Annotated in this window: 99 protein-coding genes (1 of these 99 cut by a window edge); 49 read left to right on the forward strand and 50 right to left on the reverse strand. The window is 64.3% G+C overall.

The genetic code is table 11. The features are described from left to right. The first annotated feature begins 8 nt into the window (after positions 1-8). Positions 9-164, forward strand: coding sequence for a DUF3606 domain-containing protein (locus ACVWWJ_RS22440; protein ID WP_456969761.1), 156 nt, complete (start codon positions 9-11; stop codon positions 162-164). Positions 165-207: 43 nt separating this feature from the next. Here the strand turns inward: ACVWWJ_RS22440 and ACVWWJ_RS22445 are convergent, their stop codons facing one another. Together ACVWWJ_RS22445 and ACVWWJ_RS22450 are read right to left on the reverse strand one after the other, a co-directional pair. Continuing rightward, entirely contained in the window at positions 208-663 is a 456-nt protein-coding gene (locus ACVWWJ_RS22445) for a hypothetical protein (RefSeq protein WP_456969545.1), read from the reverse strand. Between the two features lie 289 nt (positions 664-952). Further along, the gene (locus ACVWWJ_RS22450; RefSeq protein WP_456969546.1) at positions 953-1,318 is read right to left on the reverse strand and encodes a hypothetical protein; all 366 of its coding nucleotides are present in this window, start codon (positions 1,316-1,318) and stop codon (positions 953-955) included. Positions 1,319-2,795: 1,477 nt separating this feature from the next. Here ACVWWJ_RS22450 and ACVWWJ_RS22455 point away from each other — a divergent pair. From ACVWWJ_RS22455 to ACVWWJ_RS22470, 4 genes are all read left to right on the forward strand, one after another. After that, a complete protein-coding gene (locus ACVWWJ_RS22455) occupies positions 2,796-3,701 on the forward strand; it encodes a LysR substrate-binding domain-containing protein (RefSeq protein ID WP_456969547.1) in 906 nt (301 codons plus the stop codon). Between the two features lie 114 nt (positions 3,702-3,815). Continuing rightward, positions 3,816-4,367: a carboxymuconolactone decarboxylase family protein gene (locus tag ACVWWJ_RS22460; RefSeq protein WP_456969548.1), complete on the forward strand. Its 552-nt coding sequence runs from the start codon at positions 3,816-3,818 to the stop codon at positions 4,365-4,367. 78 nt (positions 4,368-4,445) lie between these two features. Further along, positions 4,446-4,994, forward strand: a complete 549-nt coding sequence (locus ACVWWJ_RS22465; RefSeq protein ID WP_456969549.1) for a carboxymuconolactone decarboxylase family protein — start codon at positions 4,446-4,448, stop codon at positions 4,992-4,994. A gap of 21 nt (positions 4,995-5,015) precedes the next feature. Further along, entirely contained in the window at positions 5,016-5,435 is a 420-nt protein-coding gene (locus ACVWWJ_RS22470) for a MarR family winged helix-turn-helix transcriptional regulator (RefSeq protein ID WP_456969550.1), read from the forward strand. On the opposite strand, the gene ACVWWJ_RS22475 is transcribed toward ACVWWJ_RS22470, so the two are convergent. Then, a complete protein-coding gene (locus tag ACVWWJ_RS22475) occupies positions 5,419-6,000 on the reverse strand; it encodes a TetR/AcrR family transcriptional regulator (protein ID WP_456969551.1) in 582 nt (193 codons plus the stop codon). The genes ACVWWJ_RS22470 and ACVWWJ_RS22475 overlap by 17 nt on opposite strands. Before the next feature lie 161 nt (positions 6,001-6,161). Between ACVWWJ_RS22475 and ACVWWJ_RS22480 the strand changes: the two genes are divergently transcribed. The 4 genes from ACVWWJ_RS22480 (at position 6,162) to ACVWWJ_RS22495 (ending at position 10,238) form a co-directional block, all read left to right on the forward strand. Continuing rightward, entirely contained in the window at positions 6,162-7,589 is a 1,428-nt protein-coding gene (locus ACVWWJ_RS22480) for an alpha/beta fold hydrolase (protein ID WP_456969552.1), read from the forward strand. Between the two features lie 15 nt (positions 7,590-7,604). After that, a complete protein-coding gene (locus ACVWWJ_RS22485; protein ID WP_456969553.1) occupies positions 7,605-8,375 on the forward strand; it encodes an SDR family oxidoreductase in 771 nt (256 codons plus the stop codon). A 45-nt stretch (positions 8,376-8,420) separates the two neighbouring features. Next, positions 8,421-8,759 carry a hypothetical protein gene (locus ACVWWJ_RS22490; RefSeq protein WP_456969554.1) on the forward strand — a complete coding sequence of 113 codons (339 nt, stop codon included), beginning with the start codon at positions 8,421-8,423 and terminating at the stop codon, positions 8,757-8,759. Positions 8,760-9,065: 306 nt separating this feature from the next. Then, positions 9,066-10,238 (forward strand): lactonase family protein, encoded by a 1,173-nt coding sequence (locus ACVWWJ_RS22495; protein ID WP_456969555.1) that lies wholly within the window; start codon positions 9,066-9,068, stop codon positions 10,236-10,238. Positions 10,239-10,315: 77 nt separating this feature from the next. On the opposite strand, the gene ACVWWJ_RS22500 is transcribed toward ACVWWJ_RS22495, so the two are convergent. The 3 genes from ACVWWJ_RS22500 to ACVWWJ_RS22510 form a co-directional block, all read right to left on the reverse strand. Further along, complete coding sequence (locus ACVWWJ_RS22500; RefSeq protein WP_456969556.1) at positions 10,316-10,813, reverse strand: YkgB family protein; 498 nt, start codon at positions 10,811-10,813, stop codon at positions 10,316-10,318. A gap of 102 nt (positions 10,814-10,915) precedes the next feature. Continuing rightward, the gene (locus tag ACVWWJ_RS22505; RefSeq protein ID WP_159893327.1) at positions 10,916-11,770 is read right to left on the reverse strand and encodes a PA4780 family RIO1-like protein kinase; all 855 of its coding nucleotides are present in this window, start codon (positions 11,768-11,770) and stop codon (positions 10,916-10,918) included. A 622-nt stretch (positions 11,771-12,392) separates the two neighbouring features. Next, complete coding sequence (locus ACVWWJ_RS22510; protein WP_456969557.1) at positions 12,393-14,003, reverse strand: arylsulfatase; 1,611 nt, start codon at positions 14,001-14,003, stop codon at positions 12,393-12,395. Between the two features lie 224 nt (positions 14,004-14,227). Between ACVWWJ_RS22510 and ACVWWJ_RS22515 the strand changes: the two genes are divergently transcribed. Together ACVWWJ_RS22515 and ACVWWJ_RS22520 are read left to right on the forward strand one after the other, a co-directional pair. Further along, on the forward strand, positions 14,228-14,779 hold the full coding sequence (locus tag ACVWWJ_RS22515) for a peroxiredoxin (RefSeq protein WP_456969558.1): 552 nt from the start codon (positions 14,228-14,230) through the stop codon (positions 14,777-14,779). Positions 14,780-14,816: 37 nt separating this feature from the next. Beyond that, positions 14,817-15,545: a lysophospholipid acyltransferase family protein gene (locus ACVWWJ_RS22520; RefSeq protein ID WP_456969559.1), complete on the forward strand. Its 729-nt coding sequence runs from the start codon at positions 14,817-14,819 to the stop codon at positions 15,543-15,545. A gap of 4 nt (positions 15,546-15,549) precedes the next feature. On the opposite strand, the gene bla (ACVWWJ_RS22525) is transcribed toward ACVWWJ_RS22520, so the two are convergent. From bla (ACVWWJ_RS22525) to ACVWWJ_RS22535, 3 genes are all read right to left on the reverse strand, one after another. Continuing rightward, positions 15,550-16,545 carry a class A beta-lactamase gene (gene bla / locus ACVWWJ_RS22525; protein WP_456969560.1) on the reverse strand — a complete coding sequence of 332 codons (996 nt, stop codon included), beginning with the start codon at positions 16,543-16,545 and terminating at the stop codon, positions 15,550-15,552. A gap of 68 nt (positions 16,546-16,613) precedes the next feature. Beyond that, positions 16,614-17,117, reverse strand: coding sequence for a DUF3455 domain-containing protein (locus ACVWWJ_RS22530; RefSeq protein WP_456969561.1), 504 nt, complete (start codon positions 17,115-17,117; stop codon positions 16,614-16,616). A gap of 70 nt (positions 17,118-17,187) precedes the next feature. Then, positions 17,188-18,018, reverse strand: a complete 831-nt coding sequence (locus ACVWWJ_RS22535; RefSeq protein ID WP_456969562.1) for an oxidoreductase — start codon at positions 18,016-18,018, stop codon at positions 17,188-17,190. Positions 18,019-18,154: 136 nt separating this feature from the next. Here ACVWWJ_RS22535 and ACVWWJ_RS22540 point away from each other — a divergent pair, with 136 nt between their 5' ends. Beyond that, complete coding sequence (locus tag ACVWWJ_RS22540; protein WP_456969563.1) at positions 18,155-19,087, forward strand: AraC family transcriptional regulator N-terminal domain-containing protein; 933 nt, start codon at positions 18,155-18,157, stop codon at positions 19,085-19,087. 388 nt (positions 19,088-19,475) lie between these two features. On the opposite strand, the gene ACVWWJ_RS22545 is transcribed toward ACVWWJ_RS22540, so the two are convergent. Then, positions 19,476-21,023, reverse strand: coding sequence for an arylsulfatase (locus tag ACVWWJ_RS22545; RefSeq protein ID WP_456969564.1), 1,548 nt, complete (start codon positions 21,021-21,023; stop codon positions 19,476-19,478). Between the two features lie 235 nt (positions 21,024-21,258). Here ACVWWJ_RS22545 and ACVWWJ_RS22550 point away from each other — a divergent pair, with 235 nt between their 5' ends. Together ACVWWJ_RS22550 and ACVWWJ_RS22555 are read left to right on the forward strand one after the other, a co-directional pair. Then, on the forward strand, positions 21,259-25,692 hold the full coding sequence (locus ACVWWJ_RS22550) for an autotransporter outer membrane beta-barrel domain-containing protein (RefSeq protein WP_456969565.1): 4,434 nt from the start codon (positions 21,259-21,261) through the stop codon (positions 25,690-25,692). Positions 25,693-25,791: 99 nt separating this feature from the next. After that, complete coding sequence (locus tag ACVWWJ_RS22555; protein ID WP_456969566.1) at positions 25,792-26,088, forward strand: hypothetical protein; 297 nt, start codon at positions 25,792-25,794, stop codon at positions 26,086-26,088. Between the two features lie 108 nt (positions 26,089-26,196). On the opposite strand, the gene ACVWWJ_RS22560 is transcribed toward ACVWWJ_RS22555, so the two are convergent. Then, positions 26,197-26,799, reverse strand: coding sequence for a hypothetical protein (locus tag ACVWWJ_RS22560; RefSeq protein WP_456969567.1), 603 nt, complete (start codon positions 26,797-26,799; stop codon positions 26,197-26,199). Between the two features lie 358 nt (positions 26,800-27,157). Beyond that, positions 27,158-28,210: a class I SAM-dependent methyltransferase gene (locus ACVWWJ_RS22565; protein ID WP_456969568.1), complete on the reverse strand. Its 1,053-nt coding sequence runs from the start codon at positions 28,208-28,210 to the stop codon at positions 27,158-27,160. A 150-nt stretch (positions 28,211-28,360) separates the two neighbouring features. Between ACVWWJ_RS22565 and ACVWWJ_RS22570 the strand changes: the two genes are divergently transcribed. After that, positions 28,361-28,852, forward strand: coding sequence for a DoxX family protein (locus ACVWWJ_RS22570; RefSeq protein ID WP_456969569.1), 492 nt, complete (start codon positions 28,361-28,363; stop codon positions 28,850-28,852). Here the strand turns inward: ACVWWJ_RS22570 and ACVWWJ_RS22575 are convergent. The 3 genes from ACVWWJ_RS22575 to ACVWWJ_RS22585 all read right to left on the reverse strand — a co-directional run bounded on the left by ACVWWJ_RS22575 (position 28,817) and on the right by ACVWWJ_RS22585 (position 30,909). Beyond that, positions 28,817-29,491, reverse strand: coding sequence for a hypothetical protein (locus tag ACVWWJ_RS22575; protein ID WP_456969570.1), 675 nt, complete (start codon positions 29,489-29,491; stop codon positions 28,817-28,819). The two genes, ACVWWJ_RS22570 and ACVWWJ_RS22575, sit on opposite strands and share 36 nt — an antisense overlap. Before the next feature lie 23 nt (positions 29,492-29,514). Continuing rightward, positions 29,515-30,168, reverse strand: a complete 654-nt coding sequence (locus tag ACVWWJ_RS22580; protein ID WP_456969571.1) for a glutathione S-transferase family protein — start codon at positions 30,166-30,168, stop codon at positions 29,515-29,517. A 114-nt stretch (positions 30,169-30,282) separates the two neighbouring features. Continuing rightward, positions 30,283-30,909, reverse strand: a complete 627-nt coding sequence (locus ACVWWJ_RS22585; protein WP_456969572.1) for a TetR/AcrR family transcriptional regulator — start codon at positions 30,907-30,909, stop codon at positions 30,283-30,285. A gap of 84 nt (positions 30,910-30,993) precedes the next feature. Between ACVWWJ_RS22585 and ACVWWJ_RS22590 the strand changes: the two genes are divergently transcribed. Continuing rightward, positions 30,994-32,517, forward strand: a complete 1,524-nt coding sequence (locus ACVWWJ_RS22590) for an FAD-dependent monooxygenase (protein WP_456969573.1) — start codon at positions 30,994-30,996, stop codon at positions 32,515-32,517. A gap of 91 nt (positions 32,518-32,608) precedes the next feature. Further along, the gene (gene arr / locus ACVWWJ_RS22595) at positions 32,609-33,007 is read left to right on the forward strand and encodes an NAD(+)--rifampin ADP-ribosyltransferase (protein ID WP_456969574.1); all 399 of its coding nucleotides are present in this window, start codon (positions 32,609-32,611) and stop codon (positions 33,005-33,007) included. Between the two features lie 23 nt (positions 33,008-33,030). Here arr and ACVWWJ_RS22600 read toward each other — a convergent pair whose 3' ends face one another. Next, complete coding sequence (locus ACVWWJ_RS22600) at positions 33,031-33,693, reverse strand: DUF3313 domain-containing protein (protein ID WP_456969575.1); 663 nt, start codon at positions 33,691-33,693, stop codon at positions 33,031-33,033. Between the two features lie 152 nt (positions 33,694-33,845). Between ACVWWJ_RS22600 and ACVWWJ_RS22605 the strand changes: the two genes are divergently transcribed. After that, entirely contained in the window at positions 33,846-34,985 is a 1,140-nt protein-coding gene (locus tag ACVWWJ_RS22605; RefSeq protein WP_456969576.1) for an FAD-dependent monooxygenase, read from the forward strand. Positions 34,986-35,052: 67 nt separating this feature from the next. On the opposite strand, the gene ACVWWJ_RS22610 is transcribed toward ACVWWJ_RS22605, so the two are convergent. Beyond that, positions 35,053-35,838, reverse strand: a complete 786-nt coding sequence (locus ACVWWJ_RS22610; RefSeq protein WP_456969577.1) for a DUF899 domain-containing protein — start codon at positions 35,836-35,838, stop codon at positions 35,053-35,055. A gap of 80 nt (positions 35,839-35,918) precedes the next feature. Between ACVWWJ_RS22610 and ACVWWJ_RS22615 the strand changes: the two genes are divergently transcribed. Both ACVWWJ_RS22615 and ACVWWJ_RS22620 read left to right on the forward strand, forming a co-directional pair. Further along, a complete protein-coding gene (locus ACVWWJ_RS22615; protein WP_456969578.1) occupies positions 35,919-37,139 on the forward strand; it encodes a helix-turn-helix domain-containing protein in 1,221 nt (406 codons plus the stop codon). 9 nt (positions 37,140-37,148) lie between these two features. After that, positions 37,149-37,784, forward strand: a complete 636-nt coding sequence (locus ACVWWJ_RS22620) for a Vgb family protein (protein WP_456969579.1) — start codon at positions 37,149-37,151, stop codon at positions 37,782-37,784. A 10-nt stretch (positions 37,785-37,794) separates the two neighbouring features. On the opposite strand, the gene ACVWWJ_RS22625 is transcribed toward ACVWWJ_RS22620, so the two are convergent. Next, positions 37,795-38,682: a LysR family transcriptional regulator gene (locus tag ACVWWJ_RS22625; RefSeq protein WP_456969580.1), complete on the reverse strand. Its 888-nt coding sequence runs from the start codon at positions 38,680-38,682 to the stop codon at positions 37,795-37,797. A gap of 124 nt (positions 38,683-38,806) precedes the next feature. Between ACVWWJ_RS22625 and ACVWWJ_RS22630 the strand changes: the two genes are divergently transcribed. The 4 genes from ACVWWJ_RS22630 to ACVWWJ_RS22645 all read left to right on the forward strand — a co-directional run bounded on the left by ACVWWJ_RS22630 (position 38,807) and on the right by ACVWWJ_RS22645 (position 42,045). Next, on the forward strand, positions 38,807-39,640 hold the full coding sequence (locus ACVWWJ_RS22630; RefSeq protein ID WP_456969581.1) for an SAM-dependent methyltransferase: 834 nt from the start codon (positions 38,807-38,809) through the stop codon (positions 39,638-39,640). Between the two features lie 45 nt (positions 39,641-39,685). After that, positions 39,686-39,895, forward strand: a complete 210-nt coding sequence (locus ACVWWJ_RS22635) for a hypothetical protein (protein ID WP_456969582.1) — start codon at positions 39,686-39,688, stop codon at positions 39,893-39,895. Positions 39,896-39,970: 75 nt separating this feature from the next. Then, the gene (locus tag ACVWWJ_RS22640; protein ID WP_456969583.1) at positions 39,971-40,270 is read left to right on the forward strand and encodes a hypothetical protein; all 300 of its coding nucleotides are present in this window, start codon (positions 39,971-39,973) and stop codon (positions 40,268-40,270) included. Positions 40,271-40,332: 62 nt separating this feature from the next. Then, complete coding sequence (locus tag ACVWWJ_RS22645) at positions 40,333-42,045, forward strand: GGDEF domain-containing protein (RefSeq protein ID WP_456969584.1); 1,713 nt, start codon at positions 40,333-40,335, stop codon at positions 42,043-42,045. 5 nt (positions 42,046-42,050) lie between these two features. Here the strand turns inward: ACVWWJ_RS22645 and ACVWWJ_RS22650 are convergent, their stop codons facing one another. Genes ACVWWJ_RS22650 through ACVWWJ_RS22660 form a run of 3 tightly spaced genes read right to left on the reverse strand, consistent with a single transcriptional unit; the run spans position 42,051 to position 46,230 of the window. Further along, the gene (locus ACVWWJ_RS22650; protein ID WP_200851829.1) at positions 42,051-43,838 is read right to left on the reverse strand and encodes a hypothetical protein; all 1,788 of its coding nucleotides are present in this window, start codon (positions 43,836-43,838) and stop codon (positions 42,051-42,053) included. Positions 43,839-43,842: 4 nt separating this feature from the next. Continuing rightward, positions 43,843-43,992 (reverse strand): hypothetical protein, encoded by a 150-nt coding sequence (locus tag ACVWWJ_RS22655; protein WP_159894443.1) that lies wholly within the window; start codon positions 43,990-43,992, stop codon positions 43,843-43,845. A gap of 48 nt (positions 43,993-44,040) precedes the next feature. After that, positions 44,041-46,230: a TIR domain-containing protein gene (locus tag ACVWWJ_RS22660; protein ID WP_456969585.1), complete on the reverse strand. Its 2,190-nt coding sequence runs from the start codon at positions 46,228-46,230 to the stop codon at positions 44,041-44,043. Positions 46,231-46,476: 246 nt separating this feature from the next. On the opposite strand from ACVWWJ_RS22660, the gene ACVWWJ_RS22665 reads away from it, so the two are divergent. From ACVWWJ_RS22665 to ACVWWJ_RS22690, 6 genes are all read left to right on the forward strand, one after another. Continuing rightward, complete coding sequence (locus ACVWWJ_RS22665; protein WP_456969586.1) at positions 46,477-47,607, forward strand: efflux RND transporter periplasmic adaptor subunit; 1,131 nt, start codon at positions 46,477-46,479, stop codon at positions 47,605-47,607. After that, the gene (locus ACVWWJ_RS22670) at positions 47,607-50,807 is read left to right on the forward strand and encodes an efflux RND transporter permease subunit (protein ID WP_456969587.1); all 3,201 of its coding nucleotides are present in this window, start codon (positions 47,607-47,609) and stop codon (positions 50,805-50,807) included. Before ACVWWJ_RS22665 ends, ACVWWJ_RS22670 begins: the two co-directional genes overlap by 1 nt. Continuing rightward, complete coding sequence (locus ACVWWJ_RS22675; RefSeq protein WP_456969588.1) at positions 50,804-52,279, forward strand: efflux transporter outer membrane subunit; 1,476 nt, start codon at positions 50,804-50,806, stop codon at positions 52,277-52,279. The genes ACVWWJ_RS22670 and ACVWWJ_RS22675 overlap by 4 nt, the downstream gene beginning before the upstream one ends. Before the next feature lie 75 nt (positions 52,280-52,354). Next, positions 52,355-52,804 (forward strand): hypothetical protein, encoded by a 450-nt coding sequence (locus ACVWWJ_RS22680; protein WP_159894451.1) that lies wholly within the window; start codon positions 52,355-52,357, stop codon positions 52,802-52,804. Positions 52,805-52,919: 115 nt separating this feature from the next. Beyond that, positions 52,920-53,687 carry a bestrophin-like domain gene (locus tag ACVWWJ_RS22685; protein ID WP_456969589.1) on the forward strand — a complete coding sequence of 256 codons (768 nt, stop codon included), beginning with the start codon at positions 52,920-52,922 and terminating at the stop codon, positions 53,685-53,687. A 104-nt stretch (positions 53,688-53,791) separates the two neighbouring features. Then, entirely contained in the window at positions 53,792-54,694 is a 903-nt protein-coding gene (locus tag ACVWWJ_RS22690; RefSeq protein ID WP_456969590.1) for a LysR substrate-binding domain-containing protein, read from the forward strand. A gap of 13 nt (positions 54,695-54,707) precedes the next feature. Here the strand turns inward: ACVWWJ_RS22690 and ACVWWJ_RS22695 are convergent, their stop codons facing one another. Together ACVWWJ_RS22695 and ACVWWJ_RS22700 are read right to left on the reverse strand one after the other, a co-directional pair. Further along, positions 54,708-55,745, reverse strand: coding sequence for a L,D-transpeptidase (locus ACVWWJ_RS22695; protein ID WP_456969591.1), 1,038 nt, complete (start codon positions 55,743-55,745; stop codon positions 54,708-54,710). A gap of 79 nt (positions 55,746-55,824) precedes the next feature. Beyond that, the gene (locus tag ACVWWJ_RS22700; RefSeq protein ID WP_456969592.1) at positions 55,825-57,039 is read right to left on the reverse strand and encodes an FAD-dependent oxidoreductase; all 1,215 of its coding nucleotides are present in this window, start codon (positions 57,037-57,039) and stop codon (positions 55,825-55,827) included. 131 nt (positions 57,040-57,170) lie between these two features. Between ACVWWJ_RS22700 and ACVWWJ_RS22705 the strand changes: the two genes are divergently transcribed. The 3 genes from ACVWWJ_RS22705 to ACVWWJ_RS22715 are packed head-to-tail and all read left to right on the forward strand — an operon-like array spanning position 57,171 to position 59,224. Next, positions 57,171-57,830: a glutathione S-transferase family protein gene (locus ACVWWJ_RS22705; protein ID WP_456969593.1), complete on the forward strand. Its 660-nt coding sequence runs from the start codon at positions 57,171-57,173 to the stop codon at positions 57,828-57,830. A 15-nt stretch (positions 57,831-57,845) separates the two neighbouring features. After that, positions 57,846-58,553 (forward strand): DUF899 family protein, encoded by a 708-nt coding sequence (locus tag ACVWWJ_RS22710; RefSeq protein WP_456969594.1) that lies wholly within the window; start codon positions 57,846-57,848, stop codon positions 58,551-58,553. Positions 58,554-58,606: 53 nt separating this feature from the next. Next, a complete protein-coding gene (locus tag ACVWWJ_RS22715) occupies positions 58,607-59,224 on the forward strand; it encodes a helix-turn-helix transcriptional regulator (RefSeq protein ID WP_456969595.1) in 618 nt (205 codons plus the stop codon). Between the two features lie 33 nt (positions 59,225-59,257). Here ACVWWJ_RS22715 and ACVWWJ_RS22720 read toward each other — a convergent pair whose 3' ends face one another. From ACVWWJ_RS22720 to ACVWWJ_RS22755, 8 genes are all read right to left on the reverse strand, one after another. Continuing rightward, positions 59,258-60,829 carry a methyl-accepting chemotaxis protein gene (locus ACVWWJ_RS22720; RefSeq protein WP_456969596.1) on the reverse strand — a complete coding sequence of 524 codons (1,572 nt, stop codon included), beginning with the start codon at positions 60,827-60,829 and terminating at the stop codon, positions 59,258-59,260. A gap of 105 nt (positions 60,830-60,934) precedes the next feature. Next, complete coding sequence (locus ACVWWJ_RS22725; RefSeq protein WP_456969597.1) at positions 60,935-61,204, reverse strand: hypothetical protein; 270 nt, start codon at positions 61,202-61,204, stop codon at positions 60,935-60,937. Between the two features lie 84 nt (positions 61,205-61,288). Continuing rightward, positions 61,289-62,119, reverse strand: coding sequence for an SDR family oxidoreductase (locus tag ACVWWJ_RS22730; protein ID WP_456969598.1), 831 nt, complete (start codon positions 62,117-62,119; stop codon positions 61,289-61,291). Positions 62,120-62,254: 135 nt separating this feature from the next. After that, complete coding sequence (locus ACVWWJ_RS22735; protein WP_456969599.1) at positions 62,255-62,863, reverse strand: histidine phosphatase family protein; 609 nt, start codon at positions 62,861-62,863, stop codon at positions 62,255-62,257. Positions 62,864-62,909: 46 nt separating this feature from the next. Next, entirely contained in the window at positions 62,910-63,176 is a 267-nt protein-coding gene (locus tag ACVWWJ_RS22740) for a DksA/TraR family C4-type zinc finger protein (protein WP_159896389.1), read from the reverse strand. Positions 63,177-63,287: 111 nt separating this feature from the next. Then, positions 63,288-64,658 carry an alpha-L-fucosidase gene (locus tag ACVWWJ_RS22745; RefSeq protein ID WP_456969600.1) on the reverse strand — a complete coding sequence of 457 codons (1,371 nt, stop codon included), beginning with the start codon at positions 64,656-64,658 and terminating at the stop codon, positions 63,288-63,290. A 201-nt stretch (positions 64,659-64,859) separates the two neighbouring features. Then, entirely contained in the window at positions 64,860-65,621 is a 762-nt protein-coding gene (locus tag ACVWWJ_RS22750) for a DUF4339 domain-containing protein (RefSeq protein WP_456969601.1), read from the reverse strand. Positions 65,622-65,687: 66 nt separating this feature from the next. Next, entirely contained in the window at positions 65,688-66,569 is an 882-nt protein-coding gene (locus tag ACVWWJ_RS22755) for a LysR substrate-binding domain-containing protein (RefSeq protein WP_159896393.1), read from the reverse strand. 102 nt (positions 66,570-66,671) lie between these two features. Between ACVWWJ_RS22755 and ACVWWJ_RS22760 the strand changes: the two genes are divergently transcribed. Continuing rightward, entirely contained in the window at positions 66,672-67,550 is an 879-nt protein-coding gene (locus tag ACVWWJ_RS22760; protein ID WP_456969602.1) for an SDR family NAD(P)-dependent oxidoreductase, read from the forward strand. 10 nt (positions 67,551-67,560) lie between these two features. On the opposite strand, the gene ACVWWJ_RS22765 is transcribed toward ACVWWJ_RS22760, so the two are convergent. Next, a complete protein-coding gene (locus ACVWWJ_RS22765) occupies positions 67,561-68,037 on the reverse strand; it encodes a VOC family protein (RefSeq protein WP_159896397.1) in 477 nt (158 codons plus the stop codon). Between the two features lie 135 nt (positions 68,038-68,172). Here ACVWWJ_RS22765 and ACVWWJ_RS22770 point away from each other — a divergent pair, with 135 nt between their 5' ends. Beyond that, positions 68,173-68,757, forward strand: coding sequence for a methyltransferase family protein (locus ACVWWJ_RS22770; RefSeq protein ID WP_456969603.1), 585 nt, complete (start codon positions 68,173-68,175; stop codon positions 68,755-68,757). 18 nt (positions 68,758-68,775) lie between these two features. On the opposite strand, the gene ACVWWJ_RS22775 is transcribed toward ACVWWJ_RS22770, so the two are convergent. Continuing rightward, complete coding sequence (locus tag ACVWWJ_RS22775; protein WP_456969604.1) at positions 68,776-68,907, reverse strand: hypothetical protein; 132 nt, start codon at positions 68,905-68,907, stop codon at positions 68,776-68,778. 93 nt (positions 68,908-69,000) lie between these two features. Between ACVWWJ_RS22775 and ACVWWJ_RS22780 the strand changes: the two genes are divergently transcribed. After that, positions 69,001-70,581, forward strand: a complete 1,581-nt coding sequence (locus tag ACVWWJ_RS22780; protein WP_456969605.1) for a DHA2 family efflux MFS transporter permease subunit — start codon at positions 69,001-69,003, stop codon at positions 70,579-70,581. 76 nt (positions 70,582-70,657) lie between these two features. Here the strand turns inward: ACVWWJ_RS22780 and ACVWWJ_RS22785 are convergent, their stop codons facing one another. The 4 genes from ACVWWJ_RS22785 to ACVWWJ_RS22800 all read right to left on the reverse strand — a co-directional run bounded on the left by ACVWWJ_RS22785 (position 70,658) and on the right by ACVWWJ_RS22800 (position 81,754). After that, on the reverse strand, positions 70,658-72,337 hold the full coding sequence (locus ACVWWJ_RS22785; protein WP_456969606.1) for a ShlB/FhaC/HecB family hemolysin secretion/activation protein: 1,680 nt from the start codon (positions 72,335-72,337) through the stop codon (positions 70,658-70,660). A gap of 52 nt (positions 72,338-72,389) precedes the next feature. Then, positions 72,390-76,421: a beta strand repeat-containing protein gene (locus ACVWWJ_RS22790; protein ID WP_456969762.1), complete on the reverse strand. Its 4,032-nt coding sequence runs from the start codon at positions 76,419-76,421 to the stop codon at positions 72,390-72,392. Then, positions 76,327-80,616 (reverse strand): YDG domain-containing protein, encoded by a 4,290-nt coding sequence (locus tag ACVWWJ_RS22795; RefSeq protein WP_456969607.1) that lies wholly within the window; start codon positions 80,614-80,616, stop codon positions 76,327-76,329. Before ACVWWJ_RS22795 ends, ACVWWJ_RS22790 begins: the two co-directional genes overlap by 95 nt. A gap of 232 nt (positions 80,617-80,848) precedes the next feature. Beyond that, a complete protein-coding gene (locus ACVWWJ_RS22800) occupies positions 80,849-81,754 on the reverse strand; it encodes a LysR family transcriptional regulator (protein WP_159895647.1) in 906 nt (301 codons plus the stop codon). Positions 81,755-81,862: 108 nt separating this feature from the next. On the opposite strand from ACVWWJ_RS22800, the gene ACVWWJ_RS22805 reads away from it, so the two are divergent. Next, entirely contained in the window at positions 81,863-82,567 is a 705-nt protein-coding gene (locus ACVWWJ_RS22805) for an SDR family NAD(P)-dependent oxidoreductase (protein ID WP_456969608.1), read from the forward strand. 4 nt (positions 82,568-82,571) lie between these two features. Here the strand turns inward: ACVWWJ_RS22805 and ACVWWJ_RS22810 are convergent, their stop codons facing one another. The 3 genes from ACVWWJ_RS22810 to ACVWWJ_RS22820 all read right to left on the reverse strand — a co-directional run bounded on the left by ACVWWJ_RS22810 (position 82,572) and on the right by ACVWWJ_RS22820 (position 86,282). Then, the gene (locus ACVWWJ_RS22810) at positions 82,572-83,393 is read right to left on the reverse strand and encodes a copper resistance protein B (protein ID WP_456969609.1); all 822 of its coding nucleotides are present in this window, start codon (positions 83,391-83,393) and stop codon (positions 82,572-82,574) included. A gap of 170 nt (positions 83,394-83,563) precedes the next feature. Then, on the reverse strand, positions 83,564-85,252 hold the full coding sequence (locus ACVWWJ_RS22815; protein WP_456969610.1) for a copper resistance system multicopper oxidase: 1,689 nt from the start codon (positions 85,250-85,252) through the stop codon (positions 83,564-83,566). An 88-nt stretch (positions 85,253-85,340) separates the two neighbouring features. Further along, entirely contained in the window at positions 85,341-86,282 is a 942-nt protein-coding gene (locus tag ACVWWJ_RS22820; protein ID WP_456969611.1) for a fimbrial protein, read from the reverse strand. Positions 86,283-86,398: 116 nt separating this feature from the next. Here ACVWWJ_RS22820 and ligD point away from each other — a divergent pair, with 116 nt between their 5' ends. Together ligD and ACVWWJ_RS22830 are read left to right on the forward strand one after the other, a co-directional pair. Then, the gene (gene ligD, locus ACVWWJ_RS22825; protein ID WP_456969612.1) at positions 86,399-88,999 is read left to right on the forward strand and encodes a DNA ligase D; all 2,601 of its coding nucleotides are present in this window, start codon (positions 86,399-86,401) and stop codon (positions 88,997-88,999) included. Between the two features lie 47 nt (positions 89,000-89,046). Continuing rightward, entirely contained in the window at positions 89,047-89,937 is an 891-nt protein-coding gene (locus tag ACVWWJ_RS22830; protein ID WP_456969613.1) for an acyltransferase, read from the forward strand. A 137-nt stretch (positions 89,938-90,074) separates the two neighbouring features. Here ACVWWJ_RS22830 and bla (ACVWWJ_RS22835) read toward each other — a convergent pair whose 3' ends face one another. The 3 genes from bla (ACVWWJ_RS22835) to ACVWWJ_RS22845 all read right to left on the reverse strand — a co-directional run bounded on the left by bla (ACVWWJ_RS22835) (position 90,075) and on the right by ACVWWJ_RS22845 (position 92,801). Beyond that, positions 90,075-90,872 (reverse strand): subclass B3 metallo-beta-lactamase, encoded by a 798-nt coding sequence (bla, locus tag ACVWWJ_RS22835; protein ID WP_456969614.1) that lies wholly within the window; start codon positions 90,870-90,872, stop codon positions 90,075-90,077. 105 nt (positions 90,873-90,977) lie between these two features. Then, the gene (locus tag ACVWWJ_RS22840; protein WP_456969615.1) at positions 90,978-92,072 is read right to left on the reverse strand and encodes a PepSY-associated TM helix domain-containing protein; all 1,095 of its coding nucleotides are present in this window, start codon (positions 92,070-92,072) and stop codon (positions 90,978-90,980) included. An 87-nt stretch (positions 92,073-92,159) separates the two neighbouring features. Further along, positions 92,160-92,801, reverse strand: a complete 642-nt coding sequence (locus ACVWWJ_RS22845; RefSeq protein WP_456969616.1) for an HD domain-containing protein — start codon at positions 92,799-92,801, stop codon at positions 92,160-92,162. 84 nt (positions 92,802-92,885) lie between these two features. On the opposite strand from ACVWWJ_RS22845, the gene ACVWWJ_RS22850 reads away from it, so the two are divergent. Then, positions 92,886-93,878 carry a GlxA family transcriptional regulator gene (locus tag ACVWWJ_RS22850; RefSeq protein WP_456969617.1) on the forward strand — a complete coding sequence of 331 codons (993 nt, stop codon included), beginning with the start codon at positions 92,886-92,888 and terminating at the stop codon, positions 93,876-93,878. Between the two features lie 2 nt (positions 93,879-93,880). Here ACVWWJ_RS22850 and ACVWWJ_RS22855 read toward each other — a convergent pair whose 3' ends face one another. Further along, entirely contained in the window at positions 93,881-94,501 is a 621-nt protein-coding gene (locus ACVWWJ_RS22855; RefSeq protein WP_159894745.1) for a response regulator transcription factor, read from the reverse strand. A gap of 51 nt (positions 94,502-94,552) precedes the next feature. On the opposite strand from ACVWWJ_RS22855, the gene ACVWWJ_RS22860 reads away from it, so the two are divergent. Next, positions 94,553-95,386, forward strand: a complete 834-nt coding sequence (locus ACVWWJ_RS22860) for a DUF72 domain-containing protein (protein WP_456969618.1) — start codon at positions 94,553-94,555, stop codon at positions 95,384-95,386. A 27-nt stretch (positions 95,387-95,413) separates the two neighbouring features. Continuing rightward, a complete protein-coding gene (locus tag ACVWWJ_RS22865) occupies positions 95,414-96,061 on the forward strand; it encodes a DUF6348 family protein (RefSeq protein ID WP_159894741.1) in 648 nt (215 codons plus the stop codon). A gap of 12 nt (positions 96,062-96,073) precedes the next feature. On the opposite strand, the gene ACVWWJ_RS22870 is transcribed toward ACVWWJ_RS22865, so the two are convergent. Further along, positions 96,074-96,784, reverse strand: a complete 711-nt coding sequence (locus tag ACVWWJ_RS22870) for an SDR family oxidoreductase (RefSeq protein WP_456969619.1) — start codon at positions 96,782-96,784, stop codon at positions 96,074-96,076. Between the two features lie 102 nt (positions 96,785-96,886). Between ACVWWJ_RS22870 and ACVWWJ_RS22875 the strand changes: the two genes are divergently transcribed. Further along, a complete protein-coding gene (locus ACVWWJ_RS22875; RefSeq protein ID WP_456969620.1) occupies positions 96,887-97,786 on the forward strand; it encodes a LysR family transcriptional regulator in 900 nt (299 codons plus the stop codon). Between the two features lie 67 nt (positions 97,787-97,853). Here ACVWWJ_RS22875 and ACVWWJ_RS22880 read toward each other — a convergent pair whose 3' ends face one another. Further along, positions 97,854-98,279, reverse strand: coding sequence for a putative toxin-antitoxin system toxin component, PIN family (locus ACVWWJ_RS22880; RefSeq protein ID WP_456969621.1), 426 nt, complete (start codon positions 98,277-98,279; stop codon positions 97,854-97,856). A gap of 4 nt (positions 98,280-98,283) precedes the next feature. After that, positions 98,284-99,291, reverse strand: a complete 1,008-nt coding sequence (locus ACVWWJ_RS22885; protein WP_456969622.1) for an LLM class flavin-dependent oxidoreductase — start codon at positions 99,289-99,291, stop codon at positions 98,284-98,286. A 198-nt stretch (positions 99,292-99,489) separates the two neighbouring features. On the opposite strand from ACVWWJ_RS22885, the gene ACVWWJ_RS22890 reads away from it, so the two are divergent. Together ACVWWJ_RS22890 and ACVWWJ_RS22895 are read left to right on the forward strand one after the other, a co-directional pair. Then, positions 99,490-100,191, forward strand: coding sequence for a pirin family protein (locus ACVWWJ_RS22890; protein WP_159894733.1), 702 nt, complete (start codon positions 99,490-99,492; stop codon positions 100,189-100,191). A 41-nt stretch (positions 100,192-100,232) separates the two neighbouring features. Continuing rightward, on the forward strand, positions 100,233-101,654 hold the full coding sequence (locus ACVWWJ_RS22895; RefSeq protein WP_456969623.1) for a nicotinate phosphoribosyltransferase: 1,422 nt from the start codon (positions 100,233-100,235) through the stop codon (positions 101,652-101,654). Positions 101,655-101,756: 102 nt separating this feature from the next. Here the strand turns inward: ACVWWJ_RS22895 and ACVWWJ_RS22900 are convergent, their stop codons facing one another. Continuing rightward, positions 101,757-103,730, reverse strand: a complete 1,974-nt coding sequence (locus tag ACVWWJ_RS22900; protein ID WP_456969624.1) for an LTA synthase family protein — start codon at positions 103,728-103,730, stop codon at positions 101,757-101,759. Between the two features lie 242 nt (positions 103,731-103,972). Between ACVWWJ_RS22900 and mprF the strand changes: the two genes are divergently transcribed. From mprF to ACVWWJ_RS22915, 3 genes are all read left to right on the forward strand, one after another. Then, positions 103,973-106,552 (forward strand): bifunctional lysylphosphatidylglycerol flippase/synthetase MprF, encoded by a 2,580-nt coding sequence (gene mprF / locus ACVWWJ_RS22905; RefSeq protein ID WP_456969625.1) that lies wholly within the window; start codon positions 103,973-103,975, stop codon positions 106,550-106,552. Continuing rightward, positions 106,549-107,340: a virulence factor family protein gene (locus ACVWWJ_RS22910; protein ID WP_456969626.1), complete on the forward strand. Its 792-nt coding sequence runs from the start codon at positions 106,549-106,551 to the stop codon at positions 107,338-107,340. The genes mprF and ACVWWJ_RS22910 overlap by 4 nt, the downstream gene beginning before the upstream one ends. Positions 107,341-107,985: 645 nt before the next feature. After that, positions 107,986-108,147, forward strand: a complete 162-nt coding sequence (locus ACVWWJ_RS22915; protein ID WP_200851847.1) for a hypothetical protein — start codon at positions 107,986-107,988, stop codon at positions 108,145-108,147. A 25-nt stretch (positions 108,148-108,172) separates the two neighbouring features. Here the strand turns inward: ACVWWJ_RS22915 and ACVWWJ_RS22920 are convergent, their stop codons facing one another. After that, positions 108,173-108,949, reverse strand: coding sequence for a transporter (locus ACVWWJ_RS22920; protein ID WP_456969627.1), 777 nt, complete (start codon positions 108,947-108,949; stop codon positions 108,173-108,175). 59 nt (positions 108,950-109,008) lie between these two features. Then, complete coding sequence (locus ACVWWJ_RS22925) at positions 109,009-111,225, reverse strand: glycoside hydrolase family 3 C-terminal domain-containing protein (protein ID WP_456969628.1); 2,217 nt, start codon at positions 111,223-111,225, stop codon at positions 109,009-109,011. A gap of 128 nt (positions 111,226-111,353) precedes the next feature. Here ACVWWJ_RS22925 and ACVWWJ_RS22930 point away from each other — a divergent pair, with 128 nt between their 5' ends. After that, on the forward strand, positions 111,354-113,663 hold the 5' portion of the coding sequence (locus tag ACVWWJ_RS22930; protein WP_456969629.1) for a DEAD/DEAH box helicase. Its footprint extends 1,998 nt past the window's final position; 2,310 of the gene's 4,308 nt are visible here — the first part of the coding sequence; its start codon is at positions 111,354-111,356; its stop codon lies off the right edge, out of view.

Here is a 113,663-nt window from a genome sequence, read left to right on the forward strand (position 1 = left end):
GTGACGCGATGCGGCTCATATCCGTCGGCGACAGCAGCGACGTGGAGCTGTGGGCTTTGGTGCTTGGTTCCACGCCAGACGACATCGTTGCCGCGGTAAGCCGGGTGGGAAATCGAGCCGCGGATGTACAAGCGGAGCTTATCCGAAGAAAGCCTCCGCAGTGACCGACACATCAGGCACTGGCACTTTCTGGATCGAGTACGAGGTCTACGACCTGATCCCGGCGGATCGGCGGTGGGCCGACCTGAGCGCAGTATCGACAGAGAGCATCAGCTCGGCACACGTAAAGGGCTTCAACAAGGTGACGGCGTGGTCAGGCGCCCCATCGTGAAGTTCGCCGTGGTCAGACAGAAGCAGCACGGTCGCGATCTCGCCCCACTCCTGACGGCTCCTTGAAAGATACGCGCCCTCAAGCATGTCGCCGGGTGCGGGAACGCAGACGACCATCAGAGCAGGACGGCGGCCGACAGCGAGGACGGCCGCACCCGCATGGGTCGTGGCCACTAACGACTCAAATCCTAGCTGTGCGATCGCGTCTTGGATGGTATGGGCCAGATCCGGTTGAGGCTCGATAATGATCGCCACCGGGTGGGCCGCGCTCCAGGCTTCGCCTTGATCAACCCGTTCGTAGGAGAGCTCGCTTACCGGCGGCAGAAACGTCACTGGATACTCCCTTTCCGCTACTCCCCATTAGAGCCGCCGGGTCGTGCGGAGGGAGCGCACGACGCGGCGGCACGGCCCCAGCGGGAACCGTGGGAGGAGTTTCTACCTGCCGCGTTAGCAACGTCGGAGCAGGACCGTGAAATTCCTTTCACCTTACTTAACGCCGTTGCATTTAAGTCTGTCGCGAAGCTTTCACGGCCCGACGCGCCTTAGATGACGCCTTTCGGTGCAATATCCGATCGTCAGCCGGACTCCGCTTCGTCCGGCTGGATTCTCCCCAGTAAGGACCTCATCTGCCGACGTCGGGCAGCCCGGGGGCACCGTCACCACTGGCCCACGGTGCCCCTCTTTTTAACACCTGCCGGTGCCGCGCTTCCCTGGTCAATGGCGACGCCGAATCCAGCTCGTCGGCCAGCTTGATCAGGCAAGCCCCATAGCCTGTGCCCGGTACATTTCCCGGCGCCCCGAGTCTGGCCAGAAGCAGCGCCGCCGCGCGCGATACCTGTTCAAATCCGGCGATGTCCGCCTTCGCCACCAGTAGGTGTATCCGAAACCGCGCTTCGTCGACATCACCGGTGAGAAGTGCGTCGCTAGCCGCAGCGGCCTCTTGGACGACCGCAGCATGGGTGAGGATGGCGTCGGCGTTGGAATTCATCGGCGTAGTTTAACGGCGCTTTACGCCGGAGGCATTCTTCTGCGGTTCCGCAGCTCGGCCATGACGTTCGGTTGCGCCAATGGGGTGGCGCGCCGACCTGCTCCGACCCACCGCAAAGGCCTCTTCATCGTCCGAGCGCCCGTATATTCCGACACCCACCAACGCCGGCACCGCCATGAACGTCGATTTCCTTATGTTCTACGAAGTGGATCCTGTGGGGACGGGCTTCGTTCCCACCGGCCGTCTCGTCTTGGATGGCTAGGAAGTATTCGCCTGGGGCTGCAGCTTCGCATTCTCAGACGCGTCGAGCGCTCTCGTGTACGGCAGAGACTACGGCGACGTGGCGCTCGAAGCGTTAAAGGCCTGGCGGTGACAGCTCTCTTCACGCTCGGGGGTATCAGCCGTATGCGGCGCGCTCATCCATCCCTTCGGTTTGAACATGACGTGCTCGATGCGGCTAGCAAACAACGCCGGAATGTCGGCCCCTGCCAGCATCGACTCCAGGCGGCCCCGCGGTGACGGCTCCGCCAAGGTAGAGTGCTTGGGATTCCCGACTGAAGAAGCCTTCACTCTCCAGTTGCTCGAGGATTTGGGCCAGCTTTGCGTGTCGGGTCCTTTGGGTGTGCATTCGGGCACTCCGGCGGCATGTGGTGCCGGGGGTTACGGTGCATGGGCCTGCTTGGATGCCTTCGCCATTCTATTCTTGCCGAATACGCATGGTAATTGGCGCCTACCGAGGCGGCTTCACGCCAAGGTTCACCGCTTCGACACCGGATAGCTGTCACACCTGAGCCAGGTAAAAGAGGAAAGCTTATGTGGACCGGGATTACCTGGGACGAGAAAGACGCTCTGCTGAAGCTGAGTGACACAGCCCGTCTCGCTATGTCGCCCCTCTCAGACGAGGCATGCCGTGGCCTGCGTGCCCACGGCTTAGTAACGCTGGCCGCCGACGGCTTTTGGCAACTGAGTCGCGCAGGTTGGGAACAACTCCAACGAGGCTAAGAACGGGATCGGAAAGGAAGGGGAAGGCGGCTGAGTCCGGTGGAATCTCCGCGCTCCCCCTCTCCTCCGGTGCTGCACACGTAGGCGACGTCGCCCCGGGCACGACTGCCTTCCCGGGTTCATGCCTAGCGGCTCCCCTGCCCCGCGCTGCAGCTTGGCTGGGTCAAGGGCGTTGCGGCCTTGGTCTACGTGGTTTAGCTCCATACCGGGCCAACGGCCTTCGCTGCGGCTGCGGCTCCCTCCTCGACCCCGCGACAACACTCGACCTTTCGGTATATCGGTATATCGGTCGAAGTATTCGCGATTTGCCGGCACTCCCGCTTCCGACTGAGAGTGAATCGACTATGGGAATTTGCCTGTACCGACTATGAGAATCCGTCCAGGATTGAGTGGAAGCGGTGCCGCCTTGCGCTGTTTCCGTCGCCGCAATAACCTCCCGGGACCCCACTGCAATCTTTCATCAGGTGAAGCAATCATGGACCGACTGGAAGCCATGTCCATCGTTTTGCTCGTGGCAGACAAAGGAAGTCTGACGGCGGCCGCCAAGGCGCTGAATATGTCCCTGCCCTCGATCAGTCGAAAAGTCAGCGAGCTGGAAGCGCACCTGGGCACCAAGCTCATGCAACGCTCAACCCGGAAGTTGACGCTGACGGATTCTGGCGAAAAGTACGTCGAAGGCGCTCGACGTGTCCTCGAGCAGCTCGATGATGTCGAGCGAGCGGCGTCCGGGGAATACTCAACGCCGCGCGGCCAACTCGTCCTGACCGCACCGGTCAACTTTGGGCAGCTCTACCTCCTGCCGCTTGTGACCGACTTTCTGGCCATGTATCCCGAGATCAACGTCCAGCTGATGCTTTCGGACAGAAATCTGCACTTCCTGGATGACCGGGTGGACATGGCCATTCGCCTGGGGGCCCTACCCGACAGCAACATGGTCGCCACCCGGGTGGGTTTCATGGAAACCCTGGTCTGCGCTTCGCCCGACCTCGTCGCGGCCCATGGCGTGCCGAAGCACCCCAACGACCTCCAGGCCCTTCCCTGCGTGATCTTCGCCGGCCCGGCCACGACGACGTGGTCGTTCCGCGAGCCCAACGAAGGGCCAGGCTTCGGTGTGGACATCGTCCCACGCCTCTCGGTCTCCACCGCCGAAGGCGCGGTGCAGGCGGCCGTCCGGCGAACGGGTTTCACCCGGATCTACCGCTACCACTGTGAAGCGCACTTGCGCCTGGGCACGCTCACGCGCGTGCTCCGCGAGTTCGAGGTAGCGCCCATTCCGGTGCACCTGGTCAGAGCGTCGCGGGATGCCATGCCCTTGAAGATGCGGGTGTTCCTGGAATTCGCCGCAGACCGCCTACGAACCCAGCTGGCTATGTTCGACTGACTGTTTCATATTCTAAAAGGTACGTTTACTTTTAGAATGTATTATTCTTTCTTATGCAACCGCGCATGATTTCTCCACCGAGCCGCTCCGGCACGGATCATCAGGAGAACTTCCATGGCACGTCTTTCCATCCCCACGATCGAAGAAGCCCCGGCCAAATCGCAGCCGATCCTGCAGAACTACGTCAAGGCGCTGGGCCTGGTGCCCAACTTCTTCGCCCTGATCTCGCAGTCCCCCGATGCTCTTGGCGCCATCGCGTCCATGCATGCGGCCCTCGGTAAGACGCTTGGTCACAAGACCCGCGAACGCATCCACGTCATGACGGCCGAGGTCAACGGCTGCAACTACTGCCTTTCGGCCCACACCTACCTGGGCGGCAAGCTCCAGGGCCTGACGGCAGAAGACATGGAGCTCAACCGGACCGGCCACTCGACCGACCCGCAAGCTGACGTGGCCCTGCAGTTCGCCTACAAGGTCGCCAAGTCCCGCGGTCATATTGATGACGCCGACGTCCAGGCGGTTCGCGACGCTGGCTTCAGCGACGCGCAGGTGATCGACATCGTTGCCGAGACTGCCTTCAGCTTCATCACCAACATCTTCAACAACACTTTCAAGACGGACATCGACGCCGAGTTCCCGGCGCTGCAGACGAAGAAGGTTGCTTGATCGCCCTCGACAGAGGGAGGGGCATTCAGGCCCCTCCCTCTGCCAACCCTTCGTCGGCCAACTGCAGGAGGATTCCTCATGTCTCGCTTGCGTATTCCCACGCGTGACGGTGCGCCTGATGAAAGCAAACCGCTACTCGACCGCATCTACGGGCGGCTTGGCGTGGTGCCGAAGTACGCTCGCCTGGTCAGCAACAGTCCGCCGGCCATGAGTGCGTATGTTGCCTTTCAAGACGGCCTGGCCAAAGTGCTGGACCCGAAAATGCGGGCGCGGATCGCGTTAGCCGTCGCACAAGCCAACGGCAGCCAGTACTGCGTTTCTGCACATAGTTATCTAGCCACCAACTTCGCGAATCTCCCGCCCGACGAAGTTGCGCTCAACCGTGCGGGCAGTTCCAAAGATCCAGGCGCGCAAGCCGTGGTCAGGTTCGCCGGCAAGGTTGTTCGCAAGCGAGGCCGTGTTACCGACGCGGACATCAACGCGGTCCGAATGGCTGGATTCGACGACGCTCAGATCGTCGAGATCATCGCGCTGATCGCGCAGAACACCTTCCTTAACTACCTAAACGAGGTAGCTAAGACAGCTATCGATTTTCCCGTTGCGTCCGAGACGCTCCACACCGCGTGACCGCGCCCAGGACATCACCTCATGATTGACGAACTACTGTCCTTTGCGGTCTATGCGGCCGGCCTGGGATTCAACAAGCGCTACCAGTCGCTGCTTGAACCGCTGAATTTGACCTACCCCCAATACCTCGTGATGTGTGTGCTTTGGGAGGCTGACGGCGTGACCGTTGGTGCCGTAGGCGAGCGCATGTGCCTGGACTCGGGAACGACAACCCCACTGCTCAAACGATTGCAGGCCGCGGGGCTACTCCAGCGTCGGCGCGCTGAGGCCGACCAGCGGGTCGTCATCGTCACCCTTACCGAGGCAGGCCGCGCGCTTCATGAGCGCGCCCTCGCCGTACAGATCCAGATCGATCACGCCTCTGGATTGGACGCAGATGCTGCCAGGCGCTTTCGCGCCCAGCTCACCGCGCTGCGCCGTTCTCTCACAGCGGAATTCTGACCGCGGACGGCTCGCGTGCCAGGTCCTGGAGCGCGTCCATAGCCCGGTTATAAGGACCGAGGTCACCGCTCGCCGCCTGAAGCAAAAGTGCTCCCTGGATGCGAGCGACCCAGTCTTCGGCGAAGGCCCGGACTCGATCGGAAGGCATTCCGCTGTCGTCGGCCAGCTTCGCAACAGCCACGATCCAGTGGTCGAAGGCCAGCTGCAGATGCGCTTTGGCCGGTGCGCCAATGGAGGAAGTCGCGAGGCGCCCCAGTAGACACGCGGACCTGCCTCCGGTGTAGATCTGATCAAGCGTGGCGACGATCTTTCGGACACGCGTCTTCAGGGGGTCTGCCGAAAAGGCGATGTCCCTCACCTGGCTGTCGATCACGCTTTGAGCCCGCTCAAGGACAGCCTGCGCCATCTGCTCCTTCCCCTCGGGGAAGTAGTGATAAAGGCTCGATCGTCCCAGCCCGGTCGCTCGCGATAGATCGCTGAGCGAGGCGCCTTCGAACCCATGTTCGCGGAACACCCCGAACAGGCTGTCGAGCAACTGATCGCTGGGTGGCTGAGCAGGGCGCATGAGTGCAGTTCCTTAAGTGAACGGATCGTTCGGTTCAGATCAAAGTAGCGTCGACGAAAGCTAAAAACAATGCTTGACATACCGTTCTGCGATTATTAGTGTATCGATCGTTCGGTACAGGAACTACCTGCCGACCCAAACCACCATTCGAGGATCCGACCATGCGCACTCCCACCACCCACGCCACCGTTTCCGTCAACGACCTGAAGACGGGCGCCCCGCTGAACGTGTTCTACCGCGAAGCCGGTCCCAAGGACGCTCCGGCGGTGTTGCTGCTCCATGGCTTTCCGAGCTCCAGCCACCACTACCGCGGCCTGATCGAGCGGCTGTCGACGAAGTACCGGGTGATTGCGCCGGATCTGCCGGGGTTTGGGTTCTCCGACGCGCCGGAAGCTAAAGCGTTCGGCTACACCTTCGATCACCTGGCCGACGTCGTCGCCAGCTTCACCGACGCGGTAGGCCTCGAGCATTACGCGCTCTATCTCTTCGACTACGGCGCTCCGGTGGGTTTCCGTCTGGCCGCCGCTCGCCCCGACCGTGTCACCGCGCTGATCTCCCAGAACGGCAATGCTTACGAAGAAGGTCTGAGCGAGGGCTGGGCACCGATCAAGGCCTATTGGGCCGACCCGAGCCGCGAGAACCGCGACGCGCTTCGCGGCTTCCTCCAGGCTGGTACCACTCAGTTCCAGTATCAGCACGGCGAAGCAGACACCCGCTTGATCGCTCCGGAAAGCTACACGCTCGACCAGCACTTCCTGGATCGCCCGGGTAACGACGAGATCCAGCTCGATCTGCTGGGTGACTATCAGTCGAATGTGGCGGCCTATCCGGCCTTCCAGGCCTATTTGCGCGAACACCAGCCGCCGACGCTGGCCGTGTGGGGAAAGAACGACCCGTTCTTCCTGCCTGCCGGTGCTGAAGCGTTCCTTCGCGACCTGCCCAGCGCTGAGGTCCGCTTTGTCGACGGCGGTCATTTCCCGCTGGAGAGCCATCTGGACGAGGTGGCGCTCATCGTTCGCGGGTTCCTTGCACGGACGATCGATGCGCAGCAGGGCCCGGCCCTGTTTGGTCCCCTCAATGCGGCCAACACGCCCGCCGCTGCCAAACCACACCTTGCGACGGCGGAGCAGGCGTTCGGTTTTGTGCCCGTCCTGACTTACGCACTGGCTGCCGAACCGGCCGTGTTGGGTGCTTATCTGGGTTGGCTGGGAGCCTTGGGTGACACCTCGCTGGATCCGATCGCGCAGCAAGTGGCCATGACAGCGGCCAGCCATGCAAACGCTTCCGTTTACGGCGCCTCGGTCCACGCCACCCTCGCCGGCAAGCTGGGCGCCTCGCCCGAGCTGGTGTCCGAGATGCGCGCTGGGGGCACGCTAAGCGATCCGAAACTCGAGGCGGTTCGCCAGTTCGCCGACGCCATTGCCGCCAAACGCACACAGGTATCCGACAGCGATGTCGCTGCGCTGAAGGCGGCGGGTTTCGGTCGCGAGGCGGTGGTCGCCATCGCCATGGCAGTGGCTGGCAAGGTCCTCGTCAACACCGTTGCGCACCTTTCCCAGGTCGAGGTCGACGGTCCCTTCCAGGGCTGATCAGGAACTCATGTGATGAACAACCAAATTGCCATTGTGACGGGTGCCAGCCGTGGTATCGGCCAGGCCACTGCCGTGCGCCTGGCCCGCGACTTCGCTGGCGTAGTGATCGTTGCCCGCAACGCTGAGGCCCTGGAGAAAACCGCTGCACAGGTATCAGACGCCGGTGCGCAACCGCTCCTTGTCGCCGCGGATCTCCGGCACCCAGACGCGGCACGAGAGGTAGTCGCGCAGACTCTCGGACGCTTCGGGCGGATCGACGCCTTAGTGAACATTGCCGGTGCCGTGCCGCAGTCTGATTTGTTTCAGATGACTGACGCCGAATGGGACGACGGGATGGCGCTGAAGTTTCATGGCGCGCGTCGGTTGACGCTGGAGGCGTGGGCCGCATTGCGGCAAAGCAATGGCGCCGTCGTCCTCACCTCGGGTGCTAGTGCGCTGACACCCAAGCCGTCATTTGCAGCCGTGGGAACGATCAACGCCGCTATCTCGGCATTGGCCAAAGCCTTTTCAGAACGGGGCATCGACGACGGTGTGCAGGTCAACAGCGTCTTGCCGGGACCGGTCATGACCGATCGTCGGCAAGGGATGTTGGCCCGCTATGCCGAAGCACACAGCATCGAAGTAGACGAAGCCATGTCGGTCTTCGCAGCCGAAGCCCGCATCGCTCGTTACGGCCGACCTTCCGAAATTGCTGATCTGATCGCCTTCCTGGTTTCGCCAACAGCCCGGTGGATGACGGGCTCTGCCATCCGTATGGATGGTGGCGAGTCCAAGGCCATCTAACCCCTATCCGCCACCGTCGTCCTGGCCCGCCTACGAGGAACCCTCATGAACTGCTGCATCGTCGCGACCCTGCTTTCCTCTCTGACCCGCACCGGGGAAGTACTGCGCACTGCCGCGTCGATTGCGACGGTGCGGGCATTCGGACTTGGCTTGGATCAGCCGGTCATCCTTTATGGGATTGTGGCGCTTGCAGCGTTCCTGTCGGCCCTGCTCGGCTTTACGTTGCAGCGGCGGAGTGACCAGCTTGGCTCATTCGCGCTTGAGCTATCGAGCGCAACGGTAGCCAACGGACTCGGCCCCCTGAAGGGTGACTCGCATGAGGGCTCCGACGACGGCCAGGGCGATCGCGGCCCACCCGGAGCATCGTGGCGTCGCCGCGCCTAAAGCACGTCAGGCGGCGTGACACGCGGCGCTATGTGGTCGCCATGCTGTGTTGCCCTCTCGCTTTGCTCATGACGCTCTCCTTGATACCGCCTACCCGTCATCCAGGTGCGACACGCCACGCGAACGCAGCGTGCCGCGGATCTAACGGATTCGCGGGTTCATCGACTATCCGTGACCGGACGCCCTGCGGCTTGCCTTACGGCACGAACACGTGACGGCACGCACGGTTTGACGATCGGCGTGTAACCAACAGGGCACATTTCCCGAAGACCCCAGTGAGCCGTTCGGCTCTTCTGGAGATTCGCCATGAATACCTCGCAAAAACTTGCTGTTTGCATCGCGGGGGTACTGGCCACCGCCGGCGCCGCCCATGCCCAGGATCGTTCGCTCAACCTGCACGGATTCGACTCGCCTTACGTCTATGTCATGTCCAATGACATCCAGGGCAACAGCGTCGCCGTACTTCGACGTAACTTCTTCGGTGGCCTGGAGAAGGTCGGCGTGACGTCGACCGACGGTAAAGGGGTCGGCGTCGGCACCACGGCGCCGCCGCCGGATCCGCTGGGCTCGCAGAACGCCCTGATCAAGAGCGCGGATGGTCGACTGCTGTTTGCAACCAACGCCGGTTCGAACGAGGTGTCAGTGTTCGCTATCGAAGGAAGTCGCCTGCGCCTGATCGACGTCCAGCCAACGGGTGGGACCTACCCGGTGAGCGTCGCACAGCGTGGTAACCGGCTTTACGTTCTCAACGGTGCCGCGACATCGACCGTGACGGCATTCCAGATCACGCCTGGCGGCCAGCTCGTCGCACTGCCGTCGGAAACGCGGCTACTGGGCACCGATGCCCCGTTGGTAGGCAACCAGCCGAATGTCGGCATGACGCCGGCACAGTTGCAGTTCTCTCCCGATGGCAAGTGGCTCGCGGTATCGATCAAGGATGCGTCTGCCAAGGGCTGGTTCGAGCTCTTTGTCGTCAATCGTGATGGCAGCCTTGGAAAGGACCCGACGATTACGCCCTCGAACGACCCGCAACCGTTCGGCTTTGACTTCGATGACAGGGGACACCTGATCACTTCACAGGCCGCGGGCTCCGCCGCCAGTTCGTATGCGATTGGACGCGACGGCGCGCTGCAAGCGATATCCAGCGATGTCGCCAACGGTCAGGCCGCCACGTGCTGGCTGACGGTGGCCGGGCGCTTTGCCTTCACCGCGAATGCGGGCAAGGGCAACATCAGCGGGTATCGCATCGGTAACGACGGCTCTCTGAAGCTTCTGGACGGCGGCGTGGCCGGATCACTGGAAGCCGGCGCAGCGCCGACCGATCTGAAGGCGTCGGCCGATGGCCTGTTCCTGTACGTCGGCAATTCGCTGGGTGGCGATGTCGACACCTTCCTGATCCTGGCGGACGGGCGCTTGCTGAAGGTGGGACAGATTCCCGTATTCGCTGGCGCGTCCGGCATGCAGGGCATCGCCCTTTAACCAGCCGTTCGATGACACCACCCGGTCGATGGAGCCGACCGGGGTAGTGCGTGGGCGACGATCGCCCACGCTGAAACTCAGTGCTCGCGTGAAAGGTTGAGTGCGCGAATCACGTCTTGCCTGAGCAGATAGATCGACACGACCAGCAAGACAAGGTCCTTCAGCAGGAACGCCGCATTCATCGCCATCGCGGGAAACCCACCCGCGCCAGCGTCCCAGCCATCCGGCACGAAAGGAAGAATGCTCAGTGTCGATATGAAGGTGGCGATCGAGCCGAGAGCACCCAGCACGCTGAGTTTCTTGTTCCAGAAGCCGAGCAGCAAGAGCGAACCAAAGGTCCATTCCGCGGTGCCGAGGAGGATGGCGGTGCCGTGAATGCCCAGGACCGGGATCGTCCAGGAGATCAGCGGCCCATGCATGATCAGCGGGGCCAGCGCCGTGATCTCGGACTGGAACCATTTGTCGTAGCCGAACCAGGCAAAGATGACGACCATCGCAGCACGAAGCAGGTGGTAGTCGAGGTCTTTCGTCAGCAGGCCCGATTTGGCCAGGAGCCGGAGTAGAGCGTTCATCATGCGTCCTTCGTGCGGTGAGGTGGCCGCTACTTTACGAAGGAGAGGTGATTTTTCTAATACCAATTAGGCGCAATATGATCCTCAAAAGGATCAAAGCCTAATCTAGTCTTCTTCCGCCGCCTCGCGGCCCTGCTGCCGGATGATCGCTTCTTCGCGGGCGTCATTGATGGACTGGCGGATGCTGTCGAGATCGACCTCGGATTCATCCGGCTCGAAATGACCCGTCAGCTCCGTGTCGGTTCGGAGGTCGCCGGCCTGGAACAAAGCCCACATTTCCTCCCCATACCACGTATCCAGAAGCTCGGGCGCGGAGCGTCCGAGGAAGGCCGTGAGGTTGTTGACGTCGCGGAGCAGCATCGTGCGCGCCGCATTGTTCCCCGCGGCGCTGACGACCTGCGGAAAATCGATGACGACCGGGCCGTCCGGGCCGATAAGGACGTTGTAGGGAGAAAGATCGCCGTGGATCAATCCGGCGCAGAGCATCAGCACGACCTGCCGCACGAGAATCGCGTGGTATTCCCGCGCCTCATCGGCGCTGAGATCGACTTCACCGAGGCGGGGCGCGGACAGGCCGTCGGCGTCCGTCACCAGCTCCATGACCAGCACACCGTGGTAATAGCCGAACGGCTCGGGCACGCGAACGCCAGCGTCGCGCAGCTGGTAGAGCGCATCCACCTCGGCGTTCTTCCAGGCGGCTTCCTGCTGCTTGCGTCCGTACTTGCTGCCCTTGCCGATGGCGCGAGCCTCACGACTGCTGCCTACCTTGCGGCCTTCCTGGTACTGCACGCGCTGCTGGAAGCTGCGCTGTGCCATGTCCTTGTAGACCTTGGCGCAGCGCACGTCGTTGCCACTACGGACAACATAGACAGCCGCCTCCTTGCCACTCTTGAGTGGGCGGAGCACGTCATCGATGATGCCGTCGTCGATCAACGGCTGCAGGCCTAGGGGGGTCTTCAAGGTATTTCTTGGGTCAGTGGCATGGCCGCGGAGGCCATTGACCGACAATTTTCTCATTTTCCTGCACTTAGCGCCAATTCCGCCCCAGACCGCCGTTCAGACCTGGAGCGACGTGGTTCGTGAACGGTCTTTCCAGGCTATCCAGCCGACGACAACTGACCACGCCGCAGCGACACACGGCGGCACAGCGCGTGCGTATTCCCCATGGATGAGTACGGTCACGAGGGCGGCCAGGACGAAGGTTAAGACACGGCGCCAGGGGACCTTAGACATACGCGGCCGCGAAGACATCGCGGGCGGACGTCACGCCAGGGACGTGCTCCGTGCCTGCGACCCCAAGGTCCATCCATCCAGCGTTGACCGCGTCAAACATGGCTTCGGCTGGCCCCGTCTGGCCTTTCGGGATGCCGATCTGCTCGAACGCTGCCGGCCATTCATCCCGCGGGATCGCAAAAGCACTGATCCAAACCGTAGTCAGTCCTTGCCGAAACTTCGCGCCTTCGTCGATTTCGCCACGCAGCGAATGCGAAGGGAATTCAGGCCTGATGACTACCTGCCGAGCCCCGCGTCCTGATGGCAGGACCACGGGCGCCCGGCGATATCGGATCGCTGCCCGATGTGATCAGTTACTGCTCGCGTTCGGCGTTTCCATCTTGCGCTGGGCTTCCTCGAGCTTCTTCTTCAGGCTGAGGGTGTCTGCTCCCTGAGAGGGCGGAAACTCCATCATGCTCTTCAGATGCGCCGCGATGAACGGACCTCCTGCGGTCGGCGACCATAGCTTCGCTGCGAAGAACTTTCGACCGACGTAGCCCCATTCATCCGACTCCGGATCCATCTTCTCCATGGGGTCCATGAGGAGATTGAAGATGTACGGAACGGACGGGTAGTACTTTGCGTTGAACCAGCTGTTCTTTGGTTTGACGCCGATGTGCATCTTCCATGCGTCAACACGAACCGCCATCAGATCGGTTTCGTCGTAATAGAAAATCTCGCGGCGTGCCGACTTCTCCGACCTTCCCGTCCACATCTCGGTCTGGTCATAGCCGTCAAGGTGCACCTTGTATTTCTGGCCGTTCAAGGTATGTCCCTTGATCAACTTGTCCTTGATATCAGGTAGTCCTGCGGCTGAACTCAGCGTCGCGTACAGATCTTCATGGTTCTGTATGCCATTGAAAACCGAACCCGCGGCAATCGTCCCCGGCCACTTGATCAGGCAAGGCACCCGGACGCCACCTTCCCAGGTCGTGCCCTTCTCGCCACGAAACGGAGCGTAGCCTCCATCAGGCCACATCATCAGCTCGTTGCCGTTATCGGTCGTGTAGACAACGATCGTGTTGTCGTCGACGCCAAGGCTCTTTAGCTTCTTCAGCAACGTTCCGATCTGTTCGTCGTGTTCGAGCATCTTCGCGCGGACGACATCTTCTTCTGCGCGCCCCTCGTCGACGGCCTTCTGGATCCACTTCCTGGGTGAATGCGACCAGATGTGAATCGCTGTGGTGTTGAACCAGCAGAAGAATGGCTTTCCCTTACCGGCGGTGCGGTCAAGCCAGCCCAGCGTTTCGTCCAGGACCTCGCCGTCAAAGGTTTCCATTCGCTTGCGCGTCAGGGGGCCGGTGTCCTCGATCTTCTGTTTGCCGACGGCGCCGAACTTCGGATCGGAAGTCGTGTCGTCCTTGTCGGCGGCCCAGGTGTGGAGGACGCCACGTGGCCCGAACTGCTTGCGGTAGTCCGGGTTTTTCTGGCCTGGATAATCGAGCTCTTCCGGCTCTTCCTCGGCGTTCAAGTGATACAGATTGCCGAACCATTCGTCGAATCCGTGAACGGTCGGCAGGAACTCGTTACGGTCGCCGAGGTGATTCTTGCCAAACTGGGCAGTGGCGTAGCCAACTGATTTGAGCACCTCGGCAAGCGTCGGGTCGCCCTTCTGAATTCCTCGCGCCGAGCCAGGAATGCCGATGGTTGTCATGCCAGTACGCACCGGCAGCTGGCCCATGATGAACGCCGCGCGTCCGGCCGTGCAGCTCGGCTGGCCGTAATGATCGGTAAAGAGTGCGCCGTCGCGGGCGATGCTATCGATGTTCGGCGTCCGCCCCATCATTCCGTGGGAATAAGCACCCACGTTCCACATGCCGATGTCATCGCCAAAGATAACCAGGATATTCGGTTGAGCCTTCGTGCCGGGTGCCTGCTTGCCTCCCGAAGCGGATGCTGAGCTGCCGTTCTTCGTTGCCATGTCGGATCCTCCACCTGCGCGGTTGATAGGGCCGAGACCGCCGCAGTGGCGCACGACCGATGGGTTGCCACTCAATCCTGCCGGAGTCCTATCATCCCGACCATCGCAGTTGTTCGGTGCTCTCTCTGGGCGAAACTACCTAAGACGGCGCACCACGCATCCCTGAGGCGCCTCTCCACGTATATCTGTATCGTCACCGTATCCATCGCCTGGAAATAACCACCATGAAGCCGATCATCACCGCCGCCGCCATCGCCCTGGCCGCCTCGGCTGCCCTTTCAACGCCCGCCTTCGCGGCCCTGAAAGAAGGCACCCAGGCGCCGGACTTCACCGCACCGGCGTACCTCGCCGGCCAGCCCTTCACCTTCAAGCTGGCCGATGCCCTGAAGCAGGGTCCGGTGGTGGTCTACTTCTTTCCCGCCGCCCACACGGACGGCTGCAATGTCGAAGCCCACCTTTTCTCGGTGGCCATCGACAAGTTCAAGGCACTGCATGCCACGGTGATCGGCGTGACCGCCGGCCATACCAGCGAGCTGGCGGACTTCTCGAAAGAGAACGAGCATTGCGGCGGCAAGTTTCCCGTGGCTGCCGACGAGGGCGCGAAGATCGCAAAGCAATACGATGCGACGCTCATGATCCGGCCGGGCTGGTCGGATCGCACCTCGTACGTAATTGCGCCGTCGGGCAAGATCACGCACGTTTATTCGAGCCTCAGCCCGGACAAGCACGTGCAGGAAACACTCGAGGCCGTGAAGGCGATCGAGGCCGCTCATTAACCGAGGCACGTTGGGCGCCGGGCTGAAGATCGCGGGCATGCTGCTCGCGAGCGTCCTGTTGGTGCCCGTGCAATGGGTGGTGACACGCTTCACTCGCGGCCGAGCTGCCTTCGTTCTACCGCGGCTCTGGTTCGGTTGCCTGCGGCGGGCGATGGGCATCCGTGTCGAGGTGGTTGGCATGCCGCGCGACAAAGGCGGCACCGTGTTCGTCGGCAATCACGTGTCGCACTTCGACATCGTGCTGCTCGGCAGCCTGCTGAGCGCACGCTTCATCGCCAAGGACGACATGGAACGATGGCCCGGCATGCGCTTCATGGGCGAGCTCGGGCAGACGTTGTTCATCAGCCGTCGCCGCAGCGACGCCGCCAATGTGGCCGCGTCGCTTTCCGCGAAGATTCAACCCGACCAGGATCTCGTGCTCTTCCCCGAAGGAACCACTTCGTCGGGCGAGCGCGTGGCGCCGTTCAAGTCGAGCCTGTTCTCGTTGTTCCTGGATCGGCAAGGAACAGGTCACGCATGGACCATGCAACCCTTCACGCTGGATGTCCGCTCGGTTGATGGACAGGCGATTTCGGCCGGTGGCGATCGCGACATCTACGCCTTCCATGGCGGCATGGACGCCGGTGCTCACGTGAAGCGCTTCCTGCGCCTCTCCGGTGCGGTGGTGCGGGTGGTGTTCCACCCGCCCATCACGGTCGCGCCGGACGCCGATCGCAAGGCGGTGTCCGCACAGCTCCACGGGATCGTGGCGTCCGGACTCTCCTGATCGGTCAGTGCATCGATGCGGCGACGAGTCGCCCGATCTCGGCGAACCACGCGTCCGCCTGCTTCGGGGCGGCGGGCGAATCACTCAGGAACACGGCGACGATCATGCGGCGGCCATCCGGCGCCGTGACGATACCCATGTCATTCCATGCACCCAGGTGGTCCTGGTAGGTACCGGCCGTGCCGGTCTTGTCGGCAAGCTGGAAACCGGCGGGCAAGCCTGCACGGACGCGATTGGGAATGACCTGCGCCGTCATCATGCCCAGCAACATATTTGTCGACGAGGGCGAAACGAGCGCCCCGGCCTGAAGTTTTTCGAGAAACGCTGCAGCGGCATCGAGCGTCGTCGAATTCACGTGGCTGGCCAGCACCTGATCGAAACCACGCTTCACACGGCGATCGGCCGCGTCGTCGGATTCACCAGCCGACGGCTTCTCGCCAGGCTTCAGGTCATTCAATCGCAGACTCAGCTCGCGCTCGCCGAAGTCGATGCGCATGCCGTGAACGCCCTTGCTCTCGAGAAAGCGCGTCGCAACGTCGCCACCACCCAACAGCTTGAGCAGCGCATCGACAGCCGTGTTGTCGCTCTGGGTCACGGCTGCACGAAGCAGTTCTTCCACGGAAACGTCCACCGGGCCCGCTTCGAGCCGCTTACCAAGAGAAGGAACCGCGGAGCCCGGCACGATATCGGCGGGCACGAGGTGCACGGTGCGACCGAGTTTGAGCTCGCCACTGTCGACCCGGGCAAGCACCGCAGCGGCGATGGGCGCCTTGAAGGCACTCATCATCAGGTAGGGCCGGCCATCGTTGACCTTCACCGACGTTCCGCTGGCCGGGTCCATGACGACGATGCCAAGGGTACCCGGGCGCGCATCGCTCGCGATGCGCTCGAGCGACGCCTTCAGGGCGGCATCGGCGGGCGCGGCAAACGCGGATCCGACCGCGAGCGAAAGGGCCATGCCACGGATCAGCTGCATCAACATCGGTAGGACTCTCTGCATTGGGGACGCGCCATCTTCCCTACCCGCAGGGCCCCACCCGTGACGCCGATATGGCAATTGCAGGGCGATCAGCCGGGGAAGAACAGGTACACGGCGCTGTAGGGCACGCGAACCTCCGCGTTGGCGTGACCGGCATCGCAGCCGGTGGCAGGTGCCATGCCGCCTTCCGTGCGGGTACGAACGACATAAGCGATGTTGCTCATTACACCGCTGCCCGTCTTCGACTTCGCGTGAATCACGAGCCAGGGGATGGCACCCGCATCCGGCGAAGGCGACGCATTGAGCGGCTCGCCGACGACCGTGCTTCCGTCGGTCGCCTGCCAGCTCGGCCCCGCGAAGTGCTTGCCGATGAGCTTGCCTTTGGCATCGCTCAGGGTGGCCTCGGGTGCTTTAAGCGTCCAGGCGTAAGTAGCTGCGGTTTGCTTACACGTGTAGATCTGTACGCCCTTGCCGAAGGCTTCCACGGCGGGCGACTTCGCCGGCGCCGTCTGGGCACCGGCAACGCCGGCACCCGCCACGGCAACGACAAGGCAGCCTTTGACAATGGCACTGAGGGCTCGCGACACGATCATGCGGTTCTCCATTAGACGACAGGACGTCATGGGGGCGCCCGTGAGTTCCCGATGATAGTGCCAGGGTTGCCTAGCCGTCCGTCGAGCGCGTCAGGCTTTCCCACGTGTCGATATCTGCCGCCATCGCCGTCAGCTTGTCGCGCACGAGAGCGAGGGCGTCGCTGCCGAGCAGGAGGTGCGCCGGTGGTTCGGGAAGATCGACCAGGGCCAGGATGGCCTTGCCCGCCTTTGCAGGATCACCGAGTTGCTTGCCGCTGCGTGCCTGGCGGGCCTCGCGGATCGGATCGAACATCGCGTCATAGTCCGCAATGCTCCGCGGGGAACGCTGCATCGAACGGCCCGCCCAGTCGGTGCGGAAGCCGCCCGGCGCCACCGCGGTGACATGCACGCCGAACGGTTTCAGTTCCTTGCCGAGGACTTCGGTGATGCCTTCGAGCGCGAACTTGCTACCGCAGTAGTACGCGATGCCCGGCATGGTGATGAAACCGCCCATCGAAGTGATGTTGACGATGTGGCCACGCCGACGCTCGCGGAATCGCGGTACGAACGCTTGCGTCACAGCGACGGCACCGAACACGTTGACTTCGAACTGGTGGCGCATCGCCTCGAGCGGCGATTCCTCGAAGACGCCTTCGTGGCCATATCCCGCGTTGTTCACAAGGACGTCGACGGGACCGAAGCGCGTTTCTGCGTCAGCCACGGCGCCGGGAATCGCGTCCATGTCCGTCACATCCAGAAGCACGGCATGGGCGCGGTTGGCGTGCAAGGCTTCGAATGCCTGACGACCCTCCTCGTTGCGTACGGTGCCGATCACACGGTGGCCTGCAGACAGGGCTTCACGGGAAAGCGCGAGGCCAAAGCCACTGCTGACGCCGGTAATAAAGAAGGTCTTGCTGGACATGGGTTGTCTCCTGGTCGGGAATGGCCATCATCGTAGGCCGCGCAGGCGCCGTCTCCCATGGCCCGACCTGTGGCGCTATTGCCTGATCCTATGAATGAGGCTTGCGAGTGCACGGGGGAAGGCGGACAGTGACCCTATGGATACGCCCGCCCGCCACCGCATGATCACGCTCCTCCGGGCTCTCGCGCCGCGGGAGGGCTACACGCTGACGCCGCTGCCGGACGTGCGCCTCCTTCGCTCCGATCGCCCCCTGAGCCGCACACCGGTTCTTTATGAGCCGGGCATCGTCATCGTCGTGCAAGGTCGCAAGCGTGGCCTGCTGGGCGACGAGGTCTTCGTCTACGACGACCAGCATTATCTCGTTGTCTCCGTGCCGGTACCCTTCACGATGGAGACCGACGCCTCGGCGGAAGCTCCACTACTGGCTATCTACCTGCGTCTGGATCACGCCCTTGCGGCGGATCTGTGCATCCAGATCGATGAACGGTCGGGCGCCTCCCCCGCCACCCCGCGCGGTCTTTATTCCTCCCCCATGGAGGACGCACTTGCGGCGTCTGTCCTGCGTCTTCTCGAAGCGTTGGCGAGCCCGCCGGATGACGAGGTGCTGGGCCCTGCGCTCGTGCGTGAAATCTACTATCGAATTCTTTCCGGTGCGCAGGGCGGCTCGTTGCGCGCAGCGCTGGCGCAACAGGGCAAGTTCGGCATGGTGGCGCGCGCGATCCGAATGATCCATCGTCGTTACAGCGAATCCCTCACCGTCGATGAACTGGCTGGCGAAGCGGCGATGAGTGCGCCGACTTTCCACGCGCACTTTCGCGAGATGACAGGCACGTCACCGATGCGCTATGTGCAGTCCACGCGCCTGCATCAGGCGCGACTGCTCATGCTTCGCCAGAACACGACCGCTGCCGCGGCGGCCACCGCCGTCGGTTACGAAAGTGCGTCGCAGTTCAGCCGGGAATTCCGCAGGTTGTTCGGACTTCCGCCGATCGAGGAGGTGGAGCGGATGCGGCGCAATTTCGCCATGCCGGCGGCGCTCACGCCATCGCCGTTCGTGTCATCCCACTGAGTTCGTTGCGGAACGACGAAGTAAGGTTCTTCGCGGATTACCGGGGCTTGGGCGCTCGCCTTCGGCCTCGCTGGCTCGGCTTTGCCATCGCTTTCTACACTTGGGCGTCTCGCGGGGAGACCTTGGTGTCCACCCTCGAGGCGAGTTCCCGACAAGTGGAGCGGCCGTAGGCCAGATGGATACATGGGCCGCGCAGCGGCCTTCCGGTACGAAACGCGAAGGGGTGTCTGAGCAGCGAGGGTGGGCACCGAAGGCTCTGCGCCGTGACCTCTGGCCCGCCGCGGCGTGAGCCGGTCGCAGGCGCAGCATCCAGCATCCCCGGAATTTCGCGAAGAACGCGAAGTAAGGCCGCCCGACCTGTATCGGACGGCCCCGACAGCTTTGGCCGTTACTTGCCGGCAACCGCGTCGTTGAGTTTCTCGAGCGCCTGGTCAGCCGTAAACGTGTTTGGTTTCTGGATCTTCGGAAAGTCCACGAACGTCTGGTTGAACTTCGTCAATAGCGCAATCGCTCCATAGATGATGTAGACGTGATTGATGTACCAGTCCCAGTACGTGTTCGACGTGACATCCGCGAACTCGTACGGATCCGTTCGCAGGTTGTAGATTTTCGGAATACGCATGGCCGTGAACGGTTCGCCCCAGATCGCCATGGTGCCCTTGCACCGCTGTTCCATGAAGGTAACCTTCCAGTTGTCGTAGCGAATGCCCAGCGTGTCGCCGTCGTCCGAGATGTAGACGAACAGCTTGCGCGGCGACTTCTTCTCCTTGCCGGTCAGGTAAGGCAGCAGACTCACGCCGTCGATGTGGTTCTTGTAGGTACGTCCAATCGTCTTCACCCCTTTCTTGAGGTCTTCGACGACCGTCTTGTCGCCCGCAAGCTCAAGGAAGGTCGGCAACCAGTCGTGGTGCTGGACGATCTCGTTGGACACGGTGCCCGGCTTGATCTTCCCCGGATACCGGGCAATCAGCGGAATACGGAACGCACCTTCCCAGTTGGTGTCCTTCTCGCTACGGAACGGCGTCATGCCTCCATCTGGCCAGGAGTTCCTGTGCGGACCGTTGTCGGTGGAGTAGATCACCATGGTGTCGTCGGCAATGCCCAGCTCGTCCAGGTAGTCCACCAATGAACCGACGTTCTTGTCGTGATCGATCATGGTGTCGTGATACGGAGACTGCCAGCGACCGGCCTGTCCCAGGCTTTCCGGCTTGGTGTGCGTGTACAGGTGCATGTGGGTGAAGTTGACCCAGATGAAGAAGGGCTTGTCCTCGTCAACGGACTGCTTCATGAAGCCCTGTGCCCTTTCCGCGAATTCATCGTCGCAGGTGAGCATGCGTTTCCTGTCGAGCGGGCCGGTATCCTCGATCTTCTGCTTGCCGACCTTGCCCCAACGCGGCTGTTCGGTCGTATCGTCGACATCCGTAGCGAAGCTGTGAATGACGCCGCGTGGCTTGACCGTCTCGATAAAGGCACCGAATTCTTCCTGTGGGAAGTAGTCGTACATCTCCGGCTCTTCCTCGGCGTTGAGGTGGTAGAGGTTGCCGTAGAACTCATCGAAACCATGATTGGTCGGAAGCATATGGTTGAGATCGCCAAGATGGTTCTTGCCGAACTGTCCGGTCTTGTAGCCTTCATTTTTTAACAGCGCGGCGATCGTGACGATTTTCTCGTTCATGCCGATCGGCGCGCCCGGGATGCCGACCTTGGACAGACCCGTGCGCATCACGCTCTGGCCGGTGATGAAGGACGATCTTCCCGCCGTGCAGGATTGTTCGCCGTATGAGTCGGTGAAGATCATGCCTTCGTTGGCCAGGCGATCGATGTTCGGCGTGTGGTAGCCCATCAGGCCGCGGCTGTAGCAGCTGAGGTTCGAGATGCCGATGTCATCCCCCCAGATGACAAGAATATTGGGTTGTTTTTTCGCGTTTCCGGCCATGGCTAACTCCCGAGTCAGTTCATGAAGTAGCGCATGGCGGCGTTGCCCGGAGCCAGTGAGGTTCTACTTAGGAAAACTCAGTAAAGTTGCGGGAACACCGCCGCGCCACGCGAACCGTCGGCCGGTAAAAGTACGACCTGCGCGCTGCGTAGTTGTTCTATAGCGAAGCGCAGGTTCGAACTGTCTACTACTGCCTTCTCATGTCACAGGTTATGTGACGCGCGGGAGTGCTGTCATGGACTGGTCGGGTGCGTCGCGCCTCCTGCTGCTCGGTGCCGCTGCGGCCATGGCGCCCGCGGCTTATGCCCAGGGTGTGCGCGCCGCGACCTGCGCCACGGCGCCACCGACCACGCCAGCCGGACAGGTGCGCGCAAACGGCAATATCGTCTCGATTGCGAGCGGCACCTACTCGCCAACGACAGCCGGCGCGCCTGCGTTCTATGCGATCAACAATGGAACCATCAACGCTACGGGTGCGGTCACGTTGATCACGACCGCAGCCAACACCGCTACCGCCTGCGCCTCCGGCGGCGGTGCGATTCAATTTCTGGCACCCGGCTCGACAATCAGCCGGCTTGGCGCTGGCGGGCCGGCGCTACGTGCCGAAGCCGGGACAAACCTCACATCCGCAGGGACACGCTTCTACACATCGCTCGCCAACAGCGAAGGCCTGCAAGTGGTCGGCGCGACGTTCGTCGGGACCGGCGACCTCATTGTGACCGGCGTGACGCTGGGCACGCAGGCGGGTAGTCCGTCGACGTATGGATTGCCCGTCGATGCGAGCGGAAACCTGGTGACCGATTCGACACAGTTCGTTGGCAAGGCGGCGACCGCAGCCCACGGCGTCAGCGCGAACGGGTCCCAGGTTCGCCTTGACGACGCATCCATCTACATCCTTGGCACCGGCGCCGGGGCGACGAGTGGGAGCTACGGCCTGAATGCCACGGGCGCCTCACGGTTTAACGTGGCCCAGGTCCACATCGTGACCCGCGGCAACAACAACATCGGTATCCGTCTCGCTGAAGGCTCCCAGCTGAATGCATCCAACCTTTCCATCGACACGACCGGTACCGTGGCCCACGGCGTCTCCGCCAGCGATGGATCCACGGGAAGTCTCGCCAGCTTCGACGTGCGCGTCGCGGGACAGAATGCGCATGGTGTGCTGGCGGCATCGGGTAGCACGCTCAACCTGTCCGGTGCCGGCTCGGTCGTGGTCGACGCGGGCCAGACCGGCAATGCCCTGCGTGCCGACGGCGCGGGCAGCGCGATCACCGCGAATGCGCTGCGCATCTCGACGTTGCGCAACGGTGGCGTCGGTGCGAACGCCATCAATGGCGGCAACATCGATATCGCTGGGAGCAGCGTGTATTCCTCGGGCATCGCTGGCGGGACGTCGGCGGTGGGGCTGCTTGTTGGTGGTGGAGGAAGCCTCACCAGCCGCGGCAACACCCTTCTTACCGGTGTCCAGCTGGGCGGTGACCCGACGCTACCCAGTTATGGGCTACCGGTGGACGGGTCCGGCAACATGACCAGCGACCCTTCGGCCTTTGTGCCCACGGGGACCACGGGAGCCAACGGTGCGCAGGTGGCGACGACGGGAGGAACGCTACGACTGGATGTCGATGCTGCCGGGGCACCGCTCGGCAGTTCGACCACGATCTCCACCTATGGCAATAACAGCTCTGGCATCGGTGTCGCACAAGCAGTCGGCGCGACGACTGCTCTGCGGGCCGCGGGGACCGCGATAACCACGCACGGTATCAATGCGAATGGCGTGCTCGTGCAGGGCGCAGCCGGTGGCGCGGGCCCCGTGGCATCGCTGTCCGGTTTGAACGTTCGCACGATCGGCGCGAACTCGAACGGTGTTTACGGACAGGCCGGAGCGCAGGTCGCCATCGGCGATTCATTCCTGGCCACCTCGAGCGGCGGTGCTGGCATCCGCGCTGATGGTGCGACGACGCTGGTGACGGCACGCAACCTGACGATCGGCGCTGGCGGTACCGGTGGCCCCGGATTGAATGCGACGGGCGGGACGATCGACAGCGTAAACACCCTGATCATCAACGCGGCACGCCCGGCGATCACGCTCAATGCGGGCGGAGGCACGGCGGGTACGATCATCTCCAACGGTGACACGGTCTATACCGGTGTAATGCTCGGCACCGATCTCTCCTTGCCAACGTTCGGCAGGCCTGTCGACGACAGCGGTAACGTAGTTTCAGATCCAGCGCAGTTCGTGTCCTCAGGACTTACCGGCCATGGGGTGTTCGCGGGCGTTGCCAATGCGCGGGTATGGATGAATGTCGATCCGGCGACGGGGACCGCCACTGGTGCGCACAGTGCAATCACGACGCTCGGCGATATCAGTGAGGGCTTCAACATCTCGGGTTCCAATGCGCTGGCCACGCTGTCGAACGTCGACGTGTCCACGCGTGGCGTCGACTCCATCGGCGCACGCGCATCCGGAGCGGGCGAGATTCGTGCCTCCAACCTCTCCGTCGAAACCTCCGGGCAACACGGTTACGGTCTCGCGGGGTATGCGAACAGCGTCGTTACCGCAACCGGCAGCAACATCGCGACGACAGGCGATCAGGCGCATGGACTGATCGCGTGGTCGACGAACAGTCGCGTCGTGATCAATGGCAGCAGCACGGTTCGCACCACGGGGACACAGGCACACGCGGCGCTTGCCTGGAATGGCGGCGACATCGAAGCGGTCGACACCGCGATCGACGCGACCGGTGCCGGCGCTGCGGCATTGTTTGTACGTGGCGATCCCGCCGCCGCGTCTGCGTCGGGCAACCACGTGACCTTGTCGAGCACATTCGGCCCGACGGTCGCGGTGCTCGGCGCGGCCACCGTCACGCTAAGCAACGCCACGGTCAGTAGTCCGGGCCTGTGGCTCAAGGCCGGGTCGCTCGGTGACTTCGACAGCCTCGATGCGCCCGTGCCTGACCTGTCTCCGGACGACCAGGGCACACCACTTCCACAGCTACCGGGCACACCATCGGTGCAGGTGACACCGACCGTAGCGACCCTCGCGGTGACGCAGAGCCAGATGACGGGCGCAGCCCTGACCATGCCTGGAAGCACGGCAAATCTCGTACTTGAGGATTCGGTGTGGAACCTCACGGGAAACTCGAACCTCACCTCGCTCGTCAACGACCCCAGCCTGATCGCGTTCAGTCCTCCCACCGGGGATCCCACGTCGCTCGCCAGCTACAAGACACTCGCGGTCGGTAGCTATAGCGGCGATGGCACACTGGCCATGAATACATACATCGGCGCGGACGACTCACCGTCGGACCGGCTGGTGATCGATGGCGGCGCCGGCAGCGGCACAAGCGCGCTGTCCATCCAGCGCAGCGCAGGCGCGGGCGCCCTGACGGTCGCCAACGGCATTCTTCTCGTCAGCGCGGTGAACGGCGCGACCACGACGGCGGATGCGTTCCATCTGGGCAACCGCGTCATCGGCGGCCCCTACGAATACACACTCCAGCGTGGCAGCGTCGATGGCACCTCGCCGGACAGCTGGTACCTCCGCTCGAGTATCGACTGCCGGGCCCCCGGCGCGCCGTCCCCACCGTGCGAGAGACCGGTACCCCCGGACCTGCCGCCCGGACCGCCAGGTCCGCCCGCCCCGCCACCGACACCCATCCCCAACTACCGTCCCGAGGTGTCGCTGTATGCCGCGCTGGCTCCGACCGCGCTGAACTACGGACGCTCGCTCCTCGACTCGCTGCACGAGCGCGTCGGCGAGCAGGAACTGTTGCGCGGACGAACGGATCTCGACGGAACTCACCCGGGACCACAAGGCATGTGGGCGCGCGTGATCCATGTTGACGGCGAGCGCGATGGTGCATCCAACGGCATCTATGGCAGCGGGCCGAGCTATGACTACGCGTTCAGCGCACTGCAGATCGGCCTGGACGTCTACCGTAGCGCCGAAGATGAGGAGCGCGGCGTGCACGCGGGTCTTTACGGCGCCGCCGGCGGGTCCGATGCGACACCAAAGGGCGTGGATGGAACCACGGTCGGTCACGATCGTATTCATGGCTACACCGTCGGCGGGTACTGGACCCGCTACGGCGAAGCGTTGCGGCCCTGGTACATCGATGCCATCGTGCAGGCGACCTGGTATGACGCCGAGGCACAGTCATCGCGCTGGGGCTTGCCTCCACTCCGGAGCAAAGGACCCGGTTACGCCGTATCCCTGGAGGGCGGATACCCCTACGCGCTCGGCCATGGCTGGTCGCTCGAGCCACAGGCCCAGATCGACTATTCCTGGCTGAACCTCGAGAGCGCGTCGGATCCCGGCGCCCGCGTGGAGTTCGATGACACCGACTCGCTCGTCGGCCGGGTGAGCGGCAGGCTTTCGCGGCAGTGGAGCCGTGGCGGCGACCCGCAGGCCCTGCTCGAATCCACCGGATGGACGAGACTCAGCGTGAGGCACGAATTCCTGGGAAATCCCAGGACATCGTTCTCTTCGGCGACGGGCAACATCCCTTTCAGGGCCGACATGGGCGGCACATGGTGGGAGCTGGAGCTGGGGATGACGCGCGAAGTGGCACGAAACGCGTTCATCTTCGGCAACGTGGGGTATTCCGAGGGCTTCGACGACGATCGCCGTTCCTGGGAAGGCAAGGTCGGCGTGCGCCTCAACTGGTGACCGGGCCCGGCAATGCCTATTCATCCTGCCGCAAGGAATTGGCGGGCACACTCGAACCGGCAACAACCCCGGCCTCGTGCCTCGTACGGAGATAAACCCATGCGCCATTCCGCCCTGCTCCTGGCCGGTTCCCTCGGCCTTGTCCTGGCCTCGCACGCCTTTGCTTCCGACCGACCCGACCCGGGCAAGCTGACCACGCACTGTCTCGATGCCGCTGCGAAGAAATTCGACGTGAAGAACGACTACATCCAGCTGCAGCCCATCCAGGCCGCCGATTCCGGCTCGGGTTACTCCATCGCCGGCATCGCCGACGCTGGCATGGATGGCAAAAAGAACTTCACCTGCCAGTTCGACAAGAAGGGCAAGCTGGCGAACCTCGTTCCCGAAGGCAAGTAATTCGGGAAATCGGTGCCGCGCGCAGGGCGCGGCTACCGATCTCAGCAACCGAGAAGTCGCAATCCTAAGTTCCACCGCCGGGAGCACCCAACGCAGTCGCCGTGCCGCTCAGAGGCCGCGGCCTCTATCAGCGTGTGCCAACCGCCCCTCTCGATTTGCTCTCTTCAGAAACTCCAATTGCATCGCAAGGCGTTCCGGAAACGGAACGTCTTCAGGAGAAAGGCCTGCATTCGCGCAACTGCGTGGAAGCGTGGCCCGGTAGTTCTGAAACGCGACACCGATCTGCATCGGGCCGGGAAGGCTACATCCTGTCTCCGTACGTAGCCAATTGCGAACTTGCAAGATGAGTCGGGAGGCGTCGCCACTGTGCGATTGAAGATCTTGACCCGCAATATCGGAAAGGCATTTCTGTGATGTGTACTTACTCCGCTCGAGAATAAGAACCACGTGCTTTCCGAATTTCCCACCTGCAGATCTGAGACCCAACGTAAAACCAAGTTCAAAGGGCATATTGAAGCGCGGAAGATTGTTTGCGGCGTCTAACTCAACCGCGGAGAGGTCGTGAATGCTATACGGCGATGTCTTTATAAGACGCTCGATCTTGTCCATGCGTACTTCGCCGCCGTCTCCTTTCTCCAGGGCCGACCTTGGCCAAAAGCCACACGCCAGCACAGTGAACATCATCGCTTCGAAGAGAAGGTCGTAGTCCATGGTGAACGGACAATTGATGAAGACGCTGGTAGAGGTCGCCGGTGTCCTCGCTCGCATGGCTCAACGCTTCTTCGCTGATCTGCGTGGAGGGCACCCCGTGTACTTTCCTCGAATGAGCAGCCCCTCGGCAGCGAGGGACTCCAGAGCCGCGTCCATCGCCGCTGCACGTTTGGCAGGCGTCAGGACAGTCCCCTTGATGGGAAAGTCCTGAATGGGGAATCTCATTAGCTTTGTCGTCATGCGGCGAATTATATCGCCTGCCAATGCTTCCACCGCGTAGTTCCATGCCACCTTTGGTTGACGTTTCAACCCGAAAATTCGTAGGTCGACGCTCGCAACTCTGCGTCAAAGATTGCTTTCAGGGCCGCGCCTCCAGCACGAGATTGAATGGCGTCTGCGCCGCACGCCGCATGTGACTGAAGCCACCTGCATCGACGATGACCTCGCGCAACCTGGCCTCGCCCGCCTGCGCGCCGAGCGCAGGGCCATGACGAGCAAGCGATACCGGAACGCAGATCATCGACGAGGCCGCGTAGTAGACGCGGGCCACGGGGTTGAGGTTGTCCGACTGCGTATCGCCGGCGAACGGCTCGACGACCATGCAGGTGCCGTCAGGCTTCAATGACTCCCGCGCATGCCGGGCCGCGCCTTGCGGATTGGCCATGTCATGCAGGCAGTCGAAGAAAGCGATGAGATCGAAGTCCTTCCCTTGATAGTCGGATGCGTCGGCCTGCTCAAAAGAGACGTTGTTGACGCCGGCGGATTTCGCTCGCTCCCGCGCTGTGTCGATCGACGGAGCGTGATAGTCGTAGCCGATGAACTGCGATGCGGGAAATGCCTTCGCCATCAGTATCGTGCTGGCCCCGTGGCCGCAGCCGACGTCGGCTGCTTTTCCGCCACGTGCGAGTTTGCCCACGACGCCGTCGAGCGCGGGCAGCCAAGCGTCCAACAGATGCGCGTGATAGCCGCCACGGAAGAACCGCTCGACGCCGTGGAACAGGCACGGGTGATGTTCACCCCATTCCATCCCTTCACCGCTGCGGAAATTGTCGCGGACGCGTGGATAGGTGTGGAACAGCGCAAGCGCGATGTCATAAGCGCCAGCGAGGTCGACCGGACCGGCGGGATCCGCGAGACAGGCCGCCTGCTCGTCGTTGAGCCGGTACGTGCCCGATGCCGCGTCATAGTCGACGTAACCACCGGCAGCCTGATTGCCTAGCCATTCCCGAATGTAACGTGGGTTGGTGCCGGTTCGTGTGGCGAGGTCGACAGGTGTCAGGGACTCTTTTGCAAGCGCCTTGTACAGGCCAAGTTCGTCGCCGAGTTTGACGAGAACAGCGCTGAATGCCGCGCCGAGATCGCCGACTGCCTTACCGAGGAAGGCGTTGAGCTTTTCTTCGTTGATTGCCATGAGCGTGCGCTCCGCGGCACAAGCCGGGGGTACAGGGGTATTGAAGGATCTTACGACGGGTCGCAGGAACCGAACAGGTAGAACACCTTATTGCTTCGGACATATGCCTTTGCCTGTAACCAACAGCTTCGTAGGCGCGAACTAGCATGCATGACAACATCACTGCTTTCCCGCATCGCTGGTGCAACGCTACCTGTACCTCCCGGCTGGCACGCCCTGCCGCTGCGACTGATGGTGGGCCTGGGCTTCATGCAGCACGGCTACGCCAAGCTCGCGCGCGGCCCGGATGCCTTCATCGCGATCCTTCACGCCATGGGAATGCCCTTTGCCGACCTGCTCGGTTGGGCAACGATCGGTATTGAAATCGTGGGTGGACTGTTGGTCGTGCTGGGTGCGTTTGTACCTGTGGTTGCGATACCCATGCTCGTCGTGCTGCTTGTTGCGACCGTCACCGTGCACCTGCCTAACGGCTTCAGTTCGATCAAGCTGCTTTCCTACGACGCGATGGGCGCGCATTTCGGACAACCCGGTTATGAGACCGACTTGCTCTACGCGGCAGGCTTGCTCGCCTTATGCATTGGCGGCGTCGGCCCTCTGGCCTGGAATCTAACCCGCACCAAAGATAAAAGCGGCCAGGCCTAGCACCGCGACGGTCGCGATCAGATTCGCGCGGCATGCCAGGAAAAACGCGCGCCACTTCGATACATGTAGCAGGCGTGCATAAATGGCCGTTTGTGCCCAGGCGTACCAGAGGCAGCTGGCGAGCGACACGGGCGCCGCCAGCCACGCCCATGATCCATGAAGGTTGACCGCGAGTGCCGTCGCGATAGCGAGCCCGAGCGCGAACGGTGCAAGCAGGTAGCAGTGAATGTAGAACGGCTCGCGCAGCGTGTCGCGGTTCACCGGTTCCCTCGCGCGGCGCAGCCATGTGAGCGAACCCACGAGGGCGAATATGCAGTAGGCGAGACTGCGCGTCGCGATGATGCCCTGTTCACTGCTGAAGAGTTCCTTGCCTACCGCGGAATGTGCGGATGCCATACCGGTCGGCGTCGAGAGCTCGATGACGTGGGCCAACGCAATCGTAAGGACCAAAAGCAGCGGCGGACTCATGAGTTCCGTGAATTGCTGCTCTCGTGGCTGGGCCAACTGCGCGCGCGTGTAGAGGGAGACGGCGACCGGATGGCGAATGGTCCTGAGCAGGGCTCGCGGATAAAACACGATCCAGCTCATCGCCTCGTAGAGGAATTCCTCGAGCGACTGAAGGATGCGCATGAAGTCCATGGGTCGCTCCGTTGGAAGAGGTGTCAGGGGGTCGGAGGCTTCGCGGCGTTGGCTTCTGCCTGGGCAGCGAACGCCCTCTGGTAGGCGGGCCGCGCTTCACCGCGGGCCACATAAGCAGCCAGGTTGGCAAACTCGTCGAGCAACCCCGATGCACGAAGCCGGAGGATCACCGAGACCATCATCAGGTCACCGGCACTGAAGTCGCCGTCGAGCCATTCGGCGTCGCCCAGTCGGGCAGATAGCGCGCGAAGTCGCTGGCGGATGCGGTCGAAGACCAGCGGTAGCCGTTCTTTCGCCCAGGGCTTATCGCCCTCCATGAATCGGGCGGTCACCAGCTCGAGGATCGACGGCTCCACCGAGTTGACCGCGGCGAACATCCACGAAATGGCGCGCGCGCGAGCATCAGCATCCGCCGGGAACAGGCCCGCATGGCGCTCGGCGATGTGAAAGATGATCGCGCCGCTTTCGAAGAGACAGAGGTCGCCTTCTTCGTAGGTCGGAATCTGGCCGAAGGGATGCCGACACAGGTGCGCGGGCTCTTTCATCGCCTGGAATGAGACAGGCCGGACGTCATAGGGCAGGCCCACTTCCTCGAGTGCCCAGCGTACGCGTGTATCGCGCGCGAGCCCTTTGCCACCGTCTGGCGATTGTTCGAAGGCGGTAATGGTGATGGTCATCTCGAACGTCTCCTGAAGGGGCTTTCGGGCCGACACCTTGCCGTGCCTTCACTATATCGTCGAACGTCGCTCGCGGAATTCGACATCGCCACCGACACGAATCAACCGGCGGCTTCACCCATAAGTTGTCCGGGCCAGGGCAGCGTCGACGCCCATGAATCCTCGTTCCATCACGCCCACGAAGGCCGGCACGGGTTCTTCCCCTGCGCGAAACGCCGTAAGCGCACTCCCGTACGCGACGACCAGCGTAGAAACGAGCATCGCCGCGGCAAGCCGCGCGTCGGGGTCACTATGTGGCCGGTCCACCGCATCGCAGAGCATATCGGCAAGATCATCGGCGAGCGTCACCTGCAGTTCGCGGGCGTACGTAGTCAGCGAGGGGCTCTCCGTCACGGTGCGCCAGAAGGCGATCGGCCGCGCCGTTATCGCGAATATCGGATGCTGCGTTTCCACGAGCGTCCGCATCAGGTCCTCGAAGGCGCGGACCGGCGAGTGCGAGCCGCGCCCGGCGATGGCATCGCGCACCAGGGCCCGCGTTTCCTCTTCACGATCGAAGATCAGGTCTTCTTTCCGGTTGAAGTAGTTGAAGACCGTCTTCCTGGCGACCCCGGCCTCGCGTGCCACCTCGTCGACCGAGACGTTGTCGAAACCGCGCTCGACGAACAGGCGCGTGGCGACATGGGAGATGGCCAGGCGCGTCTCTGCCTTTTTCTGGTCCCGAAGCCCTGTCGGTTTTGACATCCGTCGACTCGCCCTGTAGAAACTTATACTGAGTGTAACTTTGCGAGAGGCCGGTGTCTGCCGGTCCTGCCCGAGGATAACGCGGTGATCCATGACGTCATTGTGGCGGGCGCCGGCCCCGTCGGCCTGTTCCTGGCGTGCGAGCTGCGCCTGGCGGGGCTGTCGGTGCTCGTGCTTGAACAGCAGGAAGATCCGGGCTCCCCGTTTAAACGTCTCCCGTTCGGCATGCGCGGTCTTTCCGCACCGTCGATCGAAGGGTTCTACCGGCGTGGGATGCTGGACGAGATCGCCGCCGCACGCCCCCTGAAAGACGGTCCCGGGGCTTCGGGCGCCGCGCATTGGTTGGGTCAGTCACGGCAGCCAGGCGGGCACTTCGCCGGCATCCAGTTCTATCTGGACAAGATCGATGCCTCGCAGTGGCCGTGGCGGCTACCGGGCCCGGCCGGGACCAGCATGATGGTCGACATGGAGTCGCTCGAACGGATCCTTGAAGCGCGCGCCAGGGCGATGTGCGTGGAGGTCAGGCGTGGCTTGGCCGTCGAAGGCCTAGAGCAATGGGACGACGGCGTACGCGTCCGCGCCGGCGGCGACGTATTTACCGGACGCTGGCTGGTGGGCTGCGATGGCGGCCGCAGCACGGTGCGCAAGCTCGGCGGTTTTGCGTTCGTCGGCACCAGTCCCGAGTTCACCGGTTACTCCGTCGAGGTGGAACTCGCCGAACCCGACGCCCTTAAGCCGGGTCGCCAATACACACCCACGGGGATGTACACGTACGGGCAGCCTGGAACGATCGGCATGGTCGACTTCGATGGGGGGGCGTTCCACCGGACGCAACCGATCACGCGCGAACACGTGCAGTCGGTACTGCGCCATGTGTCCGGTACGGAAGCCACCGTGACGACGCTGCGGCTCGCGACGACGTGGACCGACCGCGCGTACCAGGCGACCACCTATCGCAACGGTCGCGTGCTGCTCGCTGGCGACGCCGCGCACACCCATTCTCCCCTCGGTGGCCAGGGCCTCAACCTAGGCCTGGGTGACGCGATGAATCTCGGATGGAAGCTCGCCGCGACGATCCGGGGTAACGCAGCGGAGGGATTACTGGACACGTACACAAGTGAACGTCACCCGGTGGGCGCCCGGGTTCTGGACTGGTCGCGCGCGCAGGTAGCGCTGATGCGACCGAGCAGGAGTTCGCGTGCGCTTGAGGCCATCGTCCGCGACCTGATCGACACGCGGGACGGCGCGACCTATTTCGCCGAACGGGTGTGGGGCGTTTCCCTGCGTTATGACCTCGGCGAGAGTCATTCGTTAGTGGGTCGAAGCGCGCCGGACTTTGAACTGGCCGATGGCACGCGTCTCGGCGACCACCTCGGTACCGGGAAAGGGCTACTGCTGGACTGCGACGCGCATGCGCCAAGTCACGATACCGCCAACCCCTGGAAGGATCACGTCGTGTATCTCGCAAGCGAGGTGAAGGATCGACTTGGTGTGAGCGCGCTGCTCGTGCGGCCGGATGGCATCGTGGCCTGGGCGGCTGGAGCGGATGTCGCTTCCGCGGGCCTGATTCATTCACTCGAACGATGGTTCGGCGCTTCCCGTTACTAATTTATACAACACAGGGGGACTTGCCGGAAGCCCCCATGCGTGACCCAGCATCGCTCTCCTGTCGAATCGACAGGCGATGCGGACACGCGACATGACAGATGCACTGACGTACTACCACGGCACGAAAGCCGACCTGGAGATGGGCGATCTCATCGTGCCGGGTCATGCCTCGAACTTCGGGATACGAAAGCAGGCGGCCTTCGTCTACCTGACCGCCACCATGGACGCAGCAGTCTGGGGTGCGGAACTGGCCATCGGCACGGGGCGCGGCAGGATCTACGTCGTGGAACCCACCGGCCCCATCGAGGACGACCCGAACCTCACGGACAAGAAATATCCAGGGAACGTCACGCAGTCGTATCGATCACGGGACCCCTTCCGCGTCATCGGTGAAGTCCTCAACTGGACAGGGCATCCGCACGCGCAGCTCAAGGCGATGCTGGATCGCATCGCCTACCTGAAGCAGATGGGCGTCGAGGCTATCGAATAGAACGCGCAATGGCGGAGCCAGGATCAATGCAGGCGATCCGCGTCCATGCGAGTCCTGAGTCGCTCACCTGCGGCATCCATGGTCTTGGCGATGTCGTTCCAGGTCATCTTGTCCTTCGTCGACTCGTCGGTCACCAGTGGATCGACCACGACGGCGAGTTGCTTCCCGCTCGAATCCAGCAGCTCGGCCTCGACTGTCGCCGAGCTGATGTCGATGTTGGGTCCTGCGGTCGCGGCATTCTTTGCAGCGCCGATGACGAAGCCCACGGGCGTATAGCCGAGAATGCCTCGCTTCTTCTTTTCGGCGATGACATTGGTAATGGCCAGACGCAGCTCGAGAACATCCTTTCCGCGGGTATCGACGACCGGATAGGTGGGCTCCAGATGCTTTATCAGCGCCTTGCGGAAATTGTTGGTCACGGCGGAAAGTTCATCCGGATCGATACCCTGGTACGTCGAGTCCCTTGAATACCAGACCAGGATCGGGTCGATGTAGATCTTGGTGAAGCCCTTCAGCGTGGTTCCCGGCGCAACATAGATCGACGCACCGGGGCGCTTCGTGTCCGGCTGCATGGTCGGGTAAGTATCGAGGAAGCCACTAGGTGGCGGCGGCGCGGCGTGCGCGGCGTGCGCGGCCGAGAAGGAAAGAGCGAACAGGGTTGCAATCAACATCATCGGCGCGCGCATGGGTGGACTCCTCGTCGGCAGTGCTGGAAACCGTCGAACGAGCCTAGCTTCTCGTGCGACAAACCGACGCGGTACTTACGCAGTACGGATATAGGTAAAAGTACTGGCTCGGCGATGCATAATCGGAGATTGACTATCGAAGGACGCGCGCCATGGCGGTTGAAGATTCCCAGCGCATTGTCATCGCGGGTGGTGGCATTGCCGGTCTTGCCACATGGCGTGCGCTACGCCAGCAAGGCATCGAGTCCCTCGTGGTCGAGCGGCGCCCCGTCGCCGCCGATGGCGGCCTTGCCATCAATCTTCCCGGCAACGCCATCGCCGCGCTGGCACGGCTGGGCCTGGCCGAAGAGATCACGCGGCTGGGACATCCGGTGCGCAAGCGCGAATACCGCTCGCGGGATGATCGCCTCCTGGCGGCTATCGACGAAGACGCCTTCTGGGGCGAAACCATGCGTCCGCGTGCGGTCCGTCGCGCCGACCTCATGGCGATGCTCGGAACCGGACTGGACGCATCCGCTCTCCGCTCCGACCGCGCCATCGCTTCAGTGCGTCAGGAAGGCTCGGCCGTCCACATCCGCCTCGACAACGACGAGGAGCTCTCCACGCGACTTCTCGTAGGCGCCGACGGTGTGCGCTCCACCGTCCGGGCAGCGGTCATGGGTGCATCGCAGCCCTCCGTCGCACGCATCGCTTCGGCCAGCTGGCGGTTCATGGCACCCAATCCCGGTGTCGATGGCTGGACCGCGTGGACCGGCGAGCACGGCACGATCCTCCTCCTCCCGGTAGATGACACCACGGTCTATGGCTGGGTAGCCGTGAGCTCGCCGGACGCGGCAGGCGACGACCTCAAGCAGCTCGACCATGCGTTCCGCAATTTCCCCGAACGAGTGCGCAAGGCACTGGGCTGGGCACTCGCACATCCGGAATCGCTCTATCACTCTCCGATCGAGGAAGTGCGCCTGACAACCTGGAGCGAAGGCCGTGTGGTGCTTCTCGGCGACGCCGCACACGCGACCGCGCCGGTATGGGCCGAGGGCGCCGCGCTCGGCATGGAGGACGCACTCGCGCTTGCCGCCATCGTCGCAGGGTCCGATGACGTTGCATCGACCGGGCGTCGTTTCGAGCAGGCGCGCCAGGCGCGAGTCGCGCACGTGCAGGCGATGACGGATCGCCTGTCGAAGTCCGTCCGACTGCCGTATGTGCTTCGCCGCCTGATCATGCCCTTCGTGGTTCCGAAGAGTTACCGCGCGACCTACGGACCGCTGAAACAGGCGGACCTCAACGCGGCTTGATCTGGCTGATCGCCTTACCCGGCGATTAAGGCGACGTGGTGCCCGACCGTGCGAGATCCCGGGCGCCCTACCCACAGCACGGCCGCTCCGACACCCCCGCATATTCGTCGTGACGTTTCCACCACACACCTGTTTCGTTGCGCCCCTTCGGCGCACGATCGAGCCACGGGTACATGCCCCATACTGCGTCCAGACCACGCGCATAGGTCGAGTAAGCGTGGTAGACCACGCCGTCGTCGAGAACGAAGGTGCTCAGGCCTGGCCGGTCGCGCGTATAGGTTGCCGCATCGGTACCGCATGCCGCCGCGAACTGCGCGACGGGATCCGGAACGGAAACGTCATCCAAGGCGTGCGTGCCACGTTGATAGTTGTACTCGACATCGCCACTTCGCTGTTGAGCTTCGGTGATCGAAACATTGAAGTCGAAATTGAAGTCGTCGCCGGCAGACGAGAGCCACGGAAAAGTCCAGCCCATGCGTCGCTTGTATGCTTTTAACTTCTCCAGAGGGGCCCTCGATACGGCGACCAGTGAAACATCATGGTTGGCCAGGTGGACGGCGATGCCATTGAAGCCGTCCGCGATAGCCGAGCACGAGGGGCAGCCGGCGGTGTAATCGGGGCCGAACATGAAGTGATACACCAGCAGCTGCGAGCGGCCGGCGAAGAGTTCGGCCAGTGAGCGGGCGCCATCCTCCGCCTCGAAGCGATAGTCCTTATCGACACGCACCCAGGGCAGCGCCTGGCGCTGGCTTGCCACGGCATCGCTACGCCGGGTCAGTGCCTTCTCTGCCTTGAGTAACTGGAGTCGCGCTTTCAGCCATGCTTCACGGGTTCCAACGGTATGACCGGTCATGGGACTGTCTCCTTCGGGGGCCTGGGATAGAGTAGATACCCATGGGTCGGGGTGGGAGTGACAAGCGTGGCGGGATTCCGATGGACTCGCTGATCACCGCCGCAGCGCGGGCACTGGCTGGCGGCGATCCGCTGGGCGCGCTGAACCGGGTTGCCTTGCGCAACGATCCCCCCGCCCTCGCCCTCCGCGGTATCGCGATGGCCCAGTTGGGCGACTTCACCCGAGCGAAACTCCTGATACGCCGCGCAGCGCGGGGCTTCGGATCGAAAGAGCCCGTGTCTCGTGCACGGTGCGTGGTCGCGGAAGCCGAGATCGCCCTCGCATCGCGCGACCTGGGCTGGCCGACCAGTGCGCTCGATCAGGCGCAGGCTGCGCTCGAGGCGCATGGCGACCGCGTCAACGCAGCGCACGCACGGTACCTGACCGCAAGGCGGCTGCTTCTGCTCGGACGCGTCGATGATGCCGCACGCTCCCTCGACGCTGTCGCATCGACACCGCTTCCGCCCGCACTGACGGCGGCATGCCAGCTGCTCACCGCTGGCGTCGCCATGCATCGCATTCGAGCCGCTGCCGCACGCCGGGCACTGGCCCTGGCGCTTCAGCAGGCACGCGTTGCCGGCATTCCCGCGCTCACGGCGGAAGTTGAGAACGCATTACGCAACCTGGATTTCCCCGTAGGTCGTCTTCAGGCACGAGGAACGGAACGCCTTGTGCTTCTCGATGATGTCGAGATCCTTTTTGCCTCGCGGGCGTTCGTGGTGGATGCGTGCCGTAACGTAGTGCGTCATGCCGGCGACATCGTGTCGCTGTCGACGCGTCCCGTCCTCTTTGCGCTCGCGCGCTCGCTTGCCGCGGCATGGCCCGCGGACGTGCCGCGGCAAGCGCTGATCGCGAACGTCTTCCGCACGAAGCATCCGGACGCCTCGCATCGCGCACGTTTGCGCGTCGAGATCGGTCGGCTACGCGAGGTGCTGCGGCCGCTCGCCGACGTGGAGGCGACAAAGCGCGGCTTTGGCCTTTCAACGCGTGGCGCCGACGACGTCGTCGTACTGGCCCGCCCCATCGACGAAGTGTATGCCTCCCTGCTCGCCTTGCTTGCCGATGGCGAGGCATGGTCGAGCTCGGCCCTCGCGCTCGCGCTCGGTGCCAGCCAGCGAAACGTGCAGCGTGGCCTGGAATCGCTTTCCACGACCGGTAAGGTGCAGTCGTTCGGTCGTGGACGGGCGCGACGGTGGATCGCTCCGCCGCTGCCGGGATTCGCGACGACCTTGTTACTCACCTCCCCGCTACCCGGTGATTAGGATGAGCCCATGAAGAAGACGACAGCACGACTCATGCGCGAATACGGTCCCTTCCCGGGTGTCGACAAGGTGGCTGGCGTGACGTTCGATGGCCAGCATGTATGGTTCGCTTCCGGTGGCGACCAGTTGAAGGCCCTCGACCCGGACAGCGGCGAGATCGTTCGCTCCATCGACGTCGCGGCCCATGCCGGTACGGCCTTCGACGGCACGCACCTGTTCCAGATCGCCGACGATCGCATCCAGAAAGTCGATCCGAAGACGGGCGAGGTCCTGGCGACCATCCCTGCCCCGGGCCATGGCGGCGACTCCGGCATGGCGTGGGCCGAAGGCACGCTATGGGTCGGCGAGTACCGTAATCGCAAGATTCACCAGGTCGATCCCGAGACAGGCGAGGTGCTCCGCAGCATCGACTCCGATCGCTTCGTCACCGGCGTCACCTGGGTTGACGGCGAGCTATGGCACGCCACCTGGGAGGACGACGCCAGCGAACTGCGGCGCATCGATCCCAAGTCCGGCGAGGTGCTCCAGAGCCTGGACATGCCGACCGGGACCCATGTGTCCGGACTCGAGTCGGACGGGAAGGATGGGTTCTTCTGCGGAGGCGGCAACAGCGGCAGGGTGCGAGCCATGAAGCGATCGCAGTGACGTTGCACGACTACGCGCCGGCTCCCAGCTCCGCCGCGATGAAGTCCACGAAGGTTCGCGCCGCCATGCGGGTAGCGCGGCCCAACGGAAAGTAGGCGTGGACAGGCAGGTCCGCCATTTTCCACTCCGGCAGGAGCGGCGTGAGGGTCCCGGCCTCGAACTCGCGACGACACGCCCATGAGGTCGTCGACGTGATGCCGAGGCCACCCACTGCGGCGGCCAGTGCGCCCTCCGTGTCGTTCGTGGAGATATTCGGCTGCACGTCGATCGTCATGCTTTCCTTATCGCGCTCGAACTGCCACGACGTCACCGTCGCCGCCGCCGGGCCCCGAATGATGCGATGGCCGACGAGCTGGTCTGGCCGAAGGGGTGTCCCGCACCTTGCAAGGTAGGTCGGTGAAGCGACGATCACGCGGTGCATCTTCCCGATCAACCGGGCCGTGCCGCCGGAATCCGGCAGCGGCCCCACGCGAATGCCGACGTCCACCGCCTCGCGGACCATGTCCTGGCGCTTGTCATCCAGGAGCAGTTCGACCTGAAGCAGCGGGTGCCGCTCGGTGAAGATCGACAGCCGTGGGATCACCACCCGGATGGCCAGCGTGGACGGCATGCCCACGCGAAGGATGCCACGCAGTTCGCCTGTCTCCCGCACACTGTTCTCGGCGTCTTCGATAGCCGCGAGGATCGGCTCCATGCGGGCGAGAAACTCCAGCCCGGCCTCCGTCGGCAGCACGGCCCGGGTGGTACGCGACAGCAGGCGGGCGCCGAGGCTGGCTTCCAGTTCCGCCACCATGCGCGATACCTGAGATTGCGCCAGCCCACTTTCGCGGGCGGCCGCAGAGAAGCTGCCCAGCCGGGCGACCCGGGTGAAGAGGCGAAACGTAAGGATGTCCTTCAAGATGCCCCCGGCATTGATGCCCAGCCAGCATGGATGCTAACGCGTAACGGTCCGGATTCGCTGCCGAAATTGCGCCTTCGTACCGGGCGTGCTTCTCTCTCGGGACTTGGCCTACTATCAGCCGATGATCACACCACTCCTCGCTCCTTCAGACCCTTCCAAAGGCAGCATTGCCATTGTCGGCATGGGCATGACCCTGGGTTCGCACCTGACCCCGCTGTCGCGCAGCCATATCGAGCAGGCCGATGTGATCTTCGCCGGCCTCTCCGACAACATCGTCGAGCAATGGCTGGAGCGTATGCACCCGGACGTTCGCAGTCTTCAGCCGTACTACCAGGAAGGTAAGTCGCGCCGGACAACGTATGAGGAATGGGTCGAGCTGATGATGACCGAAGTCCGTGCCGGCAAGCGCGTCTGCGGGGTGTTCTACGGCCACCCTGGCATCTTTGCGTGGTCGCCGCACAAGGTCATCGAGGTCGCCCGTGCCGAGGGCTTCCAGGCCCACATGGAGCCTGGGGTCTCCGCCGAGGACTGCCTTTACGCGGATCTGGGCATCGACCCCGGCACGGTTGGATGCCAGCACTATGAGGCCGGTCAATTGTTGTTCTACCAGCGTCGTATCGACCCCAGCGCCTACCTGGTGCTTTGGCAGGTCGGACTGGTCGGCGACCGTTCGCTTGCGCGCTTCACTACCAGCGGCGCCTACCGACAGGTACTGGTCGACGTTTTGAGCCAGGACTATCCGCTCGACCACGAGATCATCCTTTATCGCGCTGTGACGCTGCCGATCCAGAAGCCGCGTATCCGGCGCATCGCCCTGCGCGACCTGCCCCATGTCGACGTACCCACCGAGGAAACCGTCATCCTTCCGCCCGCCCTGCCACTAGAACCAAACATGGCGATCCGGGAAAGGCTGATGGCGTTGGACAAGCTCGAGAGCGAGACGTCCCTGGCCTGAGCCAGCGCTTCGGTTCACTGCACCAACCACCGGAAGGAGAAGCACATGCTCGACACCATCGAAATGCTCGAAACCATCGGCAGCAACGCATCGCTGCGTCACGCATCCGCACATGAGCTGAACGCCGTTCTCGAACGGGCGCAAGCGTCACCCGTACTCATGTTCGCCGTCGCCACCGGCGACAGCTCCGGGCTCTTCGCGGAACTTGGTTACAAGCTGATGCGTGCGCCCCAGGTCAACCAGCACTTCGGCTAACCGCTCGCCCCGGGGCGGCTCAACTTATCGCGATCGATGCCGTCATCGTACGTACTAAACAAACAGGGGATTTTCATGTCAGACACGATTGACCTGCTCGAGGCCATCGGCCGCGATGCGTCGCTTCGCCATGCCTCCTCGGAGGAACTTGCAGCCGTTCTGCAACGTGCAAAGGCGTCGGACGCGTTGACGGCCGCGGCGGCCTCGGGTGACAGCTCGCTACTTTTCGACGAGCTGGGCCACAAGGTCAACTACGATCCGCAGGCGACGCAGAGCCCCGGCTACGAGGAAGACGAACCTGAGCAGGACGAGGCCGACACCTCGAAGACGCCGTCCGAAGACGGAAAGCCGCCCGTCGATCCGTCGACCCACTAACAATGGCCTGGCTGTCGGGTGCCATCAGGTCATGGGTCGCTGTTGCGACCCTGGCCTCATGCGTGCTCCTGCAACCGTCCATCGCCGCTGCTACACCCGGCCAGGCCCAGTTCCTCGACGATACCGAAAACCTCCGAACAAAAGACCACGCCCAATTCGTCCAACGTTTGTCGCAGGTCCGAGCGGAAGCGGGCAGCCTCAGCGCTAGCGAACAATGGCATCTCCGTTATCTCGATGCGTGGGAGACCATGTTCGAGGGCGGGTATGCCAAGTCCGAGGGACAGTTCAACGAGATCATCAAGCATTCCGGGGACGCCTCCCTGACGGCGAAGGCATCCGCGCTTCTGCTCAGCAACCTGGCGTTCAATCGGCGGTACGGAGAGGCGTTCGTGCTGGCAAATCACCTGGCGGCCACCTTGCCCTCGATCACGGACCCCTTGGCGCGGTCCATGGTCTTGGTGAACCTGTCGCAGATGATGACCTTCGCTGGTCAAACCGATCTGGCAATCAAGTACGCCGACATGGCGGAACTGTCTCCGGTGCTACCTGACACGGCGTGCCTGGCTGCATGGCATAAAGCCGCGGCGCTGTTTGGTGCCCGACGCCTGACCTCTTCCAGCCCGGAGTTGAAACGCGCCGCCGACATGTGCGTTGCCGCACACGAGAAAGTGACCACAGACAGCGCACTTCTTCTGACCGGTAGCGTGCTCCTCGAAGAAAACAAGCCGCTTCAGGTGATGGCGTTATTGGACCGGATCGATTCCAACATTCGCGCGAACCATTATTTTCCGCATGTTGAGCTGTCGCAACTCCAGCGGGCGCAGGCCTATTTCCAACTGGGCAAAGACAACGAGGCAAGGAGCGCCGCGCTTGCCGTCGTAGCCATGAATGGTGCAAACGATATAAGCGACTGGCTCAGAGACGCTTACCAGGTTCTCTATCGCATAGAGAAACGTCGGGGCAATACCGCCGCCGCCCTGGGCTACTTCGAGCACTTCAGCGCGCAGGATAAAGGTTATCTCAACGATGTAGGGGTGCGGAGCCTCGCTTACGAGGTGAGTCAGCAACATCAGATGGTGCAGAATCTCTCGACGGAAAGCCTCGGCAAAGAGAATCGTATTCTGCGTCTGCAGCAGGCGCTCGACGCGAACACCGTATCGACTGGCCGGCTGTATATCGCCCTGCTCCTTGTCATCCTGGTGTCGATCGGGCTTTTGCTGTTCCGCGTGAAGCGCTCTCAACTTCGTTTCAAGCGAATGTCTACCCTCGATGGCCTGACGGGCATTCTTAACCACCAGCATTTCATGAGCGAGGCCGAGCGGATCCTGCGTGTCCAGGAGAAAAAGCTCGGCAGCGCCTGCCTCATCTCCATCGACCTCGATCACTTCAAGCAGGTCAACGATACCCATGGTCATGCCATGGGCGACATCGTGCTTCAACATACCGTTGCCGTGCTTCAGGAAGATCTCCGTCCGGCCGATCTCTTTGCTCGCCTGGGAGGCGAAGAGTTCGCCATCCTTCTCATCGGATGCACGACCAGCCAGGCTGTGGCGGCCGCCCAGCGACTTCGCGTCGCGATTGAAGCCTCTCCTGTCGAGGATGGCGGACGGTTGGTATCGCTTTCTGTAAGCGTCGGCGTCGCGTCCTCGGATCGCTGCGGCTATGACCTGTCGTGTCTGTGCCGCGAAGCGGACGCGGCCTTGTACCGCGCCAAGCGCGCAGGTCGCAACCGTGTCATGGCGGACTTCGAGAGCGACAGCCTCAGCGCAGCTTGATCGCGCTAAAGCTTGCTGTGCTCCACCTGGCGCTCGCGCTGCATCAGCGTCCACTCCGCATGCTCGGTCAGCGCGGCATCCCCCAGTGACCGAAGTATCGCCCGCTGACGCGCAGGGTCCTGCGTACGATCGAGCGCCGCCCTCGCACTGGCGAAGATTCGCTGCATGAAACGGTACTGGCGGATCAGCTCGCGATCGGCCTTGCGGTACGAGTAGGCCTCGCGCACGGCGGCGATGATTGAAAGCACGGCCATGATGGTGACGAGCGTGACCTTGGCCTCCTCGTCGAGCCTCAATGCGAAGACCGCCAGGAAGACGCTGATGGTGATGCCTCCCCATAGGCTGACGCGTCCGACGGTCTCGGTGATGTGGTGGACGCCGCTGCGTTCGGCACTCTTCTGTTCGTAGTAGTTCAGCTGACCCGACTGACCCGAAATCCCCACCCATTCGGCGATGACTTCGGCGAGCGCTTCGTTGGTAGGTTCGTCAGGATGCGTGGAGGGATAAAGGCTCGCGGCGCGCATCACGTTGCGTATCCAGCCCAGCTCGATGTTCTGCTTCTGTAGAAAATTGTCGTGCGCGAACTCGTGATCCGCGCTCGCTGCGATGCCGGCGCGGCGCCAGCAGGACTGTATGCGCAAGCCTTCCGCCAGTGCGCGATAGTCGAGGTATTTGCGATGCCAGCCACGCCGGTGCGCAAGTAGCGCGACGATGCCGCCGGTGGCGAACATCACCAGGAACAGATAGATCAGGAAGTTGTTGCCGGGCAGGTGCGCGTAGAAGGTGAAGGCGATGCCCATGAGCCCGGCGAGTGTGTAGGTCAGGCGCATCGCCATGATGACGCGACGCCGGAAGTGAACCGCCAGCCAGTCGGCGGCGTGGAACAGGCGGTCGATCTCCGCCGTCGCGCCAGATGGCTCGCCAGACATCGCACGCGGTGCCTCGTCGATGGCTGCTGCGTGACGGGTGCACTCGTTGTTGAATTCGGCCATGCGCGAGAACATCAGATGAAAGTCGTCGGGAATCTTCGCCTGGAATGCCATGTTCTCGGCGCTGCGCCACCCTGCTTGTAGCGCCTGCAATCCTGGTGCGGGTCCGTCCTGGTCGCGGGAGCAGACGATGTGATACAGCAGGCTTTCGTCGCTTCCGCTGAGGACGTGCCTGGAATGCGGGTGGCGCACGGCCAGTCCTGGCGGGGTGCCGGTAAGGTGGTAGTGCACGATCTGCGCCGTGCCGCCGAGGCCGGCAGCGCCGTTGCCATCCCAGATGGCTAGCAGAACGTGGCAATGGCTCGCGATGTAAACACCCGCTTTCGCGTACTGGCGATCGCGCGCCGCCCCGTGCGCGCCGATGACGTGATGGGGCTGATCCATCAATCGCGGCAGCAGCACGACTTCAGCACGGTTGCACAGGACGCCGAAGTTGGCACGCACGGCAGGCGTTGCAAAATCATCGACGTACAGCGTCGGCGGAAGTGGCAACGGCGCAATCAATCGCACCCCAGCAGCAAGCGCCTCCTCCGCGACAATCTGGTCGCCGCCCTCGGCAAGGGCCGAAAGCACCACAAGAGGCAATTCGGGAAAGGTGTCGCGCAGCTGCGCGAAGAAGGCGCGCACGCGCTGCCTGATCGGCTCGACTTCTTCCGGGACGATATCCCGGTGGCTGGTCACGCCGATGACGAGCGGTGCCTGCGCCGGCTTCCCGGGCGCAACGCTCCCAGGCAGCGGCCGTTGCCGGCCGCTACCGCTGGAACCGACCGGGTCCCTGCTGCCTGGATCGGTACGCTGTGCCATGGGTTCAGGTGTTCTTGATGCCCGGGTTGGTAGTTACCTTCGATGGACCGCTCCCGCGCTCTTCGTCGGCGTCGCGCTCATGCGCGTTCTCGGTTTCTTCGTCGAGGGGATCGTTCGGTTCGTCCTGGTCTTGCTGGTTGCCGAGCTTGGACATGACGTTCTCCCACTGGGTGGATGGTGATGGGGGCGGCGCGGTTACTCCTTACTCGTGCGGTGGCCCGCCGCGCATGGCCACCAGGAGTTCATGCTGGAATGCCTGGTTGACCGGGTAATCGATGTGCTCGCGCCTGAGCACACGAAGCAGTCCGGCGTCCCTGTAGCCACTGGCCCAGAGGCGCTGGATCAGGGGCGTCGCATCGGGTTTACGTTGCAGCGCCAGCAACGCCTCGACGCGCAGGGCCTGCAGGCGCGGATCGCCCTGCCCGCTTTTCGCGGACTGAACGTTGTCGAGCGTTTCGGTCAGCAGTTGCCGGGCCGCCTCGTCGTCGGTGGTCACGGCCGCAAGGGCGAGCCGTGCTGCCGAACCCGCGAGCAGGGTCGACCGATCATCGGGCAGCTGGGCCATCAGGGGCGTCAACGCGTGCAATGCCGCCGCGGCGCGTTCGCGAGCTTCATCCGCCTGGCCAGCTTCGCGCAGTTGCGCTGCCTGTTCGAGCTGGGCTTCCGCGTACTCGCGCTGCCAGGCGGCGTTCGCCGGATCGTGCGTCGTCAGGCCAGCGAAGATCGACAGCGCTTTCGCATTCAGGTCCGCGGCCGATGACAGATCGCCACTCAACCGGCGCAGGCGACCGAGCTGCACCGCATACAACGCCGCATGCTCCTGGAAGTCGGTATTGCTCGGATCGAGCACGCCGAGTTCGGTCGCCATGTCGACGGCATGCTGGAGGCGCGCCATGCCCCTGGCCGTGTCACCCGTCAGCGCCTGGGTGCGCCCGAGAATGGCGTGGACGGTGAGGAGGTTGTCGCGTCGGCTCATGTCTTTCGGATCGGCGGCAGCCAGTCCGGACTGGATACGCTCGTCCGCGCCGTACTGCGCCATCGCTTCCGCGAGATCGCCGCGCATCACGGCGAGCTTGCCGAGGTTGTTGTACGCCGACCCCAGGTATTCGACCCAGTCCGCGTTATGTGGCTGGCCGAGGACCAGGTCCTGCATCAGGGCGAGCATGTGGCGGTACTGCGATGCGGCCTGGTCAAGTTCGCCACGCGCCTCCATGACATGTCCGATGTTGTTGTCGAGCGTGGCGCGCTGAAAGGCCAGCTGGGTGTTTCCGGGCGCACGCACCGCGGCGGGTTGCAGCCTTGCCTGTGCACTGGTGAAGCTTCGCTGCGCGTCGTCGAGCTTGCCCTGACGCCACTGCGTCATGCCGATGAAAGCCCAGACCTCCGCGAGTGTGAGTTGCCGCTCGATGTTCGTCGGCGTCGCGTCGGCCAGCCGCGTGGCTACCGCGAGCGCCGCCTGGTACGACGTCATGGCAGCGCCCAACTGGCCCTGGTCCAGACGGACGCTGCCGATTTTCTCGAGCGCCGAGGCGCGCTGCGCTAGTGCCCTATCCGTGACTTCCTCGATCGGCTGGGCCTGGAAGTACTTCATGGCCTGGTTGTCCACCGCTTCCATGATGTCCAGCCGCGACACCTGGGCTAGCTTGTCGTTGAGGTCGCCGAGCATGAAGCTGACCAGGTCTTCCGCCTCCTTCTGGCGGCGCTCGGCCACATGGCTGGCGACCATGGCGGCGTGCCGCGAGATGAAGGCGCTGACCGCCAGCCCCGTGGTGACCGTCATGACACCAAGGGCCAGGAAGGCGACGACCATGGCGCGATGCGTGCGCCGGTGCAGTTCGCGCTGCTTGAGGTCGTCGAAGCCGACATCGAGTACGCCGGCGACGAGTTTGATCAGGGCGTTGAGCTTGCCATCGCTGCCTTGCCTTACGTCCGCCGCGACGGGCTCGATCGTATCGCCACCGAGGGCCCCGTCGCTGCCAAGGCGATGGCGCAGGGAGGGAACGAAACACTCCGCGGGTTCCCCGGCGACGATGAGGCAGAAGATCCGCTCGTCGCGACCGAGGCGCTTGAATGAGAGCACCTCTTCGTTGACCCAACGCGACGTCGCCGCCTGCGGCGAGCAGATCACCAGCAGGCATTCCGATTGCGCGAGGGCAGCGTTGACGGTGCGACCCAGGTCACCCGCACTGGCCAGTTCGTCGCGATCGCGGAACACCGGCACAAGACGCCTGGGAACCACGCCCATAGCCGTGGCCTGGCCGACGAGGCGTGCCGGGATGACGTAGCTTTCCAGGGCGCGGTGTAGCCACGCCGCCCAGGCGGCGTCCTGGTGGCTGTAGCTGATGAAGGCGCGGTACCGGAAGCCCGGCGCCATGAAACCTTCGGTCGACACGCGCGATACCCCGCAGGTCGTGAACAGCCTCCCCCGGCGGCCCGAAGGCACACGCTAGCACCGAAATGTGATGCGGCGCACGTTTTCACGGCACGTGAACGGATGCCGTCTCGCGGCGTCGACACGGCCTTCACGCAGCACCATCCGCCAAAAACCCGTCGAACCCTGCTAGCCGGGCTCCTTTGCGCGACTGACACTCAGGCTGTCGTTGCGCCCCTGCAGCGGCGCGCCAGTGGGGAAAGCCGCATGCACGACAAACGCTACGTATTCGCCGTGGCCTGTGCCCTGGTCCTTGCCGCCTGCAGCGGCCATGGTGCCGCGCCAGCTGCCGGACCCGCCGAGGTCGACGTGGCCGTGGTGGTCAACAAGCCGATCACGGACTGGCAAAGCTATTCCGGGCGGCTGCAGGCCATCGACCACGTGGACATCCGCGCCCTGGTGCCGGGCACCATCATGGCCGTCTACTTTAAGGACGGGCAGATGGTTAAGAAGGGCGATCCGCTCTTCCTCATCGATCCACGGACCTATACGGCGGCCGCCGACCGCGCGTCCGCGCAACTTGCGGCAGCACGGGCGCATGAGAAGTTCACCTCGGCGGATTCCGCACGCGCGCAGAAGCTGCTTCAGGGCAATGCGATATCAAAACGCGATTTCGACGACCGCTCCAACGCGGCGCTGGAAGCCACGGCCAACGTCAAAGCCGCCGAGGCCGCGCTCGAGGATGCGAAGGTCAATCTTGGTTACACGAAGATCGTCGCACCGGTCGATGGCCGCATGTCGCGTGCGGAACAGACGGTCGGCAATATCGTCGCCGCCGGCTTCAGCTCGCCACCGCTGACCACCCTGGTCTCGGTCAATCCCATCTACGCCGGTTTCGACGTGGACGAGCAGACCTACCTGAAATACCTCAGTCAGGCCGGCGATCACGACGTGGCGGTGCGGCTTGGCCTTGCCAATGAGGCAGCCTTTTCGCGGACAGGAAAGATCGCTTCCGTCGATAACCAGCTCAACAGCACGACCGGGACGATCCGCGTTCGCGCCTCGTTCGATAACGCCGACGGGGTACTACTGCCGGGCATGTTCGCGCGCGTTGCCGTCGGTGGCGGCGCAGCGCATCCGGCCATCCTGATCGACGACCGCGCAATCTCCACGGACCAGGCAAAGAAGTTCGTGCTGGTGCTCGACGACAAGGACCACGCGCAATACCGGGAGATCGCCCCAGGATTGATGGTGGACGGGCTGCGCGTGGTGGACGCTGGCCTCAAGCCAGGGGAGAAGATCGTGGTGAACGGCCTGCAGCGCGTGCATCCGGGCGATCCGGTCCACGCCAAGGTCGTCCCCATGGCGGGCGAGGATGCCGTGGCGAGTAGCCCCTGATGAATATCTCGCGCTTCTTCATCGACCGGCCCATCTTCGCCGGGGTGCTGTCGACCCTGATCCTGCTGGCCGGCGTCATTGCCATGTTCCAGCTACCCATCTCCGAGTACCCGGAAGTCGTGCCGCCGTCCGTCGTGGTCTATGCCTCGTACCCAGGTGCAAATCCCAAGGTGATCGCAGACACCGTGGCCGCGCCGCTGGAAGAACAGATCAACGGCGTCGAAGGGATGCTCTACATGCAGTCCCAGGCGAGCAGCGACGGCAACATGGCGCTGACGGTCACCTTCCGCCTCGGCATCGATCCGGACAAGGCCCAGCAGCTGGTACAGAACCGCGTGTCGCAGGCACTCCCGCGCCTGCCGCCCGATGTGCAGTTGCTTGGCGTCACCACGATCAAGTCATCGCCAACTCTCACCCTCGTCGTCCACCTGATCTCGCCCGACGCCCGCTACGACCAGACCTACCTGCGCAACTACGCCCTGATCAACGTCAAGGAGCGACTGGAACGCCTCAACGGTATCGGCCAGGTGGTACTCAAGGGATCGGGCGACTACGCCATGCGGATCTGGCTGGATCCGAAGAAGCTGGCGGAGCGCAGCCTGACCGCGTCCGACGTCGTCACCGCCATTCGCGAGCAGAACGTGCAGGTGGCCGCCGGCGTGATCGGCGGATCGCCGATGGCCGGTGCGGTGCCCTTGCAGTTGAGCATCAACGCCAAGGGTCGCCTGCAGACCGAGCAGGAGTTCGGCGACATCGTGCTCAAGAGTACCAACGGCGCCTTGACCCATATCCACGACGTGGCCCGCGTGGAGCTGGGTGCGGCGGAGTTCGGATCGCGCGCCCTGCTCGACAACAAGCAGGCGGTGGCGATGTGGATCTTCCAGCTGCCGGGTGCGAACTCCCTGCAGTTGTCCGAAGACGTGCGCGCAGCCATGAAGGACCTGCAGAAAGACATGCCGCCGGGCGTCGAATACAGCATCGTCTACGACCCGACCACCTTCGTCCGCTCCAGTATCGAGGCCGTGATCCACACGCTGATCGAGGCGATCTGCCTGGTGGTGCTGGTGGTGATCCTCTTCCTGCAGACGTGGCGTGCGTCGCTTATTCCCCTGCTCGCGGTACCGGTGTCGATCATTGGCACGTTCTCGATACTGTTGTTATTGGGTTACTCCATCAACGCACTTTCCTTGTTCGGCATGGTGCTGGCCATCGGCATCGTGGTGGATGACGCGATCGTGGTCGTCGAGAACGTCGAGCGAAACATCGAGTCCGGACTGTCCGCGCGGGAGGCCACGTACCAGGCCATGAGCGAGGTGAGCGGGCCGATCATCGCCATTGCGCTGACACTCGTTGCGGTGTTCGTGCCACTGGCTTTCATGTCCGGCCTGACCGGGCAGTTCTACAAGCAGTTCGCCATGACCATCGCCATCTCCACGGTGATCTCGGCGTTCAATTCGCTGACGCTTTCGCCAGCCCTGGCCGCCTTGCTTCTCAAGGGCCACGACGAACCCAAGGACTGGCTTGCCCGCGTAATGGATCGTGGACTCGGTCGATTCTTCGGCGTGTTCAATCGCGTATTTCATCGTGCGTCGGAAGGGTACGGTCACGGCGTAACACGGGTCATTGCGCACAAGGGCGGCATGCTCATTCTCTATGTGGTGCTGCTTGCTGCCGCGGTGATGATGGGACGCATCGTGCCGGGTGGGTTCGTGCCCGCGCAGGACAAGGAATACATCATCGCCATTGCGCAGCTGCCGAACGGTGCCTCGCTGGATCGGTCGGAAGCGATCACGCGCGAGATGGGTGCCATAGGCATGAAGCAGCCGGGCGTGGATCACGCCGTGCAACATCCGGGGCTATCGATTAACGGCTTCGTGAACTCGTCAAGCTCAGTCGTGATGTTCCTGGCGCTGAAACCGTTCGCCGATCGTCACGGATCCGGAGAGTCAGCCGGTGCGATCGCCATGGCGTTGAACCAGAAGTATGCGGCCATCAAGGGCGCGTATATCGCCGTGTTCCCGCCACCGCCGGTGCTCGGCCTCGGCACGCTGGGTGGATTCAAGTTCCAGATCGAAGACCGGGGCGCACAGGGCTATACGGCACTCAACGATGCCGTGAAGGCCTTCCTGGCCAAAGCGGCCAAGGCGCCGGAGCTCGGGCCCACCTTCACCAATTACCAGATCGACGTGCCGCAGCTGAAGGTGGACCTGGACCGCGACAACGCGAAGCAACTCGGCGTGGCAGTGACCGACGTGTTCAATACCATGCAGGTGTTCCTCGGCTCGCAGTACGTCAACGACTTCAACCGCTTTGGCAGGGTGTTCCAGGTACGCGTGCAGGCCGATGCGCCGTTCCGCGCGCACCCCGAAGACATCGGCCTGCTGAAGACGCGCAACGTCGACGGCGAGATGATTCCGCTGGCGTCACTGGTGAAGGTATCCACTACCTTCGGGCCGGAATCCGTCGTGCGTTACAACGGTTACACGGCTGCCGACATCAACGGTGGTCCCGCGCCTGGCTTCTCCTCCGGACAGGCACAGGCTGCCGTGGAGCGCGTCGCGGCAGAAACCCTGCCGCGTGGGTTCAAGCTCGAGTGGACCGACCTCACCTACCAGCAGATCATCGCCGGCAATGCGTCGCTCCTGGTCTTTCCCGTGAGCCTGCTGCTGGTGTACCTCACGCTGGCCGCTCTCTATGAGAGCCTGACCCTGCCGCTGGCCGTGATCCTGATCGTACCCATGAGCCTGCTTTGTGCGCTCATCGGCGTGTGGCTCGATAGCGGTGACAACAACATCTTTACCCAGGTGGGCCTGATGGTGCTGGTCGGCCTGGCGTCGAAAAACGCGATCCTGATCGTGGAGTTCGCACGGGAGCTGGAGATACAGGGACGATCCATCGTCGATGCCGCCATTGAAGCGAGCCGCCTGCGTCTGCGCCCGATCCTGATGACCTCGATCGCCTTCATCATGGGCGTGTTGCCGCTGGTGCTGTCGTCCGGCGCAGGCTCCGAGATGCGTCACGCCATGGGCATCGCGGTGTTCTTCGGCATGCTCGGCGTCACCCTGTTCGGACTGATGTTGACGCCGGTGTTCTACGTGATCCTGCGCAAGCTCTCCGGTGGCCATCACCTTGAGGACAAGCACGGCAAGAACGGCCGCGTCATCGGCATCGAAGACGCCGGCCCGGGGAGCCCGCCATGAAGACCATGCCTTCCATCGCCTGCTGGGGCCTGCTGCTGGCCGGCGTGTCGGGTTGTTCCCTTGCACCGAAGTACAGCGTACCTCCGGCGGCGGAATCGCCTGCCTTCAAGGAAACGTTGAGTCCCGCCGAGGCTGGCACCTGGCAGACCGCGATGCCGGCCGAGGATGCCGCGCGCGGTGAGTGGTGGAAGGTGTTCAAGGACAGCCAGCTCGATGACCTTGAAGCGCAGGCCTCGGCTGCCAACCAGAATCTCGCGGCCGCCGCGGCACGTGTGCAGGAGGCGCGGGCGATCGAGGGTGTGACCGGCGCGGCGCGATTCCCAAGCCTCTCCGCCGGCTTCGGTCCATCGCGCCAGCAGAACTCGCCGGACTCGCTCGGCGTGCCGCCGGGCGGACCACGTCCCGATGCGCAAACCGTGTGGCGGGCGCAGGCCAATATCTCGTACGAGGTGGATCTGTTCGGTCGCGTCGCTTCGTCCGTGCATGCGGCGCATGCGGATACGCAGCAGAGCGAGGCGCTGTTCCGCTCGGTGCAACTGGCCTTGCAGGCCGACGTCGCGCAGAACTACTTCAACCTGCGCGAGCTCGACGCGGAGCTGGCGGTTTACCACCGTGCCGTGGAACTGCGTACCGAGGCACTCACCTTCGTGCAGCATCGCGCGGAAGCTGGTGAGGTCAGCGATCTGGAACTGGCACAGGCGAAGGCGGAACTGGCCTCGGCTCAATCGGATTCGATGACGGTGGAACGGCAGCGGGCAAGTTCGGAGCATGCGCTGGCCGTGCTGCTCGGCAAGGCACCTTCCGAGTTATCCGTCGCAGCGCGCCCGCTGGAACCGGTGGTGATCCACATCCCGCCGGGCATGCCGTCGTCCTTGCTCGAGCGCAGGCCGGACATTGCCGCGGCCGAACGGGCCATGGCCGCGGAGAACGCCCGCATCGGCGTGGCTCGTGCGGCTTACTTTCCGTCCATCGTGCTGACCGGGACGGGCGGCTATGAGTCGTCGGCCTTCAGTAACCTGTTCAAGTGGTCGAGCCGCAGCTTCCTGCTGGGCCCGCTCGTCGGCACGGCGGCTAACCTGCCGATCTTCGACGGTGGCGTGCGCAAGGGCAACCTGGCCAACGCCAAGGCGCGGTACGAAGAGAACGTCGCGAAATATCGCCAGCAGGTGCTGCTGGCCTTCCAGGAAGTGGAAGACAACCTTGCCAACCTGCGCATCCTCGAAGACCAGACGCGCGTGCAGGGTGACGAAGTCGCCGCTTCGACACGCGCCGCCGAGCTCTCGAAGACGCAGTACGAAGATGGCTCGGTTGCTTATCTCAATGTCATCGATACGGAACGCGTGGTGCTCAACGCCCGGCTCACCGCAGTCCGGCTACGTGGCACGCAGGCGACATCCACCGTGAACCTGATTCGTGCCCTGGGCGGCGGCTGGGGCGACGCTCCGGCAACTGCATCGCCCGCGACGGAATGATGCGCCGCGCCAAGTACAGCTACTTCGATGATGTGCGTCCTATAATCAAGGCATCCGCTTCAGGAGACTGCCGCCATGGCTGCAACGACGTTGGGTGCAATGCTCCGGATCACCGAGAGATGCGCAAAAGCCGACTGCCTGCGTGATCTCGAATTGCAGGCGAACCAGCAGGGTCCGTCCGCCGAAAAGGACCTTCGCCTGGTGCAGGAATTCCTCGACACCGCGAAGACCCAGTTCACCACCCGGATCCTCGCGGGCACCGAGGTGAAACCGATCCAGCTGGGTGCAGGGCAGAACACCACGGTGGCGCTGATCCTGCAGACCTTCCGCTGGGCGCCGGATTACGACATCCGCAATCCCGCGCACCCGTATAACGCGGCCTGGAGGCCGTTCGTCACCTGGTGCGAGGAAAACGACCTCGAGCCGGTGCTACGCAAATACCACGACGCCAAGGGCAAGGAGCACTGGTACACCCTGAGCGTCCGTTCGGCGCCGGACCATGTCGAGGCCGCGACCGGTACCTGAAGGGCGACCATTCGTTTCCGAAAAAACCGTGGTATTCGAAAAGGCATCCGGCTGGCTGGCGGCCACCATGAGATACGCGGCAGGTTGCCGGTGCCTTACCAGGGGGAAGCCAACGATGTATGCGATCGTCGTCTCGCTAGCCGTACTGCTCCTTGCCTGTGGCAGCCTGTTCCTCGGCGGCTGGATCGCGCGGCGGATGCCGGAAGAGCACCTTGTCTACGAGGCGCAGAAAGCCGCGCAGTTCGGCATCAGCATGATGGCCACCCTGGCCGCGCTGGTGCTCGGCTTCATGGTCACCTCGGCACGCGCCACCTTCGACCGCGCCAATGACGACGTCGTGGGGGTCTCCACCTCGATCCTCCTGCTCGACCGCGCACTCTCCGGCTACGGTCCCGAGACGGCGCCGATCCGTACGGACCTGCGCGCCTTCCTTGCCCACGCTACGGAGCGCGTGGCGGCGAACGGCGAGATGGAGAAGGTGGTGTTCCGCCTGCCGCATACCAGCCTGAGCCTGATCACGCAGTTGCAGGAATCCCTTCTTGCCTTGCAGCCCGATAGCGAAGCGAAGAAGTGGTTCCAGTGGCGCGCCCTCCAGATCACCGCCGATCTCGGCAAGGAACGCATCCTGACCTCGGAACATGAGCGATCGTCCGAGCCCACCTTTCTCCTCATCGTGGTTACGGCCTGGATCGTGCTGATCTTCATCGGCATGGGCACGTTCGCCATGCACAACGCGTCCGTGCGCCTCGTGCTGTTCTGCGCCGCGCTGGCGTTCTCGGGCTCGATCTTTTTGATCATGGAGCTGGAGGCACCGTATACCGGTGTTCTGCGCGTATCCGGTGAGCCCTTGCTGCAGGCTGCCACCGAGCTCGCGCTGCCGTGAGCCATCGCCGCTGAATCGGCGATGCTTTACGTCCGATGCAAGCGACGCTTACCTTTGTGCAAAAAGCCGCGTATAAGCAAAACGGTCTTTCGCGAAAATCAACGATGAACATCACCCTCGACGAGATACAGAACTTCATCGCCGTCGTCGACACCGGCTCGATCACCAAGGCAGCGCAACAGCTGGACCAGACGGTGTCGGCAGCGAGCCGCACGCTGGGCCGCCTCGAAGAGAAGCTGCAGACCACCTTGCTCCGCCGCACCACGCGGCGTATCGAACTGACAGACGAAGGCGCGGCGTTCCTGGAGCGCGCACGCGACATCGTCGCCGCCGTGGAGCATGCCGAGGAACAGATGGCGACGCGACGCAGTCGTCCCGCAGGCCGTCTGCGCGTCGACGCCGCATCGCCCTTCATGCTGCACGTAGTCGTCCCCCTGATTGCGGGGTATCGGGAGCGCTTTCCCGATGTGGATCTGGAACTGCACAGCAGCGAGGGCTATATCGACCTTCTGGAACGGCGCACGGATGTCGCCCTACGCATTGGCCGCCTCAAGGATTCCACGCTGCATGCGCGACCGATCGGTAGCAGCCGTATCCGCTGCCTGGCCAGTCCCGCCTACCTCGAGTCACGCGGAACGCCACGTAAGGTTTCGGACCTGTCGAAGCATTCGTTGCTCGGCTTCACCGAGCCGGACGCACTCAACGACTGGCCGCTGCTCGACGAGAAGAAACAGCCCGTCCACGTCAAGCCCACGATCAGTGCGTCCAGCGGTGAGACGCTGCGCCAGCTCGCCATCGAAGGCAACGGCGTCGTCTGCCTTTCCGATTTCATGACGCGCGACGATCGCGACTCCGGTCGCCTCGTACAGGTGCTCGCGAAGAACACCGTGGAGTTCCGCCAGCCGATCAACGCCGTGTATTACCGCAACACGGCGATTTCGGCGCGCATCGCCTCGCTCGTGACTTACCTGGTTGAAGCCATCGGTGATAACGGCTTCGATCACTGAGAGGAATCTTCTCTCAGACGCCCGGCGGATTGGAATCGATCACCTGCACCTTTCGGCCGGTGGTTTCCGGCTGCACGCTCTCGTCCGTGGCGAGCAGCACGGAGCCCGGCGCCAGCAGGGGCACGATCTTCTCCATGAATTCGCGGGGCACCGAGACGCGGTTGACCAGGGCTTCGTCCACCACCTTGCCGCCTTCGTCGCCGTGGCCGGGAATGCCGATGGTGATCCAGTTAGGCATGTGTAGCCCCGCGCGATCCGGCGCGTCGGGCATGTAGCCCGAGGCGACGATGTAAGCGTGCGTGCCGACCAGGGGATCCTTCACTTCGATGCGGCTGCGGCCGATCTCGATGCCGTTGCGGAAGACGATGACGCGATTGTCGGCCACGCTGAGCACCATGGAGATCGGGCCCGTGGGTGAGGCGTCCGGATTCCAGCGGTAGGGCACGCCGTCCGCCAGGGGCTCGAGCGGCAGGTCGCTGCCGTTGCGCGGGTCGATGGGAATCACCGCGCTGGGATGCACCACGGTGACGGGCGCCGTGCCCTCTTCGGCGACGACCACCGTCATGCCCATGTTGGTCGCATCGAACAACAGGCGAGCGAACTCGGTGGGCATGTGCACGCAGCCGTGCGATTCCGGGTAGCCCGGAAGACCACCCGCGTGCAGTGCTACGCCGTCCCAGGTCAGGCGTTCCTGGTAGGGCATCGGCGCGTCGTCGTACTTCTTGGAGTGGTGGTCCTTGTCCTTCTGCAGGATGGTGAACACTCCCGTCGGGGTTTCGTGGCCCTTCTTGCCGGTGCTCACCGTGGTCACCCCGATGAGGATGCCGTTGCGGTACGCGTACGCGCGCTGCTCGGTGATGCTGACGATGACCGCCATGGGGCCCGGCGACGCGCCGCGGCCGCCCCAGATCCACTGGCCCGGCTTGAGATCGCCCGGACGGGTATCGGCGGGGCTCGACTGCTTGGCACCCCACACCGGAATGGGATTGGCGGCGAACGACGCCGTGGTGAGCGAAACGAGCAGTACGACGGCAGCGGCAACGCGTTTCATCCGGATCTCCGATATTCCCCTTCGCACGAAGCGTAAACCGAGGACGGCCGCACGCGCGAGTATGGTTTCGTTGCGCATCCTACGGAGTGGGAAGCTGCTCCGCTTGGACATCTTCACCTTGCGGGCTGCGTCGGTGGCCCGCCTCGCCGGTAAGGATGCTGAGCATCGGCCCGCGTGCACCCGGCAACTTACCCAGCGGCCCGAACAGCGCGTCGCGACACCAGCCGAGCACCGTGCGGTCCGACTGGAACAAAGGCGTCAGCCACCGACTCATGCGCTGGTAGATACGCACGTGAGCATGGCGCTGGCGGCGGTACGTATCGAGGGCAGCGTCGATGTCATCGTGCTCGCCCAGCGCATCGGCGAGCGCCGCAGCGTCCAGCAGGGCCATGTTCACGCCCTGGCCCAATTGCGGGCTCATGGCGTGCGCGGCGTCGCCGATAACGACCAGGCGATCGTGGTGCGGACGGCGCAGGACCACGTCACGGTAGCGCGCCCGATTGAGCTGCTCGGAATGCTCGAGGTGAGCGATATGCGGCGTGAGTTCGGGCCAGATGCCGCCGACGGTGGTCTTCATCGCCGCGACGCTGAGGTCGTCGAAAACGTCGACCTGCTCGCCCGGAAGGCTGAAGTAAAACGTCACCCAGCGACCTCCATGGCCCGGCCGCGTACCGACGGGCAGCATGCCGATCATGGCGCGGGTACCGGCATAGCGCTGAAGCAGGTGGGTCGGCGCCTGCCAGTCGTCGATGCGCAGCAGGCACCATACCGCTCCCCACGGATACAGCTTTTCGCGCCCGACCTGGTTCTCGCAGCGGGCCCGCAGGACCGAATGCGCGCCGTCAGCCGCGATGGTCAGGTCGAACGGGCCGTGCGCTGTGCCGTCGGTGTCCAACACGCAGCGGCTGGTGGCGTCGTAGCCGGCGATGAAGATCCCCGTGCGGACGTGGGCCGCCTCGTGATGGGCCTCGCGGAGCAGTTCGAACAGGGCGCCACGGGTCATGCCCAGGCCGAAACAGTCGGCGCGGCGGTCGCGGTAGCGCATGGCCATGACCGGCCGCCCGCGCGGGGTGCTGCCGTGGAGCTCGTCGATACGCTGGCCCAGGGCCATGGCGCGCCCGGCCAGGCCGAGACGGTCCAGCACCGCGATCCCGGTGGGCTGCAGCAGGAACCCTGCCCCGACCGGCCCGAGGATGGGGCTCTTCTCGAATACCGTGATCTCGTGTCCCTGCGCGGACAGCAGGATGGCACTTGCCTGCCCTGCGGTTCCGTAGCCTACGATGGCGACCTTCATCCGTGATCCTCCGTTTGCCGGAGGATAGCAAGACCGATCCAGCGGCGCCCTCCGCGGCGTGTCGAAATGCCTGCTTCCCGTTCGACGTGAAGAAGAACCCCTCTTCATGTTCCCGACTAAAGGTGCATGCGATGACCTTGAAGCTCTATGCCCATCCCTTCTCCTCGTACTGCCAGAAGGCCCTCGTGGCCATCTACGAGAACGGCACCCCCTTCGAGTGGAAGATGCTTTCCCCCGAGCAGCCGGAAAATTACGCGGAGTTCGCCGATCTCTGGCCCCTGCGGCGCTTTCCGATCCTGGTCGATGGCAAACGGACGATCACCGAAGCCAGCACGATCATCGAGTACCTCGACCTTTACCACCCCGGCCCGGCGCCGATGCGGCCGGACGACCGTAAGGCGGCGCTCGAGGTCCGTGCCATGGACCGCTTCTTCGACAACTACATCTCGACGCCACAGCAGCGGATCGTGTTCGACTTCATCCGGCCCGGCGGGCAACGTGATCCTTGCGGCGTTACCGACTGCCGGCAGATGCTGGATGCTGCCTATGCGTGGCTGGACAAGGTGATGGCCGGTCGCGAATGGGCCGCCGGCGAGCACTTCAGCCTGGCCGATTGCGGCGCGGCACCGTTCCTGTTCTACGCCGACTGGACCCACCCTATCCCCGAAACCTTTGCCCACGTACATGCCTACCGACGGCGCTTGCTTGCGCGCCCCTCGTTCGCCCGCGCCGTCGACGAGGCCCGCCCATACCGCCCGCTGTTTCCCCTCGGCGCACCTGACCGCGACTGATCGAAGGAGACGTCCATGAGCAGCCAAGCCCTTACCTCCGCCAGCGAACTGGCGAGCCGAAACACCGTCCGCATGCCCAACGAGAGCGCCGACTACCGCAGCGCGCGTAACGCACTTCTCGCAGAGGAAATCGAACTTCGGCGGCACATCGAGCGCGTAGCGGCGATGCGTCGTGAGCTACCGCCCGGCGGTGAAGCACGGGGCGATTACCGGTTCGAGGGCGTCAACGGTGCTGTCGATCTCGCCGGCCTGTTCGGCGACAAGCAAACGCTCGTCGTCTACAGCTACATGTTCGGACCCGAGCGGGAGCGACCCTGCCCGATGTGTACCTCCCTGCTCAGTGCATGGGATGGCGAAGCACGCGATATGGAACAGAACGTGGCGCTTGCCGTGGTAGCCCGCTCGCCGCTGGCGAAGCTGCTGGCGTTCAAGAAGGAAAGGCGCTGGCAGCATCTCAAGCTCTATACGGATCTCAACGGCAATTTCAGCCGCGACTACCATGCGATTGCCGACGACGGCAGCGACATACCGGCGTTCAACGTATTCACGCGTCGCGACGGGACGATCCGCTTGTTCTGGGCGGGGGAGATGGGTGGGGAGTCGGCGGATCCCGGCCAGGATCCGCGTGGCGCGCCGGACCTGATGCCGCTGTGGACTGTGCTGGATTCGACGCCCGAGGGGCGTAGGCCGACGTGGTATCCGAGCCTGGACTACCCGGGATAATCAACAACAAGTCCATTCTGGACAATCCGTATCGCGACCGGGATGATCGGCGCATGGTCGATCATCTTGCCCCCTATATTCCCGTTGCCGATGCGATTGCCACGGTGTTCAAGCCGCACGCCGAAGTCGTGATCCACGATCTGGGCACCGGCACGATCCGCCATATCGCCAACCGGATGTCGCCGCGTAAGGCTGGCGATGACTCGCTCGCGGAACTCGATGATCTCGGTTCGCTGGATGGCGCTGTCATCGGGCCCTACCCCAAGACCAATGCCGATGGCCGCACCCTCAAGTCGATCACGGCGGTGTTGCGCGACGGGCGACGCAAGCCGATCGGCTTGTTGTGCATCAATGTCGACGTGAGCATGTTCGAGGCCATGCAGGCAATGTCGAAGGAATTCCTGCGTTTCGCGGAAAACGCCCCGCGCCCCGCCGCGCTGTTCCGCAACGACTGGCGCGAGGAGGTCAACGACATCGTTGGCCAGTTCCTCGGTGACCGCGGCACAACGCTCGCTGCCATGGGCATCGTCGATCGGGAGGCTCTCGTCACCTTGCTCGAAGAGCGCGGCCTGTTCGATGTGCGCCATGCAGCTACGTACATCACGCAGTTGCTCGGTCTGTCGCGGGCCACGCTGTACAAGACGCTCAAGGCCGTGCGCGAGAGCTCCTGAAACATAGGGCCCGCGCGCGTCGCCTTAAAACCGTCAGGCCGCCTCGCCCTCCAGCACGAAGTAAGCCATCTCCTGCCGCAGTATCTCGGCGCTCTCGCGCATGGCGCGGCTCGCCGCGGCGGCCTGTTCGACCAGCACGGCGTTCTCGCGCGTGGTCTCGTCGATACCGTGGATCGCGCCGTTGACGCGGGCAATGCCGTCACTCTGGCCGCGAGTGGCGTTCATCACCGAGTCGACCAATCCCGAAAGCTCGGTTACGCGCTCGCCGATACCCGTAAGCACGGCGCCTGCCCGGTCGACCGAGGCAGCGCCCGCTTCCACGGCCTCGTCGCTGTCCGCGATCAGGCGGCGAATGTCGCGGGCGGCTTCGGCGCAGCGCTTGGCCAGCTCGCGTACTTCCGACGCGACCACCGCGAAGCCGCGGCCGTGTTCGCCTGCACGGGCCGCTTCGACGGCGGCATTGAGCGCCAGCAGGTTGGTCTGGAAGGCGAACTGATCGACCAGGTCGAGTACCTCGGTCATGCGCTCGGTGTTACGGCGGATCTCGCGCATGTTGCCGATAGCGTCCATGGCCACGCTGTGGCCTTCGTCGGTCATCGACCGTGTCTGCGCGACGGCACGGTGTGCCGCGGTTGCGTGACCGAGACCTCCGCTGACGGCCTCGGCCATGTCGTCCATCGACGACGATGTCGAACGCAGGTGATCGGACTGGGTGCGCGTGCGGTCGTTCAGCGCGTCGTTGCCCCGCGCGATCCCGCTGGCGGCGTGCGCGACGTGGTCGGCGCGATCGCGCACCTGCACGACGACGTTACCGAGCTGGGTGTCCATGGCCGCCAGTGACGCGAGCAGCGCACCAATCTCATCGTTGCGACCGATGTCGATGCGGGCACCGAGCGTGCCACGTGCGATGGCGGCGGCGACCTCCGAGGCCTGACGGAGACGGCGGCCCAGCGAGCGGATGATCGCCAGGTCGACCGCACTGGCGAGAAGCAGCGCGATCCCCAGCAGGATGGCCGAGGTGATGCCACCGCGACGAATCTCGTTGTGCTGGGCCTCGGCTTCTGCCTTGCCGCCATCGAGCGCCAGCGCGAACAGGTTCGAGAAGTCGCTCTTGAGCGGTACGACGGCGGACTGCACGTCGTTGGAGAGCTGCAGCTGGGCGATATCGTACTGCTCGGCCTTGAGCAGCTCGATCACATCGTCCACGGCCTTGTCGGCGGCTTTTCGGTGTTCGGCGGCGAGCGCGACGAGCTTGCTCTGCGCCTTGCCCAGGCCACTCGCCGTCAGGGACTTCCATTGCTTGTCGATATCGTTCCTGTCGCTGCCGATCGCGGTGACGGCATCGTCGACCGACGACGGCAGCCGGGTCAGCGTCGCGTGCACCAGGGCGTCGAGCAGGTCGTTGTAATCGTTCTGGATGCGGCCGACGTTGGCGACAGGAGCCAGCGTCTCGTCGACGACGGACTGGAGCCGCTCGTCGGCCGTGCGTAGCTGGGCGCCACCGACGATCCATAGCGCGAGAAGGAGGAGGATGGTGCCGCCCATGCGAAACAGCAATCGGGCGCGGAGGGTCAGTTCGGGCAATGGGATTCGGGGCAATCGCATGGCGTACTCGGGGGGCGGGGATGCCTCCCTGTCGGCCGCACAGCCAGCAACTTTAGCGTTAATTTTTACGCATTATGCTTTTATTTCAGTAGCTTGAACCTTTGGTTACACGACAACCGAAACCTGCGTTTCATAGGTCACCATGTGCAGGCCGGTACCCGTGTTCTTCGCCACGCGTTTGGCTGACGCGGCGAGGCTGGCGACTGTTTCAGGATCCACCGGATAGGCATCGACAAAGCAGGCGACGCCGACGGCCACGGTGGTGATCGGAAAGAATCGCTGGTGACCGTGACGGTCCTCGCTATCGATGCCACCGCGTGCGCGATCGCTCTCGTCGAACAGATTGCCGCTCATCGCATTGAAGCGCACCCGCATGCCTTCGCATCGCGCGACCCAGTCGTCACCCTACTTTAGAAAACCCGTTTGTAATCAGTTATTTCTCTTTTGTTACAGCTGAGGTTACGTGTCGTCGTCCGCGGCGTAAGCCACCTCGCGCTGCGCACGAAGTTCGTCCAGTCTTGCGCTCAGTCCGGCTTCGATGTGCGCGTAGGCGTCGCCGCCGAGCGTGAGGCGACGTGGCATGACGGCGGCATCGATCGTGGCGATCATCGTGTCCACCATCTTTTCGGGATTGCCGCGCAAAGCGAAAGCACCCGAGGCGATGCCGCGGCGAAGCTCACCCGCCGGGGTGTCGTCGTAGATCGCCATAGGCTCGGGGCTGACCAGACCCTTGCCGAAGTCGGTCTTCGACGGGCCGGGCTCGACGATCAGGAAGTCGATGCCGAACGAGGCCACTTCCTGCAGCACGCTCTCGACGAAGCCTTCGATACCCCACTTGGACGCGTGATAGAGGCTGAAGTTGGGATAGGCGATCTGGCCGCCCTCCGACGACACCTGCACGACGCGTCCGCCACCCTGGGCGCGGAGCTTAGGGATGGCCGCGCGGATCACCTGGATCGAGCCGATCAGATTGGTGTCGAGCACGTGGCGGATCTGCGCGTCGGTGACTTCCTCGGCGGTCCCGAACAGGCCGTAGCCCGCATTGTTGACGATCACATCGATATGGCCGAAGGCGGCAAAGGCATCGTCGATGCTGCGCCGGATGGAGGCCGTGTCGGTCAGGTCCATCGATGTGGTCCAGAGCCGATCGCCGTGCGACGCCTTGAGATCGTTCAGGGCGCCCGCCTTGCGTAACGTGGCCGCCACGCGATCACCGCGCTCGAGCAGTTTCTCTGTCAGCTGGCGGCCGAAGCCGGAGGACGTGCCGGTAATGAACCAGGTCTTGCTCATGTCTCACCTCATGGGTCGTGCCGCGGGATAGCGGCAACTCATGGGGAAAGCTAAGGGCGAATGCCCGACAGGACTATCCGCCGGATCGCGGATGAATCGATGCACCAGACAGCACAATCGCTCGATATCGGCGAATCAGGCGTCGACAAGCACCTGGCTGTCGAGGTTCCAGCGATCCACTATGTACGCCCCACCCGCGACCATGAGTGGCGTGTATGCGCAGTTACCATGGCGGTAGCTGGCGTAGTCACCGCCGTCGCGCAGGGCGCCCAACAGGGCCGTCAGGCAATGCCCGTGCGTGATCACGGCGACACTGCGATAGGGCAGCGCGCAAATGGCCTCGAGTGCGGGCAGCGCGCGTCGTGCGACGTCCTGCAGGGATTCGCTGCCGCCGGCCGCGACGAGTGGATCATGGCCGCGGACGACCTCCGCCCATGCCGGGTCTTCGGCCAGCGCATCCGCGACAGAGCGGCCTTCGAGCTCACCGAAAGCGCGTTCGACAAGGCGTTCGTCGTAGCTGACCTCACAGCCAATGATCTCCGCCACGACAGCCGCCGTGTGCCTGGCACGACCCAGCGTTGACGAAACAATGTGCTCGACACCCCGTGCCGCGAGTGTGCGACCGAGGGCTCGCGCCTGCTCGATGCCAGCGGGTGTGAGCGGGCTGTCGGCGCGTCCCTGGGCACGGCGCGCGACATTCCATTCCGTCTCGCCATGGCGGGCCAGGATCAGGTGTTCGAGCATCGCGTGGAATCCGTGTGGGCGTGGGGATCCGGATAGTTTAGAACGTTCAACGTAGCTGGCTGTCCTTGCTGCCTCGCCGGTTGTAGCCGGCGAAGCTGGCCGCGTCGTGGTCGGCCTGTTCCTGGCAGGCCACGCACAGCCGCACGCCCGGCACAGCCTTGCGGCGGGCTTCGGGAATCGGTTTGTCACATTCCTCGCAGCGCTCGAGGCTCGGCCCTTTGGGCAGGTGGCTGCGTGCGCGCTTCACCGCGTCGTCGATGGTCGCGTCGATCTGGTCCTGCACGGCGGTATCGCCGGCCCATCCGGTTGCCATGGGGTACCTCCCGGTGGCTTGTTGCTGGTTACCCATATGGTGGTCACGGGGTGGTTTGAAAGGGCGTGATGATCGGGTGAGGGGTGTCGCGAGCATCCATCGGCGAGGCTTTTACGCGCCGCCCCGCGGCTCATCGTAAATACCGAACTCCGTAATCCCCGGCTGTTGCCCGGAAACGCTCAACCGAACGCGACTCGCCGTCGTCCGCGGAATCTCATGAAACTGGTAGTGCACCGGCTGCGCTCCTGAAGCGATCGCAACCCACGCGCCATCCCGCTCCACTTCGACCTTGTACCCAGCGATACGACTCACATCGCCATAGCCTTCCGCACCCAAAGCCTCGACGATCGACACCGTGTTGAACGCCACCGGCTGTTCGAAGCGAACCTCGATCCATGCCTCGGTCTTGCCGCGATCGGCCAGCCAGTAACTACGGAAGTTGTCGTCGAACGCCTGGTCGGGGCCCACGGCTTCATCGCTCGCGCTGGCCCAGGCCGGCTTGCCGGCAGCGAGGTCGGGCGTGGTGATGGTGACCGAACGACCGATGGCCGGCGCCGGACCCGTGTTCTTCCAGAGCTTGCCGATTTCGGCGAGGCGGGCAACCGCGTTGTCGTCGAAGCGGCCATCGCGGTTGGGTGCCACGTTGAGAATCAGGTTGCAGTGGTTCTCGTTGAAGGGCACCAGCCATTCGTTGACGATGGTGCTGGCAGAAGCCAGTTCGGAGGTCGGATACGCCTTCTTCCAGAACCAGTCGCTCTGCAGGGTCGTGCCCGACTGCGACGGCACCGGGCTGTTGGGCGGAATCTTCTGCCCGGCATGCTGCTCGTACTGCTTGATGTCGGTGTAGTAGAGCGCCGTGCCGGGATAGCTTCCGGCGTTATGGTCGGTGACCAGGCAATCCGGCTGCAATGTCTTCACCAGGTCGTAGATCTCCCGATACGGCAGCTCGGCATACGAAATGCGCGACCATGCGGCGTTCCACCCGTCGAGGATCAAAGCCGTGAGCGGCCCGTACTGGGTGAGGATCTCGGTGAGCTGCGCCTTGATCAGGGCGATCTTCTCCGGCGTCACCGTGCGCGCACGGATATCGGCGCGGAGGTCGAGAATCGAGAAGTACAAACAGACCTTCAGTCCCGCCTTGCGGAACGAATCCACGTAACGCTGCACCACATCGTGCGGGTACGACGACTGCATGATGTTCGCGCTGCCGGTCTTCGTGGGCCAGAGGCAGAAGCCGTCGTGATGCTTGGTGGTGAAGCACGCGTAGCCCATGTTGGCCGACTTCGCCGCGTGCGCCCACTGGTCCGTGTCCAGGTGTTTCGGGTCGAAGAGCTTCGGCGACAGCAGGGGATCACCCCACTCGCGCTCCTCGAAGGTAGCCATGTTCAAGTGGATGAACATGCCGAAGCGCAGGTCGAGGAAGGCTTGCTGAAGGGCTTGCAGTCGTTGCGGATTCACGACGACGTGTTTGCCTGCTGGCATGGCCGCCACCGAAGTCGCGGCTGCCTTCGCCCGCGATGCGGACCACGCTCCACTTCCGATCACGCTGGCAACAGCCAGCGCTTTGGCAAATTCACGTCGGTTCAACGGTCGCACTCCGCATGGGATGACGACCGACTTTCGCCCGCATTGTCGCGGCTGTCAAACCACGGCGATGAATTCCGTGATGCTCATCGGAACATTTCAGTGAAACAATTGGACGGCCGCGACAACCAGAAGCAGCAACAGCACCATCAGTACCGCGTAGATCACCCAGAAAATCCCCTTCGGGGCATCCTCGATCACGCCGGTGCGCTGCCAGTTGGCGATGCGGGTCAGCTGGCCTTGCAGATACCACGTGGTAAAGAAGAACAGGGTGACGCCGCCGATCTCCATCGGCAGGCCGCGTTCGATGCCGAAGCGCTTCAACGACGACGACATCGAGAAGTAACCCATGTACACGAACACGATGTCGACCAGTTGCAGACCGTAGTTCGCGACCGACGCGGAGCCAAAGAAGCCGCCGATCACGCCGCAGAAGACCGCGATGATGAAATACGTCGTCGCGCCGCTGCGCGGGTCGATCTTCTTGACCCATACCGACTGCACGAACATCCAGATCAGCACGAAGATGCCCAGCGTCAGCACGCTGAGCAAGGCTACCCAACCCCAGTGCAGCGACGGCGCTATGGGAAATTCGTCTCGTGTCACCACGGCGATCGGCGCGCGCGGCGTGAGCCCGGGTGGTGGCACCTCGAAGGACGGCGGCTCACTGAAGGCGGTCGCGGACGCACTCGCGTTCTCGCGCAGGAACGTATCCAGCGGCAGCCATTCGATCATGCCTTCGCGCCAGCAGAGGCTACCGCTGTCGAGCAGGCCCTGCCTCTGCCAGCGCTGGACAGTGGCGAGCGTATACGGTCCGAAGCGCTGGCCGTTCAGGCCGAGCCAGATCTGTGCGTCTTCCAATGTCCTGCCCCTGTTTCCGTGTAGTGGGTCACCGCGCGGCCATCATACAGAGCGGCACCGGTGTCGTCAGAGGCTGTCGAAGTGCGTGGGTGACGCATCGTGGAAGTGGTCGACGAGCATGCCGACGAAGGCAGACACCTTACCCGACACATGCCGTTGCGGCGGATACAGCGCCCACACTTCAATGGAACGGCCATCCACCTCGCCCCACGAGGTAAGCGCACCGCTGGCCAGATCGTCACGGATGAGGGAGGCAGGCATCATCGCGGCGCCAGCGCCTTCGCGCACCGCGTCGTATATCAGCGCCATGGAAGAGAGGCGCATCATCTCCCGCGGCAGCATGGTCTTCGTTCGCTCGCCAGAGGTCAGTCGCCATGCCGCTAACTGGGCTTCGCCCAGGATGATCGCGGGAAAGGAATCGCCATCTTCGGGCTGGACCAGCGAAGGCGCCGCAGCTACCACCAGGCGATCGCGCAGGAAGCAACGGCCAGCGAGTTCGGTCGACGGTGCGGGGTTCGCACGGATGACGACATCGAAGCCTTCCTTCAGCGGATCCACGAAGCGATCGTCGATGACGACCTCGAGATGCACGGCGGGATAGTCCATCGCAAACCGCGCCGCGAGCCGCCCGAGGCCCCGATGCGCAAATAGCACGGGAGCACTGACCCGGAGCGCGCCGCGCGGCGCACCCGTGCGGGCGACCAGGCCCTCGGCGATGTCCTCGATGCGGCCAAGCATCGCGTGGGCCTCAGCGTGCAGGGTCGCCCCTTCTTCGGTCAGCCGGAACGGCCGGGCGCCGCGCTCGATGAGCCGGACGCCGAGGCCGTCCTCAAGCTCACGAACCCGGCGCGAGAGCGTGGCCTTGGGTCGGCCGGTCGCGCGGCTGGCCGCCCCGAAGCCGCCGTGCAGCGCCACGACATCGAAGTCGGCAAGGGCAAGGAGGTCCATAGGTGTTCCGCCAGCGAGACGAGGTGTCCCGATTCTGCGGCTTTCGTATCCCGGATGGAACGCCCAATCTTGGGTTCATCCACCCCACTTAGGATTCCGATCATGAGCATTCTTGTCACTGGCGCCACGGGTAACATCGGTTCCGCCGTCGCAGCGCGCCTTGCCGAGGCCGGCGCCGATGTCCGCGCGCTCACACGCAACCCCGACAAGCTCAAGGCGCCCAAGGGCGTCCGTGCTGTCGCCGGCGATCTTACCGACGTTGCATCCGTCCGCGCCGCCCTCAAAGACGTCGACACCCTGTTCCTGCTCAACGCCGTCGTGCCGGATGAGCTCACCCAGGGCCTGGCAACGCTGGCCCTGGCCCGCGACGCCGGCATCCGTCGCATCGTCTACCTGTCCGTACTCAACGGCGATCGCTTTACCGACGTGCCGCACTTTGCCGTGAAGTACACGATCGAGCGGGCGATCGAACAGTTCGACCTGCCGGTGACCGTACTGCGCCCTTCGTACTTCATGCAGAACGACGCGAGCCTGCAGGTGCCACTCACCGAACATGGCGTGTATCCGATGGCGTTGGGCAATGTGGGGGTGTCGATGGTGGACATCCGCGACATCGCGGATATCGCCGCTGCCGCCCTGCTCCGTCGCGAGCGGACGGCAGGCGCGCTACCGCGTGAAGTGATCGAACTAGCGGGCCCCGATGCGCTTACCGGTGAGTCGGCTGCGCGCATCTGGAGTGAGGCGCTGGGTCGCCCCGTCTCGTACGGCGGCGACGATCTCGACGCCGCCGAGGCCGCCATCGCGCGCAACGCCCCAGGCTGGGCGGCTTACGACCTGCGCCTGATGCTCGCCCGCTTCCAGTCCGACGGCATGCTGGCGAAAGCCTCCGCGACCGACATCATGACCTCGCTGCTCGGGCGCGCACCGCGCAATTACCGCGATTTCGTCCGCGAGACAGCCGCCGCCTGGAAGCAGGCGTAACGCGAGCGACTCAGGCTGCCGCCTTCATCGCTGCAATGTCGATCTTCTTCATCTGCATGAGGGCGGCCACCGATCCGGGGCTCTGCACCAGGGCCTCGATGTCGGCCGGCACGATCTGCCAGGACAAGCCGTACTTGTCCTTGAGCCAGCCACAGGCCTGCGCGTTCGGATCGCCACCGGCGGAAAGCGTGTTCCAGTAGTGATCGATCTCGGTCTGGTCGTGGCAGCGCACAACCAGCGACACCGCTTCGTTGAATTTGAAATGCGGCCCACCATTGAGCGCCGTAACCTGCTGGCCGTCGAGTTCGAAAGCGGCGGTCATGACCGAATCGAGGGGACGCCCGGAAGCTTCCGATGATTCCTTCGTATACCGCGTGACGCTGGTAATCCGCGAGTTCGGGAAGATCGAGACGTAGTAGCTAGCGGCTTCCTCGGCCTGGGTGTCGAACCAAAGGAACGGGGTGATGCGCTGGAAACGGCCTGACATGGTGTTTCTCCTCCGGGGCCGTGGAGTGGCCCTTCATGGAAACGTCGAACGGGCCGGGCGCGAATCGACAGGTCTTCCGGCAGGTGCCGGCAAACCCGCCGGCTCTTAGGATGCACCGGGACAAGGAGAACGACCATGACGACGGAAGACTGGCTCAAGCACGGCATCGATGCCGCCTGGTGGGTTTTGCTGGTGTTTTGGGTGTGGAGCGCCTGGGGTAACAAGGCGGCGGCGCGCGGCGAACCCTGGCTGACCCGGCTCGCCCTCTACTGGCTTCCGCTGGCCGCGGCGTTCCTCCTGCTCGGGCCTGGCGAATGGTATGGCCACACCTGGCTGCGCGAGGGCATCGTGCCGCACACCGTGCCGTTCTTCGCTGCCGCCCTGGTACTTGTCGTGATGGGTGTTGCCCTGGCCATCTGGTCGCGCGTTGCGCTCGGGCGTAACTGGAGCAGCGTGGTCCAGATCAAGCGCGACCACGAGCTCATCGAAGCTGGCCCTTATCGTTACATTCGCCATCCCATCTACACGGGCATCCTGCTGGCCTTCATCGGCTCCGCGGTGAAGGTGGGCGACGTGCGTGGCATCTTCGCCGTGCTGATCGTCTTCGCTTCGTTCTGGCGCAAGCTGCGCATGGAGGAACGCATGCTCGGGGAGACGTTCGGGGCTGCATACGCGGCATACCGACACCGCACCAAGGCGCTCTTGCCCGGCATCCTCTGAGTCAACGCACCGCTGGCGTCACTCCTTATCCGGCTTGTGCTGTGGGTCGCCGGAGCCCGTATTGACCGGTTCGACGGGCTTGGGGCCCTCGCCGTGGTTCGGGTCACCGGATCCGGTCGTGGGTTCGTCGTATGTATCGGACTCTTTCATGAGGGGCTCCGCGTCGCGAACGCCCAGCAGAGCACTTCTGTCGTCAACGTCACGTCCAAGGCGGCAGCGCCCGGTTCGCGCTAGGCTGCGCCGATGACTGCCTCTGCCGCCTCACCCTGCGACAACCTCACCGGCAGCGACGCCGTCGACTGCAGCGAAGCCGCCCGACGCTGGACGCTCGTCGCTGCGGTGGTCGGCTCCGGCATGGCCTTTGTCGACGGCACCATCGTCAACGTCGCCCTGCCCGCGATCCAGCGCGCCATGAACGCGACCACGGCCGACGCACAGTGGGTGATGGAGAGCTACGCCCTGCTCGTCTCGGCGCTGTTGCTGGTTGGCGGCGTGCTCGGCGATCACTACGGGCGGCGGCGCGTGTTCGTCATCGGTGCGGTCGTCTTCACGCTCGCCTCCCTCGGCTGCGCCGCGTCGACGAGCGTCGCCTGGCTGATCGGCATGCGCGCGGTGCAGGGTGCCGGTGCCGCCCTCCTTATTCCGGGGAGTCTTTCCCTGATCACCTCCGCGTACCCGAAGGAGCGCCGTGGTGCGGCCATTGGAACCTGGTCGGCTTTCAGCGGCATCACGGCGGCGATCGGTCCGGTACTCGGCGGCTTCCTCGTCGAACACGTGTCGTGGCATTGGGCATTTTTGGTCAACCTGCCGCTGGGCATCGCACTGGTCACCATCTGTTACTGGCGCGTACCCGAGAGCCGGGGAAAAGAGGCCGGACGCGTCGATATCCTCGGTGCCGTGCTTGCGACGATCGGGCTGGCTGGCGTTGTCTACGCATTCATCGAGGCACCGATGCATGGGTGGCTCTCGCCGGCCGTGATCGCATCCCTCGTTATCGGCGTGATTGCGCTGATCGTCTTCGTTGTCGTCGAGATGCGCATCGCCGAGCCGATGCTTCCGCTCGGGCTGTTCCGCGACCGCGACTTCGCCGGGGCGAACATCCTGACGCTGCTTCTCTACGCCTCGCTCGGCGGCAGCCTTTTCTTCGTACCACTGAACCTTATCCAGGTGCAGGGCTATGGGGCCACCGGCGCGGGTGCGTCGTTGCTGCCTTTCATCGCGATCATGTTCCTGCTGTCGCGGTGGACCGGGCGGCTGGTCGACATCATGGGTGCGCGCATACCGCTGATCGTCGGGCCGACGATTGCCGGCGTCGGTTTTGCGCTCTATGCGTTGCCCGGCGTTGGCGGCTCGTACTGGACGACGTTCTTTCCGGCCGCGTGCGTGCTGGGCCTGGGCATGAGCATCACTATCGCACCGCTGACGACGACGGTAATGAACGCGCTGAGCCCGGGACTCGCCGGCACCGCCTCCGGCGTGAATAACGCCGTGTCCCGCGTGGCCGGCCTGCTTGCCATCGCGGTGTTCGGCATCGTGCTTACACAGGGTTTCAATACGGCGCTGCAGGCGGGGCTCGCTTCGGGCGTACCGGCGGACGTCGTGCAGAGCGTGATGGCGCAGAAGGCGAAGCTGGCGGGCATCGAGGTGACGAACGAGGCGGCGCGGCAGGCTGTCGACGCGGCGTTCGTTGCCGGGTTTCGGCGGGTGATGGTGTTGTCGGCGGGGCTGGCGGTTTTATCGGCGGTGGCGGCGGGGGTGTTGATCCGGCCTGCCGTGAAGGCTGATCGGCCGCAAACTGGCCCGCTGCCGCGGGATCGCCGCTGAAGCGGCTCCCACAGGGGCAGTCCCCTGCCGTGCGGGACGCTCTTGTGGGAGCCGCTTCAGCGGCGATGCTTGTGCGTCAGAAACCCTTCTGGACCTGAACCCAAGCGCGCATATCGTGCGATTCACCGGCCAGAGCCGGACGCGCGCCGATCGGGTGCGACACATCCGCGCTGAGCGACCACTGGTCGTCACCCTGCCAGCGCATGCCCAGGCCGATATCCTGCGTATGCGCGCTGTTCGTGCCTGGGGCGAAGCCATCCTTGTAGACGCTCACCCGGCCGGCATCGGCGAACGCCAGCGCCGTCCAGCTGCCCGGCATGCCGATATGCAACGTGCGACGAAACTCGAGGTTCACCATCTGGCCCTGGCTGCCGGCCAGCACGCCGGTGTCGTAGCCACGCACGTTGTTGGCGCCGCCCAGGTAGAACTGCTCCGCGGTGTCCAGATTCTTGTTCGCCCACTGACCCTGGAAACCCAGGTATACGGCGTTGTTCTCGGACAACTGCTGCAGACGCGCGACGGAGACCGTGTACTTCAGGTAGTGGCCCCTGGTCTGCGCACTGATGGCGTCGATGAACTGCGCGAACGCATCGTCGAAACCGAGCAAACCGTAGGTCGCGGCGATGTTGAAGTTGGTCACGCCATGCGCATCGCGCTGGTCACCCGCCAGCGTGGCCGTCCACCCGTAGGTGTGGCGCAGCGTCCGAATGCCGACGATGTCGATCGAATCGTTGAGGTGACGACGGTCGTAGCCGAGCTGGCCGTACAGGTTGCCGTCCGTGGAACGGATGAACGGCTGGCTGACGAACAGGCTCGCCACCTGGGCCGTACCATGCGCGTCGAGAACTCGCAGGTCACCCTTGAGCTTGTAATCAAGCGCGGAGACCGACGCACCGAGCACGGTGCCCTGGCCGTTGAGCAGATAGCGATAGCCAAGGCGACCGTAGTTCATGTTCGAGCCGGCCGACAGCGCCGTCGCGTCGAGAAGGTCACCCTGGTGGAGCAGGCCGTTGACGTTGAAGGTGCCGGTGAGACGGGCACGGCCCGTGTACTGGTTACCGTAGTCGTCCAGCGCGACAAGGCCGGTATAACGAGGGCGGTCGTCCGTGCGAACGGCAAGGTCGGAGGTGCCCGGCTCGTCGCCGGGACGGAGCGCGGAGGTCTCTAGTACGCCGGGGATATCGCCGAGCAGCAGCAGGCTGCGATCGAAGCCGTGCGAGGTGATCGGTGCGCCGCTGGTGAGCGGATCGAGCGTGGCCTTCAGCGGACCATCGTGCGTCGTGCTGTGGTTCTCGAGCACCACCTTGCCCAGACGTGCCTCCTGCACGGCGATACGGACCGTGCCGCCACTGAGCGTCTGCGCAGGTACATAGGCCAGCGTCAGGGGATAGCCCTTGGCGCGGTACTCCGCCGTGATGCGATCGGCCAGCGCATTGAGCTCACGCAGCGTGATGTCCTTGCCTTCGCCGGAAGCGACGAGCGCGTGCAGTTGTTCCGCAGGGATCAGCGTAGCGCCAGTGATCTGGATAGTCGTCACGTGGAATGGCGCGCTGTCGCCCTGGTCCGTCGATGCATGCGGTGCAAGCTTCAGCCCGGTGTCATCGGACTTCGACGGCTGCGGTGTAGCCGGCACCTGGCGCAGCAGATCGCCGCTCTGCGGTGGTCGTACCTGCGCAGCCGCGGTGGACGACAGTGCGAGGAGGATGCAAGCGGCGAGCAGGTTCGTGGCGCGCCTGGAGAAAGTGTTCATGGTCATCAGGAAACCGATACAAAAGAGGGGACCAAGTCGTGCGTGGCGGTGCGATGCATCACTGCATCGCATCCGCGGGTAGCCGCACACCGCCATCGACGACCTGCAACGACAAGCCGGGCACGAAGTCCGCGCGCTGCACGTTCTTCTCGACCGGCTGGCGGGTCTTCTTGTGATTTCCGGAGAACGGGCCGACCGTGACGTTCGAGGCGACGCCGTAAGGCGTGGCGATGAGGTCCGGTCCCAGCACCGAGTCGATCTGGGTCACCGCAATGGCGGAGGCACCCTGCGATGAGCTCTGGTTGATGCTGGCCGTGGTCTGGGCCGAGGTGTTGAACGCGTAGTTACCCGCGTCGGCGCCCGTGGCGTAAATGCCGGTGACCGACACTGCCTTGCCCTGCCCGATCGCCGAATCGCCGAACAAGGCACTGAGGGCACCGAAGGCGATCACGTCGCCCGGCAGGATGCCGCTGCTCGAGAGCGTGGCACGATCCGTCGTGTTGCCATCGAAGAACTTGTCCGTGCCCTGCGCATCGACGATGACCGGACGCTTCGTGATGCTGGCGGTCGTGGTCGGGTTGAAGATGAGCGTGTAGTTAGCGGCATCGCCACCAGAGATCGTGCCGTTCACGTCCACCGTCTTGCCGTTGCCGGCATTCTTGTCGACGAAGGCGCCGCCGGTCGCCAGGCTGACCTGGTCGCCGCCGAGCACACCGCTCAGCGTGCCATGCGTCACAGCACCCGTGTTCCCGTCATAGACCTTGTCGTCTGCCGAGATACCCGCGTTGATTCCAAGCGGCGTCACAGTCGCGATGTGGTTGCCACCGACCAGCGTGTAGTTGGAAGCGAGGCCTGCCCCGTCATCGTTGAGGGCGAGGGACCCGAGACCCGCCAGCGGCCGGTCGGTCGCGACGTTCTTGCTACCGAGCACGCCCTGGCCGCTGAGGATCAGACTCTCACCCGCCACACCGGCAATGACGCCGGCGCTGCCGAACATGCCCGCAGAGGCGACCGTGCTGCCGTCGTATACACGCGTGCCGTCGAGGTTGAGCACGACCTTGAAGATGTCGGCCAGCGTGGTCGTGTTGGTGGTCAGCGTGTAGTTGCCCGCGTCCGCACCCGTGAGGGTGCCCGCAACGTTCACCGTCTTGCCGCTGCCGGCATTCTTGTCGATGAAGTCGCCCAGCGTGCTCACGCCGAGGTGATCGCCGGTAAGCACACCCGTGAGCGTGCCGCTGGTCTGCGCCGTCGTGTTGCCGTCGTAGGTTTTGTTACCGGCGATGATGTTTCCAGCGATGCCAAGCGGCGTGATGTTCCCCGTCGTCAGCGCCGTGGTGTTGAACACGTAATTGCCTGCGTCGGTACCCGACGCGGTGATGCCGTCGACCGTAATGACCTTGCCATTCGAAGCATTCTTGTCGCTGTAGTTCGCGCTTGCCTGGGCAAAGGTGATCTGGTCATTCGTGACCACGCCCGTGGAGCCCAGTCCAGCGACGGCCAGGGTATTGCCATCGTAGACTTTATTGGAACCCGTGGCGTCGACCACGATCTGCTTCGGCGTGATGGTGGCATCGTTCGTGCCGCCGACGAGCGTGTAGTTGCTGCCAAGCGCCGCGCCGTTGCCCTGGAGGCCCAGGGTGCCGAGCGACGTCAGCGGCTTGGCGGTGCCGACGTTCTTGTCGCCGACCGAGCCAGCGCCGCTCAGGGTGAGCGTGTCGCCATTGATGCCTGCAACCTGGAAGTCACTGGCAAAGGCTGCCGCGGCGATCGTCGTCGATCCGTCGTATTCGCGCGTGCCGTGCAGGCTGAGGACGTAAGGCGTGATATTGGCCGTGGTCGTCGCCGTGTGGTTCCAGGAGTAGTTGCCGATGTCGGCACCGCTGCCGGCAATGTTGTTGACTGTCACCTGCTTGCCGTTCGCCGCGTTGGCATCACTGAAGTCCGCCGCGCCCGGGAGGAACGAGATCATGTCGCCGGTGATGAATCCCGTCGGTGTCAGGTTGTTCACGACAGCCGTGGTGTTGCCGTCGTATACCTTGTCATTCGCTGTGGCGCCGATCGTGATCGCGAGCGGCGTGATGCTAGCGAGCGTCGTCGTATTCGACGTCACGATGTAGTTGTTTGCATCGACGCCGCCAATCGTGCCGGCTACGTCCACGAGCTTGCTGCTGTCGGCGTTCTTGTCGCGGAACGCGCCTGTCGTCGTCGTGTACTCGATATCGTCGGAAAGCAGCACACCGGCAAGGGTGCCGTGCGTCGTCGCTACCTTCGTGCCGTCGTAGACCTTGTCGGCCGCGGTGATCGTGCCGCCGATTGCCAGCTTCGCAATATCGGCCGTAGTCGTTGTCGTCGGCGCGAACGTGTAGTTCGCAGCGTCAGTGCCACTGGCGGTGATCCCGGTGACAGTGACCGTCTTTCCGGTCCCCGCGTTCTTATCCGAGAACGTGGCGCCGCCATAGGCGAAGTTGACCGAGTCCGTGCCGAGCAGCGTCGGCGCGTTCAGGGTCACCATGGCGCCTGTCGTGGCGTCGTATACCTTGTTGATACCCGTCGCACCGACGGCCACCGTGTACGGCGTGATGCTGAAGGTCTGCGAGCCGCCAACGAAGGTGTAATTGCTGGCGAGAGCAGTACCATTGCCGGCCAGGACGAACTGCGAGATATCAAGATTGTTCGCCGTACCGGCCTTGTAGTTACCAACGTTCTTCGAGCTCGTTACTCCCGTGCCGGTCACCTTCAGCGTTTCGCCATTCACACCGGCGATCTGGGTGGGATTGGTGAGCATGGCCGCCGTGACATCCGTACCAGCGTCGTAGACGCGGGTACCCGTGAGATCGACCGGACGCGGGGTAACGTTGGCCAGCGCCGTGAGCGTGGTGTTCTTCACCGTGTAGTTTCCGGCATCCGCGCCGCCGAGGGTCACGGTGTTGACGGTAACCGTCTTTCCGTTGCCAACGTCCTTGGTATCGAAGTCGGCGCTTCCGTAGTTGTACGTCAGGGCGTCGGTGCCGAGCCTGCCCGTCGACCCGAGCGTCGCATTGGCCGTGGTTATCCCGTCGTAGACTTTGTTCGCCGCCGTTGCCGTCACGTCGATGCCGAGCGGATTGATGGTTCCGGTCAGGGTCGGTGCCGTGAAGTTGTAGTTACCGATGTCGGCGCCCGATACACTCATGGTATTCGCGACGGCCTTGCCGGTGCCGGCGTTCTTGTTATTGAATGTGCCGACCGTGGTGTTGTTGAGCGTGATGTCGTCGGAACTGAACTTTCCGACGAGATTCGCGCCACTCAGGGACGCACCCCTTGTCGCGTTGTAGTCGCGCGTCGCGACGACCGTGCCATCGACCGTGAGATTTGCTTTGGTGATCAGGGCGCTGCCGACTACCGAATAGTTCTGCGCCAGCCCGGTGTTGTTGCCGAGGATGAACGTACTGACGTCCGCGAGGTTCTCGTTACCGACGTTCTTCGAGGCCAGCGTGCCGAATCCACCCAGGCTGATCTTCTCGCCGTTGACGCCGTTGATCAGGCCGGTGCTGGTGAACAGTCCGGCATTCGCGATAGTCGTGGCGTCATAGACGCGACCGCCCGCCAGGGTGATGACGAAGGGCGTAATCGTCCCACGCGTTCCGGTGGCGCCGGTAGGAAGGATGTAGTTGGCGAGATTGGTGCCAGTCGCGGCCACGAAGTCGGACACGGAGAGCGTCGACTGCAGGCCGACATTCGTGCCCGCGTTTGCGCTGTTGTACAACGCGGTCGACGACTGCGGAATCGTCGCGTTCTCACCGGTAGCGAAACCGGTGAGGCTGTAATCGTTCGCGACCAGGGTGACCGATGTCGAACCGTCGTACGGCTTCGTCGGATTGCCGGTGATTGTGGCGGTGAGCTGGGCTTTTGCGATATCCGCCGTGAGGCCGCCGACCTGGTTGACCTGGTAGTTACCCGCGCGATCGCCACTGAGCTTGTAGCCCTGCGTCGTGACGGCGAGCCCCGTTGCTGCGTTAGCCGAGCGTGTACTGCCAGTGGGCTGCCGAGTAGTCGAGGGAAACCTGGCTGGAGTCCGAAGCGAAGACGTTGTCGAGCGAGGTGCCTGAATTGTTCAGCGTGATGACGGTCGTGCCGTCATACGTCTTTCCGTTGGCCTGCGCGCCGAGGATATTCAGCGTGAACGGTGAAATCGTCGCGCTAAGGCCCGTCAGCGGCACGAGGGTGTAGTTGCCCTGCTCCGCGCCGGTGATGCTGAAGCCAAGGGCGGTGACCGAACGTGCACCGGCATTTTCGCTGTCGAAGGTGCCGGTCGAGCCCTTCACCAGGGTCACCTGGCCAGCGTCCGATCCAACCAGGCCGGAGAGGAAGGCACTGCCGCTGTTAAGCGTCGCATTCGTGTTGGTGTCGTACACCTTGTTCTGTGCCGACACGCCGAGGATGTAAAGCGGCGCGGCTGTGATCGATCCGGGGCCCGTCGCCTCCAGATCCAGCGTGTAATTGGACAGATCGGTGTTCGAATGCGCGAGGTAGGAGGTCAAGGCCATCTCGGCCGTGATCGTCTTGCCTGTACCGACGTTCTTGTCATCGAAGGCGACAGACTTCGACGGAACGATATCGGCGCCTTCACCGGTAACGAAGCCGGAGATGGCGTAGTTGTTCTTGTTGAGTGTCACGTAGGTAGTGCCGTCGTAAACCTTGGTCGGCGAACCCTGGATGATCGCGGTAAGCGGTGCAGGGTTGATCGCACCCGTGCCGTACGCCACCGTGGAGAACGGGGTGTAATCGGACGCGACTGCGCCGCCGAACGGCACGTAGTCGGCCTGGGTCAGGTTCACCGTCACCGGCTGCGCACCGACGTTCTTGCTGGCGTAGATGCCGGTGGTCTTGGAGATGGTGAAGCCCTGGCCGTTCGGGAATCCAGCGGCGGTGCTCACCGTGTAATCGCCCGGGACCAGCGTGGCTATGGTCGTACCGTCATAGATGCGCGTCGGGCGCCCCGTGATCACCACGGTGACCTTGCTGCCATCGGCCTGGGTGATCGTGCCGAAGCCACTGATCAGCGACGGCAGGATGTAGTTCGATAGGTTGGTACCGGCAAGCGGGTTGAAGTCGCCCGGCGTCACCGTGGCCGACACACCCTGCACGCCGGCGTGACCGGTTTCATAGGTACCGTGGGTCTGCGTCACCGAGGCGCCTTCGCCGGCGATGAAGCCGTAGACCTGGTAGTTCGAAGCACCCAGCGTCGCATCGGAGTTGCCGTCGAAGACCTTGGTCGGGTTTTCGACGATCTGCCACGTCAGCGGCGCCTGCGCAATCGTCCCCAGCCCGGTGATGCTCGACTGGAAGGTGTAGTTCGAGAGCGTCGTACCGTTGTTGAGGTTGAAGTCGGAGGCTTCGATCTGCGCGGTCACCGTGCGGCTGCCGGCATCCTTGCTGTCGTAGTTCGCGCCAGCGCTCTGGGTGATGCTGCCGCCCTCGGTGCCCTGCCAGCCAAGGATGGTGACGTCGCCCGTGGTGATGTTCGCATTGGTCGAGCCGTTATAGACGCGTGTCGGGTTGCCGGTGATCGTCAGGTTCAGCGGAGCCGGCGTGATGTTTGCCGACATCCCGCCCGGCTGGGCGAGCGCGTAGTTGCCGGCACCTGTGCCGGTGAGCGTGAAGCCCGTGCCTGTCACGGCGATGCCGTTACCGACGTTGCGCGAGGCAAAGACACCCGTGCCGTTAGTGAAGCCGATGCCATTTCCTGCGTCCGCTGCGACGACACCGACCAGGCTCGGGTTGGTGTACTGCAGGATGGCCGCCGTGTTGGCGTTATACGTCTTGTCTGCAGCCGAGACGCCGCTGATCGTCAGCGTCTTGCGCGTGATCGAGCCACGCACATCGAGGGGATACACCAGCTGGTAGTTGGATGCCTTGCCGCCGGCCAGCGTGAAACCCTGCAGGTTGACGACCTTCGTGTTGCCGACGTTCGCGTCGGCGAACATGCCGACGCCCAGGCTGCTGTCGAGGGTGACGTTGTCGCCGGCGACCACACCGAAGATATTGGCGCGCGAGATATCCAGCGCGTCGTTGGCCGTGCCGTCGTAGACCTTGTCCGATCCGACGATGCCCGAGAGCTGCACCTTGGCCTGGTTGATGGTACCTGCACCGGTCGCAGTGGTCGGCAGCACGTAGTTGCTGAACTTGGTGCCGTTGGCTGCGACGAAGTTGGAGCTGACAAACGTGGCATTGACTGTGCGGGCGCCGGCATCCGCGGAGTCGTAACCCACCGTGTTCGGTTGGGCAAAGGTGATTCCGTCGCTGCCCTGCAGGCCGAGCATCTGGTAGTTGCTGGCGAGCAACGTCGCCGTCGTCGTCGCGTTGTAGGTCTTGGTCGGATTGTTGACGATGTTGATCGTGAGCTGGCGCGGATCGATCACACCGATATTCGCGCTTGAGTTCAGGCCGGCAAGCGTATAGCCGAACACCGGAATGGTGCCGGTCGCGTCGGTGAACGTGTAGTTGGCTGCGTTACCCGATGCCGTGACCTTGATGCCGCTTGCCGCATCCGACGATGTATAGGTGCCGGCACCGACAAGGGAGAATTTTTCGCCATTGAGGAAACCGGTGCGGGACAGGTTGGCATCGGTCAGCGGCGCGTTACCCGTGGAGGCGTCGTAGGCCTTCTCGCTGGTACCGACCAGACCGGTCACGGTTACGGTTGGGGCGAGCGCGTAGAGGAAGCCGTTGAGCCCTGCCGCAACCGTGTTCGGCGCGGTGCCGGCGGCTGCCTTGTACTGGATGAATCCCGCGCTCAGTCCGCCGGCGGTATTCCCGGCCGGGTTGGCGGAGTAGACCAGCCAGCGCCCCGTCGCGGAACTGAGCGCCGAGGCTCCCGCGTTGTTGATGAACGCATTCGCGGCGGTCAGCGTGACACCCGTGCCGCCAGCTATCGTGCCGCCACTGGCGAGCGTGATGTTGCCGGTGCCACCGCTGCCTGCCTTGAGTACGACAGCGCCCGCACCGGAGATGGGCGCGTTGACGTTGACGCCGCGGTACGCGTCGAGTGTGAGCGTCGCTGCCGCGTTGTTCCAGGTGATCGCCGAGTTGACGTTGATTTCGCCGACGCCGTTCGGATCCTGGATGCCAGGACCGGAGGCACCGGTCGCCGTCGTCGTTTCGGTGACGTTGGTCCCGCCCTCGAGCGTGCTCGATATGGTCGCCGCCGCGGTGCCGTCGATCGTCAGGTCATACGGATCGACCAGCCACGTGCCGGCCTTGCCCTTGGGCGCGCTCGCATTGATCGACGCCGCGCCGATATGCGCAAACGCCGCCGATGTCTCGATACTGCCGCCGTTGCCGCCATTCGGCGCGCTGGCATCCAGCGTGCCTTCCACGTTCACGTGACCGGCCTGCATGCCGCCGAGCAGCACGATCTGGCCGTTATGGTTCTCCACGGTCTGCGCACGGACGACGCCCGTGTTATTCACCGTGCTGGCCAGCAACGAGTCCGCCGCACCCGCCGTCATGAACACGCGGCCGCCATCGGCCTGCACCAGCTGGCGATTCTCTACGAGGTTGTCCAGCGTGCTGCGGTCCACCTGCAGGTGAAGCAGCTGGCTGCCGTGGAAGGTCAGCGTTACGGCGCTGCCGCCACCCATCGCTACCGTGCCGAGCGTTGCACTGATGTTGCCCTGGTTGGATACCGTGTTGCCGAGCAGCGCGACATAACCGCCGTTAGCCGCGCGGATGGAGCCCTTGTTGACGACACTGCCCTTGCCGTTACCGCTGAAGCTGCGCGTGTTTGACGAGAGCGAGCTGTCCGAAGTATCGAGCGTGGAAGCGACGAGGCCGCCCACGTTCACCTGCGAACCCTGGCCGAACAACACGCCATTCGGATTGATCAGCCACACCTGGCCGTTGGCGTTGAGGTGGCCGTCGATCGCCGACGCGCTGTTACCGAGGATGCGGTTGACCGCGATGGCATCCCGACCCGGCTGGACGAAATTCACCGTCTCGTTGGGCGCGATGTCGAAGGTCTGCCAGTTCAGCGAGAGATGCTGGCTGTTCTGGTTGATCGTAGTGATCGCGCCGTTCTGATTGATCGCACCGCTACCGGATACGATCTGTCCGCCCGTCTGGCCGGCATGCGCTGCATTGGCTGCGCCTAGCGCCAGCGCGATGCTCACGGCGATCGCCGCCGCGCGGGGGGCCTTCGCAGCGGAGCCGGAACGTGCCGCGGGACGGCTGTTGCGGGCGAGTTCGCTGGCAGCGACCCACTGCGAGGTGGCGACGTTCCAACACAGGCGATAAATACGATTCATTCGAGCAACCTTCGGTCGTGAGCGCATGCACAAGCAGAGGCGTACCCAGCGGCTGCCGAGTCGAATGGTTGCTATTGGGCCCCCCTGCGGGCCGCGCATGGCCGATGTAGGCACGTGCGCGTTTTCGGCATGTTAGCCGATAAGTGTGATGTGCATCACATTTGAGTTGTGAAGGCTGTCGCGTTATGGATATTTTGATCCGGGCGAAATGATCAAGACTTGCTCAGAACCCTCACGCTGGCGAGGCCAGCTCCACGCAGAAGTCGACGAATGCGCGCACCTTCGGCGGGGAGTTCTTGCGAGATGGATAGAAGGCGTACAGGGGAAAGCTCTCCTCCGCCCAGTCCGGAAAGAGTTCGACCAACCGGCCGTCAGCCAGCGCGTCCTGCACGCTCACGGCCAGCACCTGCGCGATCCCCGCGCCAGCGATGCACACGGCGAACATGATTCCCGAATCCGTGACGAGCAACGGACCCGTGGTGTCGACCGGCACGACCTTGCCCTTGCGGTGAAACTCCCACTCGAACGGACGCCGGGTGACCGGATCGCGGAACTGGATGCACCGGTGACTGGCGAGGTCCTTCGGCGTGGCCGGGCGACCATGCTGGGCCAGATAGGCCGGTGCGGCCACCGTGAGTACCCGGGTCTCGAGCAATTTGCGCCCGATCAGGGACGAGGAGGGCGGCACGCCGAAGCGCACGGCGACATCGATGCCCTCGGCGACGAGGTCGCCGAGCTCGTCGCGGGTCACGATCTCGAGCTCCAGTGCTGGGTAGCGCGCGAGGAAGTCGGCAAGATGCGGCGCGATCACCTGGCGGGCGAACATAGCGTCGAGGCTGACCCGTAGCCGGCCGCGCACCGCCTGTGAGTCGCCCGCCGCAGCCAGAGCCGCGTCTTCGATGCCCGAGAGCAGCGGCCCGACCTGGGCATAGAGGCGCTCGCCTTCATCGGTCAGGGTGACCGAGCGGGTCGTTCGGTGCAGTAAACGAACGCCGAGCCGCTCTTCCAGCCGGCTCACGGCCCGGCTCACCCCGGAAGGCGAGAGACCCAGGGCATCGGCCGCACGGGCAAAGTTGCCGGTCTCGACCACGGAAACCAGAACACTGAGGTTGCCGAGCAGGCGGCCGTCGGAAGACATGAGAGGCGACTCGTGATCGTGAGTCACGAAAGATCTGCCTCGGCGCATATTCCGTCAATAGACGTGGGCGCCTACCCTGTACCTCATCCCCACGCCCCGGAGCCACCCGTGACCGATACCCAAGCACGTACCGCCCTCATCCTCGGCGCCAGCCGCGGCCTGGGGCTTGCCCTCGTCGAGGAATACCTGCGCCGCGACTGGCACGTCGTCGCCACGGTGCGCAGCGAGACACCCACCGCGCTGGCTGCGCTCGCGGAAACGTCGGAGGGGCGCCTTCGCGTCGAACATGCCGATATCGCCCGAGGCAGCGACATCGATGCCCTGCGCCGGACGCTCGATGGCACCGCGTTCGACCTGGTGTTCGTCAACGCCGGCGTGATGACCCAAGCGCGCGACGCCAACGGCGCCACTATCTCCGATGAGGAGTTCGCCCACGTGATGGCGACCAACGTGCTTGGTCCGATGCGCGTGCTCGAATCTTTCGAGTCACTGGTGCCACGCTCCGGCACGCTGGGCGTGATGTCGTCGGGCCTGGGCAGCATCGCGAACAATGCAGACGGCGCCTGGACCGTCTACCGCGCGAGCAAATCAGCCCTCAACCAGATGCTGCGCAGCTTCGCCAACGCACGTCATGGTGATCCTCGCGCGGTGCTCGCCATCGCGCCGGGCTGGGTACGCACGGACATGGGCGGAGCCGACGCGGCCCTGTCGATCGAGGAAAGCATTCCGCGCGTCGTCGATGTGATCGAAGCGCATCGCGGCAAGGCCGGCGCCCATTACGTCAACTACCAGGGCCAGACGCTGCCCTGGTAAGTCGTTAAAGCCAGATCCGGATACCGGCGACCCAGCGCCGGTCCGTGACACGACGGCCGTCGTTGCGAGCAAGGTCGGCGGTGCTGCCCGTCAGGTGTTCCCAGGAGACACCGACGTACGGCGCGATCGAGCGGCGGATCTCGTAACGCAGGCGCCAGCCGCCTTCGACGCTGGAAACGCCTGACCGAAGCTGGCGCTGCACGTCGTCCTTGCCGTAGGCGTTGACCTCGATCTCCGGTTGCAGGATGAGTCGCTGGGTAAACAGCAGCTCGTATTCCGCGCGCACGCGCACGGCGGTACGGCCGCCCTCCCCCGCATATGCCGTGGCTTCCAGCTCGAACCAGTACGGCGCGAGACCTTGCACGCCGAATGCCGCCCAGTTGCGTTTCGGCCCTTCGCCGAGATCGCGACGAACGCCGAGCTGGGTGTCCCAGTAGGTCGCGACCGCGTGGCTCCAGAGCAATTCGACGTCGCCATCACGCGGACGATTGTCTTCGCGCTCGCCTTCACTGCGTAGCCAGAGTTTGTCGGCGTCGTTGCCGTACCAGCCTTCCGCTTCCCACGACTGGCCGTGACCGCCCTGCCCCGCGAAGGATTCGAGTCGGTCCAGCAAGAGCATGCCGACGGGAGCGGTATCGTCCATGTCCTTCATGGCCATGCCGTGCATGGCGCTGGATGGCACACCGTCGGACCAATCCGGGCTGCGCGCGTCGGCAGGTGCCTCGCCACCCTGCATGGCGCCCATCTTCATGCCGGACATGTTCATGCCAGGCATGCTCATGTCCGACATCTGGGGCTTGGGCGACATACCAGGCATCGTCGACATGTCGTGCGCGTCCTGTGAGCCTTCCTGCGTTGGCGCCGGTGTTGGTGCTGGTGCTGGTGCTGGTGCTGGTGCTGGATGTTGCATTCCGGGCATGTCCTGCATGCCTTGCGCTTCCTGCGCCATCGCCGGCGCGACGCATCCAAGCGCCAGGAGGGCAATCGCCATGCGCCTCACGACACCACCACTTCGCGGAACATGCCCGCTTCCATGTGGTACAGCATGTGGCAATGGAAGGCCCACCGTCCGGGGTTGTTCGCGTTCACCGCGTAAGTCACCTGCTGCGCAGGCTGCACGTTCACCGTGTGCTTGCGGACGAGGAACTCGCCGTCCGGCGATTCCACCTCGCTCCACATGCCATGCAGGTGGATCGGGTGGTTCATCATGGTGTCGTTGACCAGGCGCACCCGCAGACGCTCGCCGCGCCGGAAGTGCACCGGCGTCGCCGCGGAATACTTCACGCCGTCGAACGACCACGCAAAGCGCTCCATGTTGCCGGTAAGGTGCAGTTCGATCGTCCGCCCCGGTTCGCGCGTGTCCAGCGAGCCGCCGACGGTGTGCAGGTCGGCGTAGGTAAGCACTCGGTGGCTGCGTTCGCGCAGGCCGACACCGGGGTCGTCGAGATTGGTGCGCGGCATATCCACACGCATGTCGGTGCCGGGGCCGTACTCGGTACTCGCGTGGTGTGCCATCACCATGGTGCCGGCGTCACCGCTGCCTTCGGCCATCGAACCCATCATGTCGCGCATCGAAAGCCGTGGCTTTGCGTCGAGCGCCGGTACCTCGGCCCGCATGCCCTCGCGAGGCGCCAACGTCGCGAGGGCGAAGCCGGAGCGGTCGATCGACTGGGCAAAGATGGTGTAGGCACGATCCTCGCGGGGTTCGACGATCACGTCGTAGGTCTCCGCCGCGGAAAGACGCAACTCGTCCACGGTCACCGGCTCGACGTCCTGGCCATCCGCCGCCACCACGCTGAGGCGCAGACCCGGAATGCGCAGGTCGAAGATCGAATTGGACGAACCGTTGATCAGGCGCAGGCGCACTCGCTCACCCGGCCGGAACAGGCCAGTCCAGTTGCCTGCCGGTGCGGTGCCATTGACGAGATAGGTGTACGTGGCGCCCGACACATCGGCGAGGTCGGTCGGGTTCATCCGCATGCGGTTCCACATGCGCCGCATGGCAACGGCGTCACCAAAGCCCTTGGCACGCGCATCGCCCACGAAGTCGGCGACCGTAGGCTGGCTGAAGTTGTAGATGTCGCTGCGCGAACGCAGCTTTGCGTAGACGCGCTCGGGATCTTCGTCTGTCCAGTCGCTGATGAGGATGACGTGCTCGCGATCCACCGCGTGGCGTTCGCCGTCTTTCGGCGCGATGACGATGGCGCCATAGAGCCCACTCTGCTCCTGGAAACGGCTATGTGCGTGATACCAGTAAGTACCCGATTGCCTCACCGGAAAGCGGTAGGTGAACTCACTGCGTGCCGGAATACCGTCGAAGCTCAGGCCGGGCACGCCATCCTGGTCGAAGGGTACGACCAGCCCATGCCAGTGGATCGAAGAGACCGTGTCGAGCTGGTTGCGCACACGCAAGGTGATCGACTCGCCTTCGCGCCAGTGAAGCGTCGGGCCGGGAACGCCACCGTTCACCGTGACCGCCGTTCGCGCGCGACCCGTGAAGTCGACTGCGGCCTGGCGGATGTCGAGCGTCATGTCGACGCCCGACAACTCGCCCGCACTTCGCATCGGCTCGGTCGCCGAGGCCGGCCTGACGACGCCGAAGCCCAGCCCGATGCCGGCCACCGCCAGACCCTGGACGAAGCGGCGGCGAGGCAGATGAATGGTCGGTTCGCCTTGGTCGCGCATGCGTGGGGTTGGCCCGGAACATCGAAAGAATGCCGAGCGTAGCGAGCATGGATGACCGGCGACAACTCTGGAGAAGCCTCCGTGCGGTCTAGCGGTAGTGCACGTTGACCACGATGGACGCATTTGCCTCACCGGGGGTCACCGTCTGCCCCACGCGGCGATAGCGTGCACGGAACCCGTAGCTGCGCCCTTCGCGCACGGCGGGAAGGACCAGCGGGAGCAGGCTGTTGGGAATGGCCTGCTCGTCAGGGTCGTCGCTGCGTAGTTCGACGGCGACGCCCGTCGCGGGGCTTGCGCCGGTGATCTTGAACAGCGAGGCATCGTGGTCGTCGGCGGGCGCGGTGAAGCTCATCAGGATCTGGGTGGCCCGCTGGCAACCGGTCGAGACGAGGGCCTGTGAGACCCAGGGACTGCTTCCGGCGACAAGAAGGTCACGCCCATCGACCTTGCCGAGCGCGAAGGCGAGGTTGCGCGAGGTGAAGGCGCAGGTCGGCCGCTCGGGTTCAACGCGCGTGTCGCCGAGGTCTACCCAGGCCTGCGCACGATCGTCGAAACCACCGCGCGCCAGGGTTCCCTGCGTAAGCGGGCCGCCGGTGTCCACGGTGTCGGTCTTGATGAGCTGCACGCGGAAGTGTGCGTTCCTCAGGGGGGCGCTGAATGTCCACGGGATGTGTTCGCGATCGGGCACGAGACGCTCACCGTGCTGACCGTTGTCGAAATACACCCGTATGCCGACGCCCGGTACGTTGGTGCTGTAGATGCCCTCCCCCCGCGCACTGGGCGTCGCGAAAATGCCGAGCCCGGACGTGCGCGTCGGCTTGACGCATTTGAACTTGGCGGACGTCCACCCCGCGGTGTTTCTTTCTGCAAGGACGGTTCCCGCCGGTGCATCGACCGGAACCTGCACGGCGCCAAAAGAGAGGCCTTGGGGCCCGCCTTGCGAGGGATAGCTAAGGCAGCCTGCCTGCGCCGGCAGAGCGAACGAGAGGGCGAGCAGGCAGGCGAAACGGACAGCGCTGGCGTTGGACATGGCGGTGGCTTCACGGGAGGGGGCGGCATCGAGTCTGCTGCCGCTTTCACGCCCGGCCCATCAGGGAATGCTGAAAGATGACGGTCCATTCACCGCGTCGAGCCAATGATCCGCGCATGAGCCTGCAGGAATACCGTCGCAAACGTGACTTCGCCAGGACACGCGAGCCACCGCCCGACGGCTCGGCCGGTGCGCGCGGACGCGCCATCTTCGTCGTCCAGCTTCACCACGCCTCGCGGCGACACTTCGACTTCCGGTTGCAGGTAGGCGATGCCTTGCGTAGCTGGGCCGTGCCCAAGGGACCGAGTTTCGACCCCAAGGTGAAGCGACTCGCTGTCGAGGTGGAGGACCATCCGGTGTCCTACGCGGATTTCGAGGGGGATATCGATGAGGGTTACGGCAAAGGCCACGTCGACACCTTCGATCGCGGTGTGTGGTCCACGGCCGGCGATGTCGAAGCACAGCTGCGCAAGGGCCATCTCACATTCGAACTGTTCGGCAAGCGCCTCAAAGGTAGCTGGCACCTGGTACGCAGTGGCAAGAAGGAGCGCCAGCCTTCGTGGTTCCTGATCAAGGCAAGCGACGCCTACGCGAGTGACATCGAAGCGGACGACCTGATGGATGCAAAGATGCGGGAGAGCACCCGACGCGCGACCAGGGCATCGCCAGCGAAGGTCGCGGCGAAGAAAACGGCAGTTGCAGGAAAAGCACGGCCGAAGGCTAAGCCGAAAGCGCGCCGCGTCCCCGTCACGACACTCACCCGGGACGCCGGCGCACTCGAAGGCGCGCGCAAGGACAAGGCGTCGACGGACTTCTTCGCTCCCCAGCTTGCCAAGCTGCGCGAGACGCCTCCCCAGGGTGAGGCCTGGCTTCATGAGGTGAAGTGGGACGGCTACCGCATCCTGGCCAGCGTCGCCAAGGGAAAGGTGATGCTTTGGTCACGCAACGCCCTGCCCTGGAACGACCGGCTCCCGGAGATCGTCGCCGCTATCGAAGGCCTCGGCCTGGATAGCGCTCGTCTCGACGGCGAGCTCATTGCGCTGGATGCGCAGGGCCGCAGCGACTTCAACGCGTTGCAACGCACCTTATCGGGCGAGATGCAGGCACCACTCGCCTATATGCTCTTCGATATGCCTTACCTGCAGGGCTACGACCTCAGCAAGGTCGCGTTGAACGAGCGCAAGGCCCTGCTTGAACGACTGCTCTCCCATTCGCCCCACTTGCTCTCGTACAGCGGCCACAACCTGGGCGACGGCGACCAGGTGTTCGCCATGGCGATGGAGCAGAAACTCGAGGGCATCATTTCCAAACGCGCGGACGGAGCGTATCGAAGTGGGCGAAACGACGATTGGCTGAAGATCAAACGGCTGGAAAGTGACGAGTTCGCCGTGGTCGGCTACACGCCGGCGAAGGGCTCGCGGTTGACCTTCGGCTCGCTGCTTCTGGCCAGACCGGACCCCGACGGCGGCTGGACCTATGTTGGGCGCGTGGGTACGGGCTTTACCGACGAGATGCTGCGCGAGCTCGGCAAGACGCTTGCGAAGGGCGGCTCGAAGACACCGAGTGTGCGCATCGATGCCGTCGACCCTACCCTGCGTGGCGCGCTGTGGGTGCCACCGACCGCGGTGGCCGAGGTCTATTACCGCGGTATCGGCAACAAGAACCTCCTGCGCCAGCCGAGCTTGAAAACCCTGCGCGTCGACAAGGCTCCGAAGGATCTGCGTAGCTCGGATCGCGATATCGCCACGAAGCCAGCTCCCAAGTTGGCACGAGGCAATAAGAAAGAATCTTCAGCACGAGCCGCGAAGGGGAGCGGACGAGGACACACCGATACGGCAGGGTCCATCGTCATCACGCATCCCGATCGCGTGGTGTTTCCTGACGACGGCGTTACCAAACAGCAGGTCGTCGACTATTACCGGGCAGTCATGCCGTGGCTGTTGCCCGCCATCGCCGACCGCCCTACCTCGACCATCCGCTGCCCCGGCGGTATCGGCTCACCGTGTTTTTTCCAGAAGCACGTCATGGCTGGCCTCGAACACGTTGGCACGGCAAAGCTGAAGGAAGAAACCGGCTCACAGGCTGTCTATCTGTATCCGAAGGACGAGGCAGGCGTGATCGAACTCGTGCAATTCGGCGCCGTCGAATTCCATCCCTGGGGTTCGCACATTGGCTCGCCGGACATCGCCGACCGCGTGGTCTTCGATCTCGACCCTGGTGAAGACGTCGAATGGCGACGCGTCATTGCCGCGGCACGGATGGTAAGAGGCTTCCTCGAACAGCTAGGGCTCGTCTCCTTCGTGCGCACGACAGGCGGCAAGGGTCTGCACGTGGTCGTGCCGCTGAACCCGGGGGCCGACTGGACGACAGTGAAGGGCTTCGCACATAGCTTCGCCGACACCCTCGCCCAGCTGCATCCGCTGGAGTTCGTCGCGACGGCGAGCAAACGCTTCCGGCGCGGCAAGATCTATATCGACTACCTGCGCAACGGCCGCGGCGCCACGGCGGTGGCCTCGTATTCCCTGCGTTCCCGTCCGGGTGCCCCGGTGGCCGTTCCGCTGCGCTGGGAGGAGCTGGGCAAGCTCAAATCCGGCAACGCCTTCGATCTCACCACCGTGCCCAAGAGGCTGGCGCGCCTGAAGAAGGACCCCTGGGAAGGCATCGACACGGTGAAACAGGACCTCGATGCCGTGAATGAGACCCTCTCGGCACGCTAGCCGGGCGATCCAAGTAAACTGCCGCCTCATTCCTCCGTGACGACCCTATGTTCGTTTCGCTCCCCCGACTACTGCGCATCCCCCTCGCCTGCCTGCTGCTGTTCGTGAGCACGGTGGTGCATGTCCTGCCGCTCCTGCTGCTGACGCTGGTTCGCCTGATCATCCCGGTGCGCAGCATGCGCAACGGATTCGCCCCGGTCCTGGTGCATATCGCGGAGAGCTGGCTGAGCATCAACAGCTGGCTGTTCGGTGCGTTCACCCGCACGCAGTGGCAGATCGAAGGACTGGATGGACTAAGCACACGTGAGAATTATCTTGTGGTGTGCAACCACCAGAGCTGGGTGGATATCCCCGCGCTGCAGAAGATCTTCAACAAGCGCATTCCCTTCATGCGTTTCTTCCTGAAGAGCCAGCTGATCTGGGTGCCGCTGCTCGGGCCGGCCTGGTGGGCGCTGGACTTCCCCTTCATGAAGCGTCATTCGAAGCAGGAACTCGAGGCGCACCCGGAGCTGCGTGGCAAGGATCGCGAAGCGACCCGTCGTGCCTGCGAGAAATTCAGCCACGTGCCGGTGTCGGTGATGAACTTCACCGAAGGCACACGCTTCACCAAGGGCAAGCACGACGCGCAGAAGTCACCGTATACGCACCTGTTGCGGCCGAAGGCCGGCGGCGTCGCTTTCGTGATCGACGCCATGGGCGATGCGATCCGCCAGATGCTCGACGTCACCATCGTTTACCCGGCCGGGCCGGGCACGATGATGGATCTGATTGCCGGTCGTATTCGCGAGGTACGCATCCACATTCGCCGACTCGCCATCGATCCGTCGATGCGCGGCGATTACGAGAACGATGCGGTGTACCGCGAGCGCTTCCAGAACTGGGTCAACCAGCTGTGGACCGAGAAAGATGCACGAATCGCGGCGATGCTCAGACCGTAAAAGGCAGGGCAGGAGCCGCTCCGATGTGGGAGCCGCTTCAGCGGCGAAAAGCCAACGAAGCGAGGATGCGGCACGCCCATCGCCGATAAATCGGCTCCCACAGAGAGCTGAAGCTCGCCCCCCGCATCGTGCTGCTCCTACGGGGTGGCCGCTTCCTTTGCCAAAACTTCGTCCAGGCGTTCGCGGCCGGCGTCGGCGTAGGTCTTGCACGTCTTGCCTTCGCCTTGTTCCGGGTGCGGCGTAATCAGGACATCGCACGGCAATGCGGCGACGCGATCAAAAGTCTTGCGGAACTCGGCGACGTAAGCCGGGTGATCACTGAAGCGATAGCTGTCCGCCTTGAACGCATACAGGCTGTCGGCGAAAGCGATGTTCTTGCATGAGGTGCCTTCGCATGACTGCCACGTCCACGCCGTGCCGCCCGGTGTATGCCCCGGCGTGATGTGCGCGGTAAGGGTCAGCTGGCCCACATGCACTACGGTGCCATCGACGATATCGCCGTGCGCATCGACCTTCGGATACGCCTTGTCGCCCGGGTCGTATTGCGGGTCTTCGGGATACTTACCGCCCAGTTGCATCGCCGCCGCACCCTTCGCCGTCGCGCGTACGGGTGCGCCACTGTCCTTCGCCAACTGCGCGATGGCACCGGCGTGATCGTGATGCGCGTGCGTGTTGAGGATCAGCTTGATGTCTTCCACGCGGAAGCCGAGCTTGCGAATATTCGCCTCGATCAGCGTCGCGTTCGCCGTAAGCGGCCCGTCGATCAGCACGTGGCCCTGCGGCGAGGTGATCAGCACGGACGACAGGCCCTTCGTGCCGACGAAGTACGTGTTGCCGTAAATGACATGGGGTGCGACCGGCTGCGTCCATGCGGGATCGCTGGCGAAGGCGGGCAGGGCGGTGCAGCAGGCGAGGGCGAGCAGGGTGCGGCGCATATTGATGATCCCTGTGGTTAGACGGGGAAGGATAGGCGGGCGGGTGGGGCGTTCGGCTGTTTGGGTGGGGGCGAAGTTGTGGCAGGGATAGCAGCTGCGAATGGATCAACCAGCAGCAGCCGTCTGCACCGCCGGGCGCCGCTGGCGGGCGCGCCAGAAGAGGAAGCCGGTGACGAGCAGGAACATCGGCAGCATGCCGGTGATGCAGGCCACGATGCGCCAGAGCATGCCGCCCACGGCTGCCGAATGGATCGGGAAGAGGGCATTCGCGAGGCGCAGGCCAGGGCCGAGTTTCGTCGCGTCGTCGCCGCCGATCACGCGGGCGGCCTGGGGGTCCATCCACAACGAGCTGCGCCCGTCCTTGTTCCACTCACCGGGACGGCGCACACGCAGCACCAGGGTGCCACTGTCCTTCTGCGGCAGCATGACCCGGGTGATTTCCGCATCGGGCGCGGCGGCCTGCGCCGCGGCGAGCACGGCCGGCCAGTCGACCTTGCCGTGTGCGGGCGGAAGCTTCGGCGGCTTGGCCGGCGGGGCTTCGCTGAACGCGGATGCGAGGCCGTTACGGACGGCACCGCGATAGGCCATGGTCGTACCGGTGCCGATCATGACGATGAGCAGGGGAAGGGCAGCCACACCGACGAAACGGTGGAAGCTCGCCCAGCGCAGCACCGGCGGGTTCGTGTGCGGCTTGAGGTGTTTCAGTGCGCGCCGGCGTCCTGGCCAGTACAGCCACACACCCGAGAAGAGCATGAACAGGCCTGTGAAGGCGACGACGCCGAGGATGGTCTCGCCCACTTCGCCACTGAGCAGGTGCGTGTGCCAGTCCATGAGCATCAGCAGCACATCACCGGTCTTTTCACGATGCAGGAGCAGCTCGCCGGTGGTGGCATCGAAATAGCTGCGGCCGCCGCCACGCTCCTGTGCCTCCCACACCGGCAATTCGTCATCGGGCAGGGAAAGCCCACGCAGTCCCTTGCCTTCCGGGGACGACAGCAGGGTCGCCAGCGAACGGCCCTGGGTCGCCAGGTCAGGCAGCGGTCGCGAGGTGAGTTGCGGGTGGCCGGCCGCAATCAGGGGGTCTTCCCACAGCATGATGCTGCCGGAAAGGGTCACCAGGGCCAGTACGAGGCCCAGGCTCAGCCCCAGCCACAGGTGCATCGTCTTCAGGGCGGAACGGAAACGGCGCGGGTGCGGCATGAAGACGGCCTTGCGGGAAGCGAAAGGCCGTCATCGTAGGTGCGAATGATTATCAGATCAATTCACAGGTTTCTGCGACCCGTTGTTTCAGGACGGCCAGTGGTTGTGCAGGATGCACTGGGTGAAGTCGGTGCGCTTGAATCCGGGCTGCTTGTAGGCCATGACGTCGGCTTTCACATTGCCGAACGTGGTCTCCGGCTTGTTACGGACGCCGTTGTAGAAGGCGTCGATGATGCCTTCCTTGAAGGCGTCGCCGCGCGGGTGAATCTGCGCCACGGTTTCGCGATCGCTGGTGGCGACGTTCTCGAAGCCGAGGCCGAGCACGTCCATTTCCACACCAGCCGTGACCAGGGCAATCTCCGGCTTCATGTGCTGGGGAACGCCGGGGGTCGTGTGCAGCGCGATCGAGGCCCAGACAATGTCGATCTGGGCTTCGTCCATGCCCTTCGAGCGCAGGAACTCACGAGCCACGTTGGCGCCATCGACTTCGAAGCGCTCGGTCTTGCTCGAATACGCCGGCACCAGGCCCATGTCATGGAACATGGCACCGGCGTAGAGCAGCTCCGGATCGAAGGCGAGGCCCTTGCTTTTGCCCGTCAGGGCGCCGAACAGGAACACCCGGCGGGAGTGGTGATAGAGCAGGTCGGTCTCGGTATCGCGGACCAGATCGGTGATCTCGCGGGCGAGCGCGCTGTCGGGAATGGCGATGCCGGCAATGGTGGTGGACATGGCGTTGGGCCTCATGCGGTGGGTGAAGCTATTGGACTCCCTGCGCGATGCGTCTTTATTTGACTCGTGGTAGCAATTTCTGCCATGTTGCGCACCATGCAGTCGCCACCTCCCCTCACGATCGCCATCGTCGCTCCACCCGGCGTGCAGATGCTTGACGTTTCGGGGCCTGCCGACGTGTTCGCCGAAGCCAACCGGCAGACCCGGCGCGAGGTGTACCGGGTGCTCACCGTGGGCACCGCGCCGCTGGCCGTCACCGCCTCCTCCGGTATGCGCTTCCTGCCGGACCGCAGCACCCTGGAAACGCTCGACCGGATCGATACCTTGCTCGTGGCCGGCTCGCCCGACCTGTCCTCCGCCGCCACCGATTACAGCCTGCTCGACTGGCTGCGCCGGCACGCGGCGGTATCGCGCCGCTACGGATCGATCTGCAGCGGCGCCCTGCTCTTCGCCCAGACCGGCCTGCTCGACGGCCGTCGCGTCACCACCCACTGGAAAGTGGCGAGCCTGCTCGCCGAGCGTCATGCCTCCCTCCAGGTGGAGGCCGATGCCTTTGTCGTTCGCGATGGGCCGGTGTGCACGGCGGCAGGCGTCACCGCTGGCATGGACCTGGCCATCGCCCTGGTCGAGGAAGACCTCGGGCGCGACGTCGCCATGGCGGTGGCCGCCGAACTGGTGGTGTTCTACCGGCGTCCGGGCGGGCAACTGCAGTTCAGTCGCCACGGCGAGGCGGCGCCGGCCGGCCGCGGCGCCTTGCAGGAGCTGCAGCGTTACGTCGCCGCACATCCGGGTGAAGAGCATTCGGTGGGCGCCATGGCGGAACGCGTCGGCATGAGCCCGCGCCATTTCGCACGGATCTTCCGACACGAGGTAGGCATGACGCCGGCGGAATTCGTCGAGACCATGCGCGTGGAAGCGGCCCGGCGCCTGCTGGAGGAAGGCCACGAGACGCCGAAGCGTGTCGCGGCGCGTTGCGGCTATGCCGACGCCAACGGGCTACGCCGCGCCTTCATGCGCCGCGTGGGCGTGACGCCGGCCGAATATCGCAAGCGACACGCCCACGCCCGTACCCGTTAGGGTCAGATCTCGATGATGCCTCGCCGTAGCGCAATGGCCACGGCATGTGTGCGGTCGTTGGCCGCGAGCTTGGCAAGGATGCTCTTCATGTGAGCCTTGACCGTCTCCTCGGCGATACCCAGCGCCACCGCGACATCGCGGTTGGCCTCGCCCATGGCGACGCGGGTCAGTACCTGGGTCTCTCGCGGGGTCAGTTCGTCGTCGTTTGCGTGTCCAGCCATCTCGTGCGCTATCTCCTCGGGTACGCGGCGCTTGCCGTCCATGATTTGTCGAATGGTGCTGAGCATGTCTTTACGCAGTTCGCTCTTGAGCAGGTAGCCCTGGGCCCCTGCGCGGAACGCCCGCAACGCCTGCACGTCGCCACGGTAGGTGGTGAGGACCAGGATGCGTGCGTCGGGGAACTCGCCACGGATCGCTTCGATCGCGGCGATGCCGCCGATGCCGGGCATCTGCAGGTCCATCAGGGTGAGGTCGGGTCGATGCTCGCGAAAGCGCTCGATCGCCTCTTCGCCCGTACTCGCCTCCGCCACCAGCCGGAGCTCGTCCTGGCCTTCGATGACGGCGGCGATCCCCTCGCGAAGAAGCGGATGATCGTCGACCGTCATGATTCGAATAGGTGGCATCGGCGGAGTATAACGACACCGCCTCCACCACGAACTTGCGAGCATCGACCGATGACGGCAAGCAAACGCGTTGCGAAAAAGCCCAAGGCGCCCGGCCACATCCGCACCGGCATGGGCGGCTGGGTGTTCGCACCCTGGCGAGGCGTGTTCTATCCGGACGATCTCGTGCAGAAGCGCGAACTGGAATACGCCAGCCGGCAGGTCACGGTGATCGAGATCAACGGGACGTACTACCGGGCTCCCGATGCTGAGACATATCGCAAATGGGCGGCCGAGACGCCCGAAGGTTTCGTCTTTTCGGTCAAGGCGCCACGCCACATCGTGCAGACGAAGCAACTGGCGACGGCAGGCGAGCGTATCGAGCGGTTCGTGGAAGGCGCCAGCGCGCTCGGCGACCGCCTCGGACCTATCCTCTGGCAGTTCCTCGCCACGCGCGCGTTCGATCCGGACGACATGGCGGCCTTCCTCGACCTGCTGCCTGAAAAGGCCGGCGGGGTGACGCTGCGGCATGCCGTCGAGGTGCGCAACGAGAGCTTCATGGACCAGCGCTGGCTCGAGCTGGCACGCGATCGCGGCGTGGCGACCGTGTTCACCGACTCGCCGGAGCACCCGTCGTTCGCCGACCTGACCGGCCCCTTCGTCTATGCTCGCCTGATGCGCAGCCGGGCCAGCGAGAAGAACGGTTACCCGGCGAAGGAGCTGAAGGCCTGGGCCGCGCATGCCGCGACCTGGGCTGCCGGTGGCGATCCCCTCGACCTGCCGCATGTGGCGGACGCGCTGGCCAAGGGCCCACCCCGGGATGTCTTCGTCTATTTCATCTCGGCGGCGAAGGAACGCAACCCCGCGGCTGCGGTGGCGCTCGGCAAGCTCGCCAACCCCGCATAATCTCCCTCTTTTCCGAACGGACGACCCATGGACCGTCTCATCCAGAACACCCTCATCGACCTTTTCGCCGAGCACGGCGTGGAACTCGAGCCCGACGAAGACTGGCTGCTCACCGAAGGGGATGACTATCCCGCCTTGCGTGGCATCTGGCACGAAGGCAAGGACGGCGGCATGGGGCGGCTCGATATCGATATCGTGCTCGACGAGGAGCGCACCATCGAGGAGAGTTTCGGCGGCATCGGCACCGGCAAGGCCGGTTGCCGCGACGCGCTGGACAGCTTCGCGCGCAACGACTTCTACGTGATGCTGGCTGCGTGCTGGCACCTGGCCAGCGAAGAGAAGCTCGCCACGCACGAACTCACGGCGGGCGTACATCGCTTCAAAGCCTATATCGGCGACTTCACGTTACGTGGCGAGAAGGATGCCCCGATGGAAATCCCCGAAGACGGTCTCTCCGCCCTCGAGGCTGCGATTTCCACCGCGCCGCTGACCAACGACGTGCACTGGATCCGCGTGTTCTACGGCAACGTCGGCGACGGCAAGACCCAGGTCGAGGTGCTTCTCGACAACGAGCCCTGGGCGGCCGGCCATAAGGCGATAGCCTCGGTCGAATGGCCCCAGCTCGATCGCTACTACAGCCTGCGTAACTTCATCGCGCTGGTGCCGCAGGACTGACGCGGTAGCGGCTCAGGCGATCGAGCCGCCGCCGTCCACCGTGATCGTCGAGCCGGTCGTGAACGGCGTCGCGGCGGCGTAGAGAATCGCGTTGGCGATGTCCTCGGGCTCGCCGGCGCGCTTCGCCGGCAGCTTCTCGGCGACCGCGGCAAACATGGCCTCACGCTTTTCCGCGTCCATGCCGCTCCACAAGGGCGTGCGGATCATGCCGGGGGACACCGCGTTGACGCGTACCGGTGAGAACTCCAGGGCCATGCCACGCACAAGGCTTTCGAGTGCGGCGTTGATCGCGCCCTGCAATACCGATGTGGCGCTGGGACGGACCGCGAGGAAACCGGAGACGATGGTCAGCGAGCCGCCGTCTTTGATGCGCGCTGCGCGAGCGACACGATAGGCCCCCCAGAACTTGCTCTCCATGGCCTTGTGCGCGTCTTCCAGCGAAAGCTGGCGCACGGGGCCGCTCGGCGTTTTCGCGGCGGAGACCACCACGTGGTTCCACGTGTGTGCAGACAGAAAAGCTTCGACGGCTTCGACGTCGCCGGTGTCCAGTACATGCGACTTCGCTTCACCGCCAATGTCGTTCAGGGCGGCATCGAGCTTGCCTGCCGACCGCGAGGCAATGGTCACGCGCGCGCCGGCGGCTGCGAACGCTTTCGCCGTGGCCAGGCCGATGCCGGAGCTGCCACCGACCACAAGGACATCCTGATTCGTGAAGGAAAACATGGCGAGCCTCTGCAAGCGGGAAGAAGGTGGGATCACTATGATCCTTGCCCAGGAGCCGACAAAGGCTCGTGAGGCTGAAAGACTCTTGCCCGGGGCCTAAGAATGATCGACAACCTGCTCGAACTGACCGTCTTCGCCCGCATCGTATCGGAAGGCAGCCTCTCCGCCGCGGCGCGCGATCTGGACCTCTCCCTGGCTGTGGTCAGCAAACGCCTGACCGCGCTGGAAACGCGCCTTGGCGTACGCCTTCTGCAGCGGACCACTCGCCGCCAGTCGCTGACGGAAGAGGGCGAGGCGTTCCACGCACGCTGCGTGCGCATCCTTGCTGAGGTGCAGGAAGCGGAGGCAGCGGTGTCCCGCAGCCGCGATGCCGTCGCTGGCGTATTGCGCGTCAACGCGCCGCGGGCATTCGGGCGACGCCGCATTGCACCGCTCACGGTGGCCTTTCGTCAGGATCACCCCGAACTCAACGTCCACCTGACACTGACCGACGCGCTGGTGGATATCGTCGACGAAGGCATCGACCTGGCGATCCGCTTCGGAAGCCTGGCCGACTCGTCGATGATCGCCCGTTCGCTGGCGCCCAACTTCCGCGTCCTGTGCGCGGCGCCTTCCTATCTCGCCCGGCGTGGCCTGCCCTCCGAACCGGTGGCGCTCACCGGTCACGACTGCATCGTCTTCGGCGAGCAACCGACCCGCGAATGGCATTTCGAGCACGCGGGCGAGCCGGTCTCCGTGCGCGTGAACCCGGCCTTCGTCACCAATGACGGCGAAGCTGCCCACACGCTGGCGCTGGCCGGTGGCGGCATCGTGCAGAAGTCGATCTGGGATGTCGGCGACGACCTGGGTAGCGGGCGCCTGGTTCGCGTGCTGGCTGACTACACCATTCCCGCTGCACCCTTGCAGGCGGTGTATGCGAATGCGCAGCACCTGGCGCCGAAGGTGCGGCGGTTCGTGGATTTTTGTGCGGAGAAATTGAAGGAAGAGTGGCGCTGGGGGTGATGGGGTTGGTGTCGGTGGAGAAGCATGTGGGAGCCGATTCATCGGCGATCCCGCGCAGCGGGCCAGACTACCGAACCCCCGCCCAATCCTCAGGCTTCATTATCGCGAACAACCCATCACGCAACGTCCGTCGCCCCAACCGAAGCACTTCCGCATCACGCGAAAACAAGAATGAAGCCCCGGACGCCGCAGCGAGCTCCAGGAACTTCTGGTCATCCGGATCGCGGCAGCGGGGCAATGCAGAGCGCGGCGCCATGGCCTCCCCATCCAACAACGTAACACTCCGATCGAAACGCGCCTCCGCCTCCGCCCGACGCGCGTCATCCAGCTTCAGCGCCGGGTAGCGCAACACACCCACCCACTCATCGCGGCAATCCGCCCGCGTCACCGCTTCGACGTCGCCTGCTTCAAGCGCCGCGACCAGCGGCGCGACACGTGGATCCTCGAACACGAACGCGTCGAGACAGACATTCGTGTCCAGGACGACGCGCATGCGATCAGGCCGCCGATCGCTCGGCAAGTTTCGCGTGCTGCTCGGCAACGATGGTATAGGACTGCTTGCGCGCCGCGTGATCGAAGATCTGCGCGGTGATGATCAGTTCGTCCGCACCCGTGCGCGCGATGAAGTCCGCAAGGCCGTCGCGCACGGTGTCGGGCGAGCCAACCACGGCACAGGAGAGCGCATGGTCAACCTGCGCTTTCTCCATCGATGTCCACACACCGTCCATCGAGTTCACCGGCGGCGGCAGCGTACCCGGCGCACCGCGGCGCAGGTTCCAGAAAGCCTGCTGCTGGGAGGTGAACAAGCGACGCGCTTCCTCATCGGTTTCGGCAGCCACCACATTGATGCCAAGCATCGCGTAGGGCTTATCGAGCACCGCGGACGGGCGGAACATATGCCGATACACCTCGAGCGCCTTCATCATCATGTCCGGCGCGAAGTGCGAGGCGAACGCGAAGGGCAGGCCAAGGTGGGCAGCGAGCTGCGCACTGAACAGGCTCGAGCCCAGCAGCCAAAGCGGCACATTGGTATCCATGCCCGGCACCGCGCGAACGGTCTGCCCCGGCTGCTGCGGACCCAGGAACAGCTGCAGTTCCTGCACGTCGTCCGGGAAGCGGTCGTCGCTCGGGCCCATGGAGCGGCGCAAGGCACGCGCGGTGCCCTGGTCCGTGCCCGGAGCGCGTCCGAGGCCGAGGTCGATGCGGCCCGGATACAACGAAGCCAGGGTGCCGAACTGCTCGGCAATCACCAGTGGTGCGTGGTTGGGCAACATGATGCCGCCCGAGCCGACGCGGATGGTATTCGTGCCTTCGGCAATGAAACCGATCACGACCGAGGTGGCCGCGCTGGCGATACCGGTCATGTTGTGGTGCTCGGCCAGCCAGTAGCGATGGAAGCCCAGCGCTTCGGCGTGCTGGGCGAGATCGCGGGAGTTGCGCAGCGATTCGCCGGGGTTGGAGCCACGTGCCACCGGGGACAGGTCGAGTACCGAGAACGGAATCATCCGCAGACACCTCTTGAAAGGGGGAGGCGGACGAACCGCCAATCCGTTCCAGATGGGCGGGGAAGGGGCTGTTTGCAACCCTCACAAGGTATTCCGGGGAAACAATCCGTTCGGCGGAACGATGCTCCGCAGGCCGCAGCGGGGGAGGAAAATACACCCATTCACTTACCCAGTCCGGTAATTCCGGGGGAGCACGACATGATCGACGTCCGCAGCTTCAACAGCCTTGGCGGTGCCAACCACGGTTGGCTCGATGCGAAGCATCATTTTTCGTTCGCCTCGTATAGCGACCCGAAGCGCATGGGCTGGGGCGCACTGCGCGTCTGGAACGACGACACCATCGCTGCCGGTACCGGCTTCCCGGCGCACCCGCACTCGGACATGGAGATCATCACCTATGTACGCGAAGGCGCGATCACCCACGAAGACAGCCTGGGCAACAAGGGCCGTACCGAAGCGGGCGACGTGCAGGTGATGAGCGCCGGGACCGGGATCCGCCATGCCGAGTACAACGCCGAGCCGGACGCCACCCGGATCTTCCAGATCTGGATCATTCCGGACGGTGAGCGTAAGGCGCCATCGTGGGGTACCCGCCCGTTTCCGAAGGGCGAGCGCTCCGGCCAGTTCGTCACCCTGGCCAGCGGCATGGCCGGCGACGGCGACGCCTTGCCGATCCGCACCGATGCCCGCGTGCTCGGCGCCAGCGTGAAAGCCGGTGAGACTGTCGAGTACACGCTGGGCGAGGGCCGCTTCGCCTATATGGTGCCGGCCGAGGGCTCGGTGCAGGTCAACGGCACGACGCTCAACAAGGGCGATGGCGCCGCGATCCGCGACGAGACCACGCTGCGCATCACGGCATCGACCGATGCCGAACTGGTGCTGGTCGACAGCGCCGCGTAAGTAACACCGGGGTTATGCTGTGGGTCATGACGACCCACGGCATGTCCTACCTCGACAACCCTATTCTCGACACCGACAGCTACAAGGCCAGCCACTGGCTGCAGTATCCGCCGGGAACCGACGCCACGTTCTTCTACGTGGAATCGCGCGGCGGTACGTACGAGAGCACCCTGTTCTTCGGCCTGCAGGCCGTTCTCAAATCACGCCTTGGCCGCCCCGTCACGCATACGGACGTGGATGCGGCGCGCGACTTCTTCGCTGCCCATGGCGAGCCCTTCAATGACGCAGGCTGGCGACGCATCGTCGATGTCCACGGTGGCAAGCTCCCCGTGCGGATTCGCGCGGTGCCGGAAGGCAGTGTGATTCCAACCCATCAGGCCCTGGTGACCATCGAGTCCACCGACCCGGAAGCGTCCTGGCTGCCGTCGTACCTGGAAACCCTCCTGCTCCGCCTGTGGTATCCGGTCACCGTGGCGACCACGAGCTGGCAGGTTCGGCGGACCATCCTTCACTACCTGGAAAGGACCTCGGACGATCCCGCGGGACAGATCTCCTTCAAGCTGCACGACTTCGGTGCGCGCGGCGTATCCAGCGCGGAGTCCGCGGGGCTCGGCGGCATGGCGCACCTGGTCAACTTCCTCGGCACGGACACCGTCTCCGGCGTGCTGGCCGCTCGCGCGTTCTACGGCGAACCGATGGCCGGCTATTCCATTCCTGCGGCCGAGCACAGCACGATCACCAGCTGGGGCCGTGAGCATGAAGTCGATGCGTATCGGAACATGCTCAAGCGCTTCGCGAAGCCCGGCGGGCTCGTCGCCGTGGTCTCCGACAGCTACGACATCTACCACGCGATCACCGAGCACTGGGGCAAGACCTTGCGCGACGAAGTCATCGCGTCCGGTGCGACGATCGTCGTCCGTCCGGATTCCGGCGATCCCGTGGAAGTCGTCCACCGCTGCGTCAGCCTGCTCGACGACGCCTTCGGCAGCACGGTGAACGCAAAGGGCTTTCGCGTACTCAACCACGTGCGCGTCATCCAGGGCGATGGTGTGAATCCCGAGAGCATCCGCGCCATCCTCGAACGCATCACGGGCGCCGGCTACTCGGCCGACAACCTCGCCTTCGGCATGGGCGGTGCGCTGCTGCAGAAGCTCACGCGCGATACGCAGAAATTCGCATTGAAGTGTTCGGCCGTCCGCATCGGGGGCGCGTGGCGCGATGTCTGGAAGGATCCCGTCACCGACCAGGGCAAGACGTCCAAGCGCGGACGCATGACCCTGGTGCGTCATCGCGAGTACGGCAGTTACCGCACCGTGGCCTTGCCTGACGATGCGGTATCGCTGGCGCCCGGCGCTCTCGAGCCCGGCTGGGAGGAAGCGATGGTCACCGTGTGGGAGAACGGCGAGTTGCTGCGCGACTGGACGTTCGCCGGCGTGCGCGAACGCGCTGCGGCCGGACGCTAGTCGTCGAGGTTTTTGTGGGAGCCGGCTATGCCGGCGATGGGTTGAGGGGGCCTGGCTATCGCCGCTGAAGCGGCTTTCACAAGAGAGCAGGCCGCCTCCGGGTTACGGGGCGGCTGGGGCGGTTGGCGGCGCCGTTCCCGCGCTGCCCTTCTTCGTCATCAGGCCGTGCGTGAACAGATACGCCGCCGTCTGGTAGTAGGTGATCGCATCCTTCGCGTCCACGGGATCGGCCTTGGCCACGGTGGCGTCGCCCGATACAAGGTCGGGTGTCATCTCCTTGACCGGCTCACGCGGAATGAGCGACGTGAGTCGGTCGCCACGCATATACCCAAGCTCCTGGTAGGTGCTCATGAAGGTGCGCTCGCGACCCGGCTCGAGCTTGAACAGGTCGTAGCCGTAGAAGTGCGAGGTGTAACTGAAATTCAGCAGGCCCAGCACGGTCGGCGGAATGTCGATCTGGCTCATGAAACGATCGACCCGGCCCGGCGCAACGTGCTTGGGCGAGTAGATGAAAAGCGGAATGTGGTACTTGTCGACCGGCAGGCTGGTCTTGCCCGCGCTTGCCGCGCAATGGTCGGCGGTGATGACGAAGATGGTGTCATCGAACCATGGCTTGGTCGACGCGCGCTTGAGGAAGTCGGCCAGCGCCCAGTCGGTGTAACGCACGGCGGAATTTCGCGCGCCCTGCTTCGCGTTCACCCGGCCTTCGGGGAACGTGTACGGCCGATGATTGGACGTGGTCATCACGTGGCCGAAGTACGGCTTGCCCTTCGCATACGACGCGTCCATCCGCTTCATCACTAGCGTGAACAGGTCCTCGTCGGCCACGCCCCAGACGTTCTCGGTGTGGATGTCCTTCGCATCGATGACGTTGCGGTCCACCGCCGTGTAACCGTTGCTGGCAAAGAAGTGGTTCATGTTGTCGAAGTAGCCGTAACCGCCGTAGACGAACTCGGAGGTGTAGCCCTTCGCATTGAACACGTCGGCGAGGGAGTTCAGGTTTTCGTTGCCGGGACGCTTGACGATGGACTCGCCGGGCGTCGGCGGCACGGACAGCGACAGCGCTTCCAGCCCGCGCACGGTGCGCGTGCCGTTGGCATAGAGCTGGGTGAAGAACAGGCTCTTCGCCGCCAGCGCATCGAGGTTCGGCGTCAGCCCCATGTGCTTGCTGACATTGAGGCCTTCGACGTAATCGCCGGACAGGCTCTCCACGCTGATCAGCACGACGTTGAGCTTCTTTTCCGGGCCCGCGGCAGCAATCGTGCGCGTGATGTCCTGCGGATCGTTGCTGGTGAACGTGGCATCCGGCGTCTTGACCAGCTCGCGCAGGTTACCGAAGGCCTGGTCGTCGGGAATGGTCGGGTAGTACTTGGCGTAATCCAGCTCGTTGTTACGGAACGCGGCGAAGAACTGGTAGATGCCGTTACCCGCCAGCTCATTGACGTAGTTGTTGGTCGAACGGTCCTTCATCGAGCCATCGACGGCGAAGCTCACCGCCACGGTCAGTACCAGCCACACGCCGACCACTGCCGAGCGGCCGACGAAGCGCGAACCCGCGTCCTGCGCCCTGAGCGCGCGGCGGCTGAAGAAGACCACCAGCACCGTCGCCAGCAACAGGAGCAGCGACCAGGTGGCGATGGGGTACGACTCCTGGATGTTGCCGACCACTTCGTGCGTATAGACCAGGTAGTCCACCGCGATGAAGTTGAAGCGCGCACTGAACTCGCCCCAGAACACCAGTTCGGCGGCAGCGAGATAGAGCACAGCGAAAGTCAGGACGAAGCAGAAGCCGACAAAAACCCGGCGACCCCAGGTCGACAGGTAGGCCCGGCGCGGCAGCAGCCAGAGCACCAGCAGCATCGGCCAGGCGAAGTAGAGGAGGGTGACCAGGTCGTAGCCCAGGCCCACGGCGAACAGGTACAGCCACTTGCCCGGCTCGCGGGGGATATCGTGCCCGGTCTTGATCAGCAGGATCAGGCGGACCAGGAAGGCCACGACAACGAACAGGACGCCGAACCAGAGCAGTGGCCGGAAACGCTGGCGCAGGACGCCCGGGGCCGAAGAATCAGAACGCATGGTGCCTCGCGGAAGGTCGCCAGCCGGAAAGCGGGCAGAGTGTGCCAAGAGGGTAGATCGGACGCCTTACGCAAGGCTTTCTCAAACCTTATCGTAAGCTTTTGTCGTCATCGAGGGTCAGAATGAACGCCGTGAGTGCGGCGACCTGCCGCCTGCACACGCTCTGTGGCACCCTACACGACCTTACGAGATACAACGGAGCCGCGGACGCAGTGGAGCACGAGACGAGGGCGGAGCTGCCAGTGAACGACGCGCCCCTGATAAAGCCCGCGCTTTACGCGACGTTGCTACGTCGCGCGGGCGGGCCCCTGTTGTCCCTCCTGCTCCTGTGCCTGGCGCTGTGGGCCTTGCACGCCATGGCCACCGAGGTCACGTACCGCCAGATCGGCGCCTACGTGCATGGTCTACCCAACGCCGATATCGCCCTGGCCATCCTGCTGACCGGCGCCGGCTTCGCGGTCATGACGCTGTACGACTGGTTCGGCCTGGCCAGCATCGGGCGGCGCCTGCCGGCGAAGCGGGTCGGCCTGATCTCCTTCATCAGTTATGCGTTCTCCAACGCGCTGGGCATGTCCCTTCTGGTGTCGGGCTCCATCCGCTACCGGTTCTATGTCCAGGCCGGGCTGAGCACGGGTGAAGTCGCCCGCGTCGTCCTCTATACGACGTTGAGTTTCTGGCTGGGCCTCGCCGCCCTGACCGGCGTGACCCTGCTTATCGTGCCGATTCCGCCCGAAGTGCCGTTTTCGAGCCTGCGCATCCCGTTGGCGATCGTGCTGGTGCTGGTACCGCTGGCCTGGTTTTCGGCCGCCGCGCTGGTACGCCGGCCCATCCGGGTCGGGCGCTGGGCATTCAACACGCCGACACCGCAGGTGGCCGCCCGGCAGATCCTGATCGGCGCGCTGGACTGGGGCCTCGCGTCCGGCGTGCTCTACGTGCTGATGCCGCAGGAAATCGTGGGCGGCTTCGGTCACTTCCTGGCGATCTTCGTGCTCGCCCAGATGGCCGGCCTGATCAGTCACGTCCCCGGGGGCCTGGGCGTGTTCGAGGCAGTCATGCTGGCCGGCTTCGGCGCCACCGGCAACCACGGCCTGGAAGCCCCGATCCTGGGTTCGTTGACCGCCTTCCGCCTCGTTTACTACCTCCTGCCGCTCGGCGTCGCCACCGTGATGGTGATCTGGCGCGAGATCCGCGGCCTGCGTCATACGGCGCTGATCACCCCGTGGTTCAGCAGCCTGCTGCCGCCGTTCTTCGCCGGGCTGACCTTGATCGCCGGTGCCGTACTACTGTTCTCCGGCGCGACGCTGGCCATTCCGGGTCGCATGGAGATCCTGCGCGGCTTCGTGCCCCTGCCGCTGGTCGAGGTCTCGCACTTCCTCTCCAGCGTCGTGGGCATGCTGCTGCTGATCCTTGCCCGTGGCCTGCAACGCCGCCTCGATGCTGCTTACGTACTGACCCTCGTGCTGCTGATCGTCGGCGCCGTGCTGTCGCTGCTCAAGGGCATCGACTACGAAGAGGCGACCCTGCTGTCGTTGCTGGCCCTGGCCCTCGCACCGGCACATCGTCACTTCTACCGTCGTGCCTCCCTGTTCCGCGCCAGCTTCTCCATCGGCTGGATGGTCGCCATCGCGGCCGTGCTGGGTTGCTCGACCTGGCTGGTGTTCTTCAGCTTCAAGCACGTCGAATACAGCAACAACCTGTGGTGGGAATTCAGCTTCCACCATGGCGGTGCCCCTCGTGCGCTGCGCGCCCTGGTCGGTGCCACGGCGGTGGTGATGCTGTTTGCGCTGGCCAACCTCATCCGCCCCGTGCGGACCCGTCGCGCCTTACCGGATGACGCCGACCTCGCTCGCGCCATGCCTTTGCTGAAGGGCTTTTCCTCGGCCCAGGCGCACCTGGCCCTGGTCGGCGACAAAATGCTGATGTTCGCGCCGGAAGACCGCGCCTTCATCATGTACGACATCGAAGGCCGTAGCTGGGTGGCCATGGGCGACCCGGTGGGCGAGAGCGAAGACGCGCGCCGCGAACTGGTCTGGCGCTTCCGCGAGGAATGCGAGCATGCCGGTGGCTGGCCACTCTTCTACCAGGTACGCCCGGAAGACCTCGATCTTTACCTTGAGGTCGGCATGAGCCTGCTGAAGATCGGTGAAGAAGCACGCGTGCGCCTGGAAACCTTCAACCTCGACGGCAAATCGAAGAAGACCCTGCGCGGCACCGTCAACAAGCTCGCCCGCGACGGCCTGCGCATGGAAATCGTGCCGATCGAAGGCGTGCCCGCGTTGCTGCCGCGCCTGAAGGTGATCTCCGACGCCTGGATGCGCGACAAGAAAGTGCGTGAGAAACGCTTCTCGCTCGGCCTGTTCGACGAGCGCTATCTCGCGCGTACGCCCATGGCGGTGGTCTGGCAGGGCGATGAGCCCGTCGCCTTCGCCAATGTCTTCGTAACGACGTCGAAGGAAGAAGCCTCCGTCGACCTCATGCGCCACCTGCCCGACGGACCCTCCGGCATCATGGATTTCCTGTTCATCGAACTGATGGTCTGGGCGAAAGCCGAAGGCTACCGCTGGTTCAATCTCGGCATGGCACCCCTGTCGGGCCTGCAGAACCGTCGCACCGCGCCCCTGTGGAGCCGCTTCGGCGCCATGGTCTTCGGCCGCGGCGAGCGCTTCTACAACTTCCGCGGGCTGCATCGCTACAAGGACAAGTTCGACCCCGAGTGGGAGCCGCGCTACATCGCGGTGGCCGGCGGCATGGGTGTGCCGCTTGCGCTGGCCAACGTTGCCAGCCTGATCTCCGGTGGCCTGGGCGGCGTGGTGCGCCGATGAAAAGGTTCCTCCGTTATTTCCTGATCGCCATCGTGGCGGGTGGCCTGCTGGGTCTGCTCGCCTGGCACCCGTGGACGCACGCTTCCATGGAGGTGTCCACCGTGGAGCTGCCTGCATTGAAGGCGGCACCAGCAGGGGAAGAAGACCTGCTCGTGGTCATCTACTCCGGCGATGGCGGCTGGTGGGATCTCGACCAGCGCCTTGGCGCGGTGTTTACCCAGCGCGGCATTCCTGTCGCTGGCGTGAGCACGTTCAAGTATTTCTGGCGTTACCGTTCGCCCGACGAATCCGCGCGCGATCTGGACCGCTTGCTCGACCGTTACACCGCGCAGTGGAACAAGAAGCGCGTGCTGCTGATCGGCTATTCCTTCGGGGCCGACGTCCTGCCGACCATCGTCGGCAAGCTGCGACCGGACAACCGGACGAAACTCAGCCAGCTCGTGCTTCTTTCAGCCAGTCGCGATGTCAACTTCGAGATCGAGCTCGAGGGCTATATGCAGCAGGGCTGGTGGACCACCCACACGCACAACCTGCTGCAATGGCTGAATCCGGTCGTCCATACCGACGCCGTCCCGCCGATTCTCGCGCTCGGCGGCAAACCGCCGATGGCCTGCTATTACGGCGCGGAAGATGCGGAGGACAGCGGTTGCACCGATCCGAAGCTGCCTTCGTTCGTCACCGTGTACAAGAAGGCCGGCTCGCACCATTTCGACGAGAACTACGAGCAACTCGCCACCGAGCTGATCGACCGCATGCCGCCCGCGTCGGCCGCCTCCACGTCGCCTTAACGGTTTCCGGGCCTGCGGGCCCGTGAAGACCTGTCACAAAACGTTCACCGCCGCGCCACCGGAATTTTCTCTTTTCCGGATCAGGCTGAGTGCTCGGGTGGGACGACGGCAGGAGACGATCGATGCAACGAGAACCGGGAAAACGAGACTACGGATCTTCTGATTGCGCGAGGCTGCGCAGCCTCGCGAGCCGTGGCATGCCCGTGACCCAGAGTGTGCCGAAGCCGACGCCGGCGGCACCGCCGCGCGATTCGCGCGAGCACCGCGTGCGGCCCAGGCCTGAGCGCCAGGCCTGCGCCTGAGATTTCTGCGCCTCCTCACCCGCGACGGAAAGAAACTCACACTTTTAAGATTCCTCCTATATCCGTCGCCGACGTGCCTACGCAAGATAGATCCGTGTCCCGCCCGGCCAGAAGCCGCGCGGGACGACCGAATCGCCGATGACCGATCCGACGGCAGGATGCCGTCAGTCCCTGGTATCAGGATCGATCCCCCCTTCATCGGCGGTAACGCCGCGCCGGCTTCGCCGGGCCGCGTTTTGGTGTGGCTCGTGCCACCGGATCAAGGGACGTCCTTCATGGCCCTCCGCGTGAGCGCGAGGGCCATGTTTTTATCTGGAGCGTGCCGTGGGCTAGCATTGGGCCCATGGGATGCCTGCCTCTACCACTCTTCCTGCTGATCGGTTTCGGGATCGGCTACGCCATCGATTCCCGCACCGGCGCCGTCTGGGGTGGTGGCATCGGGCTCGTCATCGGCCTGGTGCTTACAGCGTTGTTAGTCCGCGCTATGCGCAAGGGCAACCGCTAAGCGCCAGTTCGGCCTGCTTTCTGTGTCAGCTCTTCTTGCCGAAGAACACCGATACGCCAAGGCCAGCGATAACCGATGGCCCGTGCGAGCCGATACGGTGCAGCGCATAGGCATCCAGCTGTGCGTGATCACCGATGCTGTAGGCAACGCCGCCACCCGCCTGCAGCTCGTTGCCATCTTCCGCGTCGTGGATCGCATCGGTCTCCACGTAGGCCATCCAGTTCTCACCGAACTTGCGGCCGAAGGTCGGAGCGAGTGTCCAGGTGTTACGTCCCTGCAGGCGGTCGACGTTGGCGAACAGCGTGCCCTGCCAGGTGTCGTTGGGCTTCCATTGGCCCGTCGCGCCAAGCGTGTACTGCCTGGCGCCGTTGCCGAAGTCCTGGTCGCCGTTGGCGAAGCTCACCTGGCTCAGCGCCGCCCAACTGAACGTTCCGGTGTCGCCGGAGCCGCCCGGGGCGATCTTCAGGCCGACGCTGGTATCGCCGTGGCCGGTGGCATGACGGCGGCTGCCGCCGCCGCTCTCCACCAGGCGATTCCATGCGGAGCCGCCGATCTGCAGCTCGGCCGGCCCGCCGAGCCCGATGCGGATCAGGCTGTCGGCGGTGTAGGTCTTGTCCAGCAGACCGTCCTGGCGCTGCCGCTCATAGGTCGGCAGGCCCTGTTCGAGCGCCAGCGTGCCCACGGGGAGCACGCTGGTGGCGAATCCCGCGCCGGGCCGGTCGAAGTCCGGCGGGTCGGCGAAGGCGGGTGCCGATACGAGGCAAAGGAGGGTGGCGACAGTCGGAAAGGGGCGCAGGTTCATGCGCGCATTGTGGCTATCCCGTGTCGCCGTGTCGTGCAGGCCCTCCTTCGTCGGCCGGCCTAAGGGGCCTTCACCACCGGAAAGCTCTCGCCAACCACGACGGTGGCCTCACCGGCGATATCGCTGGCCGAGCGGCCGAGTTTCACCGCATAGGTGCCAGGCGCCACACGCCAGCGCTTGCCCGCGTCGTCATAGCGGGCGAGCGCGAACGCTTCCAGTGGGATATCGACACGGCGGCTGGCGCCCGGCTTCAGCGAAATCTTGCTCCAGCCAGCGAGGCGCCGCGTGGCCGCGCCCGGCGCGGTGACGTAGATCTGCGGAACATCGGCACCGGCGGTCTTGCCGGTGTTCTTCACCGTGACATGGGCGACCGGGTGGCCCTTGGCATCCTTGTCCACGGCGAAGTCGCTATAGGCGAAGTTCGTGTAGGTCAGGCCATAACCGAAGGCGAACAGCGGTTCGCGCTTCGTCTTCTCGAACCAGCGGTAGCCGACGTCGGCGCCTTCGATGTTGTAGTCGACGTTGTCGGCCGGCTTCTCTTTCGAATAGAGGCCGGCCGCCTGGATCGTCGGGCGGGGCAGCTGCGCTTCGTCCTTCGGCCAGGTCACCGGCAGGCGACCCGACGGCGCCGTTTCGCCGTAGAGCAGGCGTGCGATGCCTTCGCCGCCACCCGAGCCCGGATACCAGGCCTGCAGGACGGCACCGACGTTGCCGAGCCAGGGCATCTTCACCGCACCATTGGTCTCGAGCACCACCACGGTCTTCGGATTGGCCTTCGCCACCGCGGCGACGAGCGCATCCTGCCCGTCGGGCAGCGCCATGTCGGGCACGTCGAAGGACTCGGCGGCCCACTGGGTGACGAAGACGACCGCCACATCGGCGCTGGCCGCAGCCTTCGCTGCGGCGGCGGGATCCGTACCGGGATCGAAGCTGACCTTGCCGCCGAGCTTCTGCATGAAGGTCAGCGGCGCGGACGCGTGGTAGCGCACCGGGCCGGGCCAGCCGGTCGGCTGCAGCCCCGGTACCGGATCGCCACCGACATCGGTCACCGTCGAGGAACCACCACCGGCGAGCACGCCCTTGTCCGCATGGGCGCCGATGACCACGACCGACTGGCCGGTGCGCGACAGCGGCAGCAGGCCTGCCTCGTTGCGCAGCAGGACGGCGCCGGCCTCCAGCGTGTCGCGCGCGACCTTGCGGTCGGCGTCGTAGGGAACGGGCGTGGTCGGCTTGGTCGGGATGGGGTCATCGATCACCCCATGCGCGATCAGGCTACGCATGATGCGCCGGGCCATGTCGTCCAGCCGGGCCTTCGGTACCTCGCCGGAGGCGACAGCGGCGCGCAGCGGCTTGTCAAAGAACACCTCGGCGTCGAAGACCTCACCTGCCGATTCCTGGTCCAGGCCGGCAAGCGCCGCCTTGGCGCCGCTGTGCGCGCCGCCCCAGTCGGACATGACGAAACCCTTGAAGCCCCATTCCTGCTTCAGCACCTGGTTGAGCAGCCACTCGTGCTCGCCGGCGAAGGTGCCGTTGACGCGGTTGTACGAAGACATGACCGAGCCGGGATCGCCATGGGCGATGGCGATCTGGAAGGCGAGGAGGTCGGATTCGCGCAGGGCGACGGGGTCGATATCGGCGCTGAGCGTGTTGCGACCGGATTCGAGGTCGTTGATGGCGAAGTGCTTGATGGTGGAGACGATCTTGCGTTCCTGCACGCCCTTGATCGTTGCACCGACGATGTTGCCCGCGAGGATCGGGTCCTCACCCGCGTACTCGAAGTTGCGCCCGTTGCGCGGGTCGCGCACCAGGTTGATGCCGCCGGACAGCAGCACGCCGTAGCCCTTGCCACGCGCTTCGCCGCCGATCATGCGGCCACCGGCATGCGCCACGGCAGTGTCGAAACTCGCCGCAGTGGCAAGCCCGGCGGGCAGCGAGATCGCGCCCTTGCCGTCGATGCCCGGCTTGTTCACGCCGAGTCCCGCGTCGGTCTCGTTGATGGCGGGCAGGCCTAGGCGCGGCATGGCCGGCACGTAGCCCGCACCGCCCACGGCACCATCGGGCACGCCGTGTTTGTCGCTGGCGAGGCCGAAGTCGGAACGAATCAGGCGAAATTTCTCATCGTCCGTCATGGCCGCAACGACAAGCTCGGCGCGACGATCCACCGACAGCGAGCGGTCCATCCACGGTTTGGCCGGCGGCGTGGCCGCGCTGGCGCTGGCGGCAAGGCCGGCGGTGATGGCGAAGGCGAGGGCGGTACGGCGCACGGTATCGGGCATGGTCGGGGTTCGGTCCGTTGGGAGACCTACACGTTCGTTCAGTAACGGTTTTATCGCAACCCGCGAGACCACTTCGGGGTAGGCTGGAACTTGACCCAAGGGCCTCCAGACCCCACTTAAGTGGTTCAATGAATTCACAAAAGTCGACAACGCTAGACGCCTTTCATCCCGCGGTCGCCGCCTGGTTCGGGAACACGTTCCCCGAGCCCACGGCAGCGCAGGTGGCCGCGTGGCCGGCGATCCGTTCGGGCCGCCACACGCTCGTCGCCGCCCCTACCGGTTCGGGCAAGACGCTTACCGCTTTCCTGTCGGCCATCGACATGCTGGTGCGCGATGGCGTGCGTGACGGCGGGCTGCCAGACCGCACGACGATTCTCTACGTGTCGCCGCTGAAGGCCCTGTCCAACGACATCCGAATCAACCTCGAAGCGCCGCTGGCGGGCATCCGCGAGGAACTGCGCAAGCAGGGCCTGCCTGATCTCGAGATACGCACCGCCGTGCGCACGGGGGATACGCCTTCGTCCGAACGCGAACGCATGAAGAAACGCCCGCCACACATCCTGGTGACAACGCCGGAATCGCTCTACGTCCTGCTCGGTTCCGTCTCGGGGCGCAGCATGCTGGCGGACGTGCGCGAGGTGATCGTCGACGAGATCCACGCCGTCGCGGCGAGCAAGCGCGGTAGCCATATGGCGCTGTCGCTGGAGCGGCTGGAGTCGCTGGCGCAGCGACGCATCACCCGCATCGGGCTGTCCGCCACGCAGAAGCCCATCGAGAAAGTCGCCGCCTTCCTCACCGGCAACGCGAAGGAAGACTGCGCCATCATCGATATCGGGCATACGCGCAAGCGCGACCTCGCGATCGAAGTGCCGCCGGTGCCGCTGGAAGCGGTGATGTCCAACGACATGTGGGAACTGGTCTATAACCGGCTCTCCAATCTGGTCGAGCAGCACAGCACCACGCTGATCTTCGTCAACACAAGGCGCATGGCCGAGCGCGTGGCCAGGCATCTTTCCGAACGACTCGGCCGCGAAGCCGTGACCGCGCACCATGGCAGCCTCTCGCGCGAGCAGCGTCTCGACGCGGAGCAACGCCTGAAGAAGGGCGAGCTGCGTGCGCTGGTCGCCACGGCCTCACTCGAGCTCGGCATCGACATCGGGGACATCGATCTGGTCTGCCAGATCGCCTCGCCGCGTTCGATTGCCTCCTTCCTGCAACGCGCCGGTCGCGCGGGACACGCCGTGGGCGGCACACCGAAGGCGCGACTGTTTCCCACCTCACGCGACGACCTCGTGGAATGCACGGCGTTGCTCGACTGCGTGCGCCGCGGCGAACTCGACGCGCTGGTCATGCCCATGCAGCCACTCGACGTTCTCGCGCAGCAGATCGTCGCCGAGGTGGCCTGCCAGGAGTGGGACGAAGACGCCCTGTTCGATCTCGTTCGCCGCGCGTATCCGTTCAATGCACTCAAGCGCGAAACCTTCGACGAGACCGTGCGCATGCTCGCCGAGGGCTTCACCACGCGTGTCGGCCCCCGCGGGGCTTACATCCATCGCGACGCCGTGAACAAGCGCCTGCGTGAGCGTCGCGGTGCGAAGCTCACCGCTGTCACCTCGGGCGGCACCATCCCCGAAACCGGCGACTACAACGTCCTGCTCGAACCGCAGGCCATCGTGGTCGGCACGGTGAACGAAGACTTCGCGGTGGAGAGCCTTGCCGGCGACGTCTTCCAGCTGGGCAACCGCTCGTATCGCATCATGCGTGTCGAGATGGGTCGCCTTCGCGTCGAGGATGCGCAGGGCCAGCCACCGAACATCCCGTTCTGGCTCGGCGAAGCGCCCGGCCGCACGGACGAGCTATCGATCGGCGTGTCGCGCCTGCGCACGGAGATTTCGGCGAAGTTCGACGAGGGTGGTCGCGAGGCGGCACTCAGGTGGCTGGTCGACGAGCTGGCGCTGAGCAAGGCCGCCGCCGAGCAGGTGGTCGATTACCTGTTCCGCGCCCGTGCCGCCCTCGGCGCACTGCCCACCCGCGAGACGCTGGTGATGGAACGCTTCTTCGACGAATCCGGGGGCACGCAGCTCATCATCCACACCCCGTTCGGCAGTCGGATCAACCGTGCCTGGGGCCTCGCGCTGCGCAAGCGTTTCTGCCGCAAGTTCAACTTCGAGCTACAGGCTGCAGCCACCGAAGACGCCATCGTGCTGTCGCTGTCCACCAGTCACAGTTTTCCGCTGGACGAAGTGGCGCGCTACCTGCACTCGAACTCGGCCGAGCACGTGCTGATCCAGGCACTGCTCGATGCGCCGCTATTCGGCGTGCGCTGGCGCTGGAACGCGACGACTGCACTGGCCTTGCCGCGCTTCAACGGCGGCAGGAAAGTCGCGCCGCAATTACAGCGAATGAAGAGCGAAGACCTCCTCGCCACCGTCTTCCCC

This window comes from Luteibacter sp. HA06 (assembly GCF_054061215.1).

What these genes read in the sequence shown, in the direction of transcription:
- ACVWWJ_RS22870 (WP_456969619.1), bottom strand. Translation starts at nt 96,784, where the DNA reads ATGTTTTCCTTCACGAATCAGGATGTCCTTGTGGTCGGTGGCAGCTCC.
- ACVWWJ_RS22760 (WP_456969602.1), top strand. Translation starts at nt 66,672, where the DNA reads ATGAGCATTCTTGTCACTGGCGCCACGGGTAACATCGGTTCCGCCGTC.
- ACVWWJ_RS22755 (WP_159896393.1), bottom strand. Translation starts at nt 66,569, where the DNA reads ATGGACCTCCTTGCCCTTGCCGACTTCGATGTCGTGGCGCTGCACGGC.
- ACVWWJ_RS22460 (WP_456969548.1), top strand. Translation starts at nt 3,816, where the DNA reads ATGGCACGTCTTTCCATCCCCACGATCGAAGAAGCCCCGGCCAAATCG.
- ACVWWJ_RS22860 (WP_456969618.1), top strand. Translation starts at nt 94,553, where the DNA reads ATGACGGCAAGCAAACGCGTTGCGAAAAAGCCCAAGGCGCCCGGCCAC.
- ACVWWJ_RS22910 (WP_456969626.1), top strand. Translation starts at nt 106,549, where the DNA reads ATGAAAAGGTTCCTCCGTTATTTCCTGATCGCCATCGTGGCGGGTGGC.
- ACVWWJ_RS22485 (WP_456969553.1), top strand. Translation starts at nt 7,605, where the DNA reads ATGAACAACCAAATTGCCATTGTGACGGGTGCCAGCCGTGGTATCGGC.
- ACVWWJ_RS22775 (WP_456969604.1), bottom strand. Translation starts at nt 68,907, where the DNA reads ATGAAAGAGTCCGATACATACGACGAACCCACGACCGGATCCGGTGAC.
- ACVWWJ_RS22675 (WP_456969588.1), top strand. Translation starts at nt 50,804, where the DNA reads ATGAAGACCATGCCTTCCATCGCCTGCTGGGGCCTGCTGCTGGCCGGC.
- ACVWWJ_RS22705 (WP_456969593.1), top strand. Translation starts at nt 57,171, where the DNA reads ATGACCTTGAAGCTCTATGCCCATCCCTTCTCCTCGTACTGCCAGAAG.
- ligD (WP_456969612.1), top strand. Translation starts at nt 86,399, where the DNA reads ATGAGCCTGCAGGAATACCGTCGCAAACGTGACTTCGCCAGGACACGC.
- ACVWWJ_RS22710 (WP_456969594.1), top strand. Translation starts at nt 57,846, where the DNA reads ATGAGCAGCCAAGCCCTTACCTCCGCCAGCGAACTGGCGAGCCGAAAC.
- bla (WP_456969560.1), bottom strand. Translation starts at nt 16,545, where the DNA reads ATGCAGAGAGTCCTACCGATGTTGATGCAGCTGATCCGTGGCATGGCC.
- ACVWWJ_RS22600 (WP_456969575.1), bottom strand. Translation starts at nt 33,693, where the DNA reads ATGCGCGCGCCGATGATGTTGATTGCAACCCTGTTCGCTCTTTCCTTC.
- ACVWWJ_RS22680 (WP_159894451.1), top strand. Translation starts at nt 52,355, where the DNA reads ATGGCTGCAACGACGTTGGGTGCAATGCTCCGGATCACCGAGAGATGC.
- bla (WP_456969614.1), bottom strand. Translation starts at nt 90,872, where the DNA reads ATGCGCCGCACCCTGCTCGCCCTCGCCTGCTGCACCGCCCTGCCCGCC.
- ACVWWJ_RS22450 (WP_456969546.1), bottom strand. Translation starts at nt 1,318, where the DNA reads ATGAATTCCAACGCCGACGCCATCCTCACCCATGCTGCGGTCGTCCAA.
- ACVWWJ_RS22770 (WP_456969603.1), top strand. Translation starts at nt 68,173, where the DNA reads ATGACGACGGAAGACTGGCTCAAGCACGGCATCGATGCCGCCTGGTGG.
- ACVWWJ_RS22700 (WP_456969592.1), bottom strand. Translation starts at nt 57,039, where the DNA reads ATGAAGGTCGCCATCGTAGGCTACGGAACCGCAGGGCAGGCAAGTGCC.
- ACVWWJ_RS22850 (WP_456969617.1), top strand. Translation starts at nt 92,886, where the DNA reads ATGTTGCGCACCATGCAGTCGCCACCTCCCCTCACGATCGCCATCGTC.
- ACVWWJ_RS22585 (WP_456969572.1), bottom strand. Translation starts at nt 30,909, where the DNA reads ATGTCAAAACCGACAGGGCTTCGGGACCAGAAAAAGGCAGAGACGCGC.
- ACVWWJ_RS22540 (WP_456969563.1), top strand. Translation starts at nt 18,155, where the DNA reads ATGGATACGCCCGCCCGCCACCGCATGATCACGCTCCTCCGGGCTCTC.
- ACVWWJ_RS22730 (WP_456969598.1), bottom strand. Translation starts at nt 62,119, where the DNA reads ATGAGCAAGACCTGGTTCATTACCGGCACGTCCTCCGGCTTCGGCCGC.
- ACVWWJ_RS22725 (WP_456969597.1), bottom strand. Translation starts at nt 61,204, where the DNA reads ATGCGGGTGCGCTTCAATGCGATGAGCGGCAATCTGTTCGACGAGAGC.
- ACVWWJ_RS22920 (WP_456969627.1), bottom strand. Translation starts at nt 108,949, where the DNA reads ATGAACCTGCGCCCCTTTCCGACTGTCGCCACCCTCCTTTGCCTCGTA.
- ACVWWJ_RS22890 (WP_159894733.1), top strand. Translation starts at nt 99,490, where the DNA reads ATGATCGACGTCCGCAGCTTCAACAGCCTTGGCGGTGCCAACCACGGT.
- ACVWWJ_RS22615 (WP_456969578.1), top strand. Translation starts at nt 35,919, where the DNA reads ATGGACTCGCTGATCACCGCCGCAGCGCGGGCACTGGCTGGCGGCGAT.
- ACVWWJ_RS22515 (WP_456969558.1), top strand. Translation starts at nt 14,228, where the DNA reads ATGAAGCCGATCATCACCGCCGCCGCCATCGCCCTGGCCGCCTCGGCT.
- ACVWWJ_RS22740 (WP_159896389.1), bottom strand. Translation starts at nt 63,176, where the DNA reads ATGGCAACCGGATGGGCCGGCGATACCGCCGTGCAGGACCAGATCGAC.
- ACVWWJ_RS22830 (WP_456969613.1), top strand. Translation starts at nt 89,047, where the DNA reads ATGTTCGTTTCGCTCCCCCGACTACTGCGCATCCCCCTCGCCTGCCTG.
- ACVWWJ_RS22785 (WP_456969606.1), bottom strand. Translation starts at nt 72,337, where the DNA reads ATGACCATGAACACTTTCTCCAGGCGCGCCACGAACCTGCTCGCCGCT.
- ACVWWJ_RS22840 (WP_456969615.1), bottom strand. Translation starts at nt 92,072, where the DNA reads ATGCCGCACCCGCGCCGTTTCCGTTCCGCCCTGAAGACGATGCACCTG.
- ACVWWJ_RS22550 (WP_456969565.1), top strand. Translation starts at nt 21,259, where the DNA reads ATGGACTGGTCGGGTGCGTCGCGCCTCCTGCTGCTCGGTGCCGCTGCG.
- ACVWWJ_RS22635 (WP_456969582.1), top strand. Translation starts at nt 39,686, where the DNA reads ATGCTCGACACCATCGAAATGCTCGAAACCATCGGCAGCAACGCATCG.
- ACVWWJ_RS22765 (WP_159896397.1), bottom strand. Translation starts at nt 68,037, where the DNA reads ATGTCAGGCCGTTTCCAGCGCATCACCCCGTTCCTTTGGTTCGACACC.
- ACVWWJ_RS22670 (WP_456969587.1), top strand. Translation starts at nt 47,607, where the DNA reads ATGAATATCTCGCGCTTCTTCATCGACCGGCCCATCTTCGCCGGGGTG.
- ACVWWJ_RS22520 (WP_456969559.1), top strand. Translation starts at nt 14,817, where the DNA reads ATGCTGCTCGCGAGCGTCCTGTTGGTGCCCGTGCAATGGGTGGTGACA.
- ACVWWJ_RS22580 (WP_456969571.1), bottom strand. Translation starts at nt 30,168, where the DNA reads ATGACCATCACCATTACCGCCTTCGAACAATCGCCAGACGGTGGCAAA.
- ACVWWJ_RS22465 (WP_456969549.1), top strand. Translation starts at nt 4,446, where the DNA reads ATGTCTCGCTTGCGTATTCCCACGCGTGACGGTGCGCCTGATGAAAGC.
- ACVWWJ_RS22610 (WP_456969577.1), bottom strand. Translation starts at nt 35,838, where the DNA reads ATGACCGGTCATACCGTTGGAACCCGTGAAGCATGGCTGAAAGCGCGA.
- ACVWWJ_RS22530 (WP_456969561.1), bottom strand. Translation starts at nt 17,117, where the DNA reads ATGATCGTGTCGCGAGCCCTCAGTGCCATTGTCAAAGGCTGCCTTGTC.
- ACVWWJ_RS22745 (WP_456969600.1), bottom strand. Translation starts at nt 64,658, where the DNA reads ATGCCAGCAGGCAAACACGTCGTCGTGAATCCGCAACGACTGCAAGCC.
- ACVWWJ_RS22820 (WP_456969611.1), bottom strand. Translation starts at nt 86,282, where the DNA reads ATGTCCAACGCCAGCGCTGTCCGTTTCGCCTGCCTGCTCGCCCTCTCG.
- ACVWWJ_RS22735 (WP_456969599.1), bottom strand. Translation starts at nt 62,863, where the DNA reads ATGCTCGAACACCTGATCCTGGCCCGCCATGGCGAGACGGAATGGAAT.
- ACVWWJ_RS22640 (WP_456969583.1), top strand. Translation starts at nt 39,971, where the DNA reads ATGTCAGACACGATTGACCTGCTCGAGGCCATCGGCCGCGATGCGTCG.
- ACVWWJ_RS22720 (WP_456969596.1), bottom strand. Translation starts at nt 60,829, where the DNA reads ATGCGATTGCCCCGAATCCCATTGCCCGAACTGACCCTCCGCGCCCGA.
- ACVWWJ_RS22695 (WP_456969591.1), bottom strand. Translation starts at nt 55,745, where the DNA reads ATGAAACGCGTTGCCGCTGCCGTCGTACTGCTCGTTTCGCTCACCACG.
- ACVWWJ_RS22865 (WP_159894741.1), top strand. Translation starts at nt 95,414, where the DNA reads ATGGACCGTCTCATCCAGAACACCCTCATCGACCTTTTCGCCGAGCAC.
- ACVWWJ_RS22845 (WP_456969616.1), bottom strand. Translation starts at nt 92,801, where the DNA reads ATGTCCACCACCATTGCCGGCATCGCCATTCCCGACAGCGCGCTCGCC.
- ACVWWJ_RS22875 (WP_456969620.1), top strand. Translation starts at nt 96,887, where the DNA reads ATGATCGACAACCTGCTCGAACTGACCGTCTTCGCCCGCATCGTATCG.
- ACVWWJ_RS22570 (WP_456969569.1), top strand. Translation starts at nt 28,361, where the DNA reads ATGACAACATCACTGCTTTCCCGCATCGCTGGTGCAACGCTACCTGTA.
- ACVWWJ_RS22900 (WP_456969624.1), bottom strand. Translation starts at nt 103,730, where the DNA reads ATGCGTTCTGATTCTTCGGCCCCGGGCGTCCTGCGCCAGCGTTTCCGG.
- ACVWWJ_RS22560 (WP_456969567.1), bottom strand. Translation starts at nt 26,799, where the DNA reads ATGGACTACGACCTTCTCTTCGAAGCGATGATGTTCACTGTGCTGGCG.
- ACVWWJ_RS22565 (WP_456969568.1), bottom strand. Translation starts at nt 28,210, where the DNA reads ATGGCAATCAACGAAGAAAAGCTCAACGCCTTCCTCGGTAAGGCAGTC.
- ACVWWJ_RS22440 (WP_456969761.1), top strand. Translation starts at nt 9, where the DNA reads ATGCGGCTCATATCCGTCGGCGACAGCAGCGACGTGGAGCTGTGGGCT.
- ACVWWJ_RS22555 (WP_456969566.1), top strand. Translation starts at nt 25,792, where the DNA reads ATGCGCCATTCCGCCCTGCTCCTGGCCGGTTCCCTCGGCCTTGTCCTG.
- ACVWWJ_RS22650 (WP_200851829.1), bottom strand. Translation starts at nt 43,838, where the DNA reads ATGGCACAGCGTACCGATCCAGGCAGCAGGGACCCGGTCGGTTCCAGC.
- arr (WP_456969574.1), top strand. Translation starts at nt 32,609, where the DNA reads ATGACAGATGCACTGACGTACTACCACGGCACGAAAGCCGACCTGGAG.
- ACVWWJ_RS22685 (WP_456969589.1), top strand. Translation starts at nt 52,920, where the DNA reads ATGTATGCGATCGTCGTCTCGCTAGCCGTACTGCTCCTTGCCTGTGGC.
- ACVWWJ_RS22895 (WP_456969623.1), top strand. Translation starts at nt 100,233, where the DNA reads ATGTCCTACCTCGACAACCCTATTCTCGACACCGACAGCTACAAGGCC.
- ACVWWJ_RS22545 (WP_456969564.1), bottom strand. Translation starts at nt 21,023, where the DNA reads ATGGCCGGAAACGCGAAAAAACAACCCAATATTCTTGTCATCTGGGGG.
- ACVWWJ_RS22925 (WP_456969628.1), bottom strand. Translation starts at nt 111,225, where the DNA reads ATGCCCGATACCGTGCGCCGTACCGCCCTCGCCTTCGCCATCACCGCC.
- ACVWWJ_RS22800 (WP_159895647.1), bottom strand. Translation starts at nt 81,754, where the DNA reads ATGTCTTCCGACGGCCGCCTGCTCGGCAACCTCAGTGTTCTGGTTTCC.
- ACVWWJ_RS22575 (WP_456969570.1), bottom strand. Translation starts at nt 29,491, where the DNA reads ATGGACTTCATGCGCATCCTTCAGTCGCTCGAGGAATTCCTCTACGAG.
- ACVWWJ_RS22780 (WP_456969605.1), top strand. Translation starts at nt 69,001, where the DNA reads ATGACTGCCTCTGCCGCCTCACCCTGCGACAACCTCACCGGCAGCGAC.
- ACVWWJ_RS22480 (WP_456969552.1), top strand. Translation starts at nt 6,162, where the DNA reads ATGCGCACTCCCACCACCCACGCCACCGTTTCCGTCAACGACCTGAAG.
- ACVWWJ_RS22475 (WP_456969551.1), bottom strand. Translation starts at nt 6,000, where the DNA reads ATGCGCCCTGCTCAGCCACCCAGCGATCAGTTGCTCGACAGCCTGTTC.
- ACVWWJ_RS22470 (WP_456969550.1), top strand. Translation starts at nt 5,016, where the DNA reads ATGATTGACGAACTACTGTCCTTTGCGGTCTATGCGGCCGGCCTGGGA.
- ACVWWJ_RS22455 (WP_456969547.1), top strand. Translation starts at nt 2,796, where the DNA reads ATGGACCGACTGGAAGCCATGTCCATCGTTTTGCTCGTGGCAGACAAA.
- ACVWWJ_RS22535 (WP_456969562.1), bottom strand. Translation starts at nt 18,018, where the DNA reads ATGTCCAGCAAGACCTTCTTTATTACCGGCGTCAGCAGTGGCTTTGGC.
- ACVWWJ_RS22655 (WP_159894443.1), bottom strand. Translation starts at nt 43,992, where the DNA reads ATGTCCAAGCTCGGCAACCAGCAAGACCAGGACGAACCGAACGATCCC.
- ACVWWJ_RS22490 (WP_456969554.1), top strand. Translation starts at nt 8,421, where the DNA reads ATGAACTGCTGCATCGTCGCGACCCTGCTTTCCTCTCTGACCCGCACC.
- ACVWWJ_RS22500 (WP_456969556.1), bottom strand. Translation starts at nt 10,813, where the DNA reads ATGATGAACGCTCTACTCCGGCTCCTGGCCAAATCGGGCCTGCTGACG.
- ACVWWJ_RS22815 (WP_456969610.1), bottom strand. Translation starts at nt 85,252, where the DNA reads ATGCGCGACCAAGGCGAACCGACCATTCATCTGCCTCGCCGCCGCTTC.
- ACVWWJ_RS22795 (WP_456969607.1), bottom strand. Translation starts at nt 80,616, where the DNA reads ATGAATCGTATTTATCGCCTGTGTTGGAACGTCGCCACCTCGCAGTGG.
- ACVWWJ_RS22915 (WP_200851847.1), top strand. Translation starts at nt 107,986, where the DNA reads ATGGGATGCCTGCCTCTACCACTCTTCCTGCTGATCGGTTTCGGGATC.
- ACVWWJ_RS22630 (WP_456969581.1), top strand. Translation starts at nt 38,807, where the DNA reads ATGATCACACCACTCCTCGCTCCTTCAGACCCTTCCAAAGGCAGCATT.
- ACVWWJ_RS22495 (WP_456969555.1), top strand. Translation starts at nt 9,066, where the DNA reads ATGAATACCTCGCAAAAACTTGCTGTTTGCATCGCGGGGGTACTGGCC.
- ACVWWJ_RS22605 (WP_456969576.1), top strand. Translation starts at nt 33,846, where the DNA reads ATGGCGGTTGAAGATTCCCAGCGCATTGTCATCGCGGGTGGTGGCATT.
- ACVWWJ_RS22510 (WP_456969557.1), bottom strand. Translation starts at nt 14,003, where the DNA reads ATGGCAACGAAGAACGGCAGCTCAGCATCCGCTTCGGGAGGCAAGCAG.
- ACVWWJ_RS22620 (WP_456969579.1), top strand. Translation starts at nt 37,149, where the DNA reads ATGAAGAAGACGACAGCACGACTCATGCGCGAATACGGTCCCTTCCCG.
- ACVWWJ_RS22665 (WP_456969586.1), top strand. Translation starts at nt 46,477, where the DNA reads ATGCACGACAAACGCTACGTATTCGCCGTGGCCTGTGCCCTGGTCCTT.
- ACVWWJ_RS22880 (WP_456969621.1), bottom strand. Translation starts at nt 98,279, where the DNA reads ATGCGCGTCGTCCTGGACACGAATGTCTGTCTCGACGCGTTCGTGTTC.
- ACVWWJ_RS22810 (WP_456969609.1), bottom strand. Translation starts at nt 83,393, where the DNA reads ATGTCGACGATGCCTGGTATGTCGCCCAAGCCCCAGATGTCGGACATG.
- ACVWWJ_RS22855 (WP_159894745.1), bottom strand. Translation starts at nt 94,501, where the DNA reads ATGCCACCTATTCGAATCATGACGGTCGACGATCATCCGCTTCTTCGC.
- ACVWWJ_RS22715 (WP_456969595.1), top strand. Translation starts at nt 58,607, where the DNA reads ATGGTCGATCATCTTGCCCCCTATATTCCCGTTGCCGATGCGATTGCC.
- ACVWWJ_RS22885 (WP_456969622.1), bottom strand. Translation starts at nt 99,291, where the DNA reads ATGATTCCGTTCTCGGTACTCGACCTGTCCCCGGTGGCACGTGGCTCC.
- ACVWWJ_RS22690 (WP_456969590.1), top strand. Translation starts at nt 53,792, where the DNA reads ATGAACATCACCCTCGACGAGATACAGAACTTCATCGCCGTCGTCGAC.